Source organism: Chitinolyticbacter meiyuanensis (assembly GCF_008033135.1).
GTDB classification, from domain to species: Bacteria; Pseudomonadota; Gammaproteobacteria; order Burkholderiales; family Chitinibacteraceae; genus Chitinolyticbacter; species Chitinolyticbacter meiyuanensis.
Window position 1 is genome coordinate 1,913,675 of record NZ_CP041335.1, and the last position, 112,903, is coordinate 2,026,577.

Annotated in this window: 108 protein-coding genes, 1 other RNA gene and 1 pseudogene (2 of these 110 cut by a window edge); 70 read left to right on the forward strand and 40 right to left on the reverse strand. The window is 63.2% G+C overall.

Annotation, left to right across the window (positions count from 1 at the left end; translation table 11 throughout):
* On the reverse strand, window positions 1-318 hold the 5' portion of the coding sequence (locus FLM21_RS09265) for a tRNA (cytidine(34)-2'-O)-methyltransferase (RefSeq protein ID WP_148715295.1). Its footprint begins 147 nt before the window's first position; 318 of the gene's 465 nt are visible here — the first part of the coding sequence; it begins with the start codon at window positions 316-318; its stop codon lies off the left edge, out of view.
* A 101-nt stretch (window positions 319-419) separates the two neighbouring features.
* Here FLM21_RS09265 and FLM21_RS09270 point away from each other — a divergent pair, with 101 nt between their 5' ends.
* From FLM21_RS09270 to gspK, 8 genes are all read left to right on the forward strand, one after another.
* Complete coding sequence (locus FLM21_RS09270; RefSeq protein ID WP_148715296.1) at window positions 420-764, forward strand: hypothetical protein; 345 nt, start codon at window positions 420-422, stop codon at window positions 762-764.
* Between the two features lie 62 nt (window positions 765-826).
* Window positions 827-1,678 carry a formyltetrahydrofolate deformylase gene (purU, locus tag FLM21_RS09275; protein WP_148715297.1) on the forward strand — a complete coding sequence of 284 codons (852 nt, stop codon included), beginning with the start codon at window positions 827-829 and terminating at the stop codon, window positions 1,676-1,678.
* Window positions 1,679-1,705: 27 nt separating this feature from the next.
* Window positions 1,706-2,908 (forward strand): type II secretion system inner membrane protein GspF, encoded by a 1,203-nt coding sequence (gspF, locus tag FLM21_RS09280; RefSeq protein WP_148715298.1) that lies wholly within the window; start codon window positions 1,706-1,708, stop codon window positions 2,906-2,908.
* A gap of 2 nt (window positions 2,909-2,910) precedes the next feature.
* Window positions 2,911-3,351, forward strand: a complete 441-nt coding sequence (gene gspG, locus FLM21_RS09285; RefSeq protein ID WP_148715299.1) for a type II secretion system major pseudopilin GspG — start codon at window positions 2,911-2,913, stop codon at window positions 3,349-3,351.
* On the forward strand, window positions 3,339-3,836 hold the full coding sequence (locus FLM21_RS09290; RefSeq protein ID WP_148715300.1) for a GspH/FimT family pseudopilin: 498 nt from the start codon (window positions 3,339-3,341) through the stop codon (window positions 3,834-3,836). The genes gspG and FLM21_RS09290 overlap by 13 nt, the downstream gene beginning before the upstream one ends.
* Entirely contained in the window at window positions 3,833-4,204 is a 372-nt protein-coding gene (gene gspI / locus FLM21_RS09295) for a type II secretion system minor pseudopilin GspI (protein ID WP_148715301.1), read from the forward strand. The genes FLM21_RS09290 and gspI overlap by 4 nt, the downstream gene beginning before the upstream one ends.
* Complete coding sequence (gspJ, locus tag FLM21_RS09300) at window positions 4,201-4,776, forward strand: type II secretion system minor pseudopilin GspJ (RefSeq protein WP_148715302.1); 576 nt, start codon at window positions 4,201-4,203, stop codon at window positions 4,774-4,776. The genes gspI and gspJ overlap by 4 nt, the downstream gene beginning before the upstream one ends.
* A complete protein-coding gene (gene gspK, locus FLM21_RS09305) occupies window positions 4,773-5,693 on the forward strand; it encodes a type II secretion system minor pseudopilin GspK (RefSeq protein ID WP_148715303.1) in 921 nt (306 codons plus the stop codon). Before gspJ ends, gspK begins: the two co-directional genes overlap by 4 nt.
* A gap of 13 nt (window positions 5,694-5,706) precedes the next feature.
* On the opposite strand, the gene FLM21_RS09310 is transcribed toward gspK, so the two are convergent.
* From FLM21_RS09310 to FLM21_RS09340, 7 genes are all read right to left on the reverse strand, one after another.
* Window positions 5,707-7,119, reverse strand: a complete 1,413-nt coding sequence (locus FLM21_RS09310; protein WP_148715304.1) for a sensor histidine kinase — start codon at window positions 7,117-7,119, stop codon at window positions 5,707-5,709.
* Window positions 7,106-7,804 (reverse strand): response regulator transcription factor, encoded by a 699-nt coding sequence (locus tag FLM21_RS09315; protein WP_148715305.1) that lies wholly within the window; start codon window positions 7,802-7,804, stop codon window positions 7,106-7,108. The genes FLM21_RS09310 and FLM21_RS09315 overlap by 14 nt, the downstream gene beginning before the upstream one ends.
* Before the next feature lie 153 nt (window positions 7,805-7,957).
* The gene (hemH, locus tag FLM21_RS09320; RefSeq protein WP_148715306.1) at window positions 7,958-8,986 is read right to left on the reverse strand and encodes a ferrochelatase; all 1,029 of its coding nucleotides are present in this window, start codon (window positions 8,984-8,986) and stop codon (window positions 7,958-7,960) included.
* Window positions 8,987-8,989: 3 nt separating this feature from the next.
* Complete coding sequence (locus tag FLM21_RS09325; RefSeq protein ID WP_187360166.1) at window positions 8,990-10,924, reverse strand: transglutaminase TgpA family protein; 1,935 nt, start codon at window positions 10,922-10,924, stop codon at window positions 8,990-8,992.
* On the reverse strand, window positions 10,921-11,886 hold the full coding sequence (locus FLM21_RS09330; RefSeq protein ID WP_148715308.1) for a DUF58 domain-containing protein: 966 nt from the start codon (window positions 11,884-11,886) through the stop codon (window positions 10,921-10,923). The genes FLM21_RS09325 and FLM21_RS09330 overlap by 4 nt, the downstream gene beginning before the upstream one ends.
* A gap of 13 nt (window positions 11,887-11,899) precedes the next feature.
* Window positions 11,900-12,811, reverse strand: a complete 912-nt coding sequence (locus FLM21_RS09335; protein ID WP_148715309.1) for an AAA family ATPase — start codon at window positions 12,809-12,811, stop codon at window positions 11,900-11,902.
* An 82-nt stretch (window positions 12,812-12,893) separates the two neighbouring features.
* A complete protein-coding gene (locus FLM21_RS09340) occupies window positions 12,894-13,781 on the reverse strand; it encodes a hypothetical protein (RefSeq protein WP_148715310.1) in 888 nt (295 codons plus the stop codon).
* A gap of 141 nt (window positions 13,782-13,922) precedes the next feature.
* On the opposite strand from FLM21_RS09340, the gene FLM21_RS09345 reads away from it, so the two are divergent.
* Both FLM21_RS09345 and FLM21_RS09350 read left to right on the forward strand, forming a co-directional pair.
* A complete protein-coding gene (locus FLM21_RS09345; protein ID WP_222846806.1) occupies window positions 13,923-14,858 on the forward strand; it encodes a histone deacetylase family protein in 936 nt (311 codons plus the stop codon).
* A gap of 10 nt (window positions 14,859-14,868) precedes the next feature.
* Entirely contained in the window at window positions 14,869-15,258 is a 390-nt protein-coding gene (locus FLM21_RS09350) for a hypothetical protein (RefSeq protein ID WP_148715311.1), read from the forward strand.
* 120 nt (window positions 15,259-15,378) lie between these two features.
* On the opposite strand, the gene FLM21_RS09355 is transcribed toward FLM21_RS09350, so the two are convergent.
* The 6 genes from FLM21_RS09355 to FLM21_RS09380 form a co-directional block, all read right to left on the reverse strand.
* Entirely contained in the window at window positions 15,379-15,846 is a 468-nt protein-coding gene (locus tag FLM21_RS09355; RefSeq protein ID WP_148715312.1) for a DUF2269 family protein, read from the reverse strand.
* Entirely contained in the window at window positions 15,831-17,081 is a 1,251-nt protein-coding gene (locus FLM21_RS09360) for an SDR family oxidoreductase (protein WP_148715313.1), read from the reverse strand. The genes FLM21_RS09355 and FLM21_RS09360 overlap by 16 nt, the downstream gene beginning before the upstream one ends.
* Window positions 17,078-17,473 (reverse strand): thiol-disulfide oxidoreductase DCC family protein, encoded by a 396-nt coding sequence (locus FLM21_RS09365; RefSeq protein ID WP_187360167.1) that lies wholly within the window; start codon window positions 17,471-17,473, stop codon window positions 17,078-17,080. Before FLM21_RS09365 ends, FLM21_RS09360 begins: the two co-directional genes overlap by 4 nt.
* Window positions 17,474-17,475: 2 nt before the next feature.
* Window positions 17,476-17,823 carry a thiol-disulfide oxidoreductase DCC family protein gene (locus tag FLM21_RS09370; protein WP_148715315.1) on the reverse strand — a complete coding sequence of 116 codons (348 nt, stop codon included), beginning with the start codon at window positions 17,821-17,823 and terminating at the stop codon, window positions 17,476-17,478.
* A 92-nt stretch (window positions 17,824-17,915) separates the two neighbouring features.
* Window positions 17,916-18,440, reverse strand: coding sequence for a GbsR/MarR family transcriptional regulator (locus FLM21_RS09375; protein WP_148715316.1), 525 nt, complete (start codon window positions 18,438-18,440; stop codon window positions 17,916-17,918).
* A gap of 123 nt (window positions 18,441-18,563) precedes the next feature.
* Window positions 18,564-20,036 carry an inorganic phosphate transporter gene (locus tag FLM21_RS09380; RefSeq protein WP_148715317.1) on the reverse strand — a complete coding sequence of 491 codons (1,473 nt, stop codon included), beginning with the start codon at window positions 20,034-20,036 and terminating at the stop codon, window positions 18,564-18,566.
* Window positions 20,037-20,271: 235 nt separating this feature from the next.
* Between FLM21_RS09380 and FLM21_RS09385 the strand changes: the two genes are divergently transcribed.
* The 6 genes from FLM21_RS09385 to FLM21_RS09410 all read left to right on the forward strand — a co-directional run bounded on the left by FLM21_RS09385 (window position 20,272) and on the right by FLM21_RS09410 (window position 26,756).
* On the forward strand, window positions 20,272-21,624 hold the full coding sequence (locus FLM21_RS09385) for an L-serine ammonia-lyase (RefSeq protein ID WP_148715318.1): 1,353 nt from the start codon (window positions 20,272-20,274) through the stop codon (window positions 21,622-21,624).
* Between the two features lie 256 nt (window positions 21,625-21,880).
* Window positions 21,881-23,197: a hemolysin family protein gene (locus FLM21_RS09390; protein WP_148715319.1), complete on the forward strand. Its 1,317-nt coding sequence runs from the start codon at window positions 21,881-21,883 to the stop codon at window positions 23,195-23,197.
* A 50-nt stretch (window positions 23,198-23,247) separates the two neighbouring features.
* A complete protein-coding gene (htpX, locus tag FLM21_RS09395) occupies window positions 23,248-24,135 on the forward strand; it encodes a protease HtpX (protein WP_148715320.1) in 888 nt (295 codons plus the stop codon).
* Between the two features lie 226 nt (window positions 24,136-24,361).
* A complete protein-coding gene (locus FLM21_RS09400; RefSeq protein WP_148715321.1) occupies window positions 24,362-25,120 on the forward strand; it encodes an endonuclease/exonuclease/phosphatase family protein in 759 nt (252 codons plus the stop codon).
* Window positions 25,117-26,343, forward strand: a complete 1,227-nt coding sequence (gene clsB / locus FLM21_RS09405) for a cardiolipin synthase ClsB (protein WP_187360168.1) — start codon at window positions 25,117-25,119, stop codon at window positions 26,341-26,343. Before FLM21_RS09400 ends, clsB begins: the two co-directional genes overlap by 4 nt.
* A 107-nt stretch (window positions 26,344-26,450) precedes the next feature.
* Entirely contained in the window at window positions 26,451-26,756 is a 306-nt protein-coding gene (locus FLM21_RS09410; RefSeq protein ID WP_148715322.1) for a hypothetical protein, read from the forward strand.
* 12 nt (window positions 26,757-26,768) lie between these two features.
* On the opposite strand, the gene FLM21_RS09415 is transcribed toward FLM21_RS09410, so the two are convergent.
* The 4 genes from FLM21_RS09415 to FLM21_RS09430 form a co-directional block, all read right to left on the reverse strand.
* The gene (locus tag FLM21_RS09415) at window positions 26,769-27,533 is read right to left on the reverse strand and encodes an RNA methyltransferase (RefSeq protein ID WP_148715323.1); all 765 of its coding nucleotides are present in this window, start codon (window positions 27,531-27,533) and stop codon (window positions 26,769-26,771) included.
* A 77-nt stretch (window positions 27,534-27,610) separates the two neighbouring features.
* Window positions 27,611-27,907 carry a hypothetical protein gene (locus FLM21_RS09420; protein WP_148715324.1) on the reverse strand — a complete coding sequence of 99 codons (297 nt, stop codon included), beginning with the start codon at window positions 27,905-27,907 and terminating at the stop codon, window positions 27,611-27,613.
* Window positions 27,908-28,010: 103 nt separating this feature from the next.
* The gene (locus tag FLM21_RS09425; protein ID WP_148715325.1) at window positions 28,011-28,784 is read right to left on the reverse strand and encodes a substrate-binding periplasmic protein; all 774 of its coding nucleotides are present in this window, start codon (window positions 28,782-28,784) and stop codon (window positions 28,011-28,013) included.
* Window positions 28,785-28,846: 62 nt separating this feature from the next.
* A complete protein-coding gene (locus FLM21_RS09430) occupies window positions 28,847-29,365 on the reverse strand; it encodes an acyl-CoA thioesterase (RefSeq protein ID WP_148715326.1) in 519 nt (172 codons plus the stop codon).
* 83 nt (window positions 29,366-29,448) lie between these two features.
* Here FLM21_RS09430 and acuI point away from each other — a divergent pair, with 83 nt between their 5' ends.
* The gene (gene acuI / locus FLM21_RS09435; RefSeq protein ID WP_148715327.1) at window positions 29,449-30,432 is read left to right on the forward strand and encodes an acrylyl-CoA reductase (NADPH); all 984 of its coding nucleotides are present in this window, start codon (window positions 29,449-29,451) and stop codon (window positions 30,430-30,432) included.
* A 12-nt stretch (window positions 30,433-30,444) separates the two neighbouring features.
* Here the strand turns inward: acuI and tsaD are convergent, their stop codons facing one another.
* Complete coding sequence (gene tsaD / locus FLM21_RS09440; RefSeq protein ID WP_148717502.1) at window positions 30,445-31,458, reverse strand: tRNA (adenosine(37)-N6)-threonylcarbamoyltransferase complex transferase subunit TsaD; 1,014 nt, start codon at window positions 31,456-31,458, stop codon at window positions 30,445-30,447.
* Between the two features lie 148 nt (window positions 31,459-31,606).
* Here tsaD and rpsU point away from each other — a divergent pair, with 148 nt between their 5' ends.
* The 23 genes from rpsU to wecC all read left to right on the forward strand — a co-directional run bounded on the left by rpsU (window position 31,607) and on the right by wecC (window position 58,597).
* The gene (rpsU, locus tag FLM21_RS09445; protein ID WP_148715328.1) at window positions 31,607-31,819 is read left to right on the forward strand and encodes a 30S ribosomal protein S21; all 213 of its coding nucleotides are present in this window, start codon (window positions 31,607-31,609) and stop codon (window positions 31,817-31,819) included.
* A 133-nt stretch (window positions 31,820-31,952) separates the two neighbouring features.
* The gene (locus tag FLM21_RS09450; RefSeq protein WP_148715329.1) at window positions 31,953-32,393 is read left to right on the forward strand and encodes a GatB/YqeY domain-containing protein; all 441 of its coding nucleotides are present in this window, start codon (window positions 31,953-31,955) and stop codon (window positions 32,391-32,393) included.
* A 38-nt stretch (window positions 32,394-32,431) separates the two neighbouring features.
* On the forward strand, window positions 32,432-32,842 hold the full coding sequence (locus FLM21_RS09455) for a GNAT family N-acetyltransferase (RefSeq protein WP_148715330.1): 411 nt from the start codon (window positions 32,432-32,434) through the stop codon (window positions 32,840-32,842).
* Window positions 32,843-34,726: a DNA primase gene (dnaG, locus tag FLM21_RS09460; protein WP_148715331.1), complete on the forward strand. Its 1,884-nt coding sequence runs from the start codon at window positions 32,843-32,845 to the stop codon at window positions 34,724-34,726.
* Window positions 34,727-34,808: 82 nt separating this feature from the next.
* Window positions 34,809-36,752 (forward strand): RNA polymerase sigma factor RpoD, encoded by a 1,944-nt coding sequence (gene rpoD / locus FLM21_RS09465; protein WP_148715332.1) that lies wholly within the window; start codon window positions 34,809-34,811, stop codon window positions 36,750-36,752.
* A 1,085-nt stretch (window positions 36,753-37,837) separates the two neighbouring features.
* Window positions 37,838-38,926, forward strand: a complete 1,089-nt coding sequence (locus FLM21_RS09470) for a porin family protein (protein WP_148715333.1) — start codon at window positions 37,838-37,840, stop codon at window positions 38,924-38,926.
* Between the two features lie 84 nt (window positions 38,927-39,010).
* Window positions 39,011-40,489, forward strand: a complete 1,479-nt coding sequence (locus tag FLM21_RS09475; RefSeq protein WP_148715334.1) for an undecaprenyl-phosphate glucose phosphotransferase — start codon at window positions 39,011-39,013, stop codon at window positions 40,487-40,489.
* A gap of 31 nt (window positions 40,490-40,520) precedes the next feature.
* A complete protein-coding gene (locus FLM21_RS09480) occupies window positions 40,521-41,396 on the forward strand; it encodes an EpsD family peptidyl-prolyl cis-trans isomerase (RefSeq protein ID WP_187360169.1) in 876 nt (291 codons plus the stop codon).
* 36 nt (window positions 41,397-41,432) lie between these two features.
* Window positions 41,433-42,215: an SLBB domain-containing protein gene (locus tag FLM21_RS09485; protein WP_148715336.1), complete on the forward strand. Its 783-nt coding sequence runs from the start codon at window positions 41,433-41,435 to the stop codon at window positions 42,213-42,215.
* Window positions 42,216-42,239: 24 nt separating this feature from the next.
* Window positions 42,240-43,607, forward strand: a complete 1,368-nt coding sequence (gene epsF / locus FLM21_RS09490) for a chain length determinant protein EpsF (RefSeq protein WP_148715337.1) — start codon at window positions 42,240-42,242, stop codon at window positions 43,605-43,607.
* Window positions 43,604-44,464, forward strand: coding sequence for a polysaccharide biosynthesis tyrosine autokinase (locus FLM21_RS09495; RefSeq protein WP_148715338.1), 861 nt, complete (start codon window positions 43,604-43,606; stop codon window positions 44,462-44,464). Before epsF ends, FLM21_RS09495 begins: the two co-directional genes overlap by 4 nt.
* A complete protein-coding gene (gene xrt, locus FLM21_RS09500) occupies window positions 44,454-45,347 on the forward strand; it encodes an exosortase (RefSeq protein ID WP_148715339.1) in 894 nt (297 codons plus the stop codon). Before FLM21_RS09495 ends, xrt begins: the two co-directional genes overlap by 11 nt.
* The gene (gene epsI / locus FLM21_RS09505) at window positions 45,344-46,036 is read left to right on the forward strand and encodes an exosortase-associated protein EpsI, B-type (protein ID WP_148715340.1); all 693 of its coding nucleotides are present in this window, start codon (window positions 45,344-45,346) and stop codon (window positions 46,034-46,036) included. The genes xrt and epsI overlap by 4 nt, the downstream gene beginning before the upstream one ends.
* A complete protein-coding gene (locus FLM21_RS09510) occupies window positions 46,033-47,250 on the forward strand; it encodes a hypothetical protein (RefSeq protein ID WP_148715341.1) in 1,218 nt (405 codons plus the stop codon). The genes epsI and FLM21_RS09510 overlap by 4 nt, the downstream gene beginning before the upstream one ends.
* Window positions 47,250-47,663 carry a serine O-acetyltransferase gene (locus FLM21_RS09515; protein ID WP_148715342.1) on the forward strand — a complete coding sequence of 138 codons (414 nt, stop codon included), beginning with the start codon at window positions 47,250-47,252 and terminating at the stop codon, window positions 47,661-47,663. Before FLM21_RS09510 ends, FLM21_RS09515 begins: the two co-directional genes overlap by 1 nt.
* A 7-nt stretch (window positions 47,664-47,670) precedes the next feature.
* On the forward strand, window positions 47,671-49,137 hold the full coding sequence (locus FLM21_RS09520; protein ID WP_148715343.1) for a hypothetical protein: 1,467 nt from the start codon (window positions 47,671-47,673) through the stop codon (window positions 49,135-49,137).
* A complete protein-coding gene (locus FLM21_RS09525; protein ID WP_148715344.1) occupies window positions 49,134-51,077 on the forward strand; it encodes a heparinase II/III family protein in 1,944 nt (647 codons plus the stop codon). Before FLM21_RS09520 ends, FLM21_RS09525 begins: the two co-directional genes overlap by 4 nt.
* Window positions 51,074-52,399: a phenylacetate--CoA ligase family protein gene (locus FLM21_RS09530; RefSeq protein WP_148715345.1), complete on the forward strand. Its 1,326-nt coding sequence runs from the start codon at window positions 51,074-51,076 to the stop codon at window positions 52,397-52,399. The genes FLM21_RS09525 and FLM21_RS09530 overlap by 4 nt, the downstream gene beginning before the upstream one ends.
* Entirely contained in the window at window positions 52,396-53,466 is a 1,071-nt protein-coding gene (locus FLM21_RS09535; RefSeq protein WP_148715346.1) for a glycosyltransferase family 4 protein, read from the forward strand. The genes FLM21_RS09530 and FLM21_RS09535 overlap by 4 nt, the downstream gene beginning before the upstream one ends.
* A gap of 9 nt (window positions 53,467-53,475) precedes the next feature.
* Entirely contained in the window at window positions 53,476-55,455 is a 1,980-nt protein-coding gene (locus FLM21_RS09540) for a heparinase II/III family protein (RefSeq protein WP_148715347.1), read from the forward strand.
* A gap of 9 nt (window positions 55,456-55,464) precedes the next feature.
* Window positions 55,465-56,229, forward strand: coding sequence for a WecB/TagA/CpsF family glycosyltransferase (locus tag FLM21_RS09545; RefSeq protein WP_222846808.1), 765 nt, complete (start codon window positions 55,465-55,467; stop codon window positions 56,227-56,229).
* Window positions 56,226-57,347, forward strand: a complete 1,122-nt coding sequence (gene wecB / locus FLM21_RS09550; RefSeq protein ID WP_148715348.1) for a non-hydrolyzing UDP-N-acetylglucosamine 2-epimerase — start codon at window positions 56,226-56,228, stop codon at window positions 57,345-57,347. Before FLM21_RS09545 ends, wecB begins: the two co-directional genes overlap by 4 nt.
* Before the next feature lie 2 nt (window positions 57,348-57,349).
* The gene (gene wecC / locus FLM21_RS09555) at window positions 57,350-58,597 is read left to right on the forward strand and encodes a UDP-N-acetyl-D-mannosamine dehydrogenase (protein WP_148715349.1); all 1,248 of its coding nucleotides are present in this window, start codon (window positions 57,350-57,352) and stop codon (window positions 58,595-58,597) included.
* A 101-nt stretch (window positions 58,598-58,698) separates the two neighbouring features.
* Here wecC and FLM21_RS09560 read toward each other — a convergent pair whose 3' ends face one another.
* Entirely contained in the window at window positions 58,699-58,989 is a 291-nt protein-coding gene (locus tag FLM21_RS09560; RefSeq protein ID WP_148715350.1) for a hypothetical protein, read from the reverse strand.
* A gap of 88 nt (window positions 58,990-59,077) precedes the next feature.
* Between FLM21_RS09560 and earP the strand changes: the two genes are divergently transcribed.
* Both earP and efp read left to right on the forward strand, forming a co-directional pair.
* On the forward strand, window positions 59,078-60,217 hold the full coding sequence (gene earP, locus FLM21_RS09565; protein ID WP_246120860.1) for an elongation factor P maturation arginine rhamnosyltransferase EarP: 1,140 nt from the start codon (window positions 59,078-59,080) through the stop codon (window positions 60,215-60,217).
* 49 nt (window positions 60,218-60,266) lie between these two features.
* Window positions 60,267-60,833 carry an elongation factor P gene (gene efp / locus FLM21_RS09570; RefSeq protein ID WP_148715351.1) on the forward strand — a complete coding sequence of 189 codons (567 nt, stop codon included), beginning with the start codon at window positions 60,267-60,269 and terminating at the stop codon, window positions 60,831-60,833.
* A gap of 107 nt (window positions 60,834-60,940) precedes the next feature.
* Here efp and FLM21_RS09575 read toward each other — a convergent pair whose 3' ends face one another.
* Complete coding sequence (locus FLM21_RS09575; RefSeq protein ID WP_187360170.1) at window positions 60,941-63,244, reverse strand: heparinase II/III domain-containing protein; 2,304 nt, start codon at window positions 63,242-63,244, stop codon at window positions 60,941-60,943.
* Between the two features lie 1,119 nt (window positions 63,245-64,363).
* Between FLM21_RS09575 and FLM21_RS09580 the strand changes: the two genes are divergently transcribed.
* A complete protein-coding gene (locus tag FLM21_RS09580) occupies window positions 64,364-65,908 on the forward strand; it encodes a family 16 glycosylhydrolase (RefSeq protein ID WP_187360171.1) in 1,545 nt (514 codons plus the stop codon).
* A 53-nt stretch (window positions 65,909-65,961) separates the two neighbouring features.
* Here the strand turns inward: FLM21_RS09580 and FLM21_RS09585 are convergent, their stop codons facing one another.
* The 5 genes from FLM21_RS09585 to fadD all read right to left on the reverse strand — a co-directional run bounded on the left by FLM21_RS09585 (window position 65,962) and on the right by fadD (window position 70,904).
* Window positions 65,962-66,381 carry a VOC family protein gene (locus FLM21_RS09585; protein ID WP_148715354.1) on the reverse strand — a complete coding sequence of 140 codons (420 nt, stop codon included), beginning with the start codon at window positions 66,379-66,381 and terminating at the stop codon, window positions 65,962-65,964.
* A gap of 123 nt (window positions 66,382-66,504) precedes the next feature.
* Window positions 66,505-67,659 carry a succinyl-diaminopimelate desuccinylase gene (gene dapE, locus FLM21_RS09590; protein ID WP_148715355.1) on the reverse strand — a complete coding sequence of 385 codons (1,155 nt, stop codon included), beginning with the start codon at window positions 67,657-67,659 and terminating at the stop codon, window positions 66,505-66,507.
* Entirely contained in the window at window positions 67,656-68,012 is a 357-nt protein-coding gene (locus FLM21_RS09595; protein WP_148715356.1) for an ArsC family reductase, read from the reverse strand. Before FLM21_RS09595 ends, dapE begins: the two co-directional genes overlap by 4 nt.
* A gap of 60 nt (window positions 68,013-68,072) precedes the next feature.
* Complete coding sequence (locus tag FLM21_RS09600) at window positions 68,073-69,227, reverse strand: PilT/PilU family type 4a pilus ATPase (protein WP_148715357.1); 1,155 nt, start codon at window positions 69,225-69,227, stop codon at window positions 68,073-68,075.
* A 15-nt stretch (window positions 69,228-69,242) separates the two neighbouring features.
* On the reverse strand, window positions 69,243-70,904 hold the full coding sequence (fadD, locus tag FLM21_RS09605; RefSeq protein WP_148715358.1) for a long-chain-fatty-acid--CoA ligase FadD: 1,662 nt from the start codon (window positions 70,902-70,904) through the stop codon (window positions 69,243-69,245).
* 305 nt (window positions 70,905-71,209) lie between these two features.
* Between fadD and rimP the strand changes: the two genes are divergently transcribed.
* From rimP to pnp, 7 genes are all read left to right on the forward strand, one after another.
* Window positions 71,210-71,644 carry a ribosome maturation factor RimP gene (gene rimP / locus FLM21_RS09610; RefSeq protein ID WP_281284972.1) on the forward strand — a complete coding sequence of 145 codons (435 nt, stop codon included), beginning with the start codon at window positions 71,210-71,212 and terminating at the stop codon, window positions 71,642-71,644.
* A gap of 73 nt (window positions 71,645-71,717) precedes the next feature.
* The gene (gene nusA, locus FLM21_RS09615; protein WP_148715359.1) at window positions 71,718-73,190 is read left to right on the forward strand and encodes a transcription termination factor NusA; all 1,473 of its coding nucleotides are present in this window, start codon (window positions 71,718-71,720) and stop codon (window positions 73,188-73,190) included.
* Window positions 73,191-73,206: 16 nt separating this feature from the next.
* Window positions 73,207-75,900, forward strand: a complete 2,694-nt coding sequence (infB, locus tag FLM21_RS09620; protein WP_148715360.1) for a translation initiation factor IF-2 — start codon at window positions 73,207-73,209, stop codon at window positions 75,898-75,900.
* Window positions 75,901-75,981: 81 nt separating this feature from the next.
* On the forward strand, window positions 75,982-76,356 hold the full coding sequence (rbfA, locus tag FLM21_RS09625) for a 30S ribosome-binding factor RbfA (protein ID WP_148715361.1): 375 nt from the start codon (window positions 75,982-75,984) through the stop codon (window positions 76,354-76,356).
* Window positions 76,357-76,406: 50 nt separating this feature from the next.
* Window positions 76,407-77,309: a tRNA pseudouridine(55) synthase TruB gene (truB, locus tag FLM21_RS09630; RefSeq protein WP_148715362.1), complete on the forward strand. Its 903-nt coding sequence runs from the start codon at window positions 76,407-76,409 to the stop codon at window positions 77,307-77,309.
* Window positions 77,310-77,389: 80 nt separating this feature from the next.
* Entirely contained in the window at window positions 77,390-77,659 is a 270-nt protein-coding gene (rpsO, locus tag FLM21_RS09635; protein ID WP_148715363.1) for a 30S ribosomal protein S15, read from the forward strand.
* Between the two features lie 242 nt (window positions 77,660-77,901).
* A complete protein-coding gene (gene pnp, locus FLM21_RS09640; RefSeq protein ID WP_148715364.1) occupies window positions 77,902-80,049 on the forward strand; it encodes a polyribonucleotide nucleotidyltransferase in 2,148 nt (715 codons plus the stop codon).
* 161 nt (window positions 80,050-80,210) lie between these two features.
* Here the strand turns inward: pnp and FLM21_RS09645 are convergent, their stop codons facing one another.
* On the reverse strand, window positions 80,211-80,780 hold the full coding sequence (locus tag FLM21_RS09645) for a phasin family protein (protein ID WP_148715365.1): 570 nt from the start codon (window positions 80,778-80,780) through the stop codon (window positions 80,211-80,213).
* 219 nt (window positions 80,781-80,999) lie between these two features.
* On the opposite strand from FLM21_RS09645, the gene phaR reads away from it, so the two are divergent.
* The 3 genes from phaR to FLM21_RS09660 all read left to right on the forward strand — a co-directional run bounded on the left by phaR (window position 81,000) and on the right by FLM21_RS09660 (window position 83,063).
* Window positions 81,000-81,647, forward strand: coding sequence for a polyhydroxyalkanoate synthesis repressor PhaR (gene phaR / locus FLM21_RS09650; protein WP_148715366.1), 648 nt, complete (start codon window positions 81,000-81,002; stop codon window positions 81,645-81,647).
* Window positions 81,648-81,852: 205 nt separating this feature from the next.
* Window positions 81,853-82,635 carry an inositol monophosphatase family protein gene (locus FLM21_RS09655; RefSeq protein ID WP_148715367.1) on the forward strand — a complete coding sequence of 261 codons (783 nt, stop codon included), beginning with the start codon at window positions 81,853-81,855 and terminating at the stop codon, window positions 82,633-82,635.
* Window positions 82,636-82,637: 2 nt separating this feature from the next.
* Window positions 82,638-83,063: a DUF3293 domain-containing protein gene (locus tag FLM21_RS09660; RefSeq protein ID WP_148715368.1), complete on the forward strand. Its 426-nt coding sequence runs from the start codon at window positions 82,638-82,640 to the stop codon at window positions 83,061-83,063.
* Between the two features lie 24 nt (window positions 83,064-83,087).
* Here FLM21_RS09660 and FLM21_RS09665 read toward each other — a convergent pair whose 3' ends face one another.
* A complete protein-coding gene (locus tag FLM21_RS09665) occupies window positions 83,088-83,462 on the reverse strand; it encodes a hypothetical protein (protein WP_148715369.1) in 375 nt (124 codons plus the stop codon).
* A gap of 279 nt (window positions 83,463-83,741) precedes the next feature.
* Between FLM21_RS09665 and mutS the strand changes: the two genes are divergently transcribed.
* The 8 genes from mutS to FLM21_RS09705 all read left to right on the forward strand — a co-directional run bounded on the left by mutS (window position 83,742) and on the right by FLM21_RS09705 (window position 93,492).
* The gene (gene mutS, locus FLM21_RS09670; RefSeq protein ID WP_148717506.1) at window positions 83,742-86,261 is read left to right on the forward strand and encodes a DNA mismatch repair protein MutS; all 2,520 of its coding nucleotides are present in this window, start codon (window positions 83,742-83,744) and stop codon (window positions 86,259-86,261) included.
* Between the two features lie 94 nt (window positions 86,262-86,355).
* Window positions 86,356-86,790 carry a hypothetical protein gene (locus FLM21_RS09675; protein WP_148715370.1) on the forward strand — a complete coding sequence of 145 codons (435 nt, stop codon included), beginning with the start codon at window positions 86,356-86,358 and terminating at the stop codon, window positions 86,788-86,790.
* Window positions 86,791-86,894: 104 nt separating this feature from the next.
* A complete protein-coding gene (locus FLM21_RS09680; RefSeq protein WP_187360172.1) occupies window positions 86,895-87,995 on the forward strand; it encodes a pseudouridine synthase in 1,101 nt (366 codons plus the stop codon).
* Window positions 87,996-88,002: 7 nt separating this feature from the next.
* On the forward strand, window positions 88,003-88,587 hold the full coding sequence (greB, locus tag FLM21_RS09685; protein ID WP_148715371.1) for a transcription elongation factor GreB: 585 nt from the start codon (window positions 88,003-88,005) through the stop codon (window positions 88,585-88,587).
* Window positions 88,588-88,696: 109 nt separating this feature from the next.
* Complete coding sequence (locus tag FLM21_RS09690; protein ID WP_148715372.1) at window positions 88,697-90,772, forward strand: sensor histidine kinase; 2,076 nt, start codon at window positions 88,697-88,699, stop codon at window positions 90,770-90,772.
* An 84-nt stretch (window positions 90,773-90,856) separates the two neighbouring features.
* Window positions 90,857-91,678 (forward strand): thymidylate synthase, encoded by an 822-nt coding sequence (locus FLM21_RS09695; protein WP_148715373.1) that lies wholly within the window; start codon window positions 90,857-90,859, stop codon window positions 91,676-91,678.
* A gap of 46 nt (window positions 91,679-91,724) precedes the next feature.
* Window positions 91,725-92,089, forward strand: a transfer-messenger RNA (tmRNA) gene (ssrA, locus tag FLM21_RS09700).
* A gap of 185 nt (window positions 92,090-92,274) precedes the next feature.
* A complete protein-coding gene (locus tag FLM21_RS09705; protein WP_148715374.1) occupies window positions 92,275-93,492 on the forward strand; it encodes a tyrosine-type recombinase/integrase in 1,218 nt (405 codons plus the stop codon).
* 269 nt (window positions 93,493-93,761) lie between these two features.
* Here FLM21_RS09705 and FLM21_RS09710 read toward each other — a convergent pair whose 3' ends face one another.
* The 3 genes and pseudogenes from FLM21_RS09710 to FLM21_RS09715 form a co-directional block, all read right to left on the reverse strand.
* Window positions 93,762-94,793 carry an IS3 family transposase gene (locus tag FLM21_RS09710; RefSeq protein ID WP_246120704.1) on the reverse strand — a complete coding sequence of 344 codons (1,032 nt, stop codon included), beginning with the start codon at window positions 94,791-94,793 and terminating at the stop codon, window positions 93,762-93,764.
* Window positions 94,721-94,870 (reverse strand): annotated as a pseudogene (locus FLM21_RS21290) (transposase); the annotation flags it as partial. The gene FLM21_RS09710 and the pseudogene FLM21_RS21290, both read right to left, overlap by 73 nt.
* A gap of 217 nt (window positions 94,871-95,087) precedes the next feature.
* On the reverse strand, window positions 95,088-95,513 hold the full coding sequence (locus FLM21_RS09715) for a VOC family protein (protein ID WP_148715375.1): 426 nt from the start codon (window positions 95,511-95,513) through the stop codon (window positions 95,088-95,090).
* 112 nt (window positions 95,514-95,625) lie between these two features.
* On the opposite strand from FLM21_RS09715, the gene FLM21_RS09720 reads away from it, so the two are divergent.
* Window positions 95,626-96,270 carry a TetR/AcrR family transcriptional regulator gene (locus FLM21_RS09720; RefSeq protein WP_148715376.1) on the forward strand — a complete coding sequence of 215 codons (645 nt, stop codon included), beginning with the start codon at window positions 95,626-95,628 and terminating at the stop codon, window positions 96,268-96,270.
* Window positions 96,271-96,358: 88 nt separating this feature from the next.
* Entirely contained in the window at window positions 96,359-96,928 is a 570-nt protein-coding gene (locus FLM21_RS09725) for an MgtC/SapB family protein (protein ID WP_246120862.1), read from the forward strand.
* Window positions 96,929-97,001: 73 nt separating this feature from the next.
* On the opposite strand, the gene FLM21_RS09730 is transcribed toward FLM21_RS09725, so the two are convergent.
* The 3 genes from FLM21_RS09730 to FLM21_RS09740 form a co-directional block, all read right to left on the reverse strand.
* Complete coding sequence (locus FLM21_RS09730) at window positions 97,002-97,193, reverse strand: hypothetical protein (RefSeq protein WP_148715377.1); 192 nt, start codon at window positions 97,191-97,193, stop codon at window positions 97,002-97,004.
* Window positions 97,194-97,341: 148 nt separating this feature from the next.
* The gene (locus tag FLM21_RS09735; RefSeq protein ID WP_148715378.1) at window positions 97,342-98,205 is read right to left on the reverse strand and encodes an SDR family oxidoreductase; all 864 of its coding nucleotides are present in this window, start codon (window positions 98,203-98,205) and stop codon (window positions 97,342-97,344) included.
* A 93-nt stretch (window positions 98,206-98,298) separates the two neighbouring features.
* Window positions 98,299-99,435, reverse strand: coding sequence for a sigma-54 interaction domain-containing protein (locus FLM21_RS09740; RefSeq protein ID WP_246120864.1), 1,137 nt, complete (start codon window positions 99,433-99,435; stop codon window positions 98,299-98,301).
* A 626-nt stretch (window positions 99,436-100,061) separates the two neighbouring features.
* Here FLM21_RS09740 and FLM21_RS09745 point away from each other — a divergent pair.
* Window positions 100,062-101,282 carry a hypothetical protein gene (locus tag FLM21_RS09745; protein WP_148715380.1) on the forward strand — a complete coding sequence of 407 codons (1,221 nt, stop codon included), beginning with the start codon at window positions 100,062-100,064 and terminating at the stop codon, window positions 101,280-101,282.
* 59 nt (window positions 101,283-101,341) lie between these two features.
* Here the strand turns inward: FLM21_RS09745 and rpoN are convergent, their stop codons facing one another.
* Window positions 101,342-102,730, reverse strand: a complete 1,389-nt coding sequence (gene rpoN / locus FLM21_RS09750; RefSeq protein ID WP_148715381.1) for an RNA polymerase factor sigma-54 — start codon at window positions 102,728-102,730, stop codon at window positions 101,342-101,344.
* A 319-nt stretch (window positions 102,731-103,049) separates the two neighbouring features.
* Here rpoN and FLM21_RS09755 point away from each other — a divergent pair, with 319 nt between their 5' ends.
* Window positions 103,050-103,505, forward strand: coding sequence for a PA2169 family four-helix-bundle protein (locus FLM21_RS09755; RefSeq protein ID WP_148715382.1), 456 nt, complete (start codon window positions 103,050-103,052; stop codon window positions 103,503-103,505).
* Window positions 103,506-103,594: 89 nt separating this feature from the next.
* On the forward strand, window positions 103,595-104,119 hold the full coding sequence (locus FLM21_RS09760; RefSeq protein WP_222846809.1) for a DUF421 domain-containing protein: 525 nt from the start codon (window positions 103,595-103,597) through the stop codon (window positions 104,117-104,119).
* A 22-nt stretch (window positions 104,120-104,141) separates the two neighbouring features.
* On the opposite strand, the gene katE is transcribed toward FLM21_RS09760, so the two are convergent.
* Together katE and FLM21_RS09770 are read right to left on the reverse strand one after the other, a co-directional pair.
* Entirely contained in the window at window positions 104,142-106,238 is a 2,097-nt protein-coding gene (gene katE / locus FLM21_RS09765; protein ID WP_148715383.1) for a catalase HPII, read from the reverse strand.
* Complete coding sequence (locus tag FLM21_RS09770) at window positions 106,235-106,804, reverse strand: hemerythrin domain-containing protein (protein ID WP_148715384.1); 570 nt, start codon at window positions 106,802-106,804, stop codon at window positions 106,235-106,237. Before FLM21_RS09770 ends, katE begins: the two co-directional genes overlap by 4 nt.
* Window positions 106,805-106,948: 144 nt before the next feature.
* Between FLM21_RS09770 and FLM21_RS09775 the strand changes: the two genes are divergently transcribed.
* On the forward strand, window positions 106,949-107,395 hold the full coding sequence (locus FLM21_RS09775) for a CBS domain-containing protein (protein WP_148715385.1): 447 nt from the start codon (window positions 106,949-106,951) through the stop codon (window positions 107,393-107,395).
* Between the two features lie 59 nt (window positions 107,396-107,454).
* Here FLM21_RS09775 and FLM21_RS09780 read toward each other — a convergent pair whose 3' ends face one another.
* Entirely contained in the window at window positions 107,455-108,183 is a 729-nt protein-coding gene (locus FLM21_RS09780) for an SDR family oxidoreductase (RefSeq protein ID WP_148715386.1), read from the reverse strand.
* Window positions 108,184-108,223: 40 nt separating this feature from the next.
* Window positions 108,224-109,123 (reverse strand): aldose epimerase family protein, encoded by a 900-nt coding sequence (locus FLM21_RS09785; protein WP_148715387.1) that lies wholly within the window; start codon window positions 109,121-109,123, stop codon window positions 108,224-108,226.
* Window positions 109,124-109,225: 102 nt separating this feature from the next.
* Here FLM21_RS09785 and FLM21_RS09790 point away from each other — a divergent pair, with 102 nt between their 5' ends.
* Window positions 109,226-109,837, forward strand: a complete 612-nt coding sequence (locus FLM21_RS09790) for a DUF4254 domain-containing protein (RefSeq protein WP_222846810.1) — start codon at window positions 109,226-109,228, stop codon at window positions 109,835-109,837.
* A complete protein-coding gene (locus FLM21_RS09795; RefSeq protein ID WP_222846811.1) occupies window positions 109,834-110,943 on the forward strand; it encodes a glycosyltransferase family 9 protein in 1,110 nt (369 codons plus the stop codon). Before FLM21_RS09790 ends, FLM21_RS09795 begins: the two co-directional genes overlap by 4 nt.
* Here the strand turns inward: FLM21_RS09795 and FLM21_RS09800 are convergent.
* Window positions 110,892-111,938: a glycosyltransferase family 9 protein gene (locus FLM21_RS09800; protein ID WP_148715389.1), complete on the reverse strand. Its 1,047-nt coding sequence runs from the start codon at window positions 111,936-111,938 to the stop codon at window positions 110,892-110,894. The genes FLM21_RS09795 and FLM21_RS09800 overlap by 52 nt on opposite strands.
* A gap of 158 nt (window positions 111,939-112,096) precedes the next feature.
* On the opposite strand from FLM21_RS09800, the gene FLM21_RS09805 reads away from it, so the two are divergent.
* Window positions 112,097-112,903, forward strand: the 5' portion of a protein-coding gene (locus FLM21_RS09805) for an ABCB family ABC transporter ATP-binding protein/permease (protein WP_148715390.1). 1,026 nt of this gene lie beyond the right edge of the window; the window shows 807 of its 1,833 coding nt (coding positions 1-807); its start codon is at window positions 112,097-112,099; the stop codon falls past the right edge of the window.

Genomic DNA, 112,903 nt, shown 5'->3' on the forward strand with positions numbered 1-112,903 from the left:
CAAGCCGCGCGTTTCCGGGCCGAAGATCACCACGTCGTCTGGCGCAAAGCGCACTGCATCGAAGCGGCCGCTGCCCTTGGTGGTCATCGCATACATGGGCCGGCCGGCCAGTGCGGCCTTGGCGGCCTCCCAGTTTTCATGCACCTGCATCTGCGCGAACTCGTGGTAGTCGAGCCCGGCACGGCGCATGCGGGCGTCGTCGAGCTCGAAGCCCATGGGTTTGACGAGGTGCAATGCGCAGCCGGTATTGGCGGCGAGGCGGATCACGTTGCCGGTATTGGGGGGAATCTCGGGCTGGAACAGGACGATGTGCAACATGGAGGTAACGTTGGTCGGCTGAAATGGCAGCCGGTCCGGTCTGCGCCTGCCCGCGTTTTTAAGGGCAACTAGGGTGGAACAAGACCGTACCGGAGACGACGATGAATATCGTGCCGCGCGAGATTGTACAGGCCGCCGCCACAATGGCGATGTCCGGTCGGCTGACGCCGTCGCAGACCATGGCCGTGGTGTTCCGTGCACTCGATCACGAGTTGGGTGGTTTCGGCACCGAGCCGCTCAATCCGGCACGGGTGCCGGGCGTCGGTGCTGCGATCTATGCGGCGATGTTCGGCTATCCGTTCGATCTGGTGCTGCGAGATGACGGTTATTGCTGGCAGGCCGAATTGCCCGAGCACGGCTACAGCGCGCCGTTCCAGCAACTCTTCATCGACGCGATGCTGATGGTCGATGCGCAGCGCGCGGCAAGGGAAAAGCTGACGGTCTGAGCGGTGGGCCGGCAAGGGCCGAGCTGATAGAATCGCCGCAGCAACGCTTACCGGATCATTGCATGAACACCGCAACACTGTTGATCAGCTGCCCGGACCGCAAGGGCATCTCGGCGGCCATCGCCAACTTCCTCTTCACCTACAACGCCAATATCGTCCATTCGGACCAGCACCAGGACAACACGGAAAACCTGTTCCTGATGCGGGTGGAGTGGGATCTCACCGATTTCACGCTGGACATGGCCGCCTTCGCTGCCGCGTTCCAGCCGATCGCCGATCGTTTTACCATGCAATGGCAGGTGGCGCTGTCGGCACAACGGCCGCGCATGGCGATCTTCGTTTCCAAGTACGACCATTGCCTGGTGGACCTGCTGCATCGCCACCAGAGCGGCGAGCTGCATTGCGACATTCCGCTGATCATCTCCAACCATGAGGATTGCCGGGCGTTGGCCGATTTCTACGGCATCCCCTACCACGTGGTGGAAGTCACGCGCGACAACAAGCGAGAGGCCGAGGCGGCGCAGCGCGCATTGCTGCAGGCGCATGGCATCGACCTGATCGTGCTGGCGCGCTACATGCAGGTGCTCAGCCATGACTTCACCGCGGCCTATCCGCAGAAGGTGATCAACATCCACCACAGCTTCCTGCCGGCGTTCGACGGCGCCAAGCCGTATCACCGCGCCTTTGCCCGCGGGGTGAAGCTGATCGGCGCCACCAGCCACTACGTGACCGAAGTGCTGGACGATGGCCCCATCATCGAGCAGGACGTGATCCGCATCTCGCACCGCGAGGATGTCGAGGATCTGGTGCTGAAGGGGCGTGATCTGGAACGCATCGTGCTGTCGCGGGCGGTGAAGTGGCACCTGGAGCACCGGGTGCTGGTGTACGCCAACAAGACCGTGATCTTCGCCTGATCCCGCCATGAGCCCGAGCGCGCGCCCATGACCGCCTTCCGCTACCGTGCCGTCAATGCCGACGGCGCCGCCGCGCAGGGGCTGATCGAGGCCGATACGCCGCGCGCGGCAAGACTGGCCTTGCGCGATCGTGGCTTATGGGTGAGCGAGCTCGACACCGTCTCTGGCGGTGGCGCGCACAAGGGGCGCAGTGAGCGGTTGTCTACAACGCGCTTGTCGTTGATCACCCGACAGCTCGCCACGTTGCTCGATGCCGGCCTGCCGCTGGAGCAGGCGCTGTCGGTGCTGATCGAACAGAGCGAAGGCGATCGCGAGAAGCGCATCGCTGCCAGTCTGCGCAGCGAAATCCTTTCCGGCGCCTCGTTGTCGCAGGCGCTCTCGCGCCAGCAACAGGCGTTTCCCGAGCTCTATCGCACCATCGTCGCGGCCGGCGAGGAGTCGGGCAAAGCGGCGGCGGTGATGCAGCGGCTGGCCGACTACCTGGAGGCACGTGCCGCGCTCGCGGCCAAGGTTGGCCTCGCCTTCATCTACCCCATCGTGGTGATGGCGGTGTCCATCCTGGTGGTGATTGGCCTGTTGACCTGGGTGGTGCCGCAGATGGTCACCGTGTTCCAGAGCGCCAAGCAGGAGTTGCCCTTCCTGACCCGGGCCATGCTGTGGGCCAGCGCCGTGGTGCGCGACTGGGGCCTGGCGTTGCTGGTGGTGCTGGTGCTGGCCGGTATCGGTGCATGGCGCGCGCTGAAGGTGGAATCGGTGAAGCGCACCTTCCACGCCTGGCGGTTGCAACTGATCGTGTTCGGCCGCTTCGAGCGTGCCAGCAACACCGCGCGGCTGGCATCCACGCTGGCCATCCTCGTCGGTAGCGGCGTGCCGCTGCTACGCGCGCTGTCCGCAGCGGCCGGCGTGATGGCCAACCTGCCGCTGCGCGATGCGGTGAACGAGGCGGCCAACCAGGTGCGAGAGGGGGTGACGCTGTCGCGCGCACTCTCACAGAGCAAGCTGTTTCCGCCGGTGCTGATCCATCTGATCGCCAGTGGCGAGGCCACCGGCCGGCTCGAATACATGCTGGACAAGGCCGCTGCGCAGCAGGCGCAAGAGCTGGAAAACCGCGTTGCCACCTTTACCGGCCTGCTGGGCCCCTTCATGGTGCTGGCCATGGGCATCGTCGTGCTGCTCATCGTGCTGGCCATCCTGTTGCCCGTCTTCGAAATGAACCAACTGGTGAGATAACGATGAACCACGCCTTGCAACGCGCCGCACAGCGCGGCTTCACCCTGATCGAAATCCTGGTGGTGATCACCATTCTCGCCATCCTAGGCGCGCTGGTGGTGCCCAAGATCATGGACCGCCCCAACGAGGCGCGCGTGGTCGCGGCGCAGCAGGACATCCGCACGCTGATCCAGGGCCTCAAGCTCTACAAGCTCGACAACGGTCGCTACCCCAGTACCGAACAAGGCTTGCGCGCATTGATCGAGAAACCCACCAGCGGCCCGATCCCCAACAACTGGAAGACCGGCGGCTACCTGGAAAAGCTGCCCAAGGATCCGTGGGGGGGCGACTACCTCTACCTCAATCCCGGGCTCAAGGGCGAGATCGACGTGATGAGCTACGGCGGCGACGGCGTGCAAGGTGGGGAGGGCTTCGACGCCGACGTCGGCTCGTGGCAGCTCTGACATCCGGCCAGCGCGGCTTTACGCTGATCGAGATCCTGGTGGCGCTGGCGCTGGTCGGCATCATTCTCGGTCTGGCGCTGCTGCGCTTCGATCCGTCGGACAACCAGACGCTGGATCGCGAATCGCAGCGCCTCGCCCTCTTGCTGGAAGGCGCGCGCGATGAGGCGATTGCCAGCGGCCGTGCCTTGGCATGGTCGTCCGACGGCGGCGGTTACCAGTTCTGGCTGCTCGATGACCGCAACACCTGGCAAGCCCTGCCCAACCATGACACGCTGAAGCCGCGCGAGCTGCCTGATGCGGTGAGGGTCAGCGCCATTGTCGTTGACGGTCGTGATGTGCGGCTCGGCGAGCGGCTGGTATTCGATCCTTCCGGCGTCAATCCGGCGTACCAGATCACCCTGGCGGCCGGCGAGCGCCGCCGCTTGGTGATCGGCGATCTGCTGGGCCGCGCTGCGGCCAGCACGCCGGCAGAGGCCATACCATGAAGGTGCGTGGCTTCACCTTGGTTGAAGTGTTGGTGGCGCTGGCCATTTTAGCGATCGCGTTGGCGGCGGCGTTGCGCGCAGCCTCTTCCAGCACCGAGGCGGCCGTCACCTTGCGCAGCCGCACGCTGGCAGGCTGGGTGGCGCAGAACCAGGTCAACGAGATGCGGGCGCGCCACTTCTTTCCCGAAATCGGCCGCACTGAAGGCAAGGTGGAGCAGGGGGGCGAGCCATTCACCTGGGAAATGGAGGTTGCGGCCTCGCCCAATCGCAGCTTCCGCCGTGTCGAGATCAAGGTCTACGCCGACCAGGACAAGGGCTACGCGCTGGCGACGCTGGTGAGCTACCTCGCGCGGGTGAACGTGCAATGAGGGCGCGCGGCTTCACCTTGCTGGAAATCCTGGTGGCGCTGATCATTTTTGCGGTGGTGGCGCTGATCGCCTACCGCGGGCTCGATCAGGTGGCGCAGGTGAAGCTGCGTCTCGATCAGGAGGCGGCCTACTGGCGCGAGACCAACCTGGTGTTCGACCGGATCGAGCAGGATGTGCTGCAGGCGATCGATCGCCCATGGCGTGACAGCGGCGGCGTGGCCCGCCCGGCATTCAGTGGCCGCCAGCGGGCAACGGTGCGGGGCGATGTAGCGCTGGAGCTGGTACGGATCGACCGTGCGCACGAGGATGCGCACTTGGCCTATCGCCTGGTCGATGCCCGGCTGGAGCTGCTGCAGTGGGACAGGCTCGACCAGCCACCGCGTGCCGAGCCGGTGGCGCATCCGTTGTTGAATGACGTAGCGCGGTTCGAAACGCGCTTTCTCGATGGCAAGGGCACCTGGCAGACGCAGTGGCCGGTGCCGGGCGTGCGTGAAACGCTGCCGCTCGCGGTCGAGATCACGCTGGCGCGCCAGAAGCTGGCGCCGGTTTCGCGGGTGTTCTTGCTGCCATGATGCATCGACAGCGCGGCATCGCCATCCTCACCGCCGTTGCCACGGCGGCGCTCGTCGCCACGCTCGCGGTGTGGATCGCCTGGCGGCAACAGCTTTGGTTCGCCCAGGTGGAAAACCAGATCGATCTGGTCGAAGCACGCGGCGTGGCACTCGCGGCCATTGATCTTGCCCGCCTGACCCTGCGCGACGACATTCGCCGCAACCAGACCGACCACCTGCAGGAGCCGTGGAATGTACCGATCCCGGCCATCCCGGTCGAGCGCGGCCAAGCCGGCGGCCGGCTGGTCGATCTGCAAGGGCGTTACAACCTCAACAACCTGGTGCAGAACGGCAAGGCGGTGAAGGAGGAGGTCGAGGCCTGTGGCCGGCTGTTCGAGGAGGTAGGGTTGTCGGCCGAGCTGGTGAACGCGCTGGTCGACTGGATGGACGCCGATGCCCAGGCCACCTATCCGGGTGGCGCCGAAGATACTGACTACCTCAACCTGCCGCGCCCCTACCGCGCGGCCAACCAGCCGCTGACCAATCTGCAGAGCCTCGCGTTGGTGCGCGGCTTCGATGCCGATACCGTCGCGCAGCTGGCACCCTTCGTGGCCGTGCTGCCTGGGCGGCAGCCGATCAATGTGAACTTCGCCGAGCCCGAGGTGATGGCGGCAGTGGTACCGGGCATGACGGTAGCCGAGGCGCGGGCCATGGTGTCGGACCGCGCGAGCAGGCCGTTCGAGTCACGCGAGGCCTTCATCAAGCAACTGCCGGAGCGGCTGCGTGCCGATGTGCGCAGCGACATGATCGATGTGCAGAGCCGTTACTTCCTGAACGAGGTGGAGGTACGGTTCGGCCGCGTGACTTCGCGCTATGTCGCAGAGCTGGAGCGCAGCGGCGAGGGTATGCCGCGTATCGTCTGGTTCCGCAGGAATTAGCGTTCGCCACTGATCAACTCGCCGCTTCGACCGGCGTGATCGGGAGTTCCACGCGCACGATCAGGCCGTGCGGCTGGGCGTCGAGCAGCGCCACGGTGCCGTGATGGCGCTCGGCGATTTCCTTGACGATGGCCATGCCAAGGCCACAGCCGTTGCCATCGTTCTGGTTCACCCGGTAGAAGCGCTCGAAGATGCGCGGCTTCTGCTCATCCGGGATGCCGGGGCCATCGTCCTCGACTTCGACTACGTAGCGATCGCCTTCCTGGTTCAGCCGCACGGTGATGCTGGAGCCGCGCGGGATGTACTTGATCGCGTTCTCCACCAGATTGACGAACAGTTCGCGCAGTAGGGCGGAATTGCCGTTGATCTGCGCTTCCAGCAACGGGCTGTCGCAACCGAGGTCCATGCCGGCGGCCAGCGCCCGCGGCACCGATTCGGCGGTCAATTCGCGGATCAGCTTGGCGAGGTCGACCTTCACCTGCGTCATGCTGGTCTGGTTGGTCGGCTCGGAGCGGGCCAGCGTCAGCAGCTGGTTCACCAAGTGGATGGAGCGGGTGGCGCTGGCATGCACCATGTTCAGTCGATCGCGCAGGCCTTCGGGCGTGGTTTCCCGCATCGCGAGCTCGGTCTGTGACTTGAGTCCGGCGAGCGGCGTGCGCAGCTGGTGCGCGGCATCGGCAATGAAGCGGCGCTGGCGCGCCACGTTTTCATTGGTAGTGGTCAACAGGTGATTCAGTGCCTGGGTCAGCGCATCGAGCTCCTCGGGCGCATCGGCCAATTGCAGCGGCGCCAGATCCTGCGGATCGCGCTTTTCCATCAGGCTCTTGAGGCCAGTCAGCGGCTTCAGGCCGCGGCCGATCCCCCATTGTACGAACCAGCTCATCACCACGATCAGCGCTGCCAGTGGCAAGGCGGTGACCAGCAGGATTTCGCGCGTCAACTGCTCATGCCGCTCCATGCCCTTGGCCACCTGCACCAGGAGCCAACGACCGTCGCCGTTCGCTGCTTTCGGTAGCGGGTAGTAGAGCGTGGCAAGGCGAAATGCGACGCCGCCGATTTCGACATCGCTGTAGCTGATGCTTTCCTGGGTGTCGACGGGTGGAGGAGGGGGTTCGGGCAGGTTGCGGTTGCCGGCGATCAGCTCGCCAGGCACCGTGGAGACGGCATAGAACAGCTTGGCTTCGCTGATGCGGTCGGCACCCAGCGTTTCAACCACCGGGGCGGACAACTCGAGATGTCCGCCTGCGTCGCGAACCTGGCGGGCGATGGCTCGGCCGGTCTGGGCCAGGCTTTCGTTGGCGACGCGGTCAGCGTAGTGGGTGGCGACGCCGTAGCTCAGGACGGCGCCGGTCACCCACAGGATGACTTGCGGGATCAGCAGCCAAGTGAGCAGCTGCCGACGAAGGGAGAATTTACCCCGCGACATCCTGCGCGTTGGGTTGTTGCTTCTCGAGGAGATAACCCAGGCCACGGATGGTCCGGATCACCACGCCGCACGGTTCCAGCTTCTTGCGCAGGCGGTGGACATATACCTCGATAGCGTTGAGGCCGACTTCGGCATTCTCGGAACCCAGCTCGGAAACGATCTGCTCCTTGGTCACGACCCGGTCGATGTTGGACATCAGGATTTCGAGCACGGTGAGTTCGCGCGCCGACAGGTCGAGCGGGATGTCGTTGCACCAGGCGCGCTGGCCGGCGCGGTCGAGGCGCAGGTTGCCCAGTTGCTGCACCGATTGCGGCAGGATCTGGCTGCGACGCAGCAGGGCGCGCAAACGGGCTTCCAGTTCGGCGAACTCGAACGGCTTGGCGAGATAGTCGTCGGCACCGGCGTCGAGGCCGGCTACGCGCTCGTCGAGGCCATCGAGTGCGGTCAGGATCAGGATGGGCATGGAGGGCTTGTGCTGACGCACGTGCTTGAGCACGGTCAGGCCATCCATGTTCGGCAGGCCGACGTCGAGCACCACAACGTCATAGTCGTTGTGCAGCAGAATCTGCAGTGCCAGGGCGCCGTCATTGACGCAATCGACCTGGAAATCGGCCTGCGACAGGCTGGTCTTCAGGGCGTCGGCGAGGATCAGGTCATCCTCGGCCAGGAAGAGCCGCGTGCTCATGGGATCAAACCTCCGGTTGTAAGTCTCAGCTTACCGGTGAGTTTAACTGCAATTTCTGTCAGACCCAAGTATTTTTGTCAGGGTTGGCGACGGACTGCCATCTATGCCAACGAGATCAAGCATTCACGCGGGGTGGCGCCCTGCTTTCAAGGCTCAGCCGATCGTCAGCCAACCGCCCAGCTCACGTTCGATCAGTGCGCCCAATGCGGCGATGAAGCCGGCATCGTCGTTCAGCGCGGGGATGTAGTTGTAGCGCTGGCCACCGACGGCCAGGAAGTCCTGCTTGCCTTCCATGGCGATCTCTTCCAACGTCTCCAGGCAGTCGGCGACAAAGCCGGGACAGACCACATCGAGCGACTTCAGCCCGCGCTTGGCGAGGCTGCCGATCACCTCGCCGGTGTAGGGCTTCAGCCACTCGGTCGGGCCGAAGCGCGACTGGAAGGCGAGTGACCAGGCGTCATCGGTCAGGCCCAGCTCGGCTGCAAGCAGCGAACCAGTGCGCTGGCATTGCAGGTAATAAGGGTCGCCCTTGTCGAACGAGAAGCGTGGCACGCCGTGAAAACTCATCAATAGATGCTCGCCACGGCCTTCCACCATCCAGTGCTGGCGGATGCGCCCGGCCAGCGCGCCAATGTAGCCGGCATCGTCATGAAAGCTGCGGACGGTGCGGATGGCCGGCTGGTCACGGTATTGCTGCAGTCGCGCGTAGACGGCGTCGCAGACTGAAGCCGTCGCGCTTGCCGCATATTGCGGGTAGAGCGGCACGACCAGGATGCGGCCGCAGTCGTCCATGGCGTCGAGTACCTCGGTGATCGCCGGCTGGCCGTAGCGCATGGCGTATTCCACCCGCAGTTGCCCGCGATGGCGCTCGCCTAGCCAGCCCTTCACCAGTTTGGCCTGCTTCGCGGTCCACAGGGCCAGCGGTGAGCCGTCCTTGTGCCAGATCGACGCGTACTTCGCGGCGGACTTGCCCGGCCGGGTGTTGAGGATGACGCCACGCAGCAGCGGTTGCCACAACAGCTTGGGGATCTCGACCACGCGGGGATCGGACAGGAACTGTCGCAGATACGGTTTGAGCGCGCGCGCGGTCGGTGCTTGGGGCGTGCCAAGGTTGACGAGCAGGACACCGATGCGGGGACGGGGCTCGGCCTGTGCAGGTTGGGGGCGATTGAGAAACGGCATGATCTAAGGTCGGGGTTTGAAGCGTTGAACGGCTGCGGCGAGGCGGGTCAGTGCCTCGACCGATTCGCCATAGCGGGCGGCGAGGTAGTCGCTGGCAATGGCGTCGATCTGGCTGCGTTGCATCGGCAGGACCGCGCCGGCGCGTGCGGCCAGATCGGTGGGGGATTCGCCGATACGTGGTGCGACACCATGGCGGGCCAAGCGTTGGATGAAGCGTTGCCAATGGCGGCTGGCCGCATCGGTAGGGCGCTTCCTTGCTTGCCATTGCATGGCGACAGCGAAGAGCAGCAGCAGCGTGCAGAACGCACCGGCCACCCACAGCACATAGGTGCGCGAACCGAGATAGTCAATGCCGAGCCGGTTCAGCAACTGCAACTGTTGTTGTGCGTCATAGCCGATCACCCAGCGGTTCCAGACATGGATCACGCTGTCCCATTGCTGGCGCCACTCGGCAAGCCACGCGGCGTTTTCGCGCAGCAGCAGTGGCAATCGGTCGGCGTTGCGCACGCTGCGGGCCAAGCCGCCATCGATGCGCATCGGCGAGACCACGGCCGTCGGGTCGACCCGCTGCCAGCCCTTGCCCTCCAGCCAGACCTCGGACCAGGCATGGGCATCGGCCTGGCGCACGATCCAATAGTTGCCAGTCGGGTTGTATTCGCCGCCCAGGTAGCCGCCGACGACACGGGCTGGCACGCCTGCCGCTCGCATCAGGAACGTGAACGCGCCAGCATAGTGCTCGCAGAAGCCTTCGCGGGTACGGTACAGCAACTGGTCGACCGGGTCGGGGCCGTCGAGCAGCGGCGGGGCCAGCGAATAGACGAAGCCATTGTCGCGCAGCCATTGCAGCGCCTTGGCTACGCGTACTTCCGGGCTATGCTCCCGCCATTGCGCAGCCAGTGCCCGCGCTCGCGGATTGCCTGCTTCCGGCAACTGCAATGCGCGCTCGGCCGATGCGTCGTCACGGATGCGCCAATGTGGTGCACTGCTGAAATCGAAACGCTGCCGATTGACGATGGGCCGCGCTGCCAGCGCCTGTAGCCGGTTGCTGAGGCGCGCATCCTGAGGCAGTGCAGTGGGTACGTCGAGCGCGAACAGCCAGTTGCGGTCCTGCGGCTCGTGGGTCATCGTGTAGCGCAGTGTCTGGCCTTGCGCGACGATTACCGGTACCGGGCCTGCCGAGTACTGGCGCTGGAACCAGGTCTTGCCGTCATAGCGCTCGTAGACCGGGCCACGCCAATACAGGTCGTGGCGTTCCGGGTTGCGGCCGATGAAGTCGACGCGAAACGCTACGCTGTCGTCCAGCGTGAGATCGCTGAAGCTGCCCGGTGTCATGGTGTCGGAAATGCCGGTGCTGGCGCCGGCTTTGTCCTGCGGCATGCTCCACAGTGGCCCGGAGAGGCGTGGAAACAGCACGAACAGCAGCAGTGCAATCGGCAACCCTTCGAGCAGCATGCGGCTGGCACGGCGATATTCCTCGGCCTCGATCGGCGCATCGCGCCGCTGCCAGGCGAACAACTGCCCGGACAGCGCCAGTGCCACTGCGCCGGCGTAGGCCAGCATCCAGAAGGATTGCGACAGCAGGAACAGCGTGCCGGTGACGAAGTAGCCGAGCAGTGCCAGGATGCGCACGTCGCGTGGCCGGCTGGTTTCCAGCAGCTTGAGCGAGGCCAGCGCCACCAGCAGGGCCACACCGCCGTCGCGGCCCACCAGCGTGCGGAACTGCCAGAACACCAGTGCCATCAGCAGCAGCGCCAACAGCACGCGTACGGTTCGCCCGGGCATGCGGCGCCCACTCCAGGCAATGGCGGCGCGCCAGACCAGCGGTGCTGCCATCACCATGGCAAGCCAGATCGGCATGGCCCACAGGTGTGGGGCGATGACCAAGGCCAGCACGGCGATCAGTGCCAGCAGCTTGTTCCGTTGCAGCGTGGCGCTCACGATGCCGTTTCCTTGCCGAACAGCGCCAGCGCGGCCAGGCAGTGGCTGCGGTGGGCGGGGCCGGTACCCAGTCCGCTGTCGAAGCCAGGCACCACCAGCGCGTAGATGTCGCCGACGGCATCGGCGCGCAGCACCCAGGCGCACAGCCGCGACAGTCGGGCCTCGGTGTCGAGCGGCCCGGTCGCTTCCCAACTGATCCGGGTCTGGCGGCCCTGCGGCGCATCGAAGGCCTTCACCGACAGCAGTTCGCTACGGGCAGCCTGTTTCCAGGCGATGCGCGCCGGCGCGTCGCCTGGACGATAACTGCGCAGGCCAGCGAACTCCTCCTCGCCGGCTTGGCGCAGTGCGCTGTAGCCTTCACCTTCGGCATCGCCCGGATACGCGGGAGCGTCGACTTCCGGGCGTGGATAGATCAGGCAGCGGGTGGCGAGGTACGCATAGCTCCAGGCGCGGCACCAGCCACTGGGATAGAAGGTGACCAGCATGATCCGTGGCAGCGCCAGCCAGCCACGCTGCTGAGTCGGGAACGGCAGCTGTATGGTCTGTTCGCTGTGGCTGTCGATTCTGTCCACCATGATGGTGGTGCCGTCGCCGGCCTTCAGCGTCAGGGCGCGGCGGATGCGGCGCTTGTCGTTGGCGAGGCGGATCGAGAACGCGGCCGTTTCGCCGGCGAACACCGGCTCGGCGTGGCCGACCGACAGCGTCAGGCCGAGCAGGTTGCGGAAGGCCTCGGTCAACGCTGCGTGGCCAATGCCGATCAGCGCGAACGCGAACAGGTAGCCCAGGCTGAGCTGATAATTGATGGCGCCGATGATCAGCATCACCAGGATCGCGGCGAAGCCCAGGCCGAAGCCAGTCGGCAGCACATAGATGCGGTTGTGCCGCAGCCGGACTTCGCCGGTCGCCGGGGGATGCCGCCGCGCCAGCCAGCGCTGCCAGCGTGTTCTGAGAGGGGCGATCAAGCCAGCACCACGCTCAGGGGATGGCCACGGAGCCTAGCAAGGCCTGTGCCGCTTCCGGCGCAGCGCGACCGCTGGCACGCTGAACCAGCCGGTGGCCGGCTACGCCGGGAAACACTGCCTGCACATCTTCCGGAATCACGTGGTCACGCCCGTCGAGCCAGGCCCAGGCACGTGCGGCGGCAACGAGGCCGAGCAAGGCGCGCGGAGACAGGCCGTAGCTGAAGGCCTCCGCATTGCGGGTGGCCCGGGCCAGCGCCTGTACATAGTCAAGCAGTGCCGGGGCGATATGGATGCGATCGATCGCTTGCTGGGCCGCCATGAGTTCGGCCGGCTCGATGCAACACGCCAGCTGTGCCAACAGATCGCGCCGATTCTCGCCGGCCAGCATGGCGCGCTCGGCGGCGCCGTCCGGGTAACCGAGCTCGATGCGCATCAGGAAGCGGTCGAGCTGCGACTCAGGCAGCGGAAAGGTGCCGATCTGGTGTTGCGGGTTCTGGGTGGCAATGACGAAGAACGGTTCGGGCAATGGATGGCTGATGCCATCGACGGTGACCTGATGCTCTTCCATCGCCTCCAGCAGCGCCGACTGGGTCTTCGGCGGCGCGCGGTTGATCTCGTCGGCGAGCAACACCTGGGTGAAGACGGGGCCCTGGTGGAAACGGAAGCGGCCGGAGTCGCGCTCGTAGATGGAAACGCCGATCAGGTCCGCCGGCAGCAGGTCGCTGGTGAACTGTACCCGCTGGAACTTGAGGCCCAGCGTTCCCGCCAGTGCATGGGCGAGGGTGGTCTTGCCGACGCCAGGCAGGTCTTCCAGCAGCAGGTGGCCGCGGGCCAGCAGGCAGCAGACGGCCATGCGTACCTGAGGTGCCTTGCCGAGGATGACGTGATTGAGCTGGGCCAACGCGGCCGAAAAAGGATGGGACATCGCCGCTCCCTGGCGGATTGAGGTTCTTGTTCTGATGCGCCGATTCTAGCCGCGTTCCGCCGCGCCGGGCAGGCGGCATGCGCTAGAACTGGCCGCCGAACTGGATGGCGAACAATGGCACGGTATCGAGATCGTCGCGGGTGAGCAGATTGCCGTCGCGGTCCTCGGTACTGAGCTGGCTGTTCAGGCTGGCGCCGAGGTACACATCGAGCCGGGAATCGCGGCTCGGCGCGTAGCCGAAGCGCAGGTAGAGCGGCACCTGCTCCTCGACGCCGATGCCGCCGGGTGCGACCGCATTGTCGCCAGCGAGACGGAAGCGGAACGAGCGGTAGGCGCCGCCTGCGCCGATATCCCAGCGATCGCGCCGATAGCTGAGCTCCAGTCCCGCCGGGCCGGCCGGGCCAGTGGTGAAGGGGTTGGCCAGCTTCCAGTGTTGGTCGATATCCCAGTTCACCACCAGATAGGGAAAGGCCCGGGTCTGTTCCAGTGCATCGAACACGCCGAGCCCCAGGCCGAGGGTCAGTGAGGGCGAGAACGACTTGCTGGCGCTGCCGACCACACCGAGGCCGATGGCCTTGTCGCTGCTGGCATCCTGCTCGCCGGCGAAGTTCATTGACGGCACGAGGTTGAATTGCCAGCCGTTCTCCACGCGCAGGCCGAGGTTCACGCCCACGCTGGCGCGTTGCACGTTGCCCCACGGCGCTTGGCCATTCCACGCTGCCGGGTGGTCGAACTCCCAGTCGCTGAACTGGTAGCTGGCGGCGACGCCAAGCGACCAGGCGTCGTCGAGGGCATAGTCGGTCACGGCATTGAGCAGCAGATTGCGGCTTTGGCCCTGACCACCGCCCGACAATGTCGAAGCACCTTGCCAGATCGGAGTGGCGGAAATACGGAAGCCGGGCGCTGCCAACGCGGGCAGGGCGCTGGCCAGCAGGAGCGCGGCGCAGCTTGAGCGGGCGATATGCCTCATGGCTCTATCTCCATGCCGGACCAGCCGGCTTGTTCTTGGTGCGGTGGCCGAGGCCGTCCGCCCTGTTTTTGCGCGCCTTTGGCGCTTGGCTTTACACTGCCCTCTGTCCGGCGTCATGCCGCAGAGGTTCCCGAGGAGCGCATGTCGTCGACCGGCCCCACCGCCTATATCAGTCATTCCGCGTGCGGCATGCACGAAATGGGTCGTGGCCACCCGGAATGTCCGGAGCGACTGGCCGCCATTCAAGATAGGCTGATCGCCGCCGGGCTGTGGGATTTCCTGCTGCACGTCGATGCGCCACCTGCCAGCATGGCGCAACTGTTGCGCGTGCACGACGAGGCCTATCTCGACCGGCTGGCCGTGGTGGTACCGGCGCGCGGGTATGCTCATCTGGATGCCGATACCGCCGTCAATGCTTATAGCCTGCGCGCGGCCTATCACGCTGCTGGCGCCGGCGTTGCCGCAGTTGATCTGGTGATGAGCGGCCGGGCGCGCAACGCCTTCTGCGCGGTTCGCCCGCCGGGCCACCACGCCGAGCATGACAAGGCGATGGGGTTCTGCCTGATCAACAACGTGGCAGTGGCTGTGGCCCACGCCATCGAGCAGCACGGCATGCAACGCGTCGCCGTGGTCGATTTCGACGTGCATCACGGCAACGGCACCGAGGATATCTTCTGCCGCAATGAGCACGTGCTGATGGTCGGCATGTTCCAGCACCCGTTCTATCCCTACAGCGGCGAAGTGCCCCGTGGTTCCAATATGCTCAATATGCCGTTGCCGCGCGGCACCACCGGTTTGCAGTTCCGTGACGCGGTGCTCGAGCAGTGGCTGCCGGCGCTTGATGCCTGGGCGCCGGAACTGATCGTGATCTCTGCAGGCTTTGATGCCCATCTGGAGGACGACATGTCCAGCATGGGCCTGATCGAATCCGATTACGCCTGGGTCACGCGCGAGATCGTCAAGCTTGCCGACCGCCACGCCCACGGCCGTATCGTCTCGATGCTGGAGGGCGGTTACGACTTGTCGGCGCTGGGGCGCAGCGTGGCGGTACACATCAAGGAGCTGGGTGACTTCTGAAGGAGGCGCCATGCCGACGATGCCGACAGTCGCCGCCCTCGTGTTCTTGTGCCTTGCTCTGATGGTCTGCCTATTCCAGGCCGCGCTGGTGCTGGGTGCGCCTTGGGGTGTGCGCACCCTCGGCGGGCGCTGGGCGGGGCGTCTGCCGGTTGCCGGGCGAATCATCGGTGCCTTGTCGTTCCTCTTGATGCTTGCATTCGCGCTGGTCGTTTGCGCCCGCGCGGGATGGGTGCTTGCTGATTGGCGCGACACCGCAAGGCTGTGGATCTGGATCGTGGTGGCCTATTGCGCGCTGGGGACGGTTGCCAACGCTGCGACGCGCAGCCGCCAGGAGCGCCGGACCTGGTTGCCGGTGGTGGGCTTGATGTTGTTGTCGAGCCTCGTGGTCGCCACTGCCTAGCGGCTTCATCACATGCAATGCCAACTGCTTTCGCGGAGAGCCGGGACACGAGCGTCCTGATGCAGTGCCGGCTTCACCGGCAGGCTGGCCGATCACACGGCGCGAGGGCCTTGGCGATCCTTAGAAAGGCTTCGCTACCATTAGCCAATACACGATCAGCAGTCCGCCGAAGGCGGGAAAGCCCAGTACCGTCCACCATCGCTCGTAGTGCCAGTAGCGCGCTGGCAGCTCGGTTGACTGGGCGTATGCAATTTGCGCCATGTCGCGCATCCTCAACTGTAGCCAGACCACTGGCAGCCAGCAGGCGCCGGCAATGGCATAGAGCAGTAGCGTCAGCCCCACCCAGTTCCAGCCCACCTCCCAACCCAGCTGGCGCATCAGCCACCAGCCGGACAGCGGCTGGAAGATCACCGCCGGTGTGGTGAACCACCAGTCGGCGCGCGCCACCCAGCGCGTGACGACCGCGATGGCTGCGACATTGCGGCTGCGGTTGGTGAAGAACATGTAGAAGGCCGTGCCAAAGCCGGTGCCGAACATCAGCGTGGCTGACAGGATGTGCAGCGTCTTGACGATCAGGTAGTCGTGCATGGCGTGGTTTCCTCCAGGATCAACAGTGCGGCGAGTGCGGCCAAGAGTGCGGCATTCTTGGTCAGGGGGCCGAACGGGTGGGCAAGAAACTCGGGCAGGCAAAGTGCGACGAGGGCGCTGTAGCTGGCGATCAAGGCGAGCTGCCACCGCCATAGCCGGCGTCCGGGGCGCAACAGCGTCAGCACGCCGAACACGGCATCGAGCCCAGCTGCTCCGATGCGCAACGGCTCGAACAGTGAGTTGGGAAGGCCGCAGGCTGCCAGCAGCTGGTGGCTACTCGCCACCGGATAGACGAACAGCGACACCCAGGCCGTCGCCAGCCAGACGAAGGCGAGCGCGCCACGCAGCAGCCAGCCGATCTGCCAGCGCTGCAGTGCCCAGCGGCTGGCCGCATCGTTGAAACTGGCTGGTGAACACAGCGGTCGGTTGAGCAGTGCCGCGAATGCGCTACCGTCACCATGGCTGCCGCGCGCGAGCATGGTCAGGCTGTCGCGGCTGAGCAGGTTGCTTGGCCAGCGCTCGAGCGCACGTGCCGCAGTCATTGCCAGCCAGCCCGGCAAGCGCAGGACGCGCCCTCGCGGCCGACCGGCCAACAGGCGCAGGTAGTCGGCCAAGGCCAGCATCGTTGGGCCCGTGGCCTCGTACACCATGCCACTGCTGCGCTCGATGTCCAGCAGGGCTGCGCAGCCAGTGGCCAGGTCTTCGATGTGGATTGGTTGCACCGGGCCGGCAGCGGGCAAGGCCAGTAGCGGCAGGCTGCCAAGCCGCGAGAACAACTGGCTGCTGGCGCCGGCCGGACCATAGACCAAACCGGGGCGCACGATGGTCCATGGCACGCCGGACGCCTGCAGTGCTGCCTCGCCGGCGGCCTTGCTGCGCCAGTAGGCCGTCTCGCCCTGCGGCGAAGCGCCCAGCGCCGAGATCAGCACCACCCGGCGGATGCCCGCTTCGCGGCAGGCGGCATACAGCGCTCGTGGTGCGGTGACATGGACGCTGGTGTAGTCCTCGTCGCTGGCACGAAACAACCCGACTGCGTTGATCACGGTATCGATGCCATGCAGTCGTGCTTGCCACACGGCGGGGTCGTGATCGATGAGGAAGTCGACGCCGATATCGTCAGTGGTGCTTGGCTGCCTTACGCCGGCCACCACGGCATGGCCGTGGGCGCGCAGGGCGGTGGCCAGATGCTGGCCGATGAAGCCATCGGCGCCGAGCAGCAGGATGCGTTGCGTCATTGACGGGGCTCCGTGGCGCGCAGCGTGCAGCTGCCGTTCGGGCAGTCCAGCTTCAGCACCGTGCTCAGCAGGTAGCGATTGCGGGCGAGCTGCGCATAGGCGTACTGCCACAACGGCTGCAGCGGTCGGATCCGCAGTGGCCACGCCAGCCAGCCGAGGCCCGCGGCAGCGAACACCGCGTAAACGGCGGCAAAGCCGGTTTGCCGCCGCCCGCTGCCGTCTTCCACATGCAGGCTATGCATCAAGGCCTCGCGTTGCAAACCGTGGCTGGCGACATCGACGGCGGGATCGGCCGCATCGATCAGGCGAAGCGCATGCGGTGCGCGGCGCTGCAACGCGTGCATGCTGCGGCTGCAGAACGGGCAGCTCCCGTCGTACCAGATGGTCAGCATGATCAGGCCTCCTGCGTGGTGGGATGGTTGCGCGCATGGCGGCGGGCGAAGGCGCTGTAGGCCGCTTCGATACCGGGCCGCAACGGTGCCCATTCGCTGAGTGCGGCCAGCCAGCTCAGGCGACAGTGGCGGTACATGGTGCGCACTGCAGCGATGCCAGTGATCCAGCTGCCATCCGCGTCGCGCAGATGCAGCGCGCTGCGCAAGGTGTTGTCTTCGATGCCGAGCGGGTGGCAATCGAAGCCGGGCGCGTTGATATCCTGCCAAGCCATGTCGCGACCAAGACGGCGCAGCAGCGTGATTTCCATCCGGCAGGCGAGGTTGCGGCTGTCGTAGTAAACCGTGTTCATGATGTTCTCCTTGTTCGATGTTTCTGTATAAAGAGAAATTATCCTGCCGTGAAAAGCCCGCAGCAGCGGGCTGAGATGGCGGGAACGAATGCTCAGGTATCACGCCCCAGCAGTTTCTGTACCTTGGCGCCAAGCTTGAGGATCTTCATCAAGGTTTCCGGCGGCAGGTTTTCCATCTCCTTCATCCACGCGGTCAGCGTTTCCATGAAATCGAGTACGTCCTGCATGCGCTGCAGGGCTGCGGCGTCATCGGCTTCGCCTTGCTCCATCACGCATTCGCGCAGCACGGTGAGCGTGGGATCGAACTCGCGTCGCTTGCGCTCGTCCACGATGGTGCGAAACAGTTGCCACACGTCCTTGCTGGTCTCGAAGTGATCGCGCCGATCGCCGAGCACATGCACCACCTTGACAAGGCCCCAGCTCTGCAGCTCCTTCAGGCTGTTACTTACATTGGAGCGGGCGACGACCAGCGTTTCGGCGATTTCCTCGGCATGGAGCGGTGCATCGGCAAGGAACAGCAGGGCGTGGATCTGCGAGACGGTGCGGTTCACGCCCCAGCGTGTGCCCATTTCGCCCCAGTGCAGGATGAACTTCTGCTTGACCGGTGTGAGCTGCATGGTTTTCTCCATTTCTGTTAAAACAGAAATTAAAGAATTAATCCGGGAATTGCAAGCGCCATGGGGCTGCAGCAACAAAAAAGCCACCGTTGCGGTGGCTTTTTTGTCGGCGAATCGGTCGCTTCAGACGAACAGCTTGGTCGCCAGCCAGAACAACGATGCCGACAGGCCCATCGATACCGGCAAGGTGAACACCCAAGCGAGCAGGATGCTGCGCACCGTGCCGGCGTGCAGGCCGCTGCGGTTGGCCACCATGGTGCCAGCGACCCCGGATGACAGCACGTGGGTGGTCGATACCGGCAGGCTGAAGATGTTGGCAAAGCCGATGGAGATGGCGGCGATGATCTGCGCACTCATGCCCTGGGCATAGGTCATGCCCTGCTTGCCGATCTTCTCGCCAACAGTGAGCACCACGCGCTTCCAGCCCACCATGGTGCCGATACCCAGTGCCAGCGCCACGGCGAGGATCACCCAGAAGGGCGCGTATTCGGTGGTGGCGGTCAGATCCTTGCGCAGGTTGTCGAGATCCTTCTTGTCGCGGCTGCTCATCTGCGGCAGCTTGCCCACCTTCTTGGCGGTGTCGTCCAGGCACAGCAGATAGCGGCGGACCTGCGAGCGCGCTTCCGGCGCGAGCTCTCGGTAATCCTTGATGCCATCGAGCGCCAGCAGCAGGGCGGCGATGGTTTGCTCGGTGGTCTTGGGGTCGCAGCGGAATTTTTTCGGCAGGTCCACGTTGTTGCCCTGGCCGAGTGCGAGGTAGTCCGACAGCGTGGCGGTGTTGTGCTGGTAGAACTGGCGCAGGTGGATGGTGGCATCGCGGGTGCGCTCGATCTGGTAGGTGGTGCTATCGAGGTCGAGCACGAACTTGGCCGGCACAATGCCGATCAGCACCAGCATGATCAGGCCGATGCCCTTCTGGCCATCGTTGGAGCCATGCACGAAGCTCACGCCCATGGCCGAGAGCACCAGCACCAGGCGGTTCCAGAACGGCGGATGCTTCTTGCCATCGATCTCGCGGCGCGTTTCCGGCGTCTTGTGCATCTTGGAGAGCGGCAGCAGCCATTTCAGGCCGAGCAGCAAGGCGCCCGCGAGCAGGAAGCCCGCGGTGGGCGAGATCACCAGCGACAACGCGATGTCGATCGCCTTCTTCCAGTTGATGCCCTCACCGAGCGGAATGCCGGTGATCAGCGCGTTGGCCAGACCCACGCCGAGGATGGAGCCGATCAGCGTGTGCGAGCTCGATGCCGGGATACCGTAATACCAGGTGCCCAGGTTCCAGACGATGGCGGCGGCCAACAGCGAGAACACCATGGCAAGGCCATGGCCGGTGTTTACGTTCATCAGCAGTTCCACCGGCAGCAGGTGGACGATGGCATACGCCACGCCGACGCCGCCCAGCAGCACGCCGAGGAAGTTGAAGATGCCGGAGAAGATCACCGCCAGGTGCGGCGGCATTGCCTTGGTGTAGATCACCGTGGCAACGGCGTTGGCGGTGTCGTGAAACCCGTTGATGAACTCGTAAGTGAGCACGAAGGCGAGCGCCAGCACCAGGCTGATGGCGACCCAGGCATCGAGCCCGGAGAAGAGATCAAACATGAAGTGAGTATGTCGTTTTGATGACCGGGCGGATTATGGCAGAAAGCCGTTGGTGCCGCTCTGTGGACGAAGGGATGCGCCGGACGGTCGTCGTCATGCTTTGCGTTGGCGCAAACCGGTGCCTCACGTTTTCCCTGATGCCGTACGGCGCGCGGCCTGCCAAGCTGGCTGGGAAGGGGCCGCAATCGGCGGCACTGGCCAGACAGCGGTAGCGATCCTGCCGCCAGGAGCAGCCATGCTCAGCGTGTTCGACATGTTCAAGATCGGCATCGGCCCGTCGAGCTCCCACACCGTGGGACCGATGCTGGCTGCGGCGCGCTTCGCCCAGGAAGTGGTGTCGCTGCCGGTGGCACGGGTGGCGGTCGATCTCTACGGCTCGCTCGCGCTGACCGGTCACGGCCATGGCACGGTCGGCGCCGTGCTGAATGGGCTGGAAGGCCAGTTGCCGGCACGATGCGATCCGGCTGCCATCGTGCCACGGGCCGAGGCGCTGCAGGCTGGCGCTGCGCTGCGGCTAGCCGGGCAGCGCGATATCGGGTTTGACTACCGCCGTGACATCACGCTGCATCGGCACGAATTCCTCAAGCTGCACGCCAACGGCTTGCGCTGCTCGGCCTGGAGTGCCGCCGATGAGTTGCTGGCGCAGCAAACCTACTACTCGATTGGGGGCGGCTTCGTCGTCAGCGAGGTGGAGTTCGGTCAGCCGCAGCCCGAGCTTGCCGTGCCGTATCCGTTTCGTTCTGCCGCGGAGCTGCTCGTGCATTGCCGGGCACAGCACAAAAGCATCGCCGAGATCGCCTGGGCCAACGAGTGTGCCTGCCGGCACCCGGTCGAGGTGCGCCAGGGCCTGCTCGAGATCGCCCGCACCATGCACGACTGCATTGAGGCCGGCTGCCGCCACGAGGGCACCTTGCCGGGCGGCTATGCGGTACGGCGCCGCGCTCCGGCCATCTTCCGCAAGCTGGTGGCGCTGCAGCTTTCCGGCCGGCACGACATCATGCTCTGGCCGATGCTCTACGCGATGGCGGTGAACGAGGAAAACGCCGCGGGCGGGCGCATTGTCACGGCGCCAACCAATGGCGCAGCCGGCATTGTGCCGGCCGTGCTGCAGTACTGGCGCAACTTCGACGCCCGCGCCAGCGAACAGGGCATGGTCGATTTCCTGCTGACGGCAGGTGCCATCGGCATGCTGTACAAGATGAATGCGTCGATTTCCGGGGCGGAGGTCGGCTGCCAGGGGGAGGTGGGCGTCGCCTGCTCGATGGCGGCCGGTGCCTATTGCGCGGTGTTGGGCGGTACGCTCGCGCAGATCGAGAACGCTGCCGAGATCGCCATGGAACATCACCTGGGGCTGACCTGCGATCCGGTCGGCGGCCTGGTGCAGATTCCCTGTATCGAGCGCAACGGCATCGCTGCGGAGAAGGCGATCAAGGTGGCGCAACTGGCGCTGCTGGAGGATGGCGAGCACAAGATCAGCCTGGATCAGGTGATCGCCACCATGTATCGCACCGGGCTCGACATGCGGCAGCAGTACAAGGAAACCGCCACCGGTGGCCTGGCACTGACCGTGGGTGCACCGGCCTGCTGAAATGCAGGCAGCATGGCCGCGCGGCAGACAGCCTGGAAAAATTGCGGTAGATTCACCGCTGTTTGCCACATTGCAAAGGAGTACCGGGGCCTCTCTTGTCCCCGCATATGAGTCAACCTCGATCTAGGCGCGCAACCGCGTGCCATGGGCAACAGCCCGCTTACCCCCCCTTCAGCGCCATCTTCCTCACCGGGCGCTGCACCGACAGCTCCGCTGCCTGCGCCTTGCGCGGCGTATCCCATCATGGAGCGCTGTCGTGGAAATCCTGATCCTGCTTGGCCTTATCCTCCTGAACGCACTGTTTGCGATGTCAGAGATCGCGCTCGTCACCGCTCGCCGCGCCCGCTTGGCAAAGCTTGCCGAGAATGGCGACGTCTCGGCCGCAGCTGCGATCAAGCTCGGCGAGGATCCGACCCGCTTCCTTTCCACCATTCAGATCGGCATCACCTCGATCGGCGTGCTGTCCGGCATCATGGGCGAGGCCGCGCTGGCTGAGCCCTTCGCCGACTGGCTGGAAACCTATGGCATGCCGCAGCATGTCAGCGATCCGCTGGCGCTGTTCATCGTCGTTGCCGTGGTGACGTATTTCTCCATCGTGCTGGGCGAACTCGTGCCCAAGCGCATCGGCCAGATCAATCCGGAAGCCATTGCCCGGCTGGTGTCGCGGCCGATGGAAGGGCTGGCCTTCGTGACCCGCCCCTTCGTCATCCTGCTGTCGTTCTCCACCCAGGCGGTGCTGCGTACGCTGGGCATCAAGGGCCAGAGTGGCCCCAGCGTGACCGAGGATGAAATCCACGCCATGCTGGAGGAAGGCTCCGAGGCCGGCGTGATTGAGCAGAACGAGCACGCGCTGCTGCGCAATGTGTTCCGCCTCGATGACCGCCAGATCGCCTCGCTGATGATTCCGCGTTCGGACATCATCTACCTCGACCTCGAGGATGACGCTCAGGTGAATGTCGCCAAGGTGGCTGAGGCCGACTACACCCGTTTCCCGGTCTGCCGCGGTGGCCTGTCCAACGTGCTGGGCATCGTCAGCGCCAAGGACCTGCTGCAGCAGACACTGGCTGGCAAGGCGATGGACCTCGCCAGCAGCCCGCTGCGCCCGGCCGTGTTCGTGCCCGAGACGCTGACCGGCATGGAACTGCTCGAGCAGATCCGCGCCTCCGGCGTCGAGATGATCTTCGTCGTCGACGAGTACGGTGAAGTGCAGGGCCTCGTCACGCTGCAGGATGTCCTGGAAGTGATCACCGGCGAATTCATGCCGCATGACACCGAAAACGCCTGGGCCGTGGCGCGCGAGGACGGCTCCTGGTTGCTCGATGGCTTGATCCCCATCCCCGAGCTCAAGGACAAACTGGAGCTCAATGCGGTGCCCGAGGAGGACAAGGGCCGTTACCACACCCTGTCCGGCATGATGATGCTGCTGCTCGGCCGCTTGCCGCACACCGCCGATATCGCCACCTGGGAAAACTGGCGACTGGAAGTGGTGGACATGGACGGCAAGCGCATCGACAAGGTGCTGGCCAGCCGCATCGTGCTGGAAAGTGAACCTGCGGCGGACGAGACGGTCTGATTGCGCGCGGGCCCTGCTGAGGCACGCATTCCAAGACTACGGGGGATTCAATGAAACGCGTCTTTCTGCTGATCGCGACCAACATCGCCGTGATGCTGGTGCTCAGCATCGTGGCCAGCCTGCTCGGCGTGAACCGCTACCTGACCGCGAACGGGCTCAACTTCGGCGCCTTGCTGATGTTTGCCGGCATCATCGGTTTCGGTGGCGCCTTCATCTCGCTCGCCATCTCCAAGATGATGGCCAAGTGGTCCACCGGCGCCCAGGTGATCGAAACCCCGCGCAACCAGGCCGAGGCCTGGTTGATGGAAACCGTGGCCAAGCTGGCCCAGCGCGCCAATATCCCGATGCCCGAAGTGGCGATCTACGAGGGCGCACCCAACGCCTTCGCCACCGGTCCGTCAAAGAGCAACTCGCTGGTCGCCGTGTCGACCGGCCTGTTGCAGACGATGAATCGCGATGAAGTCGAGGCGGTGCTGGCGCACGAGATTGCCCACGTCGCCAATGGCGACATGGTCACGCTGACGCTGATCCAGGGCGTGGTGAACACCTTCGTGTTCTTCCTGGCACGGGTGGTCGGCTATTTCGTCGATTCCTTCCTCAAGCGCAACGACGACAATGCGCAGGCCGGGCAAGGCATTGGTTTCTTCATCACGGTGTTCGTCTGTGAGATCGTATTCGGCATCCTGGCCAGCGTGATCGTGGCCTACTTTTCGCGCCATCGCGAATACCGCGCCGACGAGGGTGCCGCCCGCATCATGGGCACGCCGCGGCCAATGATCGCCGCGCTGCAGCGCCTCGGCGGGCTGGAAGCCGGGGAATTGCCGGCCAATATGGCGGCTTCGGGCATTGCCGGCGGCGGCCGTGGCCTGATGGCCTTGTTCGCCAGCCACCCCAGCATTCCCGAGCGCATTGCCGCGCTGCAGACCCGCGCCGCTTAATGCGGTGGAGTGAGTGCAAGAACCGGCCGATGTTTCGGCCGGTTTTTTGTTGCGGTTGAGCAGATGGCGAAGTTGCCCGGAAAGTCGAGCCCAGCAATTGCTTGGAAATCGCTGCGCACAGCCACATATCATTTGAGAGCGGGGTGCGGCCTGCCAGGGTGTGACGCCTGTTGGTTGCACCTGGATTGATGTTCCTTCGTGATGTCAGCTGGAGTCGCCGATTCAATTGGAAAACGTACTGCGCGTCGCCTCATACAACATCCACAAGGGTCTGTCGGCCTTGAACCGCAGGCTGGTGGTGCACGATGTGCGCCAGGCACTGGCACAGCTGTCGCCCGACGTCGTGCTGCTGCAGGAAGTGCAGGGCGAGCATCTGGTCAAGCAGCGCCGCTTTGCCAACTGGCCGGGGCCGCAGCACGAATACCTGGCAGGCGACGAGCTGATCGCGCTGTACGGTCGCAATGCCAGCCATCGGCACGGCCATCACGGCAATGCCCTACTGTCGCGCTTCCCGGTGCGGCGTTGGGACAATCACGACCTGACCCTGCACCGGCTCGAGCAGCGCGGCCTGCTGCACGCGGTGCTGGAGGTGCCGGGCTGGCGGCGGCCGCTGCATGCGTTGTCGGTCCACCTCAACCTGCGTGCCAATGACCGACGCCAGCAACTGCGGTTGCTGGCCGAATATGTGCAGGCGGAGGTACCGATGGGCGCGCCGATGGTACTGGCTGGTGACTTCAACGATTGGCGACGCGAGGCGACGCCGTTCCTGCATACCGAGCTGGGGTTGGCCGAAGCCTTCGAGCAGAAGCACGGCGCGCCGGCCAAGAGCTTTCCGGCGCGTTTGCCGCTGTTGACGCTGGACCGCATCTACGTGCGCGGCATGCGGATCGAGGCGGCCAGCGTGCTCGGCGGGCCACCATGGGTCGGCTTGTCCGACCACGCGCCGCTGTATGCCACATTGCACCGCGACGAGGGCGGCGAATGAGCCGTCAGGCGACGCTGCAACGGCTGCGCCATTGGCGGATCCCGCCGCCGATCAAGGTGCACTACGCCGGCGGCCATCGCGTCCGGCTGCTGTACAACGGCGCTGACTTCTTCGCGGTGTTGCTCGCCGAGATCGAGATGGCGCGGGTGGAGATCTTTCTCGAGACCTACCTGTTCGAACAGGATGACATCGGCGAGCGCGTGGTGACGGCGCTGGAAGCGGCGGCGCTGCGCGGCGTCAACGTCAAGCTCCAGATCGACGGCTTCGGCGCGCGTGCCTTTCCCGACCTCTGGCAGCAGCGCCTGGCGGCAGCCGGTGCGTGGCTGTTGTTCTTCCGCCCGGACATCCGGCCGCTCTCACTCAATCACAGCCGTTTGCGGCGGCTGCATCGCAAGCTCGCGATCGTCGACGGCCGCGTGGCCTTCGTCGGCGGCATCAACATCCTTACCGATCAGGAGCCGGGCCCGCTGCGCTTGGCGCCGCGCTACGACTATGCCTTCCGGGTGGAAGGGCCGCTCCTGGCGCAGATGCATGCCGCGGCGGATCGCTTGTGGCGGCATACTGCATGGGTACAGCTGCAGCGCGAATGGGCGGCCAAGAGCCGGGTGCCGTTGCAGCTGGCCGCGAGCGGCAGCGCGGTAGCCTCGTTTGCCATCCGCGATAATCTGCGGCATCGCCACGATATCGAGCATGCCTACCTGCAGGCGATCCGGCGAGCCCGGCGCGAGATCATCATCGCCAATGCCTATTTCCTGCCTGGCTATCGCTTCCGGCACGCCTTGCGTGCGGCTGCGGCACGCGGCGTGACGGTGGTGCTGGTGCTGCAAGGCCAGGTCGATCATTTCCTGCTGCACTGGGCCACTCGCGCCTATTACCGACGCTTTCTCAAGTCGGGCATGGAAATCTACGAATATCGGGCTGGCTTCATGCATGCCAAGGCGGCGGTGATCGATGGCGAGTGGGCGACGGTGGGCTCGAGCAATCTCGATCCATTCAGCCTGCTGCTGGCGCGGGAGGCCAACCTGTTCGTGCACGACGCCGAGGTGGCAGAGGAGCTGCGGGCCGATATCCAGCGCCATATCGCGCGCAATTCGCGGCGGGTTTCGCTGGAGCAGGTCACGCGCGTCGGCTGGTGGTGGCGTTCGCTGGTATGGGGCTGCTTTGGCGCCGTGCGGGTGGTGATGGGGCTGACCGGCTACGGCGGCCGGCGTTATCTGGAATAACCGGTGCCGACCACCGGCAGGTGGCGGGCGACGAGGGTGCGCATGTTCCGATGCATTGCGATGCACAATGCGTCGGTTCCAATTTGCTGCCCAGCGCCGGGAATCTCATGCCGCGTCGCCTGCTTACTCTACTGTTGTTGTTGCCTCTGACCGTTTTCGCCTTCGATGTGGCCGAGCCGTTGGAAGCCGGGCCCGAAGGCCCTGCATTGGGTGAGGTGGTCGAGTCTGGTAGCTTCAATCCCTATGCTCAGTTGCAGGAAGATGTGCCGGTCAGCGAGGTTGCGCAGTCTCCCGACTCGCCGGCGCGTGTATTGACGCAGACCTATGCCATGGTGGGTGATGGCGCTGCGAGCTCCGCTTCGGTGCGTCTGTGCCGTACTTTCTGCGAAAACGGCATCTGGCCGGCAAAGTAGGGTGATCGTCGGCTAGCCGTCTTCACCGGTCGACCGATCCCGCTCACCGTATTCCAGCGTTGCCCGCAGTACGCCGCGCAGGATGTCCACCTCTTCCTGTTCCAGACGGGTGCGCTGAAACAGTCGGCGCAGTCGCGGCATCAGTCGCTTCGGTGCATAGGGTTTGAGAAAGCCGATGGTCGACAGCGTCGATTCCAGATGCGTCAGGAACAGTTCCACATGTTCGTGCGAGGCATAGCTTGGCTTTTCGGCCAGCCAGCTCACGTCGTCGTCCAGCGTGCTGCGCAGCTCGTAGGTCATCACTTGGACGGCCTGGGCGAGGTTGAGGCTGGAGTAGGTCTGACTGGTGGGAATGGTGACGAGGCGGTTGCACAGCCGCACCTCGTCGATGGTGAGCCCGCTCATCTCGGTACCGAACACCAGTGCCACCTCGCCGCCATGCGCGGCCTCGTTGACGAGTTCGGGCGCCAGTTGGCGTGGCGTTTGTAGCGGCAGTACCAGCTCACGCCGGCGAGCGGTCAACGCCACCTGGATGGTGGTACCGGCGAGCGCCGCTTCCATGTTGTCGACGACGATGGCGGTATCGAGCAGGTCGTCGGCACTGGAGGCGAGCGAGGTCGCCACCGGTGATGGGAATTCCTTGGGATTGACGAGATAGAGCCGGCTCAGGCCCATGGTCTTCATGGCGCGTGCGGTCGAGCCGATGTTGCCCGGGTGCGAGGTGTGCGACAGCACCACGCGAATGCGGGAGAGGGCGTCGTCGTGAATCTGGGTCATGGCTCCTGCCTGCAGCATGGCCCGGCGCAGCACCGGGCAGCAAAAGGCGCGATTCTACCGGCGACGCCTGTACTGTCCTAGTCCGCGATCGGCACCACGTCGTAGCCGCGTTCGTCGGCGGCAGCCTGCAGCCGCCCAATGAACTCGCCCTGTTTTTCCACGGCAGTGCCGGTTGGCCACGGCTGCTTCAGCAAGGCTTGGGACAAGGCTTGCGCGATCGGCCCGGCTTCGCTGCGCTCGCCATGCCAGTGGGCGATGGCGTTGCCCAGTGCGCGGGATTCGCTGGTCAGCTGTGCCAGCTGTTCCGTACTGAGCTTGATGCCCGAAATCGCCTGGATCAGGCTCAGAGCATGGATCACGTGGTCTTCGGTCATGGCCGCGCTCCAGTTGGGGGAATGGCCCTATCCTAGCGTTGGCCTTGACATAGTCATGTTGAATATTCCCTGAACCAGCGGTGAGAATCGCGATCCACGCGATTTATCGCAAGCCGTACTTCTGCCGCAGCTTGCCCAGCGTGCCATTCGTTTCCAACTTGGTGATGGCGGCATCGAGCGCGGCCAGATCCGCTTCGGTGGTGCTGGCGCGGCTCAACATCAGATGCACCGGTGCCTCGTTGGGCACCAGAGGCAACTGCTGGATCGCGAGTTTCACGTTGAAGCGTGCCTCGTAGACCATGGCGCCGACGTCGCCCATCATCAGTTCGGCGCGCTTGGCCTTGAGCATGCGCATGCCCTGGGTGAAGGTTTCGAAATGCTGCAGCTGCCCACTGGCTTTCAGGTCGGAGAGATGCCGGGCGTAGTCGTCGCCGTACCAGCCATTGTTGGGAGTGAGCAGGCCGATGCGTTGCGCCAGGATGTCGTCGAAGCCCTTGAGTTTGTCGTAGCGCGCGGCTTCGTCGGCACGAGCGAATATCCCGACCGCCTCCGGGCGATAAGGCAGCGTGAAACGGCTGTAGCGCTTGCGCTCGTCGGTTACCGATGCGGCGAGCAGCAGATCGAGTTCGCCGCGCTGGTGCATCAGGTGGCGCCGGCTGCGCGGCACATCGTCCAGCACCTGCAATGTGCATCCCGCGGCCTTGACGATGGCGTTCAACAGCTCGATGTCGAGCCCGGTGGGGGCGCCGCGGCTGTCGCGGTAGACATAGGGCGGCCAGTCCTCCATGGCCACCCGCAGCGGGCGGCTGCATTGGGCAGTAGCGGTATTGGCGAGCAGCAGCGTCAGGCCGGTGATCAAGGCGAGGAGACGGATCATGCGTGTGATTCCGCAGGGTTTGCCCCGAGCATACGAGTTTTGCCGTCCTTGCGATAGCGGGGCTACTTGGGGTCGGCGGCCTCTTTCGCCCAGGCCTGCAGCCAATCGGGAAGGGTTGGCGAAGCTTCGTCGTGGCCTGCCAGCGCCATCAGCTCGGTGCTGGGCACCGAGCCGCCACTGCGGCGCACGAAGCGCGCCTGGATCACGGCAGATGCAGCGATTTCGCCACCATGCCAGAAGCGCTGCTGCAGATAGACCGAGCGCTCATCCCAGCCGAGTACCGCGGTTTCGATCTCGACACGCTGGAACACAGTCAAGGCCTTGCGATAGCGCATTGTCGACAAGGTCACCACCGGAAACCAACCGGCCGCACTGATCTTGCCGGCCAAGCCGGAGCGTAGCATCAGGTCGGTGCGCGCCAGGTCGAGCAGCGTGTAGTACCGCCCGTTGTTCACATGGCGGTATAGATCGAGATCGTTGGGCCAGATCCGCAATGCGAGCCGGCACGGCCCGAGCAGGTCGCAACGCGAGCGCCAGCGGGCTGTGAGCAGCAGCCAGAACAGTCGCAGGTACAGGTTCATCGCAATCGTGTCTCGTGAACGATGGGGCTATCGTTATCGTCAATCGGAGCGAACCGCGTCAATCGCGGGATACGGAGGGGCCGATGTTTAAAACGGTATTGCTCAGGCGCGAGGATGGCTATTTCGAGGCACAGCTTGCCGAGCTCGACGAGGTGGCGCTGCCCGATGGCGACGTGCTGGTCGGCGTGCATTACTCGACGCTCAACTACAAGGATGCACTGGCGATCACCGATCGTTCGCCAGTGGTACGCAGCTGGCCCATGGTGCCGGGCGTGGATGGCGCAGGTGAAGTGCTCGAATCGCGGCATCCGGATTTTGCCGTGGGTGATTTGGTCGTGCTCAACGGTTGGGGCGTCGGTGAGGGGCACTGGGGGTGTCTCGCGCAGAAGGCGCGGCTCAAGGGTGACTGGCTGGTGAAGCTGCCACAGGGCTTTACGCCGCGCCAAGCCATGGCCGTCGGCACCGCCGGCTACACCGCGATGTTGTGCGTGCTGGCGCTGGAGCGGCATGGCATCGGTCCGGAAAGCGGCAGCGTGCTGGTGACGGGGGCGACAGGCGGTGTCGGATCGATTGCGGTGATGCTGCTCGCCCGGCTGGGCTACCAAGTGGCAGCGCTGACCGGCAAGGCCGATGCCGGGGCCTACCTGCAGATCCTGGGCGCGCGCGAAGTGTTGGAGCGCGAGGAATTCGCCCGCAGTGGCAAGCCGCTGCAGAAGGAGCGCTGGGCGGCGGTGATCGATACCGCCGGCAGCCACACGCTGGCCAATGCGTGTGCCCAGGTGCGCTACGGTGGCGCTGTCGCCGCCTGTGGCCTGGCGCAGGGCATGGAACTACCTGCGACGGTGGCGCCCTTCATCCTGCGCGGTGTCACGCTCTATGGGATCGACAGCGTCTACGCATCACCTGCCAAGCGCAGCGAGGCCTGGCAGCGCTTGGCGCGCGATCTCGATATCGCAGGGCTGGAAAACATCGTCACGGAGATCGCGCTCGCCGATACGCTGCTCGTGGCGCAGGACATCATTGAAGGCCGGCACCGTGGCCGCTTCGTGGTGGATGTGAATCGATAGATATTGGATTAATCAGGCAGCAGGCAGGCTCGCCAGATCCCAGCGCGGCTTCACGCCGTAACCGTAGCTCGGTACCGCATGCTGCAGCCGCATCGCGCCAGCGTAGGCGATCATCGCGCCATTGTCGGTACACAGCGCCAGCGGCGGGTAATAGACGGTAAAGCGGCGGCGGAGAGCCGCCTCATCGAGCGTCGCACGCAATTGCCGGTTGGCGCCCACACCACCGGCGATCACCAGCCGCTGCATGCCGGTCTGTTTCATTGCCGCCAGGCATTTCTTCAGCAGTACCTCGACGATGGCTTCCTGGAATGCGGCGCAGATGTCGGCCCGGGTGGTGTCGTCAAGCGGCGATTGCTCGGTGACCAGCTTGAGCACCGCGGTCTTGAGACCGGAGAAGCTGAAGTCGAGATCGCCCGAATGCAGCATCGGGCGCGGCAGCTTGAAACGGCTGGCATCGCCGGTATCGGCGAGTTTGGAGAGTGCCGGCCCGCCGGGATAGCCGAGACCGAGCAGCTTGGCCGATTTGTCGAAGGCTTCGCCGGCAGCGTCGTCGACGGTCTCGCCGAGCAGCTCGTACTGACCGATGCCATGCACCGCCATCAACTGCGTATGGCCGCCGGAGACCAGCAGTGCGACAAAGGGAAACGCCGGTTTTGGCTCTGCCAGTAGCGGCGAGAGCAGGTGGCCTTCCAGGTGATGCACACCGATCACCGGTTTTTGCAGCGCAAAGCCCAGCGCGTTGGCGACCGAGGCGCCGACCAGCAGGGCGCCGGCGAGGCCGGGGCCTTGCGTATAGGCAATGGCATCGACATCGGCGAGCTGCTTGCCCGATTCGGCGAGACAAGCATCGAGCAGCGGCAGTGCGCGGCGGATATGGTCGCGCGAGGCGAGCTCGGGCACTACGCCGCCATACTCGGTGTGCATGGCAATCTGCGAATGGATGCGATGCGCCAGCAGGCCAGCCTCGGTGTGGTAGAGTGCGATCCCCGTTTCGTCGCAAGATGATTCGATGCCCAATACCAGCATGCGGCTGCCCAGACGTGCGGAAAACGCAACATCGTAATCGTTCGCAGGCCGCAGGCAAAGAGAAGGTTTTGACATGATTGCTTGACTGCAGGATAATCGTCGCCTTCATTCAAGTAATCTCACTTGGTTCAAACAGGATTTCGCCTCGATGCCTTCTGTACGCGTTAAAGAAAACGAGCCGTTTGAAGTTGCGATGCGCCGCTTCAAGCGCTCGGTAGAAAAGACCGGCCTGCTCACCGAACTGCGTTCGCGCGAGTTCTACGAGAAGCCCACTGCCGAACGCAAGCGCAAGCTGGCCGCAGCCGTAAAGCGCAACTACAAGCGTCTGCGCAGCCAACAGCTGCCGCCGAAGCTGTACTAAGACTCGACCGCGTTCGGGTTTCGAAAAGGCCGCCATCGAGCGGCCTTTCCGTCTTTCTGCCATCTTCTTCTATCTGGTCGACCATCGCCGCTGTTCTGCGGTCGGTCGGCCTGTTTTGTCTACAGGAGTGTCCATGAGCCTCAAGGCCCGTATCCAGGAAGCGATGAAGACCGCCATGAAGGAGCGCCAGACCGAGCGCCTCGGCGTGATCCGCCTGATGATGGCGGCGATCAAGCAACGCGAGGTCGACGAGCGTATCGAGCTCGACGATGCCGCAGTGATCGCGGTGATCGACAAGATGCTCAAGCAGCGCAAGGACAGCATCGAGCAATACGAGGCGGCCCAGCGTCAGGACCTGGCTGATAAGGAAAAGGCGGAAGTGGCCGTGCTGCTTGATTTCATGCCGCAGCGCCTGTCTGATGCCGAAGTGATCGCTGCCATTGATGTGGTAATTGCCGCTCACGGCAAGACTCCGGCCGCGATGGGCAAGATCATGGCGGATCTCAAGGGTCAACTCGCCGGTCGTGCCGACATGGGCGAGGTCAGCAAGCTCGTCAAGGCGCGGATGGCTTGATCCCGGTCCGATTGGCAACGGCGTCCGACCTGCCGGCAATGCTTGCACTGATGGCGGCGCTGAACCCGGATGACCCGGTGCTCGACGATGCCGAGGCGCAGGTTACCTGGTCGCGCCTGCTAGCGCAGCCGGGTGTTTCGGTGTGGCTGGCGGAGGCGGACGACGGCGTGGCCGCGGCGAGCTGCACTGCCATCATCGTGCCCAACCTCACGCGCGGGGCGCGCTCGTACGCGTTGATCGAGAACGTGGTCACGCTGCCCGGCTACCGGCGACAGGGTTTGGCCCGCGCGGTGTTGGCCACGGCGGTGGCACATGCCTGGCAGGCCGATTGCTACAAGGTGATGCTGTCGACCAGCGCGCGCGATCCCGGCGTCGTCGATTTCTATCGCTACTGCGGTTTTCGCGATGGCATCAAGACCGGCTTCGTCGCTACGGCTCCGACGGCATAAATGGCACGCATCCCCGATTCCTTCATCCAGGACCTGCTCGGCCGCGTCGACATTGTCGACGTGATCGAGCGCTACCTGCCGCTGAAGAAGGCGGGGCAGAATTACGCCGCCTGCTGCCCGTTCCACAAGGAAAAGTCTCCATCGTTCACCGTCAGTCCCACCAAGCAGTTCTATCACTGCTTCGGCTGCGGGGCGCACGGCTCGGCGATCGGCTTCGTCATGGAGTACGAGGGGTTGTCCTACCCCGAGTCGATCCGCAAGCTCGCCGACATCGTCGGCGTGCAAGTGCCGCAGGAAGAGGGTGGCATACCGAGCGGCCCCAAGACCGAGCCGGGCGTGTTCGATGTGTTGAAGGCTGCCAGCGATTTCTATCGCCAGCAGCTCAAGACCGCACCACAAGCCATCGCCTATCTGAAGGGGCGTGGGCTGGAGGGGCGGACCGCGGCGCGCTACGGCCTCGGCTATGCGCCGGGTGGGCAGGGCTTGAAGGCGGTGTTCGAGGACTACGACTGGAACAAGCTGCTGGTCGAGGCCGGTCTTGTGGGGCTGGATGAGGAAGCGCATCGCCGCTACGACCGTTTCCGTGACCGGGTGATGTTCCCCATCTTCAATCAGCGCGGCTCGGTCATCGGTTTTGGTGGTCGGGTGATGGGCGATGCCAAGCCCAAGTATTTGAATTCGCCGGAAACACCGGTGTTCGAGAAGGGGCGGGAGCTGTATGGCCTGACCCAGGCCCGCGCGGCCATCCGCGATGTTGGCCGGGTGCTGGTGGTCGAAGGCTATATGGACGTGGTAATGCTGGCACAGCACGGCGTCGAATATGCCGTGGCAACGCTGGGCACTGCCTGCACGCCAGAACATCTGAAGAAGCTGATCAAGCTCGCTGACGACGTGGTGTTCTGCTTCGACGGCGACAAGGCCGGCCGTCGCGCCGCCTGGCGTGCGCTGGAAAACAGCCTCGACATCCTGGCCGATGGCAAGAAGCTAACGTTTTTGTTCCTGCCTGAAGAGCACGATCCGGACTCCTACGTGCAGGCCTTCGGGCGTGAGCGTTTCGAGCAGCTCGTGGTGCAGGAGGCAACGCCACTGGCGCAGTTCATGCTGCGCGAACTGGCGAGCCAGGTCGAGCTGGAAACCGAGGAAGGCCGGGCGCGGCTGATCCATCTGGCCAAGCCCTTGCTGGCGCGGGTGAAGGCCCCTGCGTACGCCGTGATGTTGAAGAAGCGGCTGGGGCAATTGTGCCGCTTGGAACTGGTCGAACTCGACCACATCTTGGAAGGACGGACCAGCGATGTGGCCGCGCCGGAATTAGCGCCACCGCAAGAGCGCCGCCGACGGGACGGCAACGACTGGCAGCCTCGGGGCGAGCGTGGCTGGAAGCGTGATGGCCGCCGCGAGCGGCCAGTGCTCGCACCGGTGAAGGTGCGGCAGGACCCTTATGAACGGCTGTTGCACTTGGTGCTGGCTGATCCGGCGCTGGCGCGAGATGGCGATCCGGTGTGGATCGGCTGGCAGGATGAAGGCAAGGCCAGGCTGACGCGTGCAGTGTTGAGCGCAGCCCGGGATTACGGGCAGTTCGATTCGGGCATGCAGCTGGTCGAACTGTGGCGTGGCGAGGTGGAGTTCGAGCAGTTGCTGACATTGTCGGCACAGGCGAACAACCTGTTCGGCAAAGGGCAGGCGGATCGCGAATTGTTGCAGAAGGAGTTTGCCGAGACGCTGGCGGTGCTCGGGCAGTCGATGGCGCTAGCGACTACACTGGACCGCAAGTCCCAGCTCGAGTATCGGGCCGCGCATGGTGGCCTGACCGAAGACGAAAAGCAGGAATACATCGCCCTGGTGGCGGCAGAACAACAACAGAAGCGACAAAAATTTCAGCGGTGATCGGAATCTATACGGCGGCAACTGGTCGTACCGATCTGATATAATCCTCGGTTTTTCCGAATCTTTCTGAGTCCCGAGACACATGGCGGCAGATCACGAGTTCGACAAAGAAGACGCAGAACGCACGGACTTCAAGGAGTCCAAGCGCGAAGGCGGCGAGAAGCTGGACGCAGAGGCCCGCAAGGCCAAGTTCAAACTGCTGATCGTGCTTGGCAAGGAGCGCGGTTACCTTACCTACGCTGAGATCAACGATCACCTGCCTGAAGACATGCTCGACGCCGAGCAGATCGAAGGCGTGATCAGCATGATCAGCAACATGGGCATCCAGGTCTATGACGAGGCGCCCGACGCCGAAGACCTGTTGATGTCCGACGCGACGCCGGCCGTCACCGATGATGACGCTGCCGAAGAGGCCGAAGCCGCGCTGTCGTCGGTTGATTCCGAGTTCGGCCGTACCACCGACCCGGTGCGCATGTACATGCGCGAGATGGGCACGGTGGAGCTCCTCACCCGTGAAGGCGAAATCGAGATCGCCAAACGGATCGAGGAAGGCCTCAAGCACATGATCCAGGCCATCTCGGCCTGCCCGACCACCATCCAGACCATTCTGGAGCTAGTGGACAAGGGTCTGAACGACGAAATCCGTATCGACGAGGTCGTCGACGCCATCATCGATCCGAATGCGGTCGAAGAAGCGCCGGCGCCGGAAATAGCCGAAGAGGAAGAGCTCGAAGCCGACGGCGAGGAAGGCGAGGAGGACGAAGAGGGTGATTCGGCCTCGCAGGCCAGCGCCAATCTCGAACTGCTCAAAGGCCAGGTGCGCGAGCACTTCGAGCCGATCCGCAAGCAGTTCGAGGCCATGCTCAAGGCGCTGGTCAAGGAAGGCGTACAGGGCAAGAACTATTTGGCGGCGCAGCAGGCGATCGCCGAGCAGTTCCAGTTCGTGCGCTTCTCGGCGCGCCAGGTCGAAGCGCTCTGTGATCAGCTGCGCACCATGGTCGACGAGATCCGTGGCTACGAGCGCGAGATCATGGACATCTGCCTGCAGAAGGTGCAGATGCCGCGTGATCACTTCATCAAGACCTTCCCGGGCCGCGAGACCGATACCCAATGGGTGGTCGAGGAAATCGCAGCTGGTCGCAAGTATTCCGATGTGCTGGAGCGCTACCAGCATGCGGTGATGGAAAAGCAGGGCAAGCTGGCCGAGCTGCAGGAACGCGCCATGGTGCCGATCAAGGAGCTCAAGGAAATCAACCGCCAGATGTCGACGGGTGAAGCCAAGGCTCGTCGCGCCAAGCGCGAGATGATCGAGGCCAACCTGCGCTTGGTGATCTCGATCGCCAAGAAGTACACCAACCGCGGTCTGCAGTTCCTCGATCTGATCCAGGAAGGCAACATCGGCCTGATGAAGGCGGTGGACAAGTTCGAATACCGTCGCGGCTACAAGTTCTCGACCTATGCCACGTGGTGGATCCGTCAGGCCATCACCCGCTCGATCGCCGATCAGGCGCGCACCATCCGGATTCCGGTGCACATGATCGAAACGATCAACAAGATGAACCGCATCCAGCGCCAGATCCTGCAGGAAACTGGTCAGGAGGCGACGCCGGAAGAGCTGTCCGAAAAGATGGAAATGCCGGAGGAGAAGATCCGCAAGATCCTCAAGATCGCGAAGGAGCCGATCTCGATGGAAACGCCGATCGGCGACGACGACGATTCACACCTGGGCGACTTCATCGAGGACCAGAACAACATGGCGCCGTCGGATGCTGCCGTGTATGCCGGTCTGCGCGAAGCCACCAAGGAAATCCTCGACACGCTCACCCCGCGTGAGGCCAAGGTGCTGCGCATGCGTTTTGGTATCGATATGAACACCGACCATACGCTGGAAGAGGTGGGCAAGCAGTTCGACGTGACGCGCGAGCGGATTCGCCAGATCGAGGCCAAGGCGCTGCGCAAGTTGCGCCACCCGACCCGGTCGGAGCGCCTCAAGAGTTTCCTTGAGAGCGTGAGCAACGATCAGTGATCGGATGCGATGACAACAAAAAACCCGGCTTCGGCCGGGTTTTTTGTTGTGCCGCGAACGGCAGTAACGAAAAGCCCCGGCAGTGCCGGGGCTTTCTGATCTTGGTGGGCCTCCCGAGAGTCGAACTCGGCACCAACGGATTCAAGTTACGACGGGTTTCCCCATCACCTTGGACTATCTCATCATCTTCGCCGGCACTTCGGCCGCGGTCAGATGTCGGGCGCTCGAGGCGGTGATTAAGGGGGCTCTACCCCTCCGCTAGTCTCTGCACCTTCCGGAGCTGTAGCTCCGGCTTGGCTCAGGATTGCCATGGGCACATGTGCCGTTAGGTTTCCCTGAGTTCACCCGATTTGCAATCGCCATTTCTGGCGAAGGTCACTCTTTCTGAATGAGTCCGCTGCTCTAACCAACATGAGCTAGAGGCCCGAGGGCGAGACTATGCCACAACTCGGCTGGTTTGTGGCGATGTAGGCGGCATCAACCCGCCTACCTTTGGCCCGGCAAATGAGGACATGCAGCCGAAGGTTTTCGGCCGGCTGTCCGACGACGGCCGGAGCGGGTGGTATGCGCAAGGCATTGCTTACCACCGCTCAATCAGGAAATCGTGTCGATTATCTGAAATAGTTGGCTTTTGTAAGGTTTGTAATTATCAGTAAGTGAAAAAATTAGCAAATAGAATATTAGATTTTAATTGAATAATTGTGTAGTGCAGCATTCATGGATTCAACTTCGACATGTAGCATATCCGTAATGGGTTACATGCCATCATGGCTTTAAGTCTTTGAAAATCAGTGTTTTCGTAAATTTTTGTGATGAATTCACGTTGGCTGGCGATGAACGTCATGGCGAGAATGTCATCACGTCGTAAAATTGGTGCGCTTTGATGGAGCGCAATTGGTGCGTTGCGACATGCGCGGTAGATGGCGAATTGACGCGAAAGAACAACTTTGAAACAATTGTCGAAAATTTCTCTGGCTGTAAAGTTTTGTGGGCTGGTTCACACGTTGAGACCTTGGAGCGGTGGTTTGCTTGTTGGCGTGTTGGCCTTGCCAGCTTGGGCGGCCTACGACCCGACGGACCCTGTGGTGCTCGAGGCCCAACTTGGTGTGCGCCACGACGACAACCTGTTTCGTCTGGGCGATGGCGTGGATCCGGTTGGGCGGCTTGGTGATGACCAGCGCAGCGATACCGTGATCGAGCCAAGGATGGCGTTACGCGGGCAATGGCCGGTATCACGGCAGGCGTTCTACGCCGATGCCGAGGTGTATCGGCCGATGTACCAGCATTACGACGATCTCGACTACACCGGCTGGCGCGGCGACTTCGGCTGGCGTTGGCAGGTGGGCAACGATTGGTCTGGGCGGCTCAGTTATGGTGATCGGGAGGCCTTGTCGTCGTTCGAGGACGTGTCGAGAGGCATCGTCGACATGTATCGCAACCGGCGCGGCGAGGCCCGGGCGGATTGGCAGCTGAACAGCCGCTGGATGGCCAGCGGCAGTGTCGAGGTGTCGAGCGAACGGCATGACACCCGGCAGGACCTCGATTATGACCAGACCCGCTGGACGCTGGGCATGACGGCAAGTACCGGCAAGGGTAGTCAGGTCGGGGTGCAGGCGAGTTACGCCGAGCTGGAGTATCGCGAGCCTTTACCAAGCTTGGTGGTCGACCGGCGCGGTTTTCGTCAGCAAGGTATCGATCTGGTATGGCAGTGGCCGGTAACGGCGCTGACCCAGTTGGGTGGCAGCATCGGCTGGGCGCAATGGGAGCGGTTCGAGGGTGGCGATGCGAGCGACAACTTCGTCGGTGCATTGAATGCCACCTGGAAGCCGATCAATCGGCTGGAGCTGGGGCTTGAGTTGTCGCGCAGTTTCGATGACCCAGGTCAGAACCTGGTGCGACGGATCATCGACCGCTACCAGCTGGAGGCAAGTTACGCAGCAACCAGCAAGATCGACTTGCGGCTGACAGCCCGGCGGGAAGATCGCGAGGCTGCGCGGAGCGAAATTGCAGGATTGGACGACAGTACCACCTATTTCCGGGCCGGTATCGACTACCAGCTGCATCGGGCCATCACGGCGCAGGCCTATGCGCAATGGCAGCAGCGGGACGCCGATCTATCCACGCAGGACTACGACAGCACGGTGTATGGCGCCAGCTTGCTGGGCCGATTCTGAACAACAACAGCGGCGGGGACCCGATCCCGGTCCCGAAAACGCGATAACGCCAGCCCTACCGGGAGGGCCACTGAGGTAACGGACATGAATGCAAATGCCGACTTGATCTTGCCGGCGCCGGCGGTGTTGCCGCTGCAACCCGGCGTCGCCCAACTGGCGGGACGTGATCAGCGCTTTGGCCAACTGGCCAATGCTGCGCCCATTGCCAGCTTCTGCAAGACCTTCCTTGACCCCGTGGTGGTGGTCGCCGTGTTCTACCTGCTGGCCATCCCATTCGAGGTAGCCTGGAACGGCTACCTGTTGGTGTGGGCGGCACTGGCCTTCCTGCTGACCTCGTTGTTGCTCGACGGCTCCTTCCTGTTTGTGCCCGGGATCAGCCGGCCGCTGATGGGCGTCGGCCGTTTCACTGCAGGCTGGCTGTGCGTGGTAGCTGCGTTATGGCTGCTTGGCCGCTTTTCCGGCTTCAATGCCTACCTCTATCCGCCATTCATGATCGCTTGGGTGGTGGCCGCGCCGCTGACGCTGCTGGCAGTGCACCTGCTGTTCCGCACGCTGCTGCTCAATCGCCGCGGTGATCTGGTTGCCACCCGTCGTGCCATCGTCGTCGGTGCCAATCCTGCAGGTCAGGCGCTGGCGCAGAAGATTCGCGACAACCCCGAACTCAAGCTCGAATTCCTTGGCTACTTCGATGATCGTGGTCTTGATCGGCTCGACCGGGTGCAGGAAGGCGAGCTGCTGGGGCGCCTGGAGCATCTGGCCGCCTATGCCAAGGAACACAATGTTCACCAGATCTACGTCTCGCTGCCGATGACCTCGCAGCCGCGGGTGCTGGCGTTGCTGGAGGATCTGAAGGACAGCACCTCCTCGATCTATTTCCTGCCCGATTTCTTCGTCTGCGATCTGATCCAGGCTCGGTTCGACCACGTGGCAGGCATTCCGGTGGTGGCGGTGTGCGAAAGCCCCTTCGTTGGCATGTCCGGCATCGTCAAGCGCGTCTCGGACATCGTGCTGGCCTTGCTCATCCTCGCACTGATCTGGCCGATCATGCTCGGTGTCGCCATCGCGGTGAAGTTCACCTCTGCGGGGCCGGTGCTGTTCAAGCAACGCCGCTATGGCGCCGACGGTCAGAGCATCCTGGTCTACAAGTTCCGCTCGATGACGGTGATGGAAGACGGCGACAAGGTGACGCAGGCCAAGAAGAACGATCAGCGCCTGACCCCGATCGGCGGCTTCATCCGCAAGACCTCGCTCGATGAGCTGCCGCAGTTCATCAACGTGCTCGAAGGCAAGATGAGTATCGTCGGCCCGCGCCCGCACGCCAATGCCCACAACGAGATGTACCGCAAGCTGATCCCCGGCTACATGATCCGTCACAAGGTCAAGCCGGGCATCACCGGCTGGGCGCAGGTCAACGGTTACCGTGGCGAGACCGACACTATCGACAAGATGCAGCGTCGCATCGAATTCGATCTCGATTACCTGCGCAACTGGTCGTTCTGGCTCGATCTCAAGATCGTGCTGCAGACGGCCACCTCGATGCTGCGCGACAAGCACGCCTATTAAGCCCATGCCTTTATTCCACGGACATCACGCCATGCCCCAGTTTCACCCTGCGCGCGGCTTCGCCGCCCTGATCCTGCTCGCCCTGCTGACTGCTTGCAGCGGCGAAAAGCCCAGCTCACCGAGCCAGGTGCTCGCGCGCGTCAACGACACCGAAATCACCGGCCTGCAACTCAATTACGTACTGGCGCACCAAGGCCGTCCTGGCAAGGACGAGAACGCTGCGCGGCAAGCCGCACTGGACCAGCTGGTCGATCAGGAGCTGCTGGTACAGCAGGCCGTCAAGCAAAAACTCGATCGTGATCCGACGGTGCTGCAGGCGATCGAACACGCGCGCCGGCAGGTATTGGCGCAGGCTGCCGCCGAACGGTTGCTGGCACAGAAGACTCCGAGTTCCGAAGACATCACCGAGTTCTACCGTGCCCATCCTGCGCTGTTCGAAGGTCGCAAGGTCTATCGCTTTGCCGCGTTCTCGGTGGCGCAAAAGGCGTTGCCGGAGAACGTGACCAGCCAGCTCGACGCCGCCAAGACGCCGGAGGAAGTGCGCGCGGTGCTCAATGCCGGTGGCGTCGAATTCCAGGCAACCGAGATGAAGCGCGCTGCCGAGCAGCTCCCGCTGCCCATGCTCGATCAGATCGACGCATCGCATCCGGGCGATATCGTCGCGCTCCCTGATGGCGATCGCCTGTTGCTGCTGCAGCACCTGAGTGCCGATGCCGCCCCGCTGAACGAGAAACAGGCCGAGCCCTTCATCCGCAGCTATCTGCAGAACACCCGGATGCAGGAAGAAGCGCGCCAGCAACTCGCGGGTTTGCGCGCCGCAGCCAAGGTCGAGTATGTAAAGCGGTTTGCTGCCCAGCCGGCCGCACCGCGTGATGCCGCCGTGCAACCGGGGCAGACCAAGTTGTAATCCGCGCGCCTGCCGGCGCGCACAGAGGTGGAAAAAATGAAAAAACTGATAGTGACAATGTTCGGCTGGCTGCTGCTGGCCATGGTGGCCCACGCGGACAACGCGGGCGAATACCGCTTGGGGCCGGGGGACGTGGTCCGCGTCACGGTCTACGACCATGCCGACCTCGATACCGAGGCGCAGCTGACCCAGGATGGCAAGCTGGCGTTTCCGCTGGTGGGGCTGCTCGATCTGAACAACTTGAGCTTCACCGAAGCGGCCAAACGCGTTTCCGAGGCGCTCGAGCGCGGGCAGTTCCTGCGCAAGGCGCATGTGAACGTGCTGATCACCCAGTACCGCAGCCAGCGCATCTCGGTGGTCGGTGAAGTCAACCGCCCCGGGCGCTACCAGCTCGACAGCCCGACCAGCCTCGTCGATGCGATTGCGCTCGCCGGTGGCGTCAGCGTCAACGGCGGTGATCGTGTCGTGCTGGTACGCGGCACGGAGCGCCGGGAAGTGCTGTTGTCGCAACTGGTCAACCCGGCCAACCCGACCGCAGATGGCGCCAAGGTCTTCAGCGGTGATGTGGTGTTCGTGCCGCGCATGCAGCAGTTCTATGTCTATGGCGAAGTGAACCGGCCCGGCAATTTCCGGCTGGAGAACAACATGACCGTGATGCAGGCGCTCGCATCGGCCGGTGGCTTCAATCCGCGCGCGTCCCATCGCAATGTGGCTGTCCATCGCACCGCTGGCGACGGCTCGGTGCAGGAACTCGCTGTCAAGTTGACGGATCGCGTGCAGGAAAACGACGTGATCTATGTCCAAGAAGCGCTGTTCTGATCCTATTCGCCAAGGCCAAAAACCATGAATCTTGAACAGCTCTTCGGCACTCTGATGGCGCGCAAGGCCATCCTCGGCGGCGTATTTGTCGCCGTGCTGGTGCTCACTTTCGCTATTTCCTCGTTACTGCCCAAGGAATACACCTCGACGGCCAGCGTGGCTGTCGACGTGAAATCCACCGATCCCGTCACCGGCTTGCCGGTATCGGCGTATATGTCGCCCGGCTTCATGGCGACCCAGGTTGACATCATCAGCAGCCAGGCCGTGGCGCTGAAAGTGGTCGATTCGATCGGCATCGCCAATATCCCGGATGCAGTGGCCCAGTTCCAGAACGCCACGGGCGGTCGTGGCGATATCCGCCAATGGTTCGCCGAACAACTGCGTCGCTCGCTGAACGTACGCCCCAGCCGCGAAAGCAATGTGGTCGTGCTCGACTATACCGCGAGCGATCCGGCGTTCTCGGCCCGTGTGGTCAACGGCTTCGTCGATGCCTACACCAAGACCGTGATCGAGATGAAGACCAATGCTGCGCAGGCAAGCAGCACCTTCTTCCAGCAGCAGCTCGGCACGCTCAAACGCAATCTGGAAAAGGCGCAGACCGACCTTTCCGCACAGCAGCAACGCCAGGGCATCGTGAATACCGATGAACGCATCGATCTGGAGACGCAACGTCTGGCCGACCTCTCGGCGCAGTTCGCCAGTACCCAGACCCAGATGCTCGACGCCCGCTCGCGGGCAGCCGGTGGCGTGAATGCCGCTGATGTCCTCAACAACCCGGTGATCCAGCAGCTCAAGAGCCAGCTGGCGCAACAGGAAGCCAAACTCGAGGAACTGGGCCAGAAGACCGGTCCGAACCATCCGCACTACAAGGAAGCAGCTGCCGAGCTTCAGGCGACCCGAGCCCAGCTTGCGCAGCTGTCGCAGCAATATGCCGGCTCGCTTGGCAGCAGCGCCAACAGTGCAGCCAGCCGCCAGAATGCGCTCGAAGCGGAGCTGCAGGGGCAGAAGGAGCGGGTGCTGGAGCTCAAGTCGCAGCGCTCGCGCCTCGACATCCTGCAGCGCGACGTCGACAACGCCCAGCGTGCCTATGACCTCGCCCTGCAACGCTATTCGCAGACCTCGCTGGAAAGTCGTGCCGAACAGAGCAACGTCACCGTGTTGCAACGCGCGACCGAGCCGCTTGATCCCTCGCGCCCCAAGATGTTGATCAACATGCTGCTGGCTGCTGTGGCTGGCCTGTTCCTCGGCACCGCCGCGGCGCTGTTCGCCGAGATCCGTGATCGTCGCTATCGCAGCGGCATCGATATCGAGCGGCTGTTCGCACTGCCGCTGCTCATCGAAATCGACAATCCCAACAAGCGCCGCCTGTTGGCGCTGCCCAAGGTGGCATGATGATCGGAAATCGTAATCTCGTTGCCGCCCCGTCGGCACAAATCGGCACGATGCTGCTGGAACGCGGCGTGCTGAGCCAGGAGCAGGCCGATCAGGTGGTGCGCTACCAGCGCGAGCACAAGCTGCGCTTTGGCGAGGCCGCATTGGCGCTGGGCATGATCGATCATGGCGACTTGCGCGAAGTGCTGGCGACTCAGTTCGACTACCCGGTGCTGCAACCGGGCGACGGTCAGTTGCACGACGCGCTGTCGACCGCCTATTTCCCGCATTCGCGTTTTGCCGAGAAGCTGCGCAGCCTGCGCAGCCAGATCCTGCTGCAACTGGGCCGGGACAACGGCAAGGTGGTCGCGGTGATCGGTGACAAGCGGGCTGGCGTAAGCCACGTGACCGCCAACCTGGCCGTGGTGAATGCGCAGTCGGGCGAGCAGACGCTGCTGCTCGACGGCAACCTGCGCGCGCCGGTGCTGCGCAGCTGGTTCAAGCTCGATGAGCCGTATGGCCTGGCCGATGCGCTGGCCAATCGCGTGCCGTTCGAGCAGGTGGTGAACCGCATTCCGGCCATCGACTGGCTGTCGGTGATGCCGGCCGGCAGCTCGGCACCGAATCCCCAGGAGCTGCTGGTCCGCCCGTCCTTCGGCCAGTTCGTCGCCAGTGCGCGCCAGCGCTACGGGTTGACGCTGATCGATTGCCCGAGCGTGGCCGACGTGGCTGATGCTCAGCTGATCGCTCGCCATTGCGATGCCGTGCTGGTGGTCGTGCGCAAGCACCATTCCCGTCTCAACGCCCTGACGCCGGTGATCGAATCGCTGCGCGATCGCGGCATCCAGCTGCTCGGTGTGGTCGGCAATGCATACTGAAACCCGTCCCGTGCCCGTTGCGGGCCTTGCCGTACTCGTCGTCGCAGCATTGCTGGTATTGGTGCCCACTTGGCTGAGATTGTCCGACCAGCTGTGGCATCTGGAGGCGTACAGCCACGCACCCATCATCCTCGCCATCGTGGCCTGGATCTGCTGGCGTCAGCGTCATGCGTTGGCACAGGCTTGGCAGAGCCATCGCGTGCAGCGTTGGGAAAGCGTCCTTGCCATTGGCATCCTGGTCATGGCCACGCTGTTCTATATCATCGGGCGCTCGCAGAACCTGCCGCTGTTCGAATCGGTAGGCCACTGGTTCTTCTTCATCGGCGCCACGCTGTGGCTGGTTGGCTGGCCCGGCGTGAGAGCACTGTGGTTCGCCTACCTGCTGTTCCTGTTCGCCGTTCCGATTCCGGGCTTTCTGATCATGGCGGCGACGGGATCGCTGAAGGCGCTGATCTCGTCCGCCGTCGAGCAAGGGCTCTACGCGTTCGGTTACCCGGTGGCACGCAGCGGCGTGGTGCTGACGATCGGCCAGTACCAGTTGCTGGTGGCCGATGCCTGCTCCGGCCTCAACTCGCTCTACAGCCTCGCGGCGCTGGGTTTGGTCTACGTCTATCTCGCTGCCTATCCGCAGCGTTGGCGCAACGGCTGGTTGCTGGCGGCCATCCTGCCGGTGGCGGTGCTCGCCAACTTCATCCGCGTCCTGGCGCTGGTGCTCATCACCTATCACTACGGCGATGAGGCGGGGCAAGGGTTCGTCCACGATTTCGCCGGTTTCTTCGTCTTTGGCGTGGCGCTTGTCGTGCTGTTCCTGATCGACCTGCTGTTGGGCATGATCGCCCGTCGTCGCCCGACCCAGGCCCCGTTGACGGAGGTGATGGTATGAGCCGCTTTATCATTGTCGCATTGTTGATGGTTGCAGCAGCTGCCGGTGGGCTGTTGCTGCAGCCTTCGGCCCGCATGCCGGTGCTGGCGGATGGTCACCTCGCCGAGATGGTGCCCAAGCAGTTTGCTGGCTGGCGGGTGGATGAGCGGGTCGCGGTGATTGCACCGACCGCCGATGTCCAGGCCAATCTGGATCAGATCTACGATCAGGTGGTCAGCCGTGGTTATGTCAACGCCCAGGGCAAGCGCATGATGCTGACGATTGCCTACGGCGGCGATCAGAGCGATGCATTCAAGGCTCACCGCCAGGAAGTCTGCTACAGCTCGCAAGGCTTCGTGGTCAGCGGTCTGCATGGCGTGCCGCTGGCGGTGAGCCAGCAAGGCGCGACGCTGCCCGCAATTCGCTTCGTGGCGGCGCAGAGCAATCGGGTGGAGCCCGTCACCTACTGGTTCATCATGGGCGAGAAGGCCGTGCGCTCGCAGACCGAGCGCCTTGAAACCCAGATCGGCTATGGCTTGCGCGGCTATGTGACCGATGGCGTGCTGGTACGGGTGTCGTCGATCGATCCGGATATCAATGCCGGCTTTGCCGACCAGCAGCAATTTGTGACGGAGCTGCTGCGGACCTTGCCGCCCAACGTCGCAGCCCGTCTGACCGGTCAATCCAGCTTTGTCGGTGCACCTGCATGAAAGTCTGGTTTCGCCGCCTGCTGGCGCTGTGGACCACGGCCTTTCCCGGTATCCAGCGTTTGACGCTGGTATTGGTGGTCGAGCGCACCTACGGCCCGCAGCTGTTGGGGCAGTTTTCCAACGATCTGGGCATTGCCGGGCTGTTGGGCTACTTCACCGCGGTGGGCCTGTGCGGCCTGACGTTGGTCCAGCTGCCCCGGGCACAGGGCGCCGAGGCGCGCGGGGTGCTTGGGCGGCATGCCGCGTTGCAACTGTTGTTGCTGGCACTGGCTGTTCCAGTGATCTGGGGCTTGGCGAGAACCGGCGACACCGTGGTGTCCGGCACGGGCCTGCTGTATTTCCTGGCGGGCTGGTCGCTCTGGCAACTGATGCGCCACGCCATGATTGCCAAATCGCGCTACGGCGTGCTCAGCATCATCGATGCTTGCCTGTTCGGCATCGCGCTGATCCCCTTGTTCGGCCGCTGGCCCAACAACCTGGCCGACCTGTTCCTGTTTCAGTCGCTGCCCTATCTGCTGCTGCTGTTGCCGCTGGGCTGGCTGATCGTGCGCTCCGCGCCATGGCGGCAACCGGTACGGCAATGGCGCAGCGATGGCCGGCGCGGGGTCGAACTGGGTTTGGCCAATCTCTTTACCGGCGGCGTGATGATGGCTGTGCCGCCATATGCCATGAATGTAGGCGGCACGCGCTACGCCGCATTGTTCGGCCTGCTACTGACCTTGCTCGGCGTGGCGTTGCTGGTGCCGCGCGCGATGGCATTGCAGATGATTCCCCAACTGGCGCGTCACCGCGATGCCGTGGAGACGCTGCGTGCGATCGTGCTCAAGGCGCGGCGCCGGCTGCTAATGATTGCCGTATGCGTGCTGATCGTGTTGTCGAGCGCGTGGTTTGCATTGCAAGCCACGCTCACGCACTGGGCATTTACGGTGCCGGGTGCAACGGTCATCGCCTTGCTGCTGATCACCTACCTCGCGATATCGCAGCTGTCCATCGTATCGGCCAATGTGCTGCAGGTATTCGAAGACTCCTTCTTCATCTTTTCTGCCAACGGCGGCTACCTCGCAACCATGGCCATCGCGGCGCTGGCGCTGGCGCTATCGCCATGGTCTGGCCTCGCGAAGCTGGTCGGCGTGCTGGTCGCGGTCAATCTTTGCGCGCTGATACGCATGCTGGCGTTCGACCGGCGGGCCTCACGCCTACTCGGAGTTGTTTGATGCTGTTGTTCTATCGCTTTTATCGCTGGCTCTACCTGCGGCGTGTCCCCGTGGTGCCAACGATATGTAAGTACGTGAACCGTATCGTGTTTTCCATCGTGTTGCCGCCGTCTGCTCAGGTTGGCCGCAACGTGCGCTTCGGCTACGGTGGCTTGGGCATCGTGGTTCATGCCAACGCCGTGATCGGTGACAACGTGGTGATTTCCCCCAACGTGGTCATCGGTGGCCGCTCCAAGCTGCGCGAGGTGCCCGTGATCGAGGATGACGTCCAGATCGGTGCCGGCGCGTGCATTCTGGGGCCGGTCCGCATCGGCCGGGGCGCCAAGGTCGGTGCCAACGCGGTGGTGCTCGAAGACATTCCGCCGGGCAGCATCGCAGTGGGTGTGCCCGCACGCGTGATCAGGCAGGGTTGAAAGGCCGATGCTGAACTATCTCGGCAACGATCGCCTGGGCCAGGTGCTGGCGATCTGCTCCGTGCTGGTCGTGGTCGTCCTGCTGACCATCGTCAGCCCGAATCTGGCCGTGGTCGGCTCGGTCGGTCTCTTCGGCCTCGTGCTGTTCTACTATTCGCGCCTTGCCCTCGGGCGTGGCCTTATCTACTGGTGGATCGCCGGCTTCGTGGTGCTTGGCTGCATCTCGTTGATCCGTACGGCGACCGGGGCAGAGCTGCCACCGGTGCTGCTGCTCAGCTTTTTCGCCTTTGCCTTGCTGGGCGCCTGGAACGGTCAGTGGCGAGCAACGCCTACGTTCTTGGCCGTAGCGCTGTTCGCGCTGTACGTCTGCCTGCTGATGATGTCGTCCTGGTTCGGGCGCTCCCAGCCTACAGCGGCGTTCTATCAGGTGATGTATGACCTGCGCCCTTTGCTGCTGCTGCTGGTTGCCGGGGCATTCGCGCGGCAGTACCGGTTCTTGATGCGCAGCCTTGATGTGCTGGCGGTCGTGGTTCTGGTGGTGTCCATTCCGTTCGTGCTCGTGCAATCGTTGGTGCCGGATCTCTATGCGGGCATCTTCGTGTTTGCGCGCGATGGGGCTGGGGTCGCCAATCCGCTGATCCCAATATTGCCAGGCCGAGCCTTGGGGTTTTTCGTCCATTCGAGCGTATTGGCACAGTACTGCGTGTTCTTTGTGTTCTGGACAGCGATCCGGTTGTGGTTCGGGCAGGTGCGGGAGAGGCGATACAAGCTGGTCCTGGCGGGTTATGTCGTCATGCTGGCGATGTCCGGGCAGCGCCAGGAAACCTTGGCCACCTGCGGCGTGCTCGCGCTGCTGTGGGTCTTCATGCCCGGCGGGCGCACGCTGTTGCGCTTGGTTGTCGCGGCGCTGCTGTTCTCGTGCGGTCTGGCTGCGGCGCTCAGCATCGCCGGTGAGGACGCGATCTACCAGATCGCCCGGGATTGGGGCCTCGTCGCCAACGCCTGGGTGTGGGAGCCGCGTGCGGTGATGTACCAGTTCGGCATCAAGCTTGCGCACGAGTATTGGCCCCTCGGGACAGGAGCGGGCACCTTTGGTGGTGTAGGCGCAGCGCGCAATGACCAGACGCTGTACTTCGAGCTGGGCTTCATGCGGTTTTTCTGGTTTGTCGAGAGCAAGTGGCTGATGGACACCTACTGGCCACACATCTTCGCCGAAGGCGGATGGCTCGCGTTTGGGTTGCTGCTGGCATTCTATCTATTCCTGACCGCGCAAGCGGGCCTGGCGTTGCGTTCGACGCAAGATACAGCGTTGCGGCAGCTGTTTGCGCTGGCGTTCGCAGGCCTGGCATTCAACTTGCTCAACTCGCCGACTTCCGCATCCATTTCCGACATCAACTACATGTGGCCGTACTTGCCCTTCATCGGTTTGCCGTTCTGCCGATGGCCACGTGATCCGGCGGAGGTCAAGCCATGAAGCATTATCTGGCGGGGTTGATGGTGTTGCTGTCGGTGGCGGTTGCTGATGCTGCGACATTGCCAAAAGGGCTGTTCAATCAGGTTGGCGAGGCGCAGCAACGCACTTGGGTTCAGGCGATTGCCGCGGCCGACCATCCCCGCAGCCGGCCGTCTCCTACTGATCCCAGCGTATTGCAGGGCAAGGCCTGGCAGGCGTTTGCCGAGCGTACCCGACGAGACTTGGGCGGCGCGCTGCAAGGGCCCGCCGGCACCAGCGACATCAAGCGATTGAAAGGCGATGCGCGCTTGAATGCCATGCTGGATGCGAACCAGCGTTATCTGCCGTTGCTTGATCGCCTGCGCGATGGGCTGCTGCTTCGTGCCTACGAAGGTAATCCGCAGGACAAGGCATTGGTAGAGCGCGCAGTGGACCAGCTGCTGGGTTGGCCAGCCGATGGTGTCAGCCAGTTTGCGCAGCAGGATCAGGTTGCACGGCAGTATGCGCTGGTGCTGTCGGTCTACCTTGACTGGTTCCATGCCGACATCCCTGCAACCCGACGCGAAGCGGTCCGGGCTGCCATAGAGCCACGGCGCCGGGATATCGAGGCGGATATGCTGAATGAGCGCACCGGCCTTGCCGCAGTGCCGCGCAATTCACATGGCTGGACCAATGCGGCGTACCTGGCCGCAATGTCGGTCCTGCTTGCAGAGCCGGGAAACGCCGCGGCACGCAGCCTGCCGCGAGTACTCGCCACTTACGAACGCTCCATTTCGCCTTGGGGTGGAGATGACGGTGGCTATGCCAACGGCACGATGTATCTCTACAGCCAGCTCGGCACCGTGATGGAGCTATGGGATCTGGTGAAGTCCGCGAGCGGGATCGACTACTACAGCACGCCATGGGCCCAGCACGCGGGTGACATGCTGGCCTACTTCACACCGCCGGGTAGTCGCTTCAACGGCTTCGGTGATGGCAGCGAGAAAGGCGTTGCCGGCTATATCGTGCATGCCTGGGCAAACCGGGTCTCCAATCCGGTCAATCTCTGGCTGGCACGTAATACGGTCAAGTCAAGGGGAGACCAGTACCTGCTGCTGACAAGTGCTGAGCCCAGCCCCGCTGCGGCGCCCAAGGCGCCACCGCCCACCAAGCGCTTCGAATCCATCGGCTGGGCGGCATTCCATAGCGATCTGCAGGATCGTGACCGGACCTCGCTGTATTTCAAGTCCAGCGGCTATGGCTCCTACAACCACAGCCACGCCGACCAGAACGCATTCATCCTCGATCACCGTGGCCGACGGCTGCTGTGGGATAGCGGTGTGTACGACGTGTACGGGTCCCCGCATTGGCGTGGCTGGTACAAGCAGACCAAGGCCCACAACGCCATCACCTACGACGACGGCGTTGGCCAGCGGGTGGAGGACCAGACCGCGACCGGGCGCATCGTGCAGTGGGGCAGTGGCGGCGGTTTTGACTGGGTGGTCGGCGATGCCACAGCGGCTTACCCCAAGGGGATGGAGCAGGCGCTCCGTGGTGTGGCCTACCACCGGGCGAGCAACGGCTTCGTGGTCTGGGACCGCCTGCAGGCCGGCTCGCCGCATCGTTGGGAGTGGCGACTGCATTCCGTACGACCATTCCGGCCTGATGGCGAACGCCGCTGGCGGACCGAAACCGAAGACGGCATTGCACTCTGTGTACGTCAGCTGGCCGGCCCGGACTTGACCTTGAAGGGCAGCGACGACATGCGCCCGGCACCAGGCCGCGGCCAAAGCCAGCGGCTATGGCACAGCGTGTGGAGCAGCGCGCCGGCAGAACGCCTCCAACTGTTGATGTATGTGGATCCCGAATGCCGTACCGAGTCGGTCACCGCGACCCCGACGACCAATGGTTGGTCGATCAAGACGGGGGACGGCGAACTGCGCATTCGGGCTGACCGTTTTGAAGATGGGAGTAAAACGTGATCCATGATTTGAAGACGCGGGCACAAGGCGCATGGCGCGCGATGCTGCGCGACAACTGGTGGACCGAGCGCCGGGTAGCGCAATTGCGCGCCCACGAAAGCATGAGCGTTGACGAGCTGGAAAGCTGGCGCAGACAGGCGCTGGCGCGCAGCCTGCAAAGTGCATCCCGCTTGCCGGCGTATCGGCAACTGGCCGGTGAGGCCATCCACGCCGGCAATGCCGAGGACATGCTCGCCCGATTGCCCGTGATTTCCAAGACAGACCTGCTTGGCCGCAGGCACGAGTTCTACCCGGAGCAGCGACCATGGCACGCGATCGGGCAGAGCAGCGGCACGTCCGGCACGCCGATCCGCGTGCTGCGCAGCTTCGATTCGGTGATTACCGAGAATGCCTTTGTCAAACGGCACTGGGCATGGAGCGGTTTCAAGAACGGCATGCCGCGCGCGTTCCTGCGTGGTGATTTGGTGGTCCCCACCGATCAGAGCGAGCCGCCGTTCTGGCGCCTGAACCCGGTCAACAACCAGTTGATGGTGTCTTCGCGCCACCTCAAACCGCCTTTCGGCAAAGCCATCGTTGAAGCGCTGGCCGAGTTTGGCCCTGTGATGATGCAGGCCTATCCGTCCACCGCCTTCTCGCTGGCGCAGCTGGCCCAGGCCAGCGATGTGAAGCTGCATATCCCCTACGTCTATACCAGTTCGGAAGTACTGATGCCTTACCAGGCCGAGCTGGTGCAGCAGGTGCTCGGCGCGAAGGTGATGGATCTCTACGGCATGGCCGAGCGGGTCATCATGGCGACCGGTTGCGAACATGGCTTCATGCATGTCAACACCGACTATTCCTGGGTCGAGATCATTGACGAGGACGGCCACCCGACCGACGGGGTCGGCACCCTGGTGGGGAGCACGTTCCACAACCAGCTGATGCCCATCCTGCGCTATCGCCTGGGGGATCTCTCCCGCTGGATGCCGGGGCAGTGCCCGTGCGGCCGGCCGTTCCCTCGGATCGAGCCAGTGCTGGGCCGCCTGCAGGATCAGGTCTACGACAGTCGCGGCCAGCCCTTGAGCCCGACGCTGGTTCAGTTCGTGTTCAAGGCAGCCAACCATATCCGCGAAGCGCAGGTCGCGCAGATCGGCTTCGGTCATTGGCAGGTCCGGATTGCGCCTTATCCCGAGTATGGACAGGCGATGGAGGATTCGATCCGAGCGAGCTTCGCCAAATATGTCGATGCGAATCTGAAGGTCGATTTTGTCTATCTGGAAGAAATCCCCCGTACCAAGGCCGGCAAGTATCGCTGGGTCGTGAATGAGGTCGCCAACGCATGAAACAGCGTAAATCCCTGTTGATCCTCGCTACAGCCGAAAATGGCAAGGGCGGGATCGCTTCCGTGATCAAGACTTATCGCGAGAGCGGATTGTTTGCCCGTTGGCCGCTGGAGCATCTGGCCACTCATGTGAATGGCTCGTCCTGGCAGAAACTGAGGACCTTTGTATTCGCGCTGCTGCACTTTGCCGCGCGACTGCTGTTCAAGCGCGATGTGGCTGCTGTGCATATCCATACGGCCTCCAATGCCAGCTATTGGCGCAAGTTGCCTTTTCTGCTGCTATGCCGTGCTTGCCGGGTGCCGTATCTGCTGCATGTGCATGGCGCCGGCTTCATTGTTTTCTACGAAAATCGCAGTGGTGCCCTCGGGCAGTGGCTGATCCGTTACGGCTTGCGCCACGCCGACGAAGTGATTGCGTTGTCGTCACAATGGGCCGCCGATCTCGCTCGCATCGAACCGCAGGCCAAGGTGGTCCGAATCTACAACCCGATTGCGGAAGTCGAGGCCCTCAAGGCGGAAAGGAAGCACGATTGCATCCTGTTCCTTGGCGAAGTCGGCAAGCGCAAAGGTGTGTTCGAGCTGATTTCGGCGCTGGCCGAGATCCTGCCGCGCCGCGCCGGCACCAAGCTGTGGATCGGTGGCCTTGGGGATATCGAAGGCGCCAAGCTGCATGCACAAAAGCTCGGCGTGAGCGAATCCATCGAATGGCTGGGCTGGGTCGTTGGCCCACAAAAACAGCAGTTGCTGAGCACGGCCACCGTCCTCGCGTTGCCTTCGTATAACGAGGGCTTGCCGATGTCCATCCTGGAAGCACTGTCATTCGGTGTGCCGGTGGTATCGACCACGGTGGGGGGCATTCCTGATGCACTGGGCGAGGACGGTGGCACTTGCCTTGTCGAGCCCGGCGACGTAAGCGCGCTGGCATCTGCACTGTTGCGCGTGCTGGAGAGCGATGAGCTGCAGCTGGCTTTGGCCGAGCGGGGACGTCGACGGGTGAAGGAGCATTTCTCCACCACCGTGGTCATGTCGCAGCTGGATGGGGTTTACCAGCGCCTGCTGGCTCGGTGAGGTGATGCAATGCAAGGCTTGACTTGGTATTACAACCGCCTGCGCTGCATGTCGCTTGGCGAGGTGGCGCACCGCGTGCTGGAGCACGGTCGCAAATCTGCCGAGAAGCGCGGGCTGGCGCTGGCGCCGCGTCCGGAGCTCACGGCACAGAGCGGCCCGCGCTGGTTCGGGGTACCGTCGCAGCTGGAGGCGAGCACACGCGAGTTGATCATCAGCCGCGCCGATGGGCTGCTTGCGGGCGACTGGCTGGTGTTTGGTGTGCCGAAGCCGCTCGGCATGCCGCCCAACTGGTTGCAGGACCCCCTGACCGGGACGATTGCGCCGCTGCGATATGGCATGGGCCTGTCGCTGACCGACCGCGCCGTGGTTGGGGACATCAAGTATCTATGGGAGCCGGCGCGGCACCTTGAATGGGTGACGCTGGCACAGGCCTGGGCGTTGACACAGGACACGCGCTATCTCGATGCGCTGGGCGTCTGCTTGTCGAGCTGGCTGGAACAGGCGCCGTATCCGATGGGACCGCACTGGGCGAGCAGCCTGGAGGTGGCAATCCGCCTGATCAACTGGGCCATGGTCTGGCAATTGATCGGCCAAGCCGAATCGCCGCTGTGGCAGGGGGCGGCCGGCGCCGCGCTGCTGCGCGACTGGCTGCTGCATATCCATCAGTCGCAGCATTTCATCCGCCATCACCTGTCGCGGCATTCGTCGGCGAACAATCACCTGATCGGCGAGCTGGCCGGTCTCTTCATCGGCTGCTGCACCTGGCATGACGGCGATGAAGTGGCCAGCTGGCGTGCATATGCGCAGACCGAACTTGCCGACGAAGCACTCAAGCAGAATGGCGGCGACGGCATCAATCGCGAGCAGGCGATTTCCTACCAGCAGTTCGTATTCGAGTTCCTGTTCTGGGCCGGCAGCGCTGGCGCCGCGCATGGGCAGGGCTTTGCGCCTGCCTACTGGGAGCGGTTGCTGCGCATGGCCGAATGGGTGGCGACGCTACGCGATGTGGCTGGCAACGTGCCCAATATCGGCGATGCCGACGATGGCTACGTCACCCGGCTCGGTGCGGAAGCGGTCCACGATCCCTATGCCCAGATGCTGCAAGTGGCCGGCGGCGTGTTCGGTATCCCTGCTTGGCAGACGGCCGGCGAGCCATCGCCCGCTGCACCGTGGTGGCTGGCACAGCCGGTTGCATTGCCGGCGCGGCCGGAGCCGCTGGCTGTTGCACCACGCTGGTTTGCCGAGGGTGGCTATGCGGTGATCGGCGAGCATTGGGGCAGCGAGCACGAGGTGAAGATCGTGCTCGATGCCGGCCCCCTGGGCTACCTCGGCATTGCTGCGCACGGTCATGCCGATGCGTTGTCGTTGCAGCTGTCGGTCGGCGGTGTGCCGGTACTGGTCGATCCGGGCACCTACAGCTATCACGCGCCAGGACCGTGGCGCGAACACTTCCGCGGCACGGCGGCGCACAACACCGTGAGCATAGACGGGCAGAGCCAGTCGTTGTCGGGTGGCCGCTTCATGTGGATCCACCACGCGGCCGCGCGCTGCGAGCAATTCAGCACCAATGATCGCGAAACGGTATGGGCCGGCCGCCACGATGGCTATCGCCGGCTGCCGAGCAAGGCCAGCCACTGGCGCCGCGTGGTGTTCGACCACCAGAAGAAGCAGCTGATCGTCACCGATCGCATCGACGTTACTGCGCCGTGCCGGGTAACGCTGCACTGGCAGCATGCCGCCGATGTCGAGGCGGTACTGAGCAGCCAGGGCTGGGACATCAAGGCTGCTGGCCGCGTGATCCCAGTGTGGCTGCGGCAGGGCAAAGGTCAATGGCAGGTCGTCACGGGCGAAGAGAGTCCGCCCGCCGGCTGGGTGTCCGCCCGCTACGGCGATAAGCAGCCGGCGCCGCAAGTGAATCTGACGCAAGACATTACAACGTCCACCACCTGGGAGACCGTCTTCGATCTCTCCGGCTGGCTGGGCCACTAGGAGAAACCCATGAGCAAACATCCCCGACGCCTGACGGTGCTCGGCTGCGAGGTCGACAACCTGTCGATGACGGAAACGCTGGACCGCATCGGCGAACTGATCGCCAGCGGCCTGCCCAACCAGCACGTGGTCATCAACGCCGACAAGGTGGTGAAGGCGCACGCCGATCCCGAACTGAAGCAGATCATCAACAATTGCGCATTGATCAACGCCGACGGCATGCCGGTGGTGTGGGCGTCCAAGCTGCTCGGCACGCCGCTCAAGGAGCGGGTGGCCGGGGTGGACCTGTTCGAGAACCTGATGCGTGCCTCGGCCGAGCGCGGCTGGCGTGTGTATTTCCTCGGTGCCAAGGAGGACGTGGTCAAGGGCGTGGTCGACAAGTTCACTAAGCTCTATCCGGCGCTGCAGGTGGCTGGCTATCGCAACGGCTACTGGAAGGCGGATGAAGAACAGGGCGTGGTCGACGCGATCACCACCAGCAAGACCGATCTGCTGTTCGTCGCCATCAGTTCGCCGAAGAAAGAGCAGTTCCTTGGCCGTTACCAAGCACAGATGAGGGTGCCGTTCGCCATGGGCGTGGGGGGCACGTTCGACGTGATGGTCGGCAAGACCACCCGCGCGCCGGTGTGGATGCAGAAGACCGGCTTCGAATGGTTCTACCGTTTCCTGCAGGAACCGCGCCGCATGTTCCGCCGCTACTTCGTTGAAGACATGTATTTCTTCGTATTGCTGGCCCGCGCCATGCTGGCCCGACTCACAGGTAAGACGACATGAAAGTACTCGTGGTATTCGGTACCCGCCCTGAGGCGATCAAGATGGCCCCGGTGGTGGAAAGCCTCAAGTCGGACGCGCGGTTCGAGACCCGCGTCTGCGTCACCGCCCAGCATCGCCAGATGCTGGACCAGGTGCTGGAGCTGTTCGCGATCCAGCCCGATTTCGACCTGGACCTGATGCAGCCCGGCCAGGATCTCACCGACGTGACCAGCCGCGTGCTAGCCGGCCTGCGCGATGTATTCAGTCAGTGGCGGCCAGACATCGTGCTGGTGCACGGCGACACCACCACCACCATGGCGACGAGCCTCGCAGCCTTCTACCAGCGCATCGCCGTCGGCCATGTCGAGGCCGGCTTGCGTACCGGCAACATCTACTCGCCGTGGCCGGAAGAGATGAACCGCAAGATCGCCGGTGCCGTCAGTGCGCTGCACTTCGCACCGACCGAGACGGCGCGCGACAACCTGCTGCGCGAGAACGTCGATCCTGCCCATGTGCACGTCACCGGCAATACAGTGATCGATGCCTTGCTCAAGGTCGAGGCGCGGCTGAAGCAGGATGCATTGCTGGCCGACCAGATGGCGACGCGCTTTGCGTTCCTTAGCGAAAACAAGCGGTTGATCCTGGTGACCGGCCATCGTCGCGAGAACTTTGGCGGTGGTTTCGAGAACATCTGCGCCGCGCTGGGCGAACTGGCCGATCGGCCGGACGTGGAAATCGTCTATCCGGTGCACCTGAACCCCAATGTGCAGGAGCCGGTGCGCCGTATCCTGGCCAATCGCAGCAACGTGCACCTGATCGATCCGCTCGATTACCTGCCCTTCGTCTACCTGATGACGCGTGCAGATCTGATCCTCACCGATAGCGGCGGCATCCAGGAGGAGGCGCCATCGCTGGGCAAGCCGGTGCTGGTGATGCGCGATACCACCGAACGCCCCGAGGCAGTCGCTGCCGGCACCGTCAAGCTGGTCGGCACCGATCGTGCATTGATCGCTGCCGAAGCTGCCCGCCTGCTCGATGACACCGGCGCCTACGCCGCGATGAGCCAGGCCCACAACCCCTACGGCGACGGCTTGGCCGCGCGCCGCATCAACGACATTCTTGCCAACTGGAGCATCTGAACATGTACAAGTATCAAACCGTAGCCATGATCGGCCTGGGCTACATCGGCCTGCCGACCGCGACCGTGCTCGCGAGCCGTGGTGTGAAGGTGATTGGCGTCGATGTGAACCAGCATGCCGTCGATACCATCAACCGTGGCCAGATCCACATTGTGGAGCCGGATCTCGACGGCCTGGTGCACCACGTGGTGAAGGAAGGCAACCTGGTGGCTCACACTAGCCCGAAGGAGGCAGATGCCTTCATCATCGCCGTGCCGACGCCGTTCAAGGACGGCCACAAGCCGGACCTGTCCTATATCGAGGCGGCCGCACGCTCGATCGCACCAGTGCTGCAAAAGGGCAACCTGGTGATCCTGGAATCGACCTCGCCGGTTGGCGCCACCGAGCAACTGGCCGAATGGCTGGCCGAATACCGTACCGACCTCAGCTTCCCGCAACAGGCAGGCGAGGGCGCTGACGTCCAGTTGGCGTACTGCCCGGAACGCGTGCTGCCGGGTCATGTGCTGCGCGAGCTGGTGGAGAACGATCGTATCGTTGGCGGCATGACGCCGCGTGCCGCCGAAATGGCCGCTGACCTTTACCAGATCTTCGTGCGCGGCGAATGCCTGCTGACCGACAGCCGTACCGCCGAAATGGCCAAGCTGACCGAGAACTCGTTCCGTGATGTGAACATCGCCTTTGCCAACGAGCTTTCCATCATCAGCGACAAGCTGGGCATCAACGTGTGGGAGCTGATCCAGCTCGCCAACCGCCATCCGCGCGTCAACATCCTGCAACCGGGTCCGGGCGTCGGCGGCCACTGCATCGCGGTCGACCCGTGGTTCATCGTCGATTCGGCGCCGAAGGAAGCCCGCATCATCCGCACCGCGCGCGAAGTGAACGACGGCAAGCCGCATCACGTGATCGATCAGGTGGCCCGGGCCGCCGATCGTTTCAAGAACCCGGTGATCGCCTGCCTCGGGCTAGCGTTCAAGGCCAACATCGACGATCTGCGCGAATCGCCGGCGATGGACATCGTTGCCGATCTGGCCGAGCGCAACCTTGGCCGCCTGCTGGTGGCCGAGCCGCACATCGACAAGCTGCCGAACAAGCTCGAAGGCAAGGTCGAGTTCGTCAGCGCCGACGCCGCGGTGGATGCGGCCGACATCGTGCTGCTGCTGGTCGATCACAAGCAGTTCAAGCGCGTGCGCCAAGAAAAACTGCAGACCCGCGTGGTGATCGACACCCGCGGTTTCTTCTGGTCGCGTTAATGGCGTGAGGCACGGGCCGGTTCGCCGGCTCGTGCGCGGCATGGCCACAATACAAAAAGGGGCCGGTTGGCCCCTTTCGGTATGTGGTCTGGTCTACCTATTCACTGGGTGCGACGACGACGACCCCAGGCAACGGCTGCCGTACCGATCCCCAACAGGATCAACAGATCGCTCGGATTGAGCTCCGCGCTGAATTCGTCAAGTGCAGGTGTTGCACCCAATGGCGCCAGCTGGAAACGGCTGACCAGGGGGTTCGGCGCTTGGGTGCTGCGCTGCGAAAAAGTAGAATGCATGCCACCCAGTGCCACGGGCATATTCTGGCCCAGCAGTTCGGCGTGGCTCGGGCCTGCAGCCAGCAAGGCTGCGGCAATGGCAAGATGTGCAAGGCGCATGACAAGCTCCCGGTGTTTTGATGTTGCAGTGCAATATACCGGGCTTATGTGACATTTTCTATACCTTTCTGTTTCCTGTCTGATAATCGTGAAGAGTTTTCCGATCAGTGACAGCACCCCGATGGCGTGCTGGACCTGGGATCTGTTTTGCCGTGTAGTCGACAACTACGGCGACGCTGGCGTGTGCTGGCGCCTGGCACGCGAGCTCGCTGCGCGCGGTCAGCGCGTGCGGCTGTGGATCGACGAGCTCCATGCATTGGCGCGGCTCTGGCCGGATGTTCTGGCGCACGATCACACGCAGCAGGTAGAGGGTGTCAATGTGGCGCCGTGGTCGCTTGCCATCAGCGCGGCACCAGGCGATGTCGTGATCGAGGCATTCGCCTGCGATTTGCCTGAGGGCTGGGCTGTAAAGATGCGCGAGCGAGCGAGGGCTCCGGTCTGGCTCAATCTGGAGTACCTGTCCGCGGAGGCGTGGGTGGCCGGCTGCCATGCGCTGGCATCGCCACAGCAGGGATTGTCGAAGTACTTCTTCTTCCCCGGTTTCGACGCCGGAACCGGTGGATTGCTCTGCGAGGCGGGCCTGCCGGAGCGCCGCGCTGCCTGGCATCAGCACGAAGCACGGCACTGGCGCGCGGCTCATCATGTGCCCGACGCAGCGTTGTATGTCTCGATATTCGCCTATGCCGTACCGCCCTCGCTGGTCGAAGCCTGGGTTCAGGGCCCAACGACGCTATGCTGTCTGGTTCCCGTGGGCCGGGCACTCAAGCAACTGAGTGCGTTGCTGCAGTTGCCAGTCCCTGCCGCCGGCGAAACGATACGCAAGGGGGCGCTGAGTGTCGTGGCGCTGCCTTTCCTGCGGCAGGACGAATACGACCAGCTGTTGTGGAGCTGTGATCTCAACCTGGTGCGTGGCGAGGACAGCTTCGTGCGCGCCCAATGGGCAGCCTTGCCCATGGTCTGGCAGATCTATCGCCAGGAGGAAGATGCACACCTCGTGAAGCTGGAGGCGTTTCTCGACCGCTACCTGACTGGTTTGCCCGCTGAGGTGGCGGCAGCGGTGCGGCACTTCTGGCTGGCCTACAACGATGCGGGCGTGCTGGATTGGCCGGATTTTGCAGCCAGCCTGGCGGCGCAGCGCGCGCATGCAGGGCAGTGGGCCGCCCATCTGCACGGGCGGGGGGAGCTGGTGTCGAATCTGGTCAGCTTCGTTCGCGGCAAGCTAGAATAGCGAGTTTTTGAATTTATCCATTGCAACCCCGCTGTAACAGGAATTCAGTATGAAAACCGCACAGGAACTCCGCTCGGGCAACGTGATTCTGGTCGATGGCCAGCCGCTCGTGGTCCAGAAGACCGAATACAACAAGTCCGGCCGCAATGCTGCGGTCGTGAAGATGAAGATGAAGAACCTGCTGTCCGACGCCCCGTCGGAATCGGTCTACAAGGCTGATGACAAGTTCGATGTGGTGGTGCTCGAGAAGCGTGAGTGCACCTACTCCTACTTCGCCGATCCGATGTACGTGTTCATGGACAGCGAGTACAACCAGTACGAAGTCGAAGCCGAGAATGTGGGCGATTCCGTGGCTTTCATCGTCGATGGCATGGAAGACCAATGCGAAGTGACCTTCTACGAAGGCAAGGCGATCTCGGTTGAGCTGCCGACCACCATCGTGCGCGAAGTCGAGTACACCGAACCGGCCGTGCGTGGCGATACTTCGGGCAAGGTGATGAAGCCTGCCAAGCTGAAGGGCACCGAGACCCAGATCCAGGTGGCCGCATTCATTGAAATCGGCGACAAGATCGAAATCGATACCCGCACCGGCGAATTCAAGAAGCGTGCTTCCTGATTTCGAGGTGAAACGGAAAGGCCGCCCCAGGGCGGCTTTTTTGTTGGCTGCTCAATCATAAAAAAAGCCCCGCGCGAGGCGGGGCATCAAGGGTGCGGGTTGATTGATTAGTTGCTGTAGGCCGGCAGGGTATTGCGTGCGAAGCGGAACTGCTTGCCGGCGAAACCGACGGCGATGGTGTTCGAGTCGACTTGGGTCACCACCGGGGTTTCGGTTTCCTTGCAGCCGATGTCGATCATGATCACGCTTTGGTGCTGGCGCTTGGCGGTGTCGATCGACCAGGTGCCGTGGTATTGCGGCGTGAAGCTGCGGTTCGGGTTGACCGGATAGGCCGACGTCACATCCAGGCTGGTCAGCTTGTCACCGGCGATCTGCTTCATGCACAGCTGGGCTGCACCATTTACCACCTTCACAGTGCCTTGGGCGCCACCGATCACTTGCGGGTTGGTCAGGGCATGGAAATTCCATTCCCACTTCAGCACATCCGATGCGGCCAGGTCGTCGTGCACCAGGATCACATTGCGCTGCTTGAGGTACACGATGTTCCGGCGCGAACGGAGGACGGGTGCATCGTAGGCCTTGGTGGCATCGCCAGCTGCGATCGTGAAGTCGGCGTTGTCCGTGTACCCGATGATCTTGCCGGTTGCCGAGTAGTCGGTCGGAATATTGCCGATTTCGGTGCGCTGACCCACGCCGTCGTTGTAGGTGATTGCGTTGTGGGCCTTGGTTTGACGATTCCATGCCTTGGCGTGCGGCGACAGGAAGTAGTCGTATACCCCGCTATCGATCAACAGCCCCTTGCCTTGGTCGGCCACCACGAAGCTGTTTTGATCCGCATGGCTGTGGTTGTACGAGCCATAGGGGCTGGACTTGAAGTGCACGGAAGTGCGGGTTGCGCTGGTCAGGCTGCTATGGATGTTGACGTTACCTGTGCTGGCAAACAGCATCGACGAGGTGCTTTGGCCAGGCGTGGTGGCACGAGGCGGCACGACCGGCGGCGAGAGCAGGGTACGCGACAGCGGATCGTGGTTTGCCGACAGCGGGTGCACGCTGGCCATCCAGTTGGTGGTTTGGCTCGGGATGCGGGTAGCCCACCAGTAGGCGTAGTACTTCACTTGATTGCCTTCTTGCACTGCGCCGTCACCGAACGGGGCTTGCGAGTTGCCGCCGGCAGGACGTGCATACAGCTGGTAGGTCATGGAGTTGCGCATCTTCTGCAGCTTGTACGGGTTGGCACCGGTCACTTGATGCAGGGCGTCGAAGTACGGATAGGTGTTGTCGACATTCCATTCGCCGTAGCCGCCACCATTTGCCCAGCCGCCGTCGTCACCGCCCCACGAGTGCAGGAATGCATAGGCAAGCGGCACATAGCGGCTGAATTTGGCCAGCGCGAACTGCGGGTGCTCGCTGCCGTTGACCTTATCGCCGGCCATGATGGCGGTAGCTGCCGACAGCGAGTAGATCGAGGCCGATGCGTGCGAATCGAGCGGGTTGTGTTCAAGCAGGCGCGTCGGACCGACGACGCGGCTCTCCACCTGACCGGCGCGGATGCCGATGATGTTGACGAGTTGGGCACGTTCGCTGGTGGTCAGCGCCGGGTACAGGTGGTCGTAGCCGACGACCAGCGCCCACAGCAGGTTGCGTACCGTGCTATCGGTATTGCTGGTTTGTCCATCAACGGTGGTGGTATCCCAGCTCGCCAGGTTGAACACGCGCTGCTTCAAGTCGGCAAGGGCCGCGTTGGCTGCATCACGGTCGGCTTGTACGCTGGAGTTCTTGAGCAGCCGCCACACGATGGCCGCGCCCTCGATGCGATCCTGCTCGGCGTCGACTAGCTTGGGCAGCGTTTGCACCCAGTTGGCTTGGCTCATGTCCGGATGAGGCGTGGCTTGTGCCGGATCGGAGATCTGTGCAGCAACACGCTTCTTGAGTTCGGCCCACACAGCACTGCGATCATTGATGATGACAGGGCGCAGTTGTTCGAGATACGCATCAGAAACCATGCGCGGATGGGAAGTCGCGGCGATGTTGCTAAACCAGCTTGCATCGGTGGCTGCATTGGCAAGCTTGCCTGCGTCGAAGAAGGGTACTGCGTCCGCAGTGATGGTGAAATCGCGCCAGGCGCTGATGTCGTCGCCGCCGCCCGTCTTCAGGCCAACGCCGATGACACGCCAGCGGTAGTTGCCCGGGCCGAACGATTCACGCGGCAACAGCCAGTTGCTTGAAGCGGAAAAGCTTTTGGTGCTGCCATTGGGATATTGGATTTGCACGGTGTACTGCACCGCTTGGTCCACCTTGGTGAACTTGTGCAGCGGCCAGGAGAATGTCGGCGGGTTTTGAGTCACTTCTTGGCCTGCGACCGGGCGCAGCACGCGCACCGGATTGCCACGAGCGCGCTCGGAATCTTCCATAGCGCTCATCCAATCAGCAACAACGATATTGCTGACGTCTTCGATCGAAGAGAAACCATCGCTGGATACTGCTGCGCGCTTGGTGCCGCTGCTCAGATTGCTGGATTCAGTTGCGGCATCCGTGCCTTCTCCGCCACCGCCGCAAGCGGTCAAAGCCGAAACAACAATACCCAAGATACCTGCATAGATAGGACGAATCGTATTCATGATAATCAACCCAAATAGAATTATAAATGGCCAGGCTTTATTCAATGAAAGCCCTGTGGCTCTGATTCGGCTTGTTATCAAGCCGATCTAATTCCCTGATGTTTATTAGAGTATCAGCGTGTGCTGATGTATGGCTGCAGATTAAGGGCTGATCCGGGTGCTGTGAACTACCGTTTATCCGTGGCGATCTTGGGGAATGGCGCTGCAACCCGCGTATTTACTGAATGTTCCTGTTAGGGAACATCGGCTTTCTTTCTGAAAAACCAATAGAATTTCATTCCAGTAATTTTCCGCTTTCATTGGAAGAAATTATGGTTTTTTCCAAATAAAGGGCTGGTTTGTCAATTACGGGAAAGCGTTGCGCTAAGCCTTGCCAATTGGGCAATTCGCGGGAGTAGGTGAGCTGATTTTCCGCTCGGGGAAGAGCGAGGAAGGCAGGTGGGTATTCGGAAAATCAGCTTGTTGCAAGAAAACGAGCTGTCATTGGCGTCAGCGTAAAAAATGGCAAATGCATGATTTGCGAGCGATTGATGCGAGGCGAACTTGGTGAGTTACCGACGAACGGTTATTCCAAGAACAGATTTTATGCATGGCAAAAGCTTTTACTGCGGAAGCGCGCAGTTTGCAGGCTTAGAGGGCTGCCCCAAGCGACAGGCGATTTTGTTGCACCGATTTGGTGCAATTAATGGAACTATTTATTACCGTTCATCGATATTGCTTTGCAGCAAATAGAAAGAAAAATGGCAGTAAATAAGAGGTTTTTCTGTGTTGCGCCGCAAGAAATGCATGCGCTGGGCTGCATGCCTCTGTTCTTCGCCGGGTGCGCCATGCATGATTGAAAGCGCTTTCATTTGGGGCGAGCTCCGAGAAAGCTGTGGATGCGACTGAATACATCAAAACGAGGATGAATCAATGAAACAGAGCAAGCACGGAACGCTACGTACGCTCGCGGCGTCGCTGGTTCTCATCACCGGTTCGCTGGCCGGGGAGGCTGCGCTGGCGGCCGCCTGCGCTGCACCGTGGGCGGAAGGCAATACTTATGCGGCTGGAAGCAATGCATCGTATGCAGGGCACAACTACCGCTCGCTGGTCACGCATACCGCCTATGTCGGCACCAACTGGAATCCGGCATCGACGCCGTCGTTATGGTCCGACCAAGGTAGTTGTTCCGGATCGCCGACCCCGGCACCGACACCAGCGCCAGTCCCGACTCCCACTCCGCGTCCGCAGCCCACCCCAGCTCCGACGCCGACCACCGCACCGACCCCCGCGGCCGCTTATGGCCATCAGGTGCTCACCGCGAACAGTGTGCGTTTCTATGCCAACAACGCGCCGTGGGCCGATCTGCATTACCAGGTGAATGGTGGCGAGCAGGTCAATGTGCGCATGACGGTATCTGGCACCAACAACAGCTATACCGTGAGCAACCTGCCAGCGGGGGCGACCGTACGCTATTTCCTCACCGTGGGGCGTAGCAGTGGTGGGGCGTTCGATACTGCCTGGACCCAATTCACGCTGAGCGGCTCGTCGCCGACCCCAGCACCCACGCCCAATCCGACACCTGGCCCGACGCCGGTGCCTACCCCTGGGCCGACGCCGGTGCCTACCCCTGGGCCGACGCCGAGCCCGGATGGCTGGCGCGTGGTGTGGGAAGACACGTTCGATGGCAGCGGTACGCCCAACTCGGCCAATTGGAACTATCACGTTGGCAACGGCCTGAACCCAGGCCTGAATGCCTTCCAAGGCTGGGGTAATGGTGAATGGGAATGGTATCGCCCGGAAAACGCGTATCGCGAGAACGGCAATCTGGTGATCAAGGCGGAGTACCTCGATACCCCCATGAACATTGCCGGCCGGCAGTGGTACCAGCGCTCTTCCCGGCTGACCACCAAGGGCAAGCACTCGTGGCAATACGGTCGGATCGAGGCGCGCATGGCCTTGCCGAGGCGCATCGGCACCTGGCCGGCGTTCTGGATGATGGGTACGTCCTGCGACGATACCTATACCAGCAACTACAACGCGCCGATGACTTACTACGACACCATGGCGTCCAACTGGTCGAGCTGCGGCGAGATCGACATCATGGAACAGAAGAACACCGAGACGCGGTCATTCCAGAATGTGTTCTGGGATAGCCGTATCGGCGTGTTCCCCTGGGCCGACGGTCAGAACAACGAGCGTCCGGGCAATGCGGAAGTCGGCGATGTGACCCAGTTCCATCTGTACACCATCGAATGGGATGCGAACCAGATCCGCTATTACATTGATCGTGAAACCCGGCCGACACCGGTGCACACCATCGATACCACGGCGGCGAACATGGAAGAGTTCCGCAAACCGTTCTACATCAACCTGAACCTGGCGCTGGGTGGCCTGTTCACCGGTTGGGCGGAGCCTAACAAGGCCGACTTCCCGCTGTATATGAAGGTCGACTACGTACGCGTCTGGCAGAAGTGATGTCGTGCTGAAAGCAGAAGGCCGCCTCTCGGGGCGGCCTTTTTTGGGGGGGCCTACAGATCCAACTGCTCGGCCAGCTCGGCGTCCCAGTACGCCGCTTCGATCTTGTGGCCGTCGAGGTCACGGACGAAGCAGCCGTAGTACGGCTCGCCATATTCCTCACGGGCGCCGGGCGCGCCATCGCCGCTGGCGCCCTGTGCGAGCGCTGCCGCGTAGAAGCTGTCGACCTGAGCCCGATTACTGGCAAAGAAGCCGAAGTGGGTGCCATTGCCGACGGCCGCGCGCTGGCCGTCATAGGGCGTCTGCACCCAGAACTCCGGAAAGGCCTTGCCATACGCGATGGCGTTGGGGAAGTCGAGGATACGACGAGCCCCGATGGTGGCGAGCACGGCGTCGTAGAACGTGGCGGCTTCGGCAAAGCGATTGGTGCCGATGGATACATGCGACATGATGCTGGGATTGTCTTGGCTCATTGCGGGCTCCAGGTTGGGAACCCACCCAGCATAGGCTGGCCACATTGATTGGTTTTGCGAGATTTGCCCTAGTAATAGATAAGAGCCGGATGAATCCGGCTCTTATCTATTACTGCTGCTGGTTCAGGTCAGCAGTTTTTCCAGCGTCTTCTCGTACACCGCCGCCAGCCGGGGAATGTCGGCAACAGCCACGCATTCGTTGAGCTTGTGGATGGTCTTGTTGATCGGGCCGAATTCGACCACTTCCGGGCAATGCTTGGCGATGAAACGGCCATCGGAGGTGCCGCCGGTGGTGTTGAGCTCGGGGGCTGAGCCGGTCACTTCGGTGACGGCGCCACGGATTGCCTCGATCAAGGCACCATGGTCGGTGAGGAACGGTTCGCCGTTCAGCGTCCAGTCGATTTCGTACTCAAGGCCGTGCGTGTCGAGGATGGCGTTTACCTTGTGCTTCAACGTCTCGGCAGTCTGTTCGGTGGAGAAGCGGAAGTTGAACAGCGCTTCCACCGTGCCCGGAATGACGTTGGTCGCGCCGGTGCCGCCATGGATGTTGGACACCTGCCAGGTGGTCGGTGGGAAATAGGCATTGCCGCGGTCCCACTCGGTTGCGGCGAGCTCGGCAAGGGCTGGGGCTGCTAGATGGATGGGGTTCTTCGCCAAGTGCGGATAGGCGATGTGTCCTTGCACGCCATGCACGGTGAGATGGCCGGACAGCGAACCACGGCGGCCATTCTTGATGGTGTCGCCAAAGCGTTCGGCACTGGTTGGCTCGCCGACGATGCAGTAGTCGATGGCCTCGCCGCGGGCCTGCAATGTTTCGACCACTTTGACCGTGCCGTTGTGGGCTGGGCCTTCCTCGTCCGAGGTGATCAGGAAGGCGATCGAGCCGCGCGGCTCGGGGTGCCTGGCAAGAAAGGATTCGGTGGCGGTGACGAAGGCAGCGAGCGAGGCCTTCATGTCGGCGGCCCCGCGGCCGAAAAGGTGCCCATCGCGCACGTCAGGGGTGAACGGGTCCGATTGCCAGCGCTCCAGCGGGCCGGTCGGCACCACGTCGGTGTGGCCGGCGAATACCAGCACCGGGCCGGTCGTGCCGAAACGCGCCCACAGATTGTCGACATCCCCGAAGCGCAGGTGCTCGATGTGAAAACCCAGCGCCTCCAGGCGTCGCGCCATGATCTGCTGGCAGTCGGCGTCGTCGGGCGTGACGGAGGCCTGGCGCAGCAGGCGCACGGTCAGGTCGATGGTGGGATCGGCGAGGAGGTCTTGGCTGGGGGCGTTCATTTGCTGAAAAGGGCCTGGTAGGTGTCGGGCTTGAATCCGATGCTGATTTTACCACCGCGATCCAGCACCGGACGTTTGATGACACTGGGTTGCGCCAGCATCAGCGCGATGGCAGACGCGTCATCGGTCACCTGGGCCTTGGCCGCATCATCGAGCTTGCGCCAGGTGGTGCCAGCCTTGTTCACCAGCGTCTCCCAGCCGACCTGGCCGATCCAGCCCTGCAGCAGCGCTGCCGTCGGCGGGGTCTTCTTGTAGTCGACCCAGCCGTAGTCGATGTCGGCGTCCTGCAGCCAGGCGCGGGCTTTCTTCACCGTATCGCAATTGGCGATGCCGTAGAGGGTAGGGGTGCTCATGCGGGCTCCTGCAAAGCAAAGGGGCCGCGATGCGGCCCCGGATTTGGGTGGGAACGGGGCTTAGTGTAACGAGATATCGAAGTTGACTTCCACATCCGGCGCCGGTGCGGCCGGATTGGCTGTCGGCGCACGGCGCGCCTGCTCCTGCTCGGCCACGGTTTGCGCGTTGTTCACCATCCAGGACAGGTTCGTTGCCGAATCGGCATTGCGCAGCGCCTCATCGAGCTCGATTTCGCCATCCTTATAGAGCTTGTACAAGGCCTGCTCGAAAGTGACCGAGCCATCGGTCAGCGATTGCTCCATCGCTTCCTTGATGTCCGCGAGCTGGCCGTTGCGGATCAATTCGGCGATGCGCGGGGTATTGAGCATGATTTCGACCGCAGGCACCAGATTGCCCTGCTTGTTGCGGATCAGCCGTTGCGACACGATGGCACGCAGCGACGTCGACAGATCGTATAGCAGTGCTTCGCGGGCATCCTGCGGATAGAAGTTCACGATGCGCGACAGCGAGTGATAGCTGTTGTTGGCGTGCAGCGTCGACAGGCACAAGTGACCGGCCTGCGCATATTGCATCGCATGGGTCATCGTTTCCTCATCGCGGATTTCGCCGATCATCAGCACGTTCGGTGCCTCGCGCATCGCGTTCTTCAGCGCCTCGTGATAGCTCTTGGTATCGAAGCCGATCTCGCGCTGGTTTACCAGCGATTTCTTGTGGTGATGCATGAACTCGACCGGATCCTCAATGGTGAGGATGTGGCCGGCGTGGTTGTCGTTGCGGAAGTTCAGCATGGCGGCCATGGTCGAGCTCTTGCCCGAGCCGGTGGCGCCGACGACCAGAATGATGCCGTGCTTCTGCATCACCAGCTCGTTCAGCACCTCGGGGATGTGCAGCTCGGAGAGCGACGGCGGGTCGACCCGGATGTAGCGCGCCACCATGGAAACGTTGCCGCGGGCCTTGAACACGTTGATCCGGAAGCGGCCGATGCCAGGCACCGGCACCGCAAAGTTCGATTCCCAATCCTGCTCGAAATCGGCGATCTGCTCCGGGCTCATCAGCTGGTAGACCAGCTGCTTCACGTGCTCGCCCTGCAGAACCTGATTGTTCACCGGCCGACAGTGGCCGTTGATCTTGATCACCACCGGCGAGTGGGACGACAGGAATAGGTCCGAGGCCTTGTGTTCGGCCATCAACTTGAAATAAGGCAACAGGTTCATGGTGGCGTTCTTTTGTCAGTTTTGGCGCAACTCCCTGCGCAGAATCTTACCGACATTCGACTTGGGAAGCTCGTCGCGGAATTCGACCTGTTTGGGAACCTTATAATTGGTCAGGTTTTCCCGACAGTAGGCGATCACACCTTCGGCGGTCAGCGTGGGGTCTTTCTTCACCACGAACACCTTGATCGCTTCGCCCGATTTTTCGTCGTTCACACCGATGCAGGCTACTTCCAGCACGCCCGGATGATCGGCAATCACGTCCTCGATCTCGTTCGGATACACATTGAAGCCAGACACCAGGATCATGTCCTTCTTGCGATCGACGATCTTGAAATAGCCGGTCGGCGACATGATGGCGATGTCGCCGGTGGCGAGAAAGCCATCGGTGCCCAGCACCTTGGCGGTCTCCTCGGGACGATTCCAATAGCCCTTCATCACCTGCGGACCCTTGATGCACAGCTCGCCGCGTTCGCCCGCCGGCAGTGCTCGACCTTCGTCGTCGCGCACTTCGGCATCGGTGGACGGAATCGGCAGGCCGATCAGGCCGTTGTATTCCTTTAGCGTCATGGGGTTGATCATTGCGGCCGGCGAGGTCTCGGTCAGGCCGTAAGCCTCGACCAGCGGCACGCCGGTGATCTGCTTCCACTTTTCTGCCACCGCGTGCTGCACCGCCATGCCACCGCCGAGTGCCAGCTTCCAGCGGCTGAAGTCGAGTGTGGCGAAATCGGCGTTATTGCACAGTGCGTTGAACAGCGTGTTCACGCCGGTCATGCAGGTGACCGGGTTGTTGCGCAATTCCTTGATGAAGTTCGGGATGTCGCGCGGGTTGGTGATCAGCAGGTTGGTGGCGCCGATCTTGGTGAACACCATGCCGTTCGCGGTCAACGAGAAGATATGGTAGAGCGGTAGGGCGGTCACGATCATCTCGCCGCCTTCCTTCACCACGCCGCGGATCCAGGCGTGCGCCTGTTGCATGTTGGCGACGATGTTGCGGTGGGTGAGCATGGCGCCCTTGGCCACGCCGGTGGTGCCGCCGGTGTATTGCAGGAAGGCGAGGTCATCCAGCGTGACATTGGCTGGTTGCAGCGTTTGCGCCGCGCCGCGTGCCAGCGCGTCGTTGAATTTGATATGGCCGGGCAGGCTGTAGGCCGGCACCATCTTCTTCACGTGCTTGACCACCAGATTGACCAACTGCCGCTTCGGGAAGTCGAGCTGATCGCCGATCTGGGTGACGATCACGTGCTTGAGCTTGGTGTGCGCCACCACCTTTTCCAGCGTATGGGCAAAGTTGGCGACGATGACGATGGCCTCGGCGCCCGAATCCTTCATCTGGTGCTCGAGTTCGCGCGGTGTGTAGAGCGGATTGACGTTCACCACCGTCATGCCGGCCTTGAGGATGCCGAAGATCGCGATCGGGTATTGCAGCAGATTGGGCATCATCACCGCCACGCGCGCTCCGCGCGGCAGTTTCAGGTCCTGCTGCAGGAAGGCAGCAAAGGCGTTGGCGCGGGCCTCGACCTCGGTGTAGCTCAGCGCCTTGCCCATGTTGATGAAGGCCGGGCGGTTGGCATATTTCTTTGCCGTCTGCTCGAACACGTCCGGGACCGAGCTGAATTCCTCGACCTGGATCTCGTGGGGCACGTGCTCCGGGTAGCTTTGAAACCAGGGGCGCTCCATCGATTGTTCTCCTTTTGGTGGACTGCTGCCGGCGCGAAACGGGCGCGCGCACTGTAAGTTATGCGGTATTGCGATCTACTCTAGAGGCGTAATCCAGGTGCAACAAGCACCCGGCTGCGACAGTTTCGCCAAGTGGTTGTTTCTGTTAGAATCCGGTCTATCCCCAAGGGGATCGTTTGAAAACAATGCTCTGCGTCGCCCTCCGGCGCGTTCGGGCATTCAAAGCGATTCCCAACCGACGGGTGTGCTTTTTTGAATGGGCGCAGGTTTGCAGCCCATTTTTTGTTTGTAGCGAAGGAAACGTAGTGGCAGTCAACCTGCAGGAACTCTTGGAAACCACGCTGGCGGGCATGGGCTACGAGATGGTCGATCTCGAGATCGGCCATGGTGGCCTGATGCGACTGTTCATCGACAAGCCCGGCGGTATCAATGTCGACGATTGCGTCACGGTGAGCAACCACTTCACCCGGTTGTTCATGGTCGAGAACATCGAGTACGAGCGGCTGGAGGTGTCGTCGCCGGGGCTCGACCGTGTGGTGAAGAAACCGGCCGATTTCCTGCGCTTCGCCGGTGAGTTGGTGAAGGTGAAGTTGCGCCTGCCGCTGCCGGACAAGCGCAAGCGCTTCGTCGGCAAGCTGCTGGGGTATGAGGACGAGCATGTCCTCGTCGAGAGCGAGGGTGAGCAGTTGCGGCTGCCGCTGGCGCAGGTCGACAAGATACGGCTGGAGCCCAAGTTCTGACGCGACGTCTGCACCCGGAACGATTTGATTGAATGGTTTGAATTGGCAGTCTGTGCCCAAGGAATAAACGACAATGAGCCGTGAAATTCTGTTGCTGGTCGATGCACTGGCCCGTGAGAAGAATGTAGAGAAAGACGTCGTGTTCACTGCGCTAGAGATGGCGCTCGCCTCGGCGACCAAGAAGCGTTACGACGACGAGGTGGATATCCGCGTGCAGATCGACCGCGACAGCGGCGACTATCGCTCGTTCCGCGTCTGGACTGTGGTCGAGGACAACGACCACGAGGAGCCGAGCCGCCAGATCGCCATCACCGATGCGCCCGACTACGACAAGAGCCTCAAGCTGGGTGATACCTGGGAAGAAGAGCTTGAGCCGATCGAATTCGGCCGTATCGGCGCGCAGACGGCCAAGCAGGTCATCCTGCAGAAGATCCGTGATGCCGAGCGCGAGCAGAACCTGAACGATTTCCTGGAGCGTCGCGAGCATATCGTCTCGGGCACCATCAAGCGCATCGAGCGTGGCAGCGCCATCATCGAGCTCGGCAAGCTGGAAGCCATGCTGCCCCGTGACCAGATGATCCCCAAGGAAAACCTGCGCGTCGGTGACCGTGTGCGCGCCTTCCTGTTGCGCGTCGATCGTGGCGGTCGTGGTCCCCAGCTGGTGCTGTCGCGTACCGCGCCGGAATTCATGGAAAAGCTGTTCGAGATGGAAGTGCCGGAAATCGAGAACGGCCTGATCGAACTGATGGGCGTGGCGCGTGATCCTGGCATGCGTGCCAAGATTGCCGTCAAGTCGAACGACCAGCGCGTCGACCCGCAAGGCACCTGCATTGGCGTGCGCGGCACCCGTGTCAACGCGGTGACCAACGAGCTCGCCGGCGAACGCGTCGACATCATCCTCTGGTCTAACGATCCGGCGCAGTTCGTGATCGGTGCGCTGTCGCCGGCCGATGTCAGCTCCATCATCGTCGACGAGGAAAGCCACGCGATGGACGTGGTGGTGGCCGAGGAAAACCTCGCCATGGCCATCGGCCGCGGCGGCCAGAACGTAAAGCTTGCTTCCGAGCTCAGCGGCTGGAAGATCAACATCATGACGGTGGCCGAGGCTGAGGAAAAACACGAAGCCGAGTTCTCCAAGGTGCGCGAGCTGTTCGTGAACGCACTTGATGTGGACGAGGACGTCGCCGACGTGCTGGTGCAGGAAGGCTTCAACACACTGGAAGAAGTGGCGTACGTGCCGCTCGCCGAGATGCTGGAGATCGAAGGCTTCGACGAAGAGACCGTCAACGAGTTGCGCGCCCGCGCCCGCGATGCCCTGCTGACCCAGGCCATTGCGCGCGAAGAAAAGCTGGAGCACCAGTCCGAAGACCTGAAGTCGCTCGAAGGCATGACGCCCGAGCTCGCTACCACACTGGCCGAGCACGACATCCACACCCGCGACGACCTCGCCGAACTGGCGGTGGACGAACTCACCGAGATGACCGGTATCGATGAGCAAGCCGCTAAGCAACTGATTGTAAAGGCCCGCGAACATTGGTTCGCCTGAGCCCGGAGGAATATGAATGAGTGAAATCAAAGTCAGCCAGTTTGCCGCCGAGCTCAGGATGCCCTCCGAGGAGCTCCTGGAGCAGCTGCGCGCAGCCGGCCTGTCGAAGTCCGGCGCCGATGATACGGTGACGGCCGAGGACAAGACCCGGCTGTTGACCCACCTGAAGCAGAAGCATGGTGGTGGTGCCGACAAGCCCAAGATCGTGCTGGGCCGCAAGGAAACCAGCGAAATCCGCAAGACCGATGCGACGGGCAAGTCCAAGACCATCCAGGTTGAGGTGCGCAAGAAGCGCGTGATCGAAGCACCGGTCGCCGCACCTGCAGCCGCGCCCGCTGTCGCCGCAGCGACACCGGCTGCTGCTGCGCCGGCCCTGGGTCAGGCCGAACTCGCCCAGCGCGAGGTCGAGGCCCGGCGCCAAGCCGAGTTGCGCGAGCGCCAGGCCGCCGAAATGCGTGCCAAGCAGGAACGCGCCGAGCGCAAGGATGAGCCGGTGGTCGAGGCTGTTGCCGCCGAGCCGGTCGCTGTCGCCGAGGTGGTTGAGGCTGTTGCGGCGCCGACGCCAGCACTGGTCGCCGCCCCTGTTCCTGCGCCAGCCCCCGTGGCGGAAGCCAAGCCGGCTGCGCCGCCGACGCTGGGCGATCGCCCACGCATCGGCATGCGCGTCGACCTGCGCAAGCCCAAGGACACCCCGCTGCGTGCGCCCGAGCCCGCCAAGCCCGAACCCGCTGCAGCCACGCCGGCAGCAGCCAAGCCAGCCGACAAGAAGCCCGTCGGTGCCCGCAAGGACGATCGCGATGATCGCGACAGCCGCGGCAAGAAGGGCACGGGCCTCAAGACCCGTGGTGGTGCCGATGCCGGCAATGCCTGGCGTTCGAAGAAGGGCGGTGGCCGCAACAAGGGCAGCCAGGCCGACAGCGACAACGCGCACGCCTTCCAGGCACCGACCGATCCCATCGTCCACACCGTCGATGTGCCAGAAACCATTTCGGTGGCCGACCTTGCGCACAAGATGGCAGTGAAGGGCGTCGAGGTGGTCAAGGCGCTGATGAAAATGGGCATGATGGTGACCATCAACCAGGTGCTGGACCAGGAAACCGCGATGATCGTGGTCGAGGAAATGGGCCACAACCCGGTCGCCGCCAAGCTTGATGACCCGGATACCTATCTGGACGAAGCCGACAAGGGCGAGCACGAGCAACTGCACCGTGCTCCGGTCGTCACCGTGATGGGTCACGTCGACCACGGCAAGACCTCGTTGCTGGATTACATCCGTCGCGCCAAGGTGGCGGCGGGTGAGGCCGGCGGCATTACCCAGCATATCGGTGCCTACCACGTCGAAACCGAGAAGGGCATGGTGACCTTCCTCGACACCCCGGGTCACGAGGCGTTCACCGCCATGCGTGCCCGCGGTGCCAGCGCGACCGACATCGTGGTGCTGGTGGTGGCTGCCGACGACGGCGTGATGCCGCAGACCATCGAAGCCATCCACCACGCCAAGGCGGCCAAGGTGCCAATCGTGGTGGCGGTGAACAAGATCGACAAGCAGGGCGCCAACCCCGAGCGCATCCGCCAGGAACTGGTGGCGCACGAAGTGGTGCCGGAAGATTGGGGTGGCGATACCCAGTTCATCGAAGTGTCGGCCAAGCAAGGCACGAACATCGATGCGCTGCTCGACGCCATCCTGCTGCAGGCCGAAGTGCTGGAGCTGACCTCGCCGGTCGATACCCCGGCCAAGGGCATCATCATCGAAGCACGTCTCGACAAGGGACGTGGTGCCGTGGCTTCCATGCTGGTGCAGTCCGGTACGCTGAAGAAGGGCGACGTGGTGCTGGCTGGTCAGGTCTGGGGCCGCGTGCGGGCGATGCTCGACGAGAACGGCAAGCAGATCAACGAAGCTGGCCCGTCGATTCCGGTCGAAATCCTCGGCTTGTCGGAAGTACCGGCTGCCGGTGAAGATGCGATGGTGCTGGCCGACGAGAAGAAGGCGCGTGAAATCGCGCTGTTCCGTCAAGGCAAGTTCCGCGACGTCAAGTTTGCCAAGCAACAGGCCGCCAAGCTGGAGAACATGTTCGCCCAGATGGCCGAAGGCGAAGTGCAGACCCTGCCGATCATCATCAAGGCCGATGTGCAAGGTTCGTCCGAAGCGCTGGCCGGCAGCCTGCAGAAGCTGTCGACCGACGAAGTGCGCGTGCAGATCCTGCACTCGGGCGTTGGCGGCATCAGCGAATCGGACGTCAACCTGGCCCTGGCATCCAAGGCCGTGGTGGTCGGCTTCAACGTGCGTGCCGATGCGGCCGCGCGCAAGCTGGCCGAGTCCGAGGGCGTGGACCTGCGCTACTACAACATCATCTACGACGCCGTGGATGACGTGAAGGCGGCGTTGTCGGGCATGCTGGCACCGGAGAAGCGCGAACAGATCATCGGCCAGGTCGAGATCCGTCAGGTGTTCGTGGTGTCCAAGGTCGGTTCGATCGCCGGTTGCTACGTGCAGGACGGTATCGTCAAGCGTCACGCCGGTGTACGCGTGTTGCGCAACAACGTGGTCATCCATCAGGGCGAGCTCGAAAGCCTCAAGCGTTTCAAGGACGACGTCAAGGAAGTGCGCTCGGGCTACGAGTGCGGTCTGCAGATCAAGAACTTCAACGACATCCAGGAAGGCGACCAGCTCGAAGTGTTCGAAATCGTCGAGGTGGCGCGGACGCTGTAATCCCACACTGGGCAAGGCAAGGGGGAAGCGGGGGCGGCAAACGCTTCTGCTTCCCCCTTTGCCCTTCCCGAGGTAAGTATCATGGCCAGAAATTTCACCCGTTCCGACCGTATCCAGCAGCAACTGCAGCGTGACATCGCCGAGCTGATTCGCGGTGAGCTCGATCATCCCAAGGCATCGCTTATCACCGTGACCGACGTCGAGGTGACGCGCGACTATTCGCACGCCAAGGTGTTCTACACCTTCCTTGGCACCAGTGAGGACGCGGCGGCCATTGCCGACAAGCTGGAAGCCGCCAAGGGTTTCCTGCGCAGCGAGCTGGCGCGCGGCTTCAAGCTGTTCAAGATGCCTGAGCTGCATTTCCACTACGATCATTCGATCGAGCGTGGCATGCAGCTCGACAGCCTGATCGCCCAGGCGGCCAGTCTGCCCAAGGCGCCGGACGACGACGCGTAATCATCGTGGGCGTGCATGATGCACGCCCCGCACTTTCTGCTTTCCATTCCATGGCAAAACGAAAAATCGACGGCGTGCTGCTGCTCGACAAGCCGTTCGGCTTTTCCAGCACCGGCGCGTTGCAAAAGGCCCGCTGGCTGTTCCAGGCCGAGAAGGCGGGTCACACCGGCGTGCTCGACCCGTTCGCGACCGGTCTGCTGCCGCTGTGCTTTGGCGAAGCGACCAAGTTCTCGCAACGCATGCTCGACGCCGACAAGGGCTATCGCGCCACGGTTCGCCTTGGTGAAGTCTCGACCACGCTCGATGGCGAAGGCGAGATCACAGCGAGCGGCACGGTCGATTGCGACGAGGTGCGCCTTCGCGCGGTGCTGGCTTCATTCCTCGGCGAGTACGATCAGGTGCCGCCGATGCATTCGGCGCTGAAGTTCCAGGGCAAGGCGCTCTATGAATATGCGCGCCAGGGCGTCGAGATCGAACGCAAGGCACGACGCATCACCTTCTATGCACTCGATCTGCTGAGCTTCGACGGTACGACGCTGGTGCTCGATGTGCTTTGCTCCAAGGGCACTTATATCCGCGTGCTCGCCGACGACCTGGGCAAGGCGCTCGGTTGCGGTGCTTACCTTGCCGGGCTGGTCCGCACCCGCACCGCCGGCTTCGTGCTCGAGGACGCGATCTCGCTGGATGCGCTGGCAGAGCTGGACATGCCAGCCCGCGAAGCGTTGCTGATGCCGGCCGACCGCCTGCTTGCAGAGCTACCCGCGCTGACGCTCGATGCGGAGCAGGCCGAGCGGTTGTGCCATGGCATGACCGTACGGCTGACGCCCGGCCAGACTGGCGAATTCCGGCTTTACGGTCCCGGGCAAAATGCGGATAATGCGCGATTCCTCGGTTTGGGCGAGGTCGGTGCCGATGCGGTGCTGAGGTCCAAACGACTGCTGACCACGGCGTGAGCGGGAGGAAGCGCGGAGGGGTCGTTCAGGCTCGCCGCGCTTGTCGGGGCAATGACCCCTCAACTTTGGAGTATCAAGCAATGGCAGTTACCGTCGAACAAAAGGCCGACATCGTCAAGTCGTTTCAACGCGTCCAAGGCGATACCGGCTCCCCGGAAGTGCAGGTTGCCCTGCTGACCGCCCGCATCAACGACCTGACCCCCCACTTCAAGGCCAACGCCAAGGATCACCACTCGCGTCGTGGTCTGTTGAAGATGGTGTCGCGTCGCCGCCGCCTGCTGGACTACCTCAAGCGCACCAACGCAGACAGCTACCGCGAACTGATCGCCAAGCTGGGTCTGCGCAAGTAAGTCCAGGCCAGAAGTCGCAGTCGTCAAGACTGCGACTTTTTTGTTTCAAGGCCCCCAGTTTCAAACGGCCTGTTCGCCCAACCGTGGTTCCGACGGCGGACAGACCGGCAGGTTGTGTCGGAACCGGCAATCGCCGCAGCACCCGAACCGCGCTCCCCGCGTGGCGTGCGTGCCGCATCGGCCCGATTGTCATTGCCGCTACGCCCAGGGCCGAGGGTGCACTGTAGAGAAAAGGAAAATCCGTGTTCAATAAAATCGTGAAATCGTTCCAGTACGGCAAGCACACCGTGAAGCTGGAAACGGGCGAAGTCGCCCGCCAAGCCTCTGGCGCCGTGGTCGTTTCCATGGACGACACCGTGGTGCTGGTCACCGTCGTTGCCGCCAAGGGCGTCAAGCCCGGTCAGGACTTCTTCCCGCTGACCGTCGATTATCAAGAACGTACCTATGCCGCCGGCAAGATCCCCGGGGGCTTCTTCAAGCGTGAAGGCCGTCCGTCCGAGAAGGAAATCCTGACGAGCCGCCTGATCGATCGCCCGATCCGTCCGCTGTTCCCGGAAGGTTTCTTCAACGAAGTGCAGATCGTCGCGACCGTGGTCTCGCTCGATCCGCAGATCGATTCCGACATCCCCGCCATGATCGGCGCTTCGGCTGCACTGGCGATCGCCGGTGTGCCGTTCCAGGGCCCGATCGGTGCTGCCCGCGTCGGCTATGCCAATGGTCAGTACCTGCTGAACCCGACCAAGGACGAACTCAAGACCAGCCAGCTGGATCTGGTGGTCGCCGGTACCGAGCAGGCTGTGCTGATGGTCGAATCCGAAGCGCAGGAACTGGCTGAGGACGTGATGCTGGGCGCCGTGGTGTTCGGCCACGAGCAGATGCAGGCCGCGATCAACGCGATCAACGAACTCGCCGACGAAGTAAACCCTGAGCTGTTCGACTGGGAAGAGCCGAGCCGCGACGAAGCGCTGGAAGCACAGATCGCCGGCATCGCCGGTGACGACATCGCCCAGGCCTTCCGCATCCCGCAAAAGCAGGCCCGCACCGTCAAGCTGAACGAAGCCTGGGCCAAGGTGAAGGCTGCCCTCATCACCGAGGACACCGATACCCTGCTGGCCAACAAGATCCGCGGCATCTTCCACGACATGGAAGCCAAAATCGTCCGCAACCAGATCCTGGACGGCTACCCGCGTATCGACGGTCGCGACACCCGCACCGTGCGCCCGATCACCATCCGCAATGGCGTGCTGCCACGCACCCACGGCTCCTCACTGTTCACCCGTGGCGAAACCCAGGGCCTGGTCGTCGCGACGCTGGGCACCAAGCTCGACGAGCAGAAGATCGACGCGCTGGCCGGTGAATACACCGACCGCTTCATGCTGCACTACAACTTCCCGCCGTACTCGACCGGTGAAACCGGCCGCGTCGGCAGCCCGAAGCGCCGCGAAATCGGCCACGGCCGTCTGGCCAAGCGTGCCCTGGTGGCAGTGCTGCCGACGCCGGAAGAGTTCGCCTACTCGATGCGCGTGGTGTCCGAGATCACCGAATCGAATGGTTCGTCGTCGATGGCTTCGGTCTGCGGCGGCTGCCTCGCGCTGATGGATGCCGGTGTGCCACTGAAGAACCACGTGGCCGGTATCGCCATGGGCCTGATCAAGGAAGGCAATCGCTTCGCGGTGCTGACCGACATCCTGGGCGATGAGGATCACCTCGGTGACATGGACTTCAAGGTGGCCGGTACCGACAACGGCATCACCGCGCTACAGATGGACATCAAGATCAACGGCATCACCAAGGAAATCATGAAGGTGGCGCTGGAGCAGGCCAAGGCTGGCCGCATCCACATCCTGGGCATCATGAAGGCCGAAGTGGCTGGCGCGAACACGGAAGTGTCGCAACACGCGCCGCGCCTCTACACCATGAAGATCAATCCGGAGAAGATCCGCGACGTGATCGGCAAGGGTGGCTCGGTGATCCGTGCGCTGACCGAGGAAACCGGTACCCAGATCGACATCCAGGAAGATGGCACCATCACCATCGCCTCGGTTTCGGCTGAAGGTGCGGACGAAGCCAAGCGCCGCATTAGCGAGATCACTGCCGAAGTGGAAATCGGCAAGATCTACGAAGGCCCGGTGGTGAAGATCCTCGACAACAACGTCGGTGCCATCGTCTCGATCATGCCGGGCCGCGATGGTCTGGTGCACATCAGCCAGATCGCCAATGAGCGCATCAAGAACGTGAGCGACTACCTGAAGGAAGGCCAGGTCGTGCGCGTGAAGGCGCTGGAGCAGGACGAGAAGGGTCGCGTCCGCCTGTCGATCAAGGCTGTGCTGAACGACGAAGCTACCCAAGCAGCGCCGGCTCCGGCTGTGGAAGCGCCGGCCGCAGAATAAGCGGACTGCTCTTACCAAACAAAACGCCACGCATTGCGTGGCGTTTTGTTTTGCCCTTATGGCGAAACGGCTTGGCCGACTTCGGCACCCGGGTGCTGTAGCTGTGCTGCAACAACGACAACGGGCGCCTTGGCGCCCGCTGCTACGGATGTTGCACTGTGTCAGACGGCAGCGTTGCTGCTGTTGGCGGCGCGCTTGGTGGCAGCCTTCACGGCATCGGTGGTCGCGGTGGTGGCGGCCTTCACCGAAGCATCAGTGAAATCGGCAACCTGCTTGGCGGCCTTGGTCAGGCTGTCGACTGCGGCAGCGGTGGCTTGCACGGTCGACTTCACTGCGGCCACGGCGACGTCGGTGCCGGCCGGGGCGGATTTCACGAAGCGATCCAAGCCCGACACCACATCCTTGTTGAACACGGTGGTGCGCTCTTCGATCAGCTTGGCGACTTCGGCCTGGGCTTGCGAGGCGATGTCGTACAGGCTCTTGGAATAGGCCGAGAACTGTTCGACGCCGGCTTCAGCCAAGCGCTGTCGCAGGCTTAGGGCTTCCTGCACATCCTTGACCGAGGCCCAAGCCTTGGCGTTCTTGGCGTTTTCCTCGAGCGCGGTCTTGGCGGTCTCAAGGTTCAGGCGGGTGACGCGCTCGACCGAGTCGAGCGAGATGCGCGCAAAGCGCAGGGAGGATTCGACGTAGTCGGTGGCGAATTCCGCGAATTGTTGCTGGGCTTGGCTCATGATTGCTCTCCTGTCTCTGAGGATGGGTTCGATCTACCATTGTGCCGAACGCAGCATGCAGTTCATGTTGCTTTGCACAATACCGAAGTCATTCTGGTCGTGCACTCCTGGAGTGTCAACCATTATTTGTGCGATGCAGCATGAGCGGTTGCACAAAACGACGAACGCAAGCTATCTTCTTGTACTTGGACGCACACAGACTACAAGCATGGAGAAGGCATGAGCGCCGATAAACGCGTGATCAAGAAATATCCGAATCGGCGGCTGTACGACACGGCGACGAGTTCCTACATCACGCTCGCCGACGTGAAGCAATTGGTGCTCGACAACACCGATATCCAGGTGCTCGATGCCAAGACCGGTGATGACATCACCCGCTCGGTGCTGCTGCAGATCATCATGGAAGAAGAGGCGGGCGGCATGCCGCTGTTCACCTACGACGTGCTGACGCAGATCATCCGTTTCTACGGCCACGCGATGCAGGGACTGATGGGCAATTATCTTGAGAAGAACATGCAGCTCTTCGCCGAGATGCAGCACCGACTGCAGGATCAGGCCCAATCCGCAATCAGTACCGACAATCCGCTGCTCAACAATGCCAACCTATGGGGCGACTTCATGAAGTTCCAGGGGCCGGCATTGCAGAACATGATGAGCAACTATCTGGAGAGCAGCACCAGCCTGTTCGTCGAGATGCAGCAACAGCTGCAGGATCGCGCCAAGCATCTGTTCACGGGTTTCGGCATGCCGGGCTATGCGAAGAACGATCCGACGCCGGGTGATCCCCAGCCGTCCGAGCCGCCGCTGGCCGGTAGCGAGGAAGCCAAGGCCGCCGCGAAGAAGCGCACGCCCAAGGCATCATCCTGATCATGTAGGGCCTGCCCTGGGCAGGCCCCTTAACGGCAAGGCGCGCTCGCGCTACAATGGCGCCGATTTTCCGATCTTTAGAAGCTGGTCGCCCCGTGTGACCCCACAATCTGCATCGATGCCGTGGCCTTGGCCCGGCTGATTCCCGTCCTGCCGCGCGATGCGGCAGCGTGGTCGACCGCTTCTCGCCAAACAGGAACCTGCCATGCATCCGATGCTCAATACGGCCGTCCGTGCCGCCCGCCGTGCCGCCTCCGTCATTCAGCGCGCCTCCAATAACCTCGACCTGATCGCTGCCGAGAAGAAAGGCCACAACGATTTCGTCTCCGAAGTCGACCGTGCGGCCGAGAGCGCCATTATCGAGACCATTCTCGAGGCGTATCCCACTCACGCGATCCACGCCGAAGAATCGGGCAACCGGGGCAACTCGGAATACGTGTGGATCATCGATCCACTCGATGGCACCACCAACTTCCTGCATGGCTTTCCGCAATACGCGATCTCGATCGCGCTCGAGCACAAGGGCGTGATCACCCAGGCCGTGGTCTACGATCCCAACCGCAACGACCTGTTCACCGCAACCCGCGGTGTCGGCGCCTTCCTGAACGATCGCCGCATCCGTGTCTCGAAGGTGCGCGATCTGTCGGACGCGCTGGTCGGCACCGGTTTCCCTTATACCAAGTTCGACAATCTCGACGCCTACATGGCGATCTTCCGCGACATGGCGCAGCAGGCCGCTGGCGTGCGCCGCCCTGGTGCCGCCGCTCTGGATCTGGCCTACGTGGCCTGCGGCCGGTTCGATGGCTTCTTCGAATTTGATCTCAAGCTGGTCGACATCGCCGCTGGCATTCTGCTGGTGCAGGAGGCCGGTGGCCTTGTCACCGACATGAAGGGCGAGGAGCACTACCTGCAATCCGGCGATGTGCTGTGCGGTACGCCGCGCGTATTCGGCCAGATGCTGCACCTGATCAAGCAACACATCCGTTGAGCATGAACGAGGCCGAGCTCGAGGCGCGGTTTGGCATGGCCTACCGCGCCACGCGCTACCGGGTGCCAGCGCTCGGCTGCTGTATCCGCGTTGGTGACCTGCAGCCGGAGGTCGATTCGGCGCTGTCGCGGCTTGGCATGACGAGCTGGGCGGTGGTCTCGGCGTGCAATCCCTATTCCGCTGCGCAGCTCTGCGCCCATGAGAACCTGGCGCGGCACCAGAACCTGATCGATGCGCTGCACGCGCAGGGCTTCAGACCGGTCGAGGCGCTGGGTGAGCCCGATGAGCCAGGTTGGCAGCCCGAGCCCTCGCTCTGGGTGCCGGGCATCGATCAGCTCGCCGCCTGCGAGTGGGGGCAGCGTTTTGAGCAGAACGCGGTGGTGTTCGGCCACTTCGGCGAGCCAGCCTGCTTGGTGTGGTGTCGATAGGGCGGTTCGACGAACGCTCTACCGTCATCGATCGAGCTGCGCCAGCACATCCCGCACTGCGTGCTCCAGCACCTGTGGGTTGGCATCCCGCAACGTCAGCCTATCAGCCGACAGGAAGCGGATGGTGTGATAGCCGTAGGGCTCCCGTTTTTCCTGCACCACCAGCGTATTGAAATCCCCACGCGTGATATCGCAATTGATGTTCCATTGCGGATGCCCGTCCGGGCCCGGGTCCGGATTGAGGAACAGCCGGAATTCCGCTGTTTCGAGGCAGGGGTTGTGGTTGTACTTGTTGACGTAGGTGCATCGCGCGCCGCTCGCGATGATATGGCGCTTCACCCGATCCAGATCGACCTTGTTCAGTACCGGGTGACCGGCAATATGGGGCACAACATTCATCGCATTCGGTTCCGCTCGAATGAAAGGAGCAAGGGTGCCAAGCAGGATGGCAAGAGACAACAGGGCGGCAATCGGCTTCATCGGCAAGGCGGCAAGCAATCCTGGTTGAGGTCGCTAGGTCAGCTCGGCGCACGTTGCGGCTGACCGGTGTGAAATAGCAGCGGCGTCGACGGTGGCCTTGTTAAAATGCGGGCCTTGCGCACCAGCCCCATCGTATTCGACACCGCCTCGATGAAGCAGAAAAAAGTCAAAGAAAGTAACGAACTCAGCCACACCCCCATGATGCAGCAATACTTGGCGCTCAAGGCCGAGCACCCGGACAAGCTGTTGTTCTACCGCATGGGCGATTTCTACGAGCTGTTCTACGACGACGCCGTCAAGGCGGCCAAGCTGCTCGATATCACGCTGACGACCCGTGGCCAGAGCGCCGGCATGCCGATCCGTATGGCCGGGGTGCCGCACCACGCCTGCGAGGGCTATCTCGCCAAGCTGGTGAAGCTGGGCGAATCGGTGGCGATTGCCGAGCAGGTGGGCGATCCGGCCTTGGCCAAGGGCCCGGTCGAGCGCAAGGTGGTCAAGGTGGTCACGCCGGGCACGCTGACCGATGCCGCCTTGCTGGATGACAAGCGCGAGAACCGGTTGCTCTCCATGGTGGCGTTCAAGGGTCGCTTGGGGCTGGCCTGGCTGTCACTGGCCTCCGGTGATTTCGCGCTGATGGATACCGATGTCGACCGCCTGCCGTCCGAACTCGAGCGCTTGCGCGCCGCCGAGCTGCTGGTCAGCGACGATACTGAGCTCGCCTTGCTCGACCAGTTGCAGATCCCGGTGCGGCGACTCGCGCCATGGCAGTTCGACGCCGATGCCGCCAGCCGCAATCTGGCGCGCCATTTCGCCGTGCATGATCTCGCCGGCTTCGGCATCACCAGCCCGATGGTAGCGCTCGGCGCGGCTGGTGCGCTGCTGGAGTACGTGCGGACCACGCAGGGCGGCGCGTTGCCGGCGCTGGCCGGGCTCCGGGTGGAAAGCACCAGCCAGTACATCGAGCTCGATGCCGCCACTCGGCGCAACCTAGAGCTGACCGAGACCATCCGCGGTGAAGCCGCGCCAACGCTGTTCTCGCTGCTCGACCAATGCGCCACCAGCATGGGCTCGCGCCAGTTGGCGCACTGGCTGCATCATCCGCTGCGTAGCCACGGCCGCATCCTGGAGCGCCAAGGTGCCATCACCGCGCTGATCGATGCCGGCAGTTATATCGATCTGCAACGCGTGCTGGCCGAGATCGCCGATATCGAGCGCATTGCCGGTCGCATCGCGTTGCGCTCGGCACGACCGCGTGATCTGTCCAGCCTGCGTGACAGCCTGGTGCAGCTGCCACAGCTGGCTGCTTTGCTGCCGCAAGGCGGGTTGTTTACTGGCGTTGCGCTGGCGCTGGCGCCTGATGCCGCGATCGAAGCCCAGCTGGCCGCCGCCATCCTGCCGGAACCTTCAGTGGTGCTGCGTGAAGGCGGCGTGATCGCCGATGGCTACTCAAACGAGCTTGATGAGCTGCGGCAAATCCAGAACCACGGTGGCGAGTTCCTGGCGCAGATGGAAGCGCGTGAGCGCGAACGCACCGGCATTGCCACGCTACGGGTTGAATACAACCGCGTTGCCGGCTATTTCATCGAAATCACCAACTCCTTCCTCGACCAGGTACCGCCGGACTATCGCCGTCGCCAGACGATGAAGAATGCCGAGCGCTTCATCACGCCCGAGCTCAAGCAGTTCGAGGACAAGGCCCTGTCGGCGCAGGAGCGCGCGCTGGCGCTGGAAAAGCAGCTGTACGAGCAGCTGCTGGAAAGCTTGCAGCCTCAGCTGGCGGCGTTGCGGCTGGCTGCGCAGGCGGTGGCGACCATCGATGTGCTGGCGTGCTTCGCCGAGCGCGCGGTCACTGGCCGCTATGTGGCGCCGGCCTTTGTTGATGACACCCTGATCGACTTCGAGGCCGGGCGCCATCCGGTGGTCGAGGCGCAGATCGCCGATTTCATTCCCAACGACCTGGCGTTTGCCGCCACGCGCAAGTTGCTGTTGATCACCGGTCCCAATATGGGCGGTAAATCGACCTATATGCGGCAGGTGGCGCTGATCGTGCTGCTGGCGCACGTGGGCAGCTTCGTGCCCGCCACACGGGCCAGCATCGGGCGGGTCGACCGCATCTTCACCCGCATTGGTGCGAGCGACGATCTGGCGGGCGGGCGCTCGACCTTCATGGTCGAGATGACGGAAACCGCGAACATTCTCAACAACGCGTCTGCGGAAAGCCTGGTGCTGATGGACGAAGTTGGCCGCGGCACGTCTACATTCGATGGCTTGGCGCTGGCATGGTCGATTGCGCGCGCGCTGATCGAGAAGAACCGCGCCTACACGCTGTTCGCCACGCATTATTTCGAGCTGACGCGATTGGCGCAGGATTACCCGGTGGTGGCCAATGTCCACCTTGATGCGGTCGAGCACAAGGACAAGATCGTGTTCCTGCACGCGGTACAGGAAGGCCCGGCGTCGCAGAGCTACGGGGTGGCGGTGGCGCAGCTTGCCGGTGTGCCCCGCGACGTGATCCGACAGGCAAAGCGTAAGCTGACCGAACTGGAACAAGGCAGTATCAGCAATGGCTTACAAGGCGATCTGTTTGCCGTGCCACCCGCCCCCGAGGTTGAAGCCTTGCCGCACCCGGCGATGGAGCATCTGGCCGAGCTCGACCCCGATACGCTAACCCCCCGTCAGGCTTTGGAAAAGCTGTACGAACTCCGTTCCCTGCTTTAGGTCAACCGTCCGTCACATTGCTCCGAAACTTCAAAATGGCCTTTGCTACGATGGGTTGGATCAATTGATACCTAAACTGACAAGGAAACGCGCCGTGAACATGGTAAGCGATGTAGAGGAGGGGACCGCGCTGGATGATGGCGTTGCGCGGTTCCTGGGGCTGGCCGGCAACGATGGCCAGGTACGGCTTTCAGACATCCGCAGCAAGGCGGCGAACGAGCTGACCCGCTATGGCGACGACCTGATGGGGCATCTGTCCGGCCTCGGCGTGACGGTACCGCCAGCGATCCAGCTCGCCAGCAACGAAGGCGGTCAGGTCAACGTGCTGGGCGATCATCCGGCCAAGACCCAGATCGAGTCATTCATCAACAACGATACCCGGCTGTTGAAGTGGTTCAAGGAAATCGAGGTGCTGCATGAAATCCTGCGCCGCGCCGAGCTTTCCGGCCGCAGCGAGGAATTCACCCGTCAGCATTTCAACCTCGGCCTGACCAGCATCGGCAGCATCGCCTTCTTCGCAGAAGGGTGATGCCATGCCGGCACAACCAGGGCCGCCCTCGAGGCGGCCTTTGTTTTCGGGGTGAGGCGATTGACGGCCAAGGTATAATCGCGGTTTGCATTGGAAACACCAAGATGAGAAACAACCGAGCACGTCGCCCGCAGCCGGCGATCAGCGAACAGAAGGCCGGTCAGCAGCGGCGCGCTCAACTGGCCGGCCGCAAGGCGGGCCAGGGCGACGATTGGGTCAGCAGCAAGGCGGCACTGGGCGAAGCCGGCCGGGGTAAGGCAGGGGCCGCCAAACCAGCTGGCACGCGTGGACAAGCACAAGGCAAGCCTGCGGATACAGCAGCTCAGCCGCCGACTGAGCGTCGTGCGCCGGTCAAACGCGCCAAGAAGCTGCAGGTGCGGGCCGGTTCGCAATTGCAGGTTGCCAAGCAGAAGCAACTGCGCGAGAAGCGCATCGCCAGTGATCAGCTGGGCGAGGAGCGACTGCAGAAGGCGCTGGCGTTCTCCGGCTGGGGCTCGCGGCGCGAAGTCGAAGGCTGGATCGCCGAGGGCAAGGTCACCATCAACGGCCGCGTGGCCGAGCTCGGTGCCAAGGTGAAACCGGGCGACGATGTGCGCGTGGGCAGCAAGCGCGTTGCGCTGCGCTGGCCGGATCGCCTGCCGCGCGTGGTGCTCTATCACAAGCAGGAAGGCGAGCTCGTTACCCGCGATGATCCGCAAGGCCGCGTCACCGTGTTCGAGCGCCTGCCCAAGCTTGCTTCCAGCAAATGGATTGCCATCGGCCGGCTGGATTTCAACACCTCGGGCCTGCTGGTGTTCACGACCTCGGGCGACCTCGCCAACCACATGACCCATCCACGCTTCGAAATTGAGCGCGAGTATGCGGTGCGTGTACTTGGCGAACTCAGCGATGAGCAGATCGCCGAGCTGAAGAAGGGCATTGAGCTCGACGATGGGCCGGCGCATTTCGAACACATCACGCCTACCGGCGGCGAAGGGGCCAATCACTGGTACAACGTGGTGCTGAAGGAAGGCCGTAACCGCGAGGTGCGCCGTATGTTCGAGCATTACCAGCTGCAGGTGAGCCGGCTGATGCGGGTGCGTTTCGGCATGTTCGGCCTGCCGCCGCGACTCAAGCGCGGCCAGTTCTACGAGCTCAACGAAACCGAAGTGCTGGCGGTGATGAAGTGGGCGGACCTCAAGCTCAACGGCGAAGCCAAGGATTGAGCGCGCGATGAGCAAGGCGTTCACCCGCGAGAGCGACGACGCGGACGATGAGCTGCCGCCCGAGCTCAAGGTACCCGCGGGCAGCAAGAACTACATGACGCCGGGTGGCTGGCACCGGCTGCGTACCGAACTCTACGACTTGGTGCACAAGGAGCGGCCGCATGTCACTCAAGTGGTGAACTGGGCGGCCAGCAACGGCGATCGCTCGGAGAATGCCGACTACCAGTACGGCAAGCGCCGGCTACGCGAGATCGATCGCCGCATCCGCTTTCTGCAAAAGCGGCTGGAGAACGCCGAGGTGGTTGATCCGGAAACGCGCGAAGTCACCGACCAAGTGTTCTTCAGCGCCACGGTCAGCTACCTGCGCGACGATGGCCGCGAGGAAACCGTGGCCATCGTCGGGGTCGATGAAACCGACCTCAAGCGCAACCACATCAGCTGGACCAGTCCGGTGGCGCGTGCGTTGTTGAAGGCGCGCGAGGGTGATGTGGTGCAGTTGCGCACGCCCGCTGGCATTGAGGAGTTGGAAATCGTCGAGGTAGCGTACCGTCGCCTGAACGAACCCGCGAGCAGCCCGGACCCAGATGTCTGAAAGGCGTGACGATTCAGTCGTTTGTCATGCTGGCAGCAGCGCTGCGTGATCCGAGACAGCGCCGGGGGCTCCGCTTGGCGCGGATGACCGGCTCCGCTATGCTCGCGCCATGACTGAACCGGCCAAACCGACCTCCACGCTGTCCCGCCGTGTGCTGCGCAATATCGCGCTGCGCATCGGCATCGTGGCGCTGGTACTGACCGCAATCTCCTACTACTACAGCTACTGGCGTTTCCAGGAAGAGGCGCTGGCCAATCTCGGCAAGTACATTGCCGCCCGCAGCCAGCTCGAATCCGAACCCTTCCTCCAGGCTGAAATCAATACCCGCAGGTTGCGCGACGAGTTCGTGCGCCGCATGGCGCTGTATGGCGAAACCGATCCGGCACCGCGTTTTCACCAGCTGTTCAGCCAGGAGCGCGACGGCATCTGGCGGGTTCGGCTGGAACTCGACGATTTCGAGCACCAAGCGACCGTGGCGTTGCTGCCCAATGTGAAACTCACGCCGGAGTTCATGCGCCAAGTGCTGGTGGGCTTCGATCTCGCCAGCCAGTATGGCCCGGCACACCGCAGCCGCTACTACGATACCTTCATCGACCTGAACGTGTCGGACGGCAGCATCATCTTCCTGCCGGATCTCAACTACGCGCGCAACGGCTCCGTGGCGGACTTTGCCGCAGACCTGCCGACCGAAGTGGGCGCCACCCCGGCGCGCAACCCGGAGCGCAAGACGTTCTGGACCGGTATCTACTTCGACAAGCAGGCCATCCAGTGGATGGTATCGGTAGTCACGCCCATTGATTACCTTGGACGCTTTGTGGGCGGCGCTGGCCAGGATGTGCTGCTTGACGAGTTGATCGAGCGCACCAACAACGTCAGCATTCCCGGCACGCACAACTTCATCGTCACCCGCGACGGCGATCTGGTGGCACACCCGGCCCGTATGGGCAAGATCCGCGAAGCCGGCGGCGGTTACCGGGTGACCGAAGTGGAAGATCTGGAGGTACGTAGCCTCTACGAGGCAGCGCTCAAAGCCACGCCGAACCAGCCTTTTGTCGAATCGCCCGACGGCAGCGCCTGGCTCGGCGTGGCGCCGATCAAGGGAGCGAACTGGCTGTTCGTCAGCGTCTATCCCAAGCGCCTGCTACAGGAAAAGGCTGCACTGGCGGCCAGCATGGTGCTGTTGCTCGGCCTGATTGCGCTGGTGCTGGAGCTTGCCGTGATGGCCTGGACGCTGCGGCACGATGTGGCGATGCCACTGGCGCGGCTGAAGCAGGCCATCGTGTCGCTGGCTGCCGGCAAGCGCTCGGATAACCTCGATACCGGTCGCGACGACGAACTGGGCGAGGTGGCCCGCACCTTCGATGGCATGGCCACCACCATCGAGCAGCATCGCCACAATCTGGAAGAACTGGTCGAGCGGCGTACCGAGGAGCTGGCGGTACGCAATATGGAGCTGGAGGCGGCCAACCTGCGACTCACCCAGCTCAACGAGGAAAAGAACGAGCTTTTGACCATCGCCGCGCACGATCTGAAGAATCCGGTGGCGTCGATCCAGGGCATGACCAATCTCATCGTCGGCAAGCTTGGCGAGTGGTCGCACGATCGGGTGGAGGATCGCCTGCTTGGCATCGTCAAATTGTCCGAGCGCATGCAGCGCATCCTCGGCAACCTGCTCGACATCAACGCACTGGAAGCAGGCCAATACCATCTGCGGCCGGAGCGGGTGTTGCTCGATGGCCTGTGCACGGAGCTGGTGGCCAGCTGGGAAATGCGGCTGGTGGAGAAGCAGCAGCTCTGTATCTACACGCCGTGCGGGCTGAACGTTATGGCAGATCGACAGGCACTGTGGCAGGTGCTCGACAATCTGATTTCCAATGCATCGAAGTACGCACCCCACCAGACCGCGATCCGGCTGGAGGCCATTGCCATTGGCGAGCGCGTGCAGGTGCGTGTGTCGGACCAGGGGCCAGGCATTGCCACCCACGAGATGGAGCGTCTGTTCCGTAAGTTCAGCCGGCTTTCTGCCGTACCGACCGGAGGCGAACACACCACCGGCCTGGGTCTCTCCATCGTCAAGCGCCTCGCCGAAGCCATGGATGGCAAGGTGGGCTGCGAGAGCGTGCTGGGGCACGGTGCGACCTTCTATGTGGAGTTGCCGCTGGCACAGGCCCGGCTCGAGCCCTGATCCCAAGCCGCCCGGCTTCGCGTAGAATCTGACTGGCCGCCCCATGGGGCGGCCGTTTTGTTCGATCAGCCCACGGAGCGCAGCATGCGGCAGTACCTCGACCTTCTCCAGCACGTACTCGATCACGGCGTGAGAAAGGAGGACCGCACCGGTACCGGCACCCTGTCAGTGTTCGGCCACCAAATGCGCTTCAACCTCGCCGAGGGGTTCCCGCTGGTCACCACCAAGAAGGTGCACCTCAAGTCCATCGTTTACGAGCTGCTGTGGTTCCTGCGGGGCGAAACCAATAACAACTGGTTGAAGGAACGTGGCGTTTCAATCTGGGATGACTGGGCGCGTGCCGACGGCGAGCTCGGCCCGATCTACGGCTACCAGTGGCGCAGCTGGCCCACGCGCGATGGCCGCCATATTGACCAGATTGCCCAGGTGGTCGACCAACTCCAGCGTAATCCGGATTCGCGCCGCATCATCGTTTCGGCCTGGAACGTTGGCGAGATCGAGCACATGGCGCTGCCGCCTTGCCACGCCTTCTTCCAGTTCTACGTGGCGCCCGCCCAGCCGGGCGATCCTGATCAGCGCGGCAAGCTTTCCTGCCAGCTCTACCAGCGCAGTGCCGACCTGTTCCTCGGAGTGCCGTTCAACATCGCCTCGTACTCATTGCTGGTACTGATGCTGGCCCAAGTGTGCGATCTGCAGCCGGGTGATTTCGTCTGGACCGGTGGCGATTGCCATGTTTACACCAATCACCTGGAACAGGTACACACCCAGCTCACCCGCGAGCCCAAGCCCCTGCCGCAGATGCGGATCAATCCCGAGCGGCGCAGCATCTTCGATTTCGAGTTCGAGGACTTCGAGCTCGTCGGCTACGAGAGCTGGCCGGCGATCAAAGCCCCCGTGGCCGTCTGACCTCGCCCCGGGGCGGCAAACGCGTTACAATGGCAACGCTTCACTTGGGGCCGCCATGGTTTCGACGGGGGTTGCAAAGCGAGTGGGGGCATGCCGGGATCTCAGACACCCCGTAAAACGCTGAAATAACTTAGTCGCAAACGACGAAACTTACGCTCTGGCTGCTTAATCGCGCCAGACTCTGCGCTACTTTGCCCACCGGGTAGGTCGCCTAAAAAACGACAGCAGAGTCATTTAGATGGGATCGCCTTGAGCCGGGTTACTTGGCTTGGGGTTAAATCTAAGGTAACTCGCTTTCAACCAGCCTGTCGGTCGGCGGGTTGATGGTTAAAACCAGTAGACCACACTAAGCATGTAGATCTCCTCGTGGAGGACTTTCGGACGCGGGTTCGACTCCCGCCGGCTCCACCAAATGATAGTTTCACGAAGTATCGTGACACACCTTAAACCCCTGTAAAGCTCAGCTTTCAGGGGTTTTTCTTTGCTGTAATGTGTCATGTGATGCCATGACAACCCGACTTTTTAGGGGTACATTTTGGGGTACAAAAACCGTGATTCGGGGTGTGCCGTACCCCGTACCCCTAAGGTGATACCCCATGGCTCGTCAGACCAAACCGCTGACCGACTCGGAATGCAAGAACGCCAAGCCTGCTGAGAAAGACCGCAAGCTGTTTGATGGCGGAGGATTGTTCCTACTGGTCAAATCGAACGGGGCGAAGCTCTGGCGGATGAAGTACACCAAACCGAACAGCAAGGAGTCACTGCTGTCCTTTGGTGCGTACCCCGACGTACCCCTAAGCGAAGCCCGTAAGCAGCGGGACGAAATCCGTGCCCGGCTGGCGCAGGGCATTGACCCGAGCGAGCAGCGCAAGGCCGCTAGCCTGGCCGCATCCGTTGCAGCCGATAACAGCTTCGAGGTCGTGGGACGTGCCTGGTTTGATAAGTGCATGAGGGGCCTGTCGGCGAGCCACCGTGAGCGCACTATCAACCGACTGGAATCGGACGTGTTCCCGTGGCTGGGCAAGCGCCCCATCGCGAGTATCAAGGCTCCCGAGGTGCTGGCCTGCTTGCGACGCATTGAGGAACGCGGCGCGATTGAGACCGCCCACCGCGTGCTCTGGTCTTGCAGCAAGATTTTTCGCTACGCCATCGCAGCCGGCATGGCAGAGACCGATCCCGCCGATCTGCTCAAAGAAGCCCTGATTCGCCCTGACCCGAAAGCCTTCCCGACCATCACCGACCCAGTTGAAGTAGGGGCGCTCCTTCGTGCGCTCGATGGTTTGAGCGCATCGCTGGTTGTGCGTTGCGCCACCCGCCTTGCTCCTCTGGTGTTTGTGCGACCTGGAGAGTTGAGAAAAGCCGAGTGGGACGAAATCAATTTCGACAAAGCTGAGTGGCGCATTCCCGCCCACAAGATGAAGTCACGTGCCGTGCATATCGTGCCGCTCCCAACCCAAGCTATCGCACTGCTGCGCGAGCTGGAACCCCTGACAGGCCGTTGCAAGTATGTTTTCCCAGGCGAGCGCACTAAAGAGCGCCCAATGAGTGAAAATACCGTGAACGCGGCACTACGCCGACTTGGCTATACCAGTGACCAGTTCACCGGGCACAGCTTTCGCAAGATCGCCAGCACCCTGCTGAATGAGTCGCACCAATGGCACCGCGACGCCATCGAGCGCCAGCTTGCCCATGGCGAGCGCGACGAAGTGCGCGCCGCCTATAACTACGCCGAACACTTACCAGAACGCGTAAAAATGATGCAGTGGTGGGCTGATTATCTCGACCAACTCAAAGCTGGGAAGCAGAGGCCGTGACGCGGAAACGTGAATAGCTAAGCGCCGAGCTCGCTCAAGCGAGACCCCCTCTCCAACAAGGTAGCTAAGCTCCAGGCGGAGGCCAAATGAGCACATTTCTACTTTGCATTTCTGAAGCAGCTGAAATCGCCGGGTTGAACGGAAGCGCGCTGCTTAGAAAAGTCGTGACCAACGAACTGACTCTGTCTGCCTTTTGCCGTGAATCGATCAGCGCTCGCTCGACTGCGCAAGATCAGGCGACGTCACCCCCTCATGAATAGCATTTCGCTTTAGAGTCCGGCCCCCGATATTACCGGTTTCTTCCTCGCTAGCTGCCGGGCATAGGCCGATGGCGTCAGCCCGCCCAACGCCTTCTTCGGCCGCTCCTCGTTGTATTCCCGTCGCCAGGCTTCGATCACCACCCGCGCATGCGCCAAGCTGGTGAACCAGTGCTCGTTCAGACATTCGTCCCGCAGCCGGCCATTGAATGATTCGATGTAAGCGTTCTGGTTCGGTTTGCCCGGTTCAATCTGCCGCAGCGTGATGCCGCGCCGGTACGCCCAGTGCAGCATCGCTCGACCGCAGAACTCCTTGCCGTTGTCAGTGCGAATCACCTGCGGCAAGCCGCGTGAGACCGCTAATCGATCCAGTTGCCGCGTCAGAATTTCGCCACTGATGGCTCGCTCCGGGATCACCGCAATGGCTTCATGCGTGGCATCGTCGACAACGGTCAGGCATTTGATCACTCGTCCTTCGGCCGTGCGATCAAACACGAAGTCCATCGACCAGACCGCATTGGCGACCTGCGGCCGGATCAGCGGCTGCCGCTCCGATGGCGGCACCTTCTTGCGCTTGCGTCGCCGCACTTGCAGCCCGGCCAGTGCATATAGCCGTTCTACCCGCTTGTGGTTCACTGCCCAGCCGCTCTGGCGCAGCTTCAGATAGATCATCCCTGCACCGTAGCGACGATGGCGCTGCGCCAGTTCGACGATCCGCTGCCGTAACATGCCGTTCCGATCCGGCTTGGGCCGGTAGCGCAAGGCGCTCGGACTCATTCGGGCGATGCGCAACGCCCAGCGCTCACTCAGACCCCGTCCGGCGAGGAACCGCACCAGCTCGCGTCGCGTTGGTGCGGTCACCACTTTTTTTGCAGTGCTTCCTTGATGACCTCGTTTTCGAGCATCGAATTGGCCAGCATGCGCTTGAGCCGAGCATTCTCGGCCTCGAGTTCCTTGAGCCGCTTGGCGTCGGAGACGCTCATGCCACCGAACTTGCTGCGCCAGAGATAGTAACTGGCTTCGGAGAAACCGTGCCGGCGGCACAGTTCCTTGATGGGCAAGCCCGCTTCGGCCTCGCGCAGGAAGCCGATGATTTGTTCTTCGGAAAAGCGTTTCTTCACGTCCAGTCTCCTTGATGGAAGGGATTGGACTCTAAAGCTGCGTGCTACTCAAACTTGGGGGGACGTCGGCGGTATTCTTAAGCGGCTTCTGCGCGCTAATTACAGATATGAAGCTGCAAGACCTGCCTGCGTCACAAGAAAAAGCCCCGCGCCATAAGCGTGGGGCTTTTATGCAGGTGCAACCGATCTACCTGCATTCATGGATCGTCGGACGTGCTCAGGCCTTCATTTTTCCGCCGTTTACCAACCAGCTGATGCCGTATTTATCGACTACGGCACCAAACTGTTCGACCCAGAAAGTCGGTTCTAGCTGCATCGTGATCTTGCCGCCATCGGCCAGCGCGTTGAAGCGGCTGGTGGCTTCTTCCACTGTGGCGTAAGTCACCGCTAGGGAGATGCCCTTGATCCCGTCATACGGCCCGCCGCAGCCTTCGATCCAGTCCGATGCCATCAGATGGTTGCCGTTGGGTAGCTCAAGGTGGGCGTGCATGATCAGGTGTCCGGCCGCTTGGGGCAGGTGTTCCGCCACCGGCGAATTGGCCACTGTCATCAGCTGCAGCTTGCCGCCGAGCGTGCTTTGGTAGAACTGCATGGCCTCAGCACAGTTGCCGTTGAAGGTGATGTAGGGGTTCAGCAGGTTCATCGAGATCTCCAGTAGGTTGTCGTACACGTACCGTGATGGGTTGGGCTTTAATGTGTACACGGTACACATAAGCTAGCATGAGATAATGGACGGTGTACACATAGGATCGACGATGAGCGACACCCCAACCTCTGCTTCCCGGCGCAGCACCTACCGGCATGGCGACCTGCGCAACGCCTTGCTGGATGCGGGAATCGCGTTGGCCCGCATGGGGGGGCCGGGTGCGGTGGTGCTGCGCGAGGCGACCCGACAGGCGGGCGTGGTGCCCAATGCGGCCTATCGCCATTTCGCCAGCCGCGAGGATCTGCTGTTGGCGGTGCGGGCGTATGCATTGTCGCAGGTGGCGCGTGCGATGGAGGTGGAGCTGGCCAAGCTGCACCCGTCGGTTGGGCCGTTGCGCTACGCCCGGGACAGCGTGCGCGCTGTGGGCACGGGTTATCTACGCTTTGCCCACGCCGAACCGGGTCTGTTCAAGACTGCGTTTTCCTCGCACGAGCAGGTCGAAGCCGATCCGGATGCGGCCAAGGCGGGTGCCAGTGGCATGAATCCGTTCGAATTGCTCAGCATGGCGCTGGATCGGCTGGCCGCCGCAGGCGGGCTGCCACCGGAACGTCGCCCTGGCGCGGAATATCTCGCGTGGTCTGCCGTGCATGGTCTGGCGCTGCTGGTGAGCGAGGGACCGCTGCATGGCTTGCCGGAAGCGACGCGTGAAGTCATCGGCCAGCGTTTGCTGGATATGGTCGAACAGGGGCTTTGAACAGTCGTTGACGAAGGCGTGGCAGCTGGGTTGCTGCTCTCCAGGCGTTGCTGGGGCTGGCTCCCGATTGCTCCTACGGTGTCGCAAGGTGAAAAATCGCCTGCTCGTTTCGTCGTCCTCAAGCTCTGTCGTGGATTACAGCGCGATGGAGGTGCAGATGGACATACTGGGATGGTCCCAACTGGGCATGCTGGGCGAAGTGGGGCTGGCGATGGTCTTGGGGGGCTTGGTTGGCTGGGAGCGGGAAGCGGCTGCCAAGCCAGCGGGCTTGCGTACACAAATGCTGGTGGCCGGCGCTGCAGCGCTGTTTGTCAGCTTGGCCGATGTACTGTTGGCACGGTATTACGGCCATACCCACGCGGAGATGGTGCGCTCGGACCCGATCCGTGTGCTGGAGGCCATCGTGACCGGGGTGAGCTTCCTGGGCGCCGGCACAATCTTCCGGATTTCTTCGGCAGCCACCGAGGGTGAGCAGGTCAAGGGGCTGACCACGGCGGCATCGCTGCTGATGTCGGCCGGTATCGGCGTGGCCGTTGGGCTTGCGCAGTTCGTGCTGGCGATCGGGATTGTTGTGCTCAACCTGGTGGTGTTGTTCGGGCTGCGTCGGCTCGAGCGGCGTTTCAGTCCCCGGCGGCATGGCAAATCTGGAGATGATTAGGTGAAGCAGTTGTAAAAGACACCTAAAAACAAACCGCCTCGTACTGAGGCGGTTTGTTTGTGCTGCGTAGGCCTTAGTTGGTCTGGCCCGGCGCAGCGCCCCCGCTATTGCCCTTGGTATCGGGCTCGCTGGCGGAGTGGGTGCCGGGGACCGGGGTTACCTTGCTGTGCTTGCCGCTGGTATTGGCATCGGCAGCGGAAACGCCCAGCGAAGCGGCGAGCATGGCGCTGCCCAGGATGGCGGCGATTTGTTGGATGCGTGTCATCTTGATGGCTCCTTTGTTAGGCAATGAAAGACATTGCGATCACACGTTCAGCAAGCAGCATGCCCAACCGACCAGGCGGATGGCCCGTGGAGGCTCAAGCTGCTTGACTGGGTGTCCAGTTCCCAATGCAGTTTTTGCCACACGGTATTCACCCGTTTACCACTTCACCACCATTCGGATGCAGCACTTGGCCGGCCATGAAGCTTGAATCGGCACTGGCGAGGAACACATAGGCCGGGGCGATCTCGTCGGGTTGGCCGGGGCGCTTCATCGGGGCGTGGCTGCCGAACTTTTTTACTTCCTCGGCGCTGAAGGTCGAGGGGATCAGCGGTGTCCAGACCGGACCGGGCGCAACGGCATTCACCCGGATCTCGTCGTCGATCAGTGCCTTGGCAAGTGAACGGGTGAACGACACCACCGCGCCCTTGGTGGCCGAGTAATCGAGCAGCTTTTCATGGCCGCGGTATGCGGTCACCGAGGTGGTGTTGATGATGCGCCCCCCGCCCTTCAAGTGCGGCAGCGCCGCGCGCACCAAGTGGAACATGGCGAAGACGTTGGTCTGGAAGGTGCGCAAGAGCTGGCTGCTGCTGATGTCCTCGATCGAGGACTGCGGATGTTGCTCGCCGGCATTGTTCACCAGGATGTCGAGCCCTTTGAGCTCCGAGATGGTCAGCGCCACCGCTTCCCCACAGAACGCCTCGTCGGCGATGTCGCCCTTGATCAGGATGCAGCGCCGGCCGCAGTCGGTGATCAGCTGGCGGGTCTTGGCGGCATCTTCATCCTCGGCGAGGTAGACCACGGCGACGTCGGCGCCTTCCTTGGCGAATGCCACGGCCACCGCGCGACCGATGCCGCTGTCGCCGCCGGTCACCAGTGCCACTTCGCCTTCGAGCTTACCGCTGCCGCGGTACGCTGCCATCTCCGATTCCGGCGGCGGCTGCATCTGCGCCTCGATACCAGGCTGCTGATCCTGGTGTTGCGGGGGAAGGGTGGCGGTGGCGGGTTGATTCATGGCGGGCTCCGTGGTGTAGGTCTCGGCCGGCCTGCCGGGCATCGCCCGGCGCGACCGACCTTCACTACACAGCAACGGGCATGCCCGCCTGGATTAGGCGTAGTTGGCGGCGTTGATCACGTTGTCGTCGTCGTTGATAGAGGTACCGAACTGTTGGGCCAGTTGGCGCGCTTTGTCCGAGGAATAGCTGTTGAGCCGGTTGTAGATGGTCTTGAGGCTCACGCCGAGCGCCTCGGCCGCACGGCGCTTGTTGCCCTGGAAGCGCGCCAGCGTGGCAAAGATCAGCTGTTGTTCCACTTCCTCCAGCGGGGTGCCGATCTCGAATTGCATGCAATTGCCATTCACCACGGCATCGCAGCGCTTGAGCGGCGCCAGCGTATCGATTTCCACTGCTTCGTCCGACAGGATGTAGGCGCGCTGGATGCAGTTCTTCAGCTCGCGCACGTTGCCCGGCCAGGCGTGGCTGGCCAGGCGCTCGGCTACATCGGCGGCGAACTGCTTGTCGGTGCTGTATTGCGAATTGAGATCGTCGAGGAAGTGCTGGGCCAACAGCATCACGTCGTCAGCACGCTCGCGCAACGGCGGCAACACCACCGGAAACACGGCCAGCCGGTACATCAGATCCTCGCGCAGATGGCCGCTGCGCACGGCTTCGAGCGGTTCGCGGTTGGTGGCGGCAAGGATGCGGGCATTGCAGGCGATCTCGCGATCGCCGCCTACCCGGGTGAGCACGCCGGTTTCCAGCACGCGCAGCAAACGCACCTGCAGCTCGATCGGCATCTCGGTGATCTCGTCGAGGAACAGCGTGCCGCCCTGGGCGCGTTCAAAAAAGCCTTGGTGAGTACGGCTGGCACCGGTAAAGGCGCCTTTCTCGTAGCCGAACAATTCGGCTTCCACCAGCGTGGCGGGCAAGGCACCGCAATTGACCGCAATGAAGGGGGCGTCGGCGCGGGCGCTCATTTCGTGCACGGTCTGTGCGATCAACTCCTTGCCGCAGCCGCTCTCACCGATGATGAGCACCGACATATCGCTGGGCGCCACGCGCTCAACTAGGCGGAATACTTCTTGCATCGGCGCGGAGGAACCATAGAGGCGACCGAAGCGGCTGGCGTCGCTGTCCCGTTGCGGAATCGGCTTGGCCGCGGGTTCGGCCCGGGCTTCTCCGCGGCTGAACGAATAGAGCGTGGGCATCGAAGGATGGGCCGACTCGTGGCGGATGGTCTCGAACATGGCGTGCTCCCGGCAGGCATATGGGTTCCATCCTAGTGGGCTCAGTTTTCGGGTCAATGCAGCAAAGGGGAAAGCCATCGCCGGACAACTCCTACAGCAGCAGAAATTTCTGATATTCCATTGGTTTTTGCTGTCGTTGTGAGAAAGCATATGGATGGAGCCGTAGTGCGACATCGCGGCAGTTGGCTGCTTTCCGGCAGCAGGCCCATGCAAACCCGGCAGGCGTGGATGCGCTTCGCTTGCTTGAGCTGACGCGATCGTGACTTGTGCGGCGCAGCAGAAGTTGCGGTCCGAAATTGCCTTGCCAGCGATGCGTGTGGTGTCAGGCTTTGCAAGCACGGAGTGGCCTTGGTTGCTGCTCGGCATCGATCGGCCTGGAGGAATTACGCGGGTGGGAGGCCTGAATTACACGGGTTTTTGCGATGGTCTGCCGGGCGGTGGCGCAGGGTGTGCAAAGCGCTGCAAGTTTTACCAGTTCGCTGGTTTGGCGGCAGGGCCGCGAGCGCCGCAATGTGCTGATTTGCGCGCGGGTACACCGTTTGCTGCTAGCGAAGCGGCCGGTGGCGACGCGTGCCGCACGTGGTCTGCCACCTGTTTTTCCCAAATCAGTTGAGAGAGGAATCACGATGACACAGCACAGCTATCCCGAGCGCAACCAGGGCAATCAATCGCGCGAGCAGAATTATGGGCGCTACGGCCAGGGCGACGATCGGGATTTCCAATCGGATACCCGGGAATCCCGCCCGGCACATGACCAGTATGGCGGCCGGCCGTCGGAAGAATACGGCAGCTACTATCCGGCCAGCGGCACCCAGTATCAGGGCGGCGCCAACCCGCAAGGCTATGCCGGCGGTGAAGGCGGCCGCGAGTATCAGGGCGGCTACCGCGCCAACCAGGTGGGCCAGGGCCAGCAAGGGGGCCAGGGTTATGGTCAGAACTATCAGAGCAGCCAAGGCGTGAGCGGCCAGCAAGGGCAACAGGGCGGCTATCAGGGCCATTACGGCGCTGCGGGCGAGCAATGGAATCAAGGCCAGCGCGGCCAGGGTTTCCAAGGCGGTTACGGTCAGCAGGGTCAGCGTGATTTCCAGGGTGGCCAAGGCGGTTACGGTAGTCAGCAAGGCAGCTACGGCCAGCAGAGTGGTCAGGGTTTCCAAGGTGGCCAAGGCAGCTATGGTCAGCAGGGCGGCCAAGGCTTCCAAGGTGGTCAGGGCAACCAGGGTGGTCATGGCCAGCAATGGGGCCAAGGTCAGCAAGGTGGGCAGGGTGGTTATGGCCAGGGCGGCCACCAAAGCAGCCAGTTCGCCTCGCACCAGGGCCAGCAAGGCGGCTTCGATCAGCAGCGCGGCTATGGCCAAGGCCAGTCGGGCTTTGCCTCGCAGGGCTATGGCAGCCAAAGTGGCTTCCAGAACAATCCGCCCTACGGCGGCTCACAAGGCAGCCAGGGCTATGGCCAGCAGGGCGAGCAAGGTTCGCGCGGCTCCCGCCATCTGGACCCGCACTACAGCCAGTGGCGCGAACAGCAGATCCGTCAGCTCGACGACGACTACGACCGCTGGAGCCAGGAGCGCTACGGCAAGTTCTCGGATGAATTCGAGCAATGGCGCAACAAGCACCGCGACCAGCAATCCGATCAGCAATCGGGGCTGCAGGCCGGGCAGTCGGCTGGCCAGCAGCAGTCGGGCCAGACGCTGGGCCGTAGCGGCGAGGCCGGTGGTTCGCGCATCGGCGAGAGCAGCAATGCGTCGGCCTCCACCCGCAGTGCCACGGCTGCCGGCACTACCGGAACCACTACCGGTAACCTTGGTAGCGAGCAGGACAGCAGCAAGGTGCGCAACAAGAACAGCTGATCGCCCGATCAGCTGGACGAAGCACGCCACCCTCGGGTGGCGTGTTTTCTTTGGTGGGATCAGGCGTGCAGCCGCCGTTGCTCCACCGAGGGGATGTTCATCAGCTGGCGATACTTGGTGACGGTGCGGCGTGCCACCTTCAGCCCCTGCTGCTGCAGCAGTCGGGTGATCTCGGCATCCGAATGCGGCGCATGCGCCGCTTCGGTCTGGATCATCTTGCGGATCGCTTCGCGGATTGCGGTGGTGGAGCACTGGCTACCCTGCCGGGTGCTGAGTCCGCGCGAGAACAGGTACTTGAGTTCGAACACGCCGAATGGTGTCGCCATGTACTTGTTGTTGGTGGCGCGCGATACGGTCGATTCGTGCAGCTCCAGCGCTTCGGCGATGTCCTTCAGCCCCAGCGGCTGCATCGCGAGGATGCCGTGCTCGAAGAAATACTGCTGCCGGTCCACCAGTGCCTGCGCCACCCGCAGAATGGTGAAAAAGCGTTGCTCCAGGTTGCGTACGGTCCAGCGTGCTTCCTGCAAATGGGTGGCGAGATCGCCATGGTGCGATTCGCGATGGCGCGCGAACAGCTCCGCATAGTGCTGGTTCACCTTCAGCCGCGGCACCACCGCAGGGTTCAGCATCGCCGCCCAGCCATCGCGCGTGCGGTGTACCAGGATATCGGGCGTGAGGTAGCCGGCGGTATGTTCGCCAAAGGCCCAGCCTGGCCGCGGATCGAGCTGACGGATCAACTGTGCCGCCGCCTCGGCTTCGCCGGGCGAGCAGCCCATGGCCTGCGCTACGCCGACGATGTCGCGCACGGCCAGCCGCTGGAATGCCTCGTCGATGATGCGGCCGGCGAGCAGGCTGCACGGGCTTTCCGGCAGCGCGGCAAGCTGCAGCGAGATGCACTCGGCCACATCACGACAGGCCACCCCGGTGGGCTCGAACGACTGCACCAGCCGCAGCGCGTACTGCATCTCATCGGGCTCGACGGGCGGATTCAATGACAGCAAGCCGGCCAGCTCGTCCAGCCCCACGCGCAGATAGCCGTCGTCATCGAGTGCCTCGATCACCAGCGCCACCAGCAGCAGGTCGCGCTCGGAAAGGTTCATTACATTGAGCTGCTGATGCAGATGCTGCTGCAACGTGACGCCGGCACAGGTGAGGTCGAGCAGATCCAGCCCGCCTTCCACCCCGGCGGAAGGCTTGCCGTTGCCCCATGGTTCCGGATCGGGCAGCGGTTCCGGCATGGCTTCCGCGTGCTCCGTGGCCGCTGTTTCTGCCTCGGCCTGCGGTTCATGCGCGTCGTCGAGCTCCAGAAAGGGATTGAGCGACAACAGGTCGCGCAGCTCCTGGGTGAAATCTTGGGTGGAGAGCTGGAGTAGCCGCACCGCCTGTTGCAGGCGCGGGGTGAGGGTCTGGTGCTGTTGGTGTTCGAGAAACATTTCCGGCCGACTCATGACGGCAATCCGGGCTGAACGGGGGCCGCGTGGGGGCGGCGAGGGGATGGCAAAGGCATGCGCTTCCTTGCAAGGCAACGGGTGCATGTCCATGCAAGGGTTGTGCCAAGCGGCAGGCGGCGCAGGCAGGGGCAATGACCGGCGCGATATGCGGGTGAGGGATGCAGTTTTTACAAATTACGGTAATTCGTGCCGCACACGGGAACGCGGTGCGGGCGGCCAGGCAAGGCTGGACGGGGCGATGCAGCCGGTACGCAATTTGCTCGACGTGTCGCAAGGCCGCAGGGCCGCTTCTTCCCCCAGCCAAGGAGCACACAGCATGGACAACAGCGAAGTCGTGAGCGTTCTCAACAACCTGATCGAAACCAGCAAGGACGGCGAATACGGGTTCAACGAATGCGTGAAGTACGCCACCGCCACCGAACTCAAGAACCTCTTTCGCATGCGCGCCGCCGAATGCCGCAACGCGGCGGACGAGCTGGCCCGCCTCGTGCGTCTGCACGGTGGCGAGGCCGAGGAGGGCGGCACCGTGGCCGGCGCAGTCCATCGCGGCTGGGTGACGCTGCGCACGGCGGTCACCAGCAACGATGATCTCGCGGTGCTCGAAGAATGCGAGCGTGGCGAGGACAAGGCCAAGGCCAGTTACGCCGAGGCGCTGGAGAAGGGTTTGCCGGTGTCGGTGCACGAACTGGTGAATCGCCAGTATCAAGGTGTGCTGAGCAACCATGCCGAGATCAAGGCGCTGCGCCAGCGTTATCGCCAGCTCGCGGCCTGATCCGGGGCGCCGCATGGCGCCCGCTTCCAGCAAGCGCCTGATACAGGCGCTTTTTCGTGTCCGCGGTCGGCGGGCAAGGAGGAATCGCGATGGACTGGAGCGAGCTGTTCGGACTCAGCCTCAATCCGTGGGAGCTGATCGTGCGCGGTTCCGCGCTGTACTGGTTCCTGTTCCTGATCTTCCGCGTGCTGATGCCACGCAACATCGGATCAGTGACCGTGGCGGACGTGCTGCTGCTGGTGCTGGTGGCCGATGCTTCGCAGAACGCGATGACCGGGGACTATCGCACCGTCAGCGACGGTTTCGTTTTGATCGGCACGCTGTTGGGCTGGAATTCGCTGCTCGATGCGCTGACCTTCTATTCGCCGACGATGCGCCGGCTGCTGGAGCCGCCGCCGCTGTTGCTGATCCGTCGCGGCGAGGTGTTGCATCGCAACCTGCGGCGCGAGTTCATCGCCTTCGAAGAACTGAAGGCACAGCTGCGTGAGCATGGCATCGATGACATCGGGCAGGTGAAGGCGGCCTATATGGAAAGCAACGGCGAGTTCAGCGTGGTGCGCATGGACGGCGGCGAGGTCGACACGCCGCCCAAGTCGGCCAAGGACCGGATCTAGCCGGCCCCTGGCCGCAACGCCGTCACGCCGGGATCAGGTGCTTGTCGCCGCGCTGCCAGAAGCGATGGCGCGCAATCGCGGCGATGAAGCGCTCGGCCACCGTTTCCAGTGTGGCACCATCGCACTGGCACACCACGCCGTTGAGGCTGCCGCCGCAGTCGTCGGGCAGGATGCCGATCTCGTCGAACAGGTCCACCGCCTCACCGGTCGCCGCGATGGCCTTGCCGTGCTTGTACGCTTCCAGCAGGTAATAGACCGCCTCGCCGCTGTTGCTGAGTGTCTCGACCGCGCCGCCCGGCACGAACACCGCGTCGAACGCCACCGATGGCATGGTGGCGAAGGTGTGATCGACCTGCAGCGTGGCGCCGCTGGCGGCGGTGAAGGTGCCGAGCCGGGCCGCGATCAGCAGGGCATGTGCGCCGCCGGTTTCCAACGCGCGGCGCACCGCGTCGAGCGCGGCATCGTCGACACCGTCTGCCACCAGGATGGCCACCTTGCGGGTGCGGATCGAGCCATCGCCACTGCCGATCATGGAAAGCTCGGGCGAGGGTTGCAGCGGCGTGGCCGTTTGCGCCGGCGGCTTGCCACCTGCGACCAGGCCCAGCCCCTCGGCCACGCGCTGCGCCAGCGCGGCATCCACCGTCTCCAGTACCTTCACCATGCGCTCGCGCACGGCCGGCACGGTGACCTTGCCAAGCTCGAAGGTGAAGGCCTCGACGATGTGATCCTGTTCGATGCCGCTCTGGCTGATCCAGAACAGCCGCGCCTGCTCGAAGTGCTCGCCAAAGCTCGCGCTGCGGATACGCAGCTTGGGGGAATTGAGCGGCTCGGGCACCGAGTGAAAGCCGCCTGCTTCCGGCGCTACTTCGTGCGGCGCGCCGTCCGCCAGCGAATTGGGCTCGTACGCGACACGGCCGGTGGCGATGGCGTGGCGCTTGAAGCCATCGCGCTGATTGTTGTGGAACGGGCAGATGCCGCGATTGATCGGGATCTCGTGGAAATTGGGCCCGCCCAGGCGCAGCAACTGGGTATCGAGGTAGGAGAACAAGCGGCCCTGTAGCAGCGGGTCGGCGGTGAAATCGATGCCGGGTACCAGATTGCCGGGGTGGAAGGCCACCTGTTCGGTCTCGGCGAAGAAGTTGTCTGGATTGCGGTTGAGGGTGAGCCGGCCGACGCGGCGCACCGGCACCAGGTTTTCCGGGATCAGCTTGGTCGCATCCAGCAAATCGAAGCCCAGCCGATCGGCATCGGCTTCCTCGACGATCTGCAAGCCAAGCTCCCACTCGGGGTAATCGCCGGCCTGGATTGCCTCCCACAGGTCGCGGCGGTGAAAGTCAGCATCGTGCCCGGCCAGCTTCTGTGCCTCGTCCCAGGCCAGTGCGTGGATGCCCAGCACCGGCTTCCAGTGGAACTTCACGAAGCGCGCATGGCCACTGGCGTTCACCAGGCGGAAGGTGTGCACGCCGAAGCCTTCCATCATGCGGTGGCTGCGCGGGATGGCGCGATCCGACATCAGCCACAGGATCATGTGCGTGCTCTCGGGCATCAGCGAGATGAAATCCCAGAAGGTGTCGTGCGCGCTGGCCGCCTGTGGCATCTCGCTGTCGGGCTCGGGCTTGAGGGCGTGCACCAGATCGGGGAACTTGATCGCGTCCTGGATGAAGAACACCGGGATGTTGTTGCCGACGAGATCGAACACGCCTTCGTCGGTGTAGAACTTCACCGCGAAGCCGCGCACGTCGCGCACCGTGTCGGCCGAGCCGCGCGAGCCGGCCACGGTGGAAAAGCGCACGAATACCGGCGTCTGTTTCGCCGGGTCCTGCAGGAAGCCGGCACAGGTCAGGTCGGCCAGCGATTCGTAGACCTGGAACACGCCGTGCGCCGCTTCGCCGCGCGCATGCACCACCCGTTCGGGGATGCGCTCGTGATCGAAGTGGGTGATCTTCTCGCGCAGGACGAAGTCTTCCAGCAGCGTTGGCCCGCGCGTGCCGGCGCGCAGGCTGTTCTGGTTGTCGGCGATGCGTGCACCCTGGTTGGTGCTGAGCGCTTCGCCCTGCGCCTTGCGATCGGGGGCGAGGTCCTGCAGCTTGGCGTTGTCATGCGGGGAAGAAGGGGTCATGGCGTACTCCGTGAGGGCGAGGAAATCAGCTGGGGCCCCAGCGCGCGCTTGCCGCGCCGCAGGGCCAGACAGTACTCGTCGACAAGCTCGGCCTGGCGCCGGCGCATCGCGTCGAACAGCGCCTGCCAGTGCAGTGGCGTATGGATCAGCACCTTGAACAGGACGTTTTCCTCTTCGCGCATCTGCAACCGCATATAGCCGGCCAGCACGCTGAAGCTGGCGTTGAAGCGGGCGTCATCTGCCGGCATGCGCTTGAGTTCGGTCAGCAGTTGCTTGATGCCGCGGTAGCGCACCTCGGCGGCGTCGACCAGCGCGCTGGCGCGCCAGCCGGTGCGGGCCACCGGGTAGAACAGTTCCTCCTCCAGCCGGATATGCGCTTCGAGCGCGGCACAGGTGCGCGCCACCAGCTCGACCCCCTGCAGCGAGCTGCTGCCAAAACGGTCGACATCGCGAAAGGCTTGCCGGATATGGCGATGCTCGCTGCGCAGCAGGTCGAACACCTGGTCGCGCGCCGTCTCCGGCACGGCGGTGCTGGCGACCCGGGAAGAAGTGGCGGTTGGGGGCATGGCGGCACTCCAGGAAGAGGGGCTTGCAGCGCTCCTGAGCAAGCGCCATACCACGCTGCTGCCGCCCGGCCGGAATGGTGCTTGCTGCCTTCCGGTCGGGCAAAAAGCCTGTTTGATCAACGATATCCAGCAGGAGGTAATGCTATGCAAGTGGCAGACGTCATGACCCGCAACGTGCAGGTCATCTTTCCGGAAACCCCGATCGAGGAGGCCGCGCGACTGATGGCCGAATGCAACTGCGGCGCACTGCCGGTGGGCGACGGCCAGCGGCTGATCGGCATGGTGACCGATCGCGACATCGTGACCCGCGCCGTGGCCTGCGGTTTGGGCAGTGGCACGCCGGTGCATCAAGTGATGAGCATCGAGGTGAAATACTGCTTCGAGGACGAGCTGCTCGAGCACGTGGCGCACAATATGGGCGACATCCAGGTGCGGCGTCTGCCGGTGCTCAACCGCAGCAAGCAGCTGGTGGGCATCATTGCGCTGGGGGATATCGCGCTGGCGCAGGATCGTGCCGGCGTGTCGGCGGCGATGCGCCATATTTCCGAGTCGCAGACCCAGCACATCTACACCGGATCGCGCCCGCACTGACGCTGTAATATGTTCCGGCCCGTTGTAAACGCTGCACCGCGGCACGGGCCGGCGTGGCATCACGGCCAGGAGGTCTCGCGCATCGGCAGCACCATTACCTCGGCGATCACCGTGTCGTCTGGCAGCGTCAGCAGGTGGCGGATGGTCTCGGCCACGTTGGCCGGGTCCTGCAGCAGGCCCGGATCGAGATCGGGGAAGCGGTCGAGCAGGAAGGGCGTGCGCATGCCGCCGGCGAACACCGTGGTCACCTTGATCCTGTCCCCGCGCAGCTCGGCATGCATCGCCTGCGACAGGCCGAGCAGCCCCCATTTGGAGGCGTGATAGGCTGCGGCATTGGGCCAGGCGCGGCGCGCGGCGGTGGAGGCGATATTGACGATCTGCCCACCACCATCCTGGTTGCGCATCTGTCGCGCTGCGTACTTCGAAAGCATGAATGGCCCGGTGAGATTGGTGCGCAGGATGCGCTCCCACTCGTCGCATTCGAGTTCGTCGATGGTGCAGGTCTTGTCGATGCCGGCGTTGTTCACCAGCGCATCGAGCCGGCCGAACACCTTGACCACCTCGGCAATGGCCGAGCGCACCTCGATCTCGTTGCCGACATCGCAGCCGATCGCATAGGCGTGACAGTCCACTTGCTGCAGCTTTTCGGCTTCCAGCCGCGCCGTTTCCGCATGCACGTCGAGTATGGCGACGCGGGCGCCATCGCGCGCCAGGGCCTCGCATACCGCAGCCCCCAAGCCACGGCCACCACCGGTGACCAGTACCACCTTGTTCTTCAGCGTATTCATCGTTGCTCCTTTGCTAGACGCCGCTTGCGCGGCAAACCGGTCAGCGCACGCTCAGCGTCAGCGACAGCGCGCGCGGGAAATCGGGGGCCAGCCACAGCGCGGTATCGGCAGCGATCACCTCGCTCAGCTCGAACGGCTTGCTGGTGCACGGCTCCAGCATCAGCACGTAGTGGCCGTCGAAGCCGCCGTAGCTCTGGAACAGCCACACATAGGGGAACTCGGCGGTATCGAACGCCAGTTCCAGCGTGCTGTCGGTGCGCGGGTTGTAGACGCCGCAGCGCCCTTCGCCGAGGTTGGAGCAGTAGATGAACTCGCGCGCCTGCGAGGCGGCGGGCAGCGCCCGGTCCAGCGGTACCTGGTCGCCGTTGGGATCGCGCCCGTGCGGCCAGCGGCTCAATCCCGGCTGGCCGATCAGCGTGGAAAAGCCCAGCGCCACGGCTTCCACGTCGCAATCGGGCACGCGGATCTCGTCACCTTCCTCGATGGCGATGGCCGGGTGCAGCTTGAGCAGCGTGCCCAATGTGGAAACGCCATGGTTGGTGAAGCGGTATTCGATCTGCAGCTCGGGTGTATCGTCCGCCAGCGTCAGCCGCTTTTCGAACTGCACCGGTACCGACTGGCAATCGAGCCGCAGCGTAATCGCACGTTCGGATTGCGCAGCCACCATCCAAACCGACGACCAGGCCTCGCCGTGATCGGGCAGCGTGCGCCCGCCAGCCACGCAGGCGGCGTCGTTCGGGAACATCTCCTCGAAGCCGCCCTGCCAATGGGTATCGAACGCAGCGCCCGCCGGCAGCTCGCGCGGCGCGCTGGCGTCGTAGCCGGCGGGGTGCCACAGCCAATCCTTGTTGCGGGCGAGGTCGGTGATCTGGTCGATGCGCCCACCGCGTTCGGGCAGGACGGTGACGGCAAGATGCGCGTTCTGCAGCGTAATGGTCATGCGGGGCCTCCTGAATGCACTGTTGGCGCTACAGGCAAGCCGCGTGCCGGAGGTGGGCACGCTTTCTGCTGTCGAGGCATTCCGCCTTGAGAGGAGATGACCATGCACGACCTGTCCGTTCCCTGGGTGCTCGATACCCACAGCCAGATGCTGGCCACGCCCGGCGAGCCGGCCGATCTCGATGCCGAGGGCGACGCCGGCGCGGCGCACTGGGTGGTGCGCAACCACCACTTCAACCGCCAGTTGTGGCTGGCGGAGGATGAGGCGCGGCGCACCGACGTGGCCGATGCGGTGATCGTCCGCTGCAAGCGGGCGATCGACCGCTACAACCAGCAGCGCAACGATGCGGTCGAGCGCATCGACGAATGCCTGCTGGCCGCATACGCCGATGTCGAGCTGCAGGAAGGCGCGCGCCAGCACAGCGAAACCCCCGGCGCGATGATCGACCGGCTGTCCATCCTGGCTTTGAAAATCCATCACATGCATCTGCAAAGCTTGCGCAGCGAGGCCGGCCCCGAGCATGTGCGCCGCTGCAGCGACAAGCTTGCAGTGTTGCAGCAGCAGCGCAGCGATCTGGCGAGCTGCCTGACGCAACTGCTGCTTGAGCTCGGCGCGGGCACGGCGTGCTGCCGTGTCTATCGCCAGTTCAAGATGTACAACGATCCGGCGCTGAACCCGGCGCTCTACGGCGCCACGCTCCGGGCTGCGGCATGAGCGCCGCCATGGTGCTGCCGCTACCCGACGTGACACGGATCGCGGTGCTGCGGCCGTGCGCCGTCGGTGATTTCGTGTTCGCGTTGCCCGCGCTGACGGCACTGCGCGAAACCTATCCGCAGGCCAGCATCACGCTGCTGGGCAAGCCCTGGCAGGCCGAGTTCCTGGCCGGGCGGCCCGGTCCCATCGACCGGGTGGTGGTGCTTCCACCGGTGTGCGGTGTCGGTGCCGCGCCGGATGCGGTGGAGGATCCGGCGGCGATCGCGCGTTTTCTCGACGACCTCAATGCCGAGCCCTTCGATCTGGCGATCCAGCTCTACGGCGGTGGCGGTTATTCCAACCCATTCCTGCGCCGCATCGCCGCGCGGCATTACCTGGGCATGCACGCACCGGATGCGCCGCGGCTGACGCGCTCGCTGCCCTATGTGTACCTGCAGAACGAACGGCTGCGCCTCTTGGAGGTGGTCGGGCTGGTCGGCGCGCGCACCGCCACGCTCGATGCGCGGCTTGCCGTGCTGCCGCGGGATCTGGCTGAGGCCGATCGCGCGGTGCCACCGGCCGAAGTGCCGCTGGTGCTGATCCAGCCCGGCGCCACCGATCCGCGCCGCCGCTGGCCGCCTGAGCGCTTTGCCGCCGTGGCCGACGCACTGGCCGCAGCCGGCGCCCGCATCGCCGTGAACGGTGGGCCGGATGAGCGCGAGCTGGTCCGCGCGGTGATCGCCAACATGCACCATCCCGCCATCGATCTGGCAGCGCACGGGCTGTCGCTATCCGGCCTGGTGGGGGTGCTGCGCCGCGCCACGCTGCTGGTATCCAACGATACCGGGCCGCTGCACCTGGCGCAGGCGGTGGGCACTGCCAGCGTCGGCATCTACTGGTTCACCAACCTGCTGATCTCGGCGCCCCTGGTGGCGGCCCGCCAATGCCACACCGTGTCGCTGCGCGTGCATTGCCCGGAATGCGGGCGCGAGATCGCTCAGGGGCCGTGCAGCCATACCGCCAGCCTGGTTGCCGACGTGACCGAGCACGAGGTGCGCCAGGCGGCGCTGACGCTCTATCGTGAGGTCAGTGCCAGCAGGGCCATCGCCTCGCTCAGCACCGTGTGAACGCGCACGCCTTCCGGATCCCAAACTGCCCGGTGGCGTACCACGTCGAGCGGCGCCCAGCGTGGCAGCTCCGAGCTGCGGAAGATCACCACGCTGGGTAGCGCCAGCGCAGCGGCGAGATGGGAGGTGCCGGTATCGTTCGACACCACCAGCCGCGCACCCTGCATCAGCTGGGCCATCGCGCCGAACGACAGCGGGCTGGCGGTATCGAGTGCCGGGGAGCGCATCGCTTCCGCCACTGCCGCGGTCAGCGGTCGTTCCTGTTCCGATCCGGTCAGCACCACGGTAAGGCCGCGATCGGCGAGTGCATCGCCGATCTCGGCAAAGCGCCGCGCCGGCCAGCGCCGCTGCGGATCACGCGCGCCCGGATGCAGGCACACATAGCCCTTGCCCGGTGGCGGTAGCGGCACGCCGCTGACAGCAAGCTCGGCGGCATCGGCGGGCAGCAACGGGTAATCCAGATAATCGCCGTAGGCGGCCGCACCCAGGTGGCTGGTCAGTGCCAGCAATCGGTGGATCTCATGGCCGCGTTCGGGGTAGGGCAGGAAGGTGGTGCACACCGGTGCGGCCGGATCGTGGAAGCCGGCGAGCCACGGGGTATCGAAGGCGCTGACGATCTCGTTGGTGACGGCGCCGCTGCCGTGCAGCTGGATCGCCAGATCGAAGCGTCGCGCCTGTACCCGGTGCAGGAATTCACGATAGGCCCGCGGCTCGGGCAGCTGTTCCGGCAGCCCGGCGTGGCCGGGGAAGGGAATGAATTCATCGATCAGCTGCGGCAGCCGCTCGGCCAGCGTGGCTGCCCAGGGCAGGCCGGCCAGCGCGATGCGGGCGCGTGGCAGGCAATGGCGCAATGCGCGCAAGGCCGGCACCGCGCACAGCATGTCGCCGATCTGCAGCGCGCGAAACACCACGATGGATCGGGGGGCATGGCTTTCCAGCCAAGACGCCTGCTGGCGTTCGTTGAGATCGGTGGTGCTGGCGGCTGTTGCGTACATGGGCGGCTCCGGTGACGAGGGATGCCGCGCTGCAGCACGCGGCGTGCCCGCGTCGCGCCAGCGAGGCCGACCGGTTGTCGGCACGGCGCTTGCTCGGCCACGGAGCCTTGCTGCGCGGCCGGCCGCCGCGTGTTCCCGTCCCCCAGCGCGAGGTTTCCATGTCCCGAGCCGATCCGCCCCGTCGTCAAAGACCGTCCTCGCGCGCCGTGCTGCGCGAGTTGCTGACCGCCGCGTGGCGCTACCGAGGGCGGGTGATCGGCGCACTGGCGCTGCTGTTGCTGGCCAAGGTGGCGGTGGTGGCGGTGCCGCTGGCGCTCAAGGCCATCATCGATGCGCTGAGCCGGCCGGAGGTGGTGCAGGCAGTGCCGGTGCTGCTGCTGGTCGGCTACGCGCTGCTGCGCTTTTCCGGCACGCTGTTCAACGAGCTGCGCGACCTGGTGTTCTCGCGGGTGACGCAGAACATCGTCTCCGACTACGCACACCGGGTGTTCGTGCACCTGCATGCGCTATCGCCGCGTTTCCATGCCAAGCGTCGTACCGGTGGCCTGCTGCGTGATATCGACCGCGGCACCAATGGCGTCGGCTTCCTGCTGGGTGCCGGGCTGTTCACGCTGGTGCCGACGCTGGTCGAATTCATCATGGTGCTGGCGGTAATCCTGCTGCGCTATCCGGACAGCTTCACCGGCATCATCCTCGCCACCTTCATCGTCTATTCGGTGTTCACCTTCGTCGTCACCAGCCGGCGCACATTGCGGCAACGGCGGGTGAACCGGCTGGACAGCAATGCCAAGGGCCGGCTGGCCGACAGCCTGATCAACTACGACAACGTGAAGTACTTCACCGGTGAAGCGGCCGAGGCCTCGCGGTTGCGCAGCATCCTCGACGACTGGGTCGATGCGATGGTGCGCAACCAGAAATCGCTGTTCGTGCTGCATGTGGGCCAAAGCCTGATCATCGGCGCCGGC

Coding starts and splice junctions, on each gene's coding strand:
- FLM21_RS09575 (WP_187360170.1), bottom strand. CDS start 63,244: ATGGAAGATTCCGAGCGCGCTCGTGGCAATCCGGTGCGCGTGCTGCGC.
- FLM21_RS09585 (WP_148715354.1), bottom strand. CDS start 66,381: ATGAGCCAAGACAATCCCAGCATCATGTCGCATGTATCCATCGGCACC.
- FLM21_RS09345 (WP_222846806.1), top strand. CDS start 13,923: ATGTCGTCGACCGGCCCCACCGCCTATATCAGTCATTCCGCGTGCGGC.
- gspI (WP_148715301.1), top strand. CDS start 3,833: ATGAAGGTGCGTGGCTTCACCTTGGTTGAAGTGTTGGTGGCGCTGGCC.
- xrt (WP_148715339.1), top strand. CDS start 44,454: ATGCATACTGAAACCCGTCCCGTGCCCGTTGCGGGCCTTGCCGTACTC.
- FLM21_RS09370 (WP_148715315.1), bottom strand. CDS start 17,823: ATGAACACGGTTTACTACGACAGCCGCAACCTCGCCTGCCGGATGGAA.
- FLM21_RS09510 (WP_148715341.1), top strand. CDS start 46,033: ATGAAAGTCTGGTTTCGCCGCCTGCTGGCGCTGTGGACCACGGCCTTT.
- FLM21_RS09690 (WP_148715372.1), top strand. CDS start 88,697: ATGACTGAACCGGCCAAACCGACCTCCACGCTGTCCCGCCGTGTGCTG.
- FLM21_RS09540 (WP_148715347.1), top strand. CDS start 53,476: ATGCAAGGCTTGACTTGGTATTACAACCGCCTGCGCTGCATGTCGCTT.
- katE (WP_148715383.1), bottom strand. CDS start 106,238: ATGACCCCTTCTTCCCCGCATGACAACGCCAAGCTGCAGGACCTCGCC.
- epsF (WP_148715337.1), top strand. CDS start 42,240: ATGAATCTTGAACAGCTCTTCGGCACTCTGATGGCGCGCAAGGCCATC.
- truB (WP_148715362.1), top strand. CDS start 76,407: ATGGCAAAACGAAAAATCGACGGCGTGCTGCTGCTCGACAAGCCGTTC.
- FLM21_RS09360 (WP_148715313.1), bottom strand. CDS start 17,081: ATGACGCAACGCATCCTGCTGCTCGGCGCCGATGGCTTCATCGGCCAG.
- FLM21_RS09450 (WP_148715329.1), top strand. CDS start 31,953: ATGAGCCTCAAGGCCCGTATCCAGGAAGCGATGAAGACCGCCATGAAG.
- FLM21_RS09790 (WP_222846810.1), top strand. CDS start 109,226: ATGCACGACCTGTCCGTTCCCTGGGTGCTCGATACCCACAGCCAGATG.
- FLM21_RS09720 (WP_148715376.1), top strand. CDS start 95,626: ATGAGCGACACCCCAACCTCTGCTTCCCGGCGCAGCACCTACCGGCAT.
- FLM21_RS09600 (WP_148715357.1), bottom strand. CDS start 69,227: ATGAACCTGTTGCCTTATTTCAAGTTGATGGCCGAACACAAGGCCTCG.
- clsB (WP_187360168.1), top strand. CDS start 25,117: ATGAGCCGTCAGGCGACGCTGCAACGGCTGCGCCATTGGCGGATCCCG.
- FLM21_RS09730 (WP_148715377.1), bottom strand. CDS start 97,193: ATGACACGCATCCAACAAATCGCCGCCATCCTGGGCAGCGCCATGCTC.
- FLM21_RS09735 (WP_148715378.1), bottom strand. CDS start 98,205: ATGAATCAACCCGCCACCGCCACCCTTCCCCCGCAACACCAGGATCAG.
- FLM21_RS09595 (WP_148715356.1), bottom strand. CDS start 68,012: ATGAGCACCCCTACCCTCTACGGCATCGCCAATTGCGATACGGTGAAG.
- dapE (WP_148715355.1), bottom strand. CDS start 67,659: ATGAACGCCCCCAGCCAAGACCTCCTCGCCGATCCCACCATCGACCTG.
- hemH (WP_148715306.1), bottom strand. CDS start 8,986: ATGCCGTTTCTCAATCGCCCCCAACCTGCACAGGCCGAGCCCCGTCCC.
- FLM21_RS09495 (WP_148715338.1), top strand. CDS start 43,604: ATGATGATCGGAAATCGTAATCTCGTTGCCGCCCCGTCGGCACAAATC.
- purU (WP_148715297.1), top strand. CDS start 827: ATGAACACCGCAACACTGTTGATCAGCTGCCCGGACCGCAAGGGCATC.
- FLM21_RS09335 (WP_148715309.1), bottom strand. CDS start 12,811: ATGTCCCATCCTTTTTCGGCCGCGTTGGCCCAGCTCAATCACGTCATC.
- FLM21_RS09795 (WP_222846811.1), top strand. CDS start 109,834: ATGAGCGCCGCCATGGTGCTGCCGCTACCCGACGTGACACGGATCGCG.
- FLM21_RS09695 (WP_148715373.1), top strand. CDS start 90,857: ATGCGGCAGTACCTCGACCTTCTCCAGCACGTACTCGATCACGGCGTG.
- gspG (WP_148715299.1), top strand. CDS start 2,911: ATGAACCACGCCTTGCAACGCGCCGCACAGCGCGGCTTCACCCTGATC.
- epsI (WP_148715340.1), top strand. CDS start 45,344: ATGAGCCGCTTTATCATTGTCGCATTGTTGATGGTTGCAGCAGCTGCC.
- nusA (WP_148715359.1), top strand. CDS start 71,718: ATGAGCCGTGAAATTCTGTTGCTGGTCGATGCACTGGCCCGTGAGAAG.
- FLM21_RS09315 (WP_148715305.1), bottom strand. CDS start 7,804: ATGAGCACGCGGCTCTTCCTGGCCGAGGATGACCTGATCCTCGCCGAC.
- gspK (WP_148715303.1), top strand. CDS start 4,773: ATGATGCATCGACAGCGCGGCATCGCCATCCTCACCGCCGTTGCCACG.
- acuI (WP_148715327.1), top strand. CDS start 29,449: ATGTTTAAAACGGTATTGCTCAGGCGCGAGGATGGCTATTTCGAGGCA.
- FLM21_RS09755 (WP_148715382.1), top strand. CDS start 103,050: ATGGACAACAGCGAAGTCGTGAGCGTTCTCAACAACCTGATCGAAACC.
- FLM21_RS09645 (WP_148715365.1), bottom strand. CDS start 80,780: ATGAGCCAAGCCCAGCAACAATTCGCGGAATTCGCCACCGACTACGTC.
- rpoD (WP_148715332.1), top strand. CDS start 34,809: ATGGCGGCAGATCACGAGTTCGACAAAGAAGACGCAGAACGCACGGAC.
- FLM21_RS09350 (WP_148715311.1), top strand. CDS start 14,869: ATGCCGACGATGCCGACAGTCGCCGCCCTCGTGTTCTTGTGCCTTGCT.
- fadD (WP_148715358.1), bottom strand. CDS start 70,904: ATGGAGCGCCCCTGGTTTCAAAGCTACCCGGAGCACGTGCCCCACGAG.
- FLM21_RS09665 (WP_148715369.1), bottom strand. CDS start 83,462: ATGAATGTTGTGCCCCATATTGCCGGTCACCCGGTACTGAACAAGGTC.
- FLM21_RS09545 (WP_222846808.1), top strand. CDS start 55,465: ATGAGCAAACATCCCCGACGCCTGACGGTGCTCGGCTGCGAGGTCGAC.
- FLM21_RS09760 (WP_222846809.1), top strand. CDS start 103,595: ATGGACTGGAGCGAGCTGTTCGGACTCAGCCTCAATCCGTGGGAGCTG.
- FLM21_RS09515 (WP_148715342.1), top strand. CDS start 47,250: ATGCTGTTGTTCTATCGCTTTTATCGCTGGCTCTACCTGCGGCGTGTC.
- FLM21_RS09425 (WP_148715325.1), bottom strand. CDS start 28,784: ATGATCCGTCTCCTCGCCTTGATCACCGGCCTGACGCTGCTGCTCGCC.
- FLM21_RS09420 (WP_148715324.1), bottom strand. CDS start 27,907: ATGACCGAAGACCACGTGATCCATGCTCTGAGCCTGATCCAGGCGATT.
- FLM21_RS09715 (WP_148715375.1), bottom strand. CDS start 95,513: ATGAACCTGCTGAACCCCTACATCACCTTCAACGGCAACTGTGCTGAG.
- dnaG (WP_148715331.1), top strand. CDS start 32,843: ATGGCACGCATCCCCGATTCCTTCATCCAGGACCTGCTCGGCCGCGTC.
- FLM21_RS09455 (WP_148715330.1), top strand. CDS start 32,432: ATGCTTGCACTGATGGCGGCGCTGAACCCGGATGACCCGGTGCTCGAC.
- rpsU (WP_148715328.1), top strand. CDS start 31,607: ATGCCTTCTGTACGCGTTAAAGAAAACGAGCCGTTTGAAGTTGCGATG.
- FLM21_RS09655 (WP_148715367.1), top strand. CDS start 81,853: ATGCATCCGATGCTCAATACGGCCGTCCGTGCCGCCCGCCGTGCCGCC.
- FLM21_RS09535 (WP_148715346.1), top strand. CDS start 52,396: ATGAAACAGCGTAAATCCCTGTTGATCCTCGCTACAGCCGAAAATGGC.
- FLM21_RS09740 (WP_246120864.1), bottom strand. CDS start 99,435: ATGTTCGAGACCATCCGCCACGAGTCGGCCCATCCTTCGATGCCCACG.
- FLM21_RS09770 (WP_148715384.1), bottom strand. CDS start 106,804: ATGCCCCCAACCGCCACTTCTTCCCGGGTCGCCAGCACCGCCGTGCCG.
- FLM21_RS09775 (WP_148715385.1), top strand. CDS start 106,949: ATGCAAGTGGCAGACGTCATGACCCGCAACGTGCAGGTCATCTTTCCG.
- efp (WP_148715351.1), top strand. CDS start 60,267: ATGAAAACCGCACAGGAACTCCGCTCGGGCAACGTGATTCTGGTCGAT.
- FLM21_RS09780 (WP_148715386.1), bottom strand. CDS start 108,183: ATGAATACGCTGAAGAACAAGGTGGTACTGGTCACCGGTGGTGGCCGT.
- gspF (WP_148715298.1), top strand. CDS start 1,706: ATGACCGCCTTCCGCTACCGTGCCGTCAATGCCGACGGCGCCGCCGCG.
- rbfA (WP_148715361.1), top strand. CDS start 75,982: ATGGCCAGAAATTTCACCCGTTCCGACCGTATCCAGCAGCAACTGCAG.
- wecB (WP_148715348.1), top strand. CDS start 56,226: ATGAAAGTACTCGTGGTATTCGGTACCCGCCCTGAGGCGATCAAGATG.
- FLM21_RS09415 (WP_148715323.1), bottom strand. CDS start 27,533: ATGACCCAGATTCACGACGACGCCCTCTCCCGCATTCGCGTGGTGCTG.
- FLM21_RS09580 (WP_187360171.1), top strand. CDS start 64,364: ATGAAACAGAGCAAGCACGGAACGCTACGTACGCTCGCGGCGTCGCTG.
- infB (WP_148715360.1), top strand. CDS start 73,207: ATGAGTGAAATCAAAGTCAGCCAGTTTGCCGCCGAGCTCAGGATGCCC.
- tsaD (WP_148717502.1), bottom strand. CDS start 31,458: ATGCTGGTATTGGGCATCGAATCATCTTGCGACGAAACGGGGATCGCA.
- FLM21_RS09705 (WP_148715374.1), top strand. CDS start 92,275: ATGGCTCGTCAGACCAAACCGCTGACCGACTCGGAATGCAAGAACGCC.
- FLM21_RS09310 (WP_148715304.1), bottom strand. CDS start 7,119: ATGTCGCGGGGTAAATTCTCCCTTCGTCGGCAGCTGCTCACTTGGCTG.
- FLM21_RS09745 (WP_148715380.1), top strand. CDS start 100,062: ATGACACAGCACAGCTATCCCGAGCGCAACCAGGGCAATCAATCGCGC.
- FLM21_RS09525 (WP_148715344.1), top strand. CDS start 49,134: ATGAAGCATTATCTGGCGGGGTTGATGGTGTTGCTGTCGGTGGCGGTT.
- FLM21_RS09430 (WP_148715326.1), bottom strand. CDS start 29,365: ATGAACCTGTACCTGCGACTGTTCTGGCTGCTGCTCACAGCCCGCTGG.
- FLM21_RS09410 (WP_148715322.1), top strand. CDS start 26,451: ATGCCGCGTCGCCTGCTTACTCTACTGTTGTTGTTGCCTCTGACCGTT.
- htpX (WP_148715320.1), top strand. CDS start 23,248: ATGAAACGCGTCTTTCTGCTGATCGCGACCAACATCGCCGTGATGCTG.
- FLM21_RS09560 (WP_148715350.1), bottom strand. CDS start 58,989: ATGCGCCTTGCACATCTTGCCATTGCCGCAGCCTTGCTGGCTGCAGGC.
- FLM21_RS09475 (WP_148715334.1), top strand. CDS start 39,011: ATGAATGCAAATGCCGACTTGATCTTGCCGGCGCCGGCGGTGTTGCCG.
- phaR (WP_148715366.1), top strand. CDS start 81,000: ATGAGCGCCGATAAACGCGTGATCAAGAAATATCCGAATCGGCGGCTG.
- rpsO (WP_148715363.1), top strand. CDS start 77,390: ATGGCAGTTACCGTCGAACAAAAGGCCGACATCGTCAAGTCGTTTCAA.
- FLM21_RS09660 (WP_148715368.1), top strand. CDS start 82,638: ATGAACGAGGCCGAGCTCGAGGCGCGGTTTGGCATGGCCTACCGCGCC.
- FLM21_RS09340 (WP_148715310.1), bottom strand. CDS start 13,781: ATGAGGCATATCGCCCGCTCAAGCTGCGCCGCGCTCCTGCTGGCCAGC.
- FLM21_RS09270 (WP_148715296.1), top strand. CDS start 420: ATGAATATCGTGCCGCGCGAGATTGTACAGGCCGCCGCCACAATGGCG.
- FLM21_RS09355 (WP_148715312.1), bottom strand. CDS start 15,846: ATGCACGACTACCTGATCGTCAAGACGCTGCACATCCTGTCAGCCACG.
- gspJ (WP_148715302.1), top strand. CDS start 4,201: ATGAGGGCGCGCGGCTTCACCTTGCTGGAAATCCTGGTGGCGCTGATC.
- FLM21_RS09520 (WP_148715343.1), top strand. CDS start 47,671: ATGCTGAACTATCTCGGCAACGATCGCCTGGGCCAGGTGCTGGCGATC.
- FLM21_RS09365 (WP_187360167.1), bottom strand. CDS start 17,473: ATGCTGACCATCTGGTACGACGGGAGCTGCCCGTTCTGCAGCCGCAGC.
- FLM21_RS09380 (WP_148715317.1), bottom strand. CDS start 20,036: ATGTTTGATCTCTTCTCCGGGCTCGATGCCTGGGTCGCCATCAGCCTG.
- FLM21_RS09485 (WP_148715336.1), top strand. CDS start 41,433: ATGAAAAAACTGATAGTGACAATGTTCGGCTGGCTGCTGCTGGCCATG.
- FLM21_RS09680 (WP_187360172.1), top strand. CDS start 86,895: ATGAGAAACAACCGAGCACGTCGCCCGCAGCCGGCGATCAGCGAACAG.
- FLM21_RS09375 (WP_148715316.1), bottom strand. CDS start 18,440: ATGCAGCTCACACCGGTCAAGCAGAAGTTCATCCTGCACTGGGGCGAA.
- FLM21_RS09480 (WP_187360169.1), top strand. CDS start 40,521: ATGCCCCAGTTTCACCCTGCGCGCGGCTTCGCCGCCCTGATCCTGCTC.
- greB (WP_148715371.1), top strand. CDS start 88,003: ATGAGCAAGGCGTTCACCCGCGAGAGCGACGACGCGGACGATGAGCTG.
- FLM21_RS09785 (WP_148715387.1), bottom strand. CDS start 109,123: ATGACCATTACGCTGCAGAACGCGCATCTTGCCGTCACCGTCCTGCCC.
- mutS (WP_148717506.1), top strand. CDS start 83,742: ATGATGCAGCAATACTTGGCGCTCAAGGCCGAGCACCCGGACAAGCTG.
- FLM21_RS09800 (WP_148715389.1), bottom strand. CDS start 111,938: ATGTACGCAACAGCCGCCAGCACCACCGATCTCAACGAACGCCAGCAG.
- rpoN (WP_148715381.1), bottom strand. CDS start 102,730: ATGAGTCGGCCGGAAATGTTTCTCGAACACCAACAGCACCAGACCCTC.
- wecC (WP_148715349.1), top strand. CDS start 57,350: ATGTACAAGTATCAAACCGTAGCCATGATCGGCCTGGGCTACATCGGC.
- FLM21_RS09385 (WP_148715318.1), top strand. CDS start 20,272: ATGCTCAGCGTGTTCGACATGTTCAAGATCGGCATCGGCCCGTCGAGC.